This is a genomic window from Acidovorax sp. Root402 (genome assembly GCF_001425125.1).
Taxonomy (GTDB): domain Bacteria; phylum Pseudomonadota; class Gammaproteobacteria; order Burkholderiales; family Burkholderiaceae_C; genus Acidovorax; species Acidovorax delafieldii.
Window position 1 is genome coordinate 285172 of record NZ_LMDQ01000014.1, and the last position, 114273, is coordinate 399444.

General features: G+C 65.5%; 97 protein-coding genes and 2 tRNA genes (2 of these 99 cut by a window edge). 44 read left to right on the forward strand and 55 right to left on the reverse strand.

The window, feature by feature from the left end:
- The 10 genes from ASC83_RS12515 to ASC83_RS12560 all read right to left on the reverse strand — a co-directional run.
- Nucleotides 1-1087, reverse strand: the 5' portion of a protein-coding gene (locus ASC83_RS12515) for a hydantoinase B/oxoprolinase family protein (RefSeq protein ID WP_056062862.1). The gene continues 620 nt to the left of window position 1, outside the view; the window shows 1087 of its 1707 coding nt (coding positions 1-1087); its start codon is at nucleotides 1085-1087; its stop codon lies off the left edge, out of view.
- On the reverse strand, nucleotides 1080-1598 hold the full coding sequence (locus ASC83_RS12520) for a 3-isopropylmalate dehydratase (protein WP_056062865.1): 519 nt from the start codon (nucleotides 1596-1598) through the stop codon (nucleotides 1080-1082). The genes ASC83_RS12515 and ASC83_RS12520 overlap by 8 nt, the downstream gene beginning before the upstream one ends.
- Nucleotides 1599-1737: 139 nt before the next feature.
- Nucleotides 1738-3027 carry a 3-isopropylmalate dehydratase large subunit gene (locus ASC83_RS12525; protein WP_056062867.1) on the reverse strand — a complete coding sequence of 430 codons (1290 nt, stop codon included), beginning with the start codon at nucleotides 3025-3027 and terminating at the stop codon, nucleotides 1738-1740.
- On the reverse strand, nucleotides 3024-3986 hold the full coding sequence (locus ASC83_RS12530) for a Bug family tripartite tricarboxylate transporter substrate binding protein (protein ID WP_369816973.1): 963 nt from the start codon (nucleotides 3984-3986) through the stop codon (nucleotides 3024-3026). The genes ASC83_RS12525 and ASC83_RS12530 overlap by 4 nt, the downstream gene beginning before the upstream one ends.
- An 84-nt stretch (nucleotides 3987-4070) precedes the next feature.
- Nucleotides 4071-4808 (reverse strand): ABC transporter ATP-binding protein, encoded by a 738-nt coding sequence (locus tag ASC83_RS12535; RefSeq protein WP_056062870.1) that lies wholly within the window; start codon nucleotides 4806-4808, stop codon nucleotides 4071-4073.
- Complete coding sequence (locus ASC83_RS12540) at nucleotides 4805-5566, reverse strand: ABC transporter ATP-binding protein (protein WP_056062872.1); 762 nt, start codon at nucleotides 5564-5566, stop codon at nucleotides 4805-4807. The genes ASC83_RS12535 and ASC83_RS12540 overlap by 4 nt, the downstream gene beginning before the upstream one ends.
- A complete protein-coding gene (locus ASC83_RS12545) occupies nucleotides 5556-6527 on the reverse strand; it encodes a branched-chain amino acid ABC transporter permease (RefSeq protein WP_056062874.1) in 972 nt (323 codons plus the stop codon). The genes ASC83_RS12540 and ASC83_RS12545 overlap by 11 nt, the downstream gene beginning before the upstream one ends.
- The gene (locus ASC83_RS12550; protein WP_056062878.1) at nucleotides 6524-7396 is read right to left on the reverse strand and encodes a branched-chain amino acid ABC transporter permease; all 873 of its coding nucleotides are present in this window, start codon (nucleotides 7394-7396) and stop codon (nucleotides 6524-6526) included. The genes ASC83_RS12545 and ASC83_RS12550 overlap by 4 nt, the downstream gene beginning before the upstream one ends.
- A 96-nt stretch (nucleotides 7397-7492) precedes the next feature.
- Nucleotides 7493-8695 (reverse strand): ABC transporter substrate-binding protein, encoded by a 1203-nt coding sequence (locus tag ASC83_RS12555; RefSeq protein ID WP_056062881.1) that lies wholly within the window; start codon nucleotides 8693-8695, stop codon nucleotides 7493-7495.
- 47 nt (nucleotides 8696-8742) lie between these two features.
- Nucleotides 8743-9555, reverse strand: coding sequence for a GntR family transcriptional regulator (locus ASC83_RS12560; RefSeq protein ID WP_199737480.1), 813 nt, complete (start codon nucleotides 9553-9555; stop codon nucleotides 8743-8745).
- Between the two features lie 241 nt (nucleotides 9556-9796).
- Here ASC83_RS12560 and ASC83_RS12565 point away from each other — a divergent pair, with 241 nt between their 5' ends.
- The 6 genes from ASC83_RS12565 to ASC83_RS12590 all read left to right on the forward strand — a co-directional run bounded on the left by ASC83_RS12565 (nucleotide 9797) and on the right by ASC83_RS12590 (nucleotide 17506).
- The gene (locus ASC83_RS12565) at nucleotides 9797-10543 is read left to right on the forward strand and encodes a TetR/AcrR family transcriptional regulator (RefSeq protein WP_056062883.1); all 747 of its coding nucleotides are present in this window, start codon (nucleotides 9797-9799) and stop codon (nucleotides 10541-10543) included.
- A 2-nt stretch (nucleotides 10544-10545) separates the two neighbouring features.
- Nucleotides 10546-11715 (forward strand): efflux RND transporter periplasmic adaptor subunit, encoded by a 1170-nt coding sequence (locus tag ASC83_RS12570; RefSeq protein WP_056062885.1) that lies wholly within the window; start codon nucleotides 10546-10548, stop codon nucleotides 11713-11715.
- A 14-nt stretch (nucleotides 11716-11729) separates the two neighbouring features.
- Nucleotides 11730-14912 carry an efflux RND transporter permease subunit gene (locus tag ASC83_RS12575; protein ID WP_056062888.1) on the forward strand — a complete coding sequence of 1061 codons (3183 nt, stop codon included), beginning with the start codon at nucleotides 11730-11732 and terminating at the stop codon, nucleotides 14910-14912.
- Between the two features lie 41 nt (nucleotides 14913-14953).
- Nucleotides 14954-15667, forward strand: coding sequence for a protein-L-isoaspartate O-methyltransferase (locus ASC83_RS12580; protein ID WP_056062889.1), 714 nt, complete (start codon nucleotides 14954-14956; stop codon nucleotides 15665-15667).
- A 33-nt stretch (nucleotides 15668-15700) separates the two neighbouring features.
- Nucleotides 15701-16054 carry a rhodanese-like domain-containing protein gene (locus ASC83_RS12585; RefSeq protein WP_055401749.1) on the forward strand — a complete coding sequence of 118 codons (354 nt, stop codon included), beginning with the start codon at nucleotides 15701-15703 and terminating at the stop codon, nucleotides 16052-16054.
- A 117-nt stretch (nucleotides 16055-16171) separates the two neighbouring features.
- Nucleotides 16172-17506 carry a TolC family outer membrane protein gene (locus ASC83_RS12590; protein ID WP_056062892.1) on the forward strand — a complete coding sequence of 445 codons (1335 nt, stop codon included), beginning with the start codon at nucleotides 16172-16174 and terminating at the stop codon, nucleotides 17504-17506.
- 52 nt (nucleotides 17507-17558) lie between these two features.
- On the opposite strand, the gene ASC83_RS12595 is transcribed toward ASC83_RS12590, so the two are convergent.
- From ASC83_RS12595 to ASC83_RS12605, 3 genes are read right to left on the reverse strand one after another with little or no spacing between them, the layout of a single operon-like run.
- Nucleotides 17559-18932, reverse strand: coding sequence for a 3-deoxy-D-manno-octulosonic acid transferase (locus tag ASC83_RS12595; RefSeq protein ID WP_056062895.1), 1374 nt, complete (start codon nucleotides 18930-18932; stop codon nucleotides 17559-17561).
- Nucleotides 18929-19708 (reverse strand): carbon-nitrogen hydrolase family protein, encoded by a 780-nt coding sequence (locus tag ASC83_RS12600; RefSeq protein WP_056062898.1) that lies wholly within the window; start codon nucleotides 19706-19708, stop codon nucleotides 18929-18931. Before ASC83_RS12600 ends, ASC83_RS12595 begins: the two co-directional genes overlap by 4 nt.
- A 20-nt stretch (nucleotides 19709-19728) precedes the next feature.
- On the reverse strand, nucleotides 19729-21117 hold the full coding sequence (locus ASC83_RS12605) for a phosphomannomutase/phosphoglucomutase (RefSeq protein WP_056062901.1): 1389 nt from the start codon (nucleotides 21115-21117) through the stop codon (nucleotides 19729-19731).
- 162 nt (nucleotides 21118-21279) lie between these two features.
- Here ASC83_RS12605 and ASC83_RS12610 point away from each other — a divergent pair, with 162 nt between their 5' ends.
- The 5 genes from ASC83_RS12610 to ASC83_RS12630 all read left to right on the forward strand — a co-directional run bounded on the left by ASC83_RS12610 (nucleotide 21280) and on the right by ASC83_RS12630 (nucleotide 28955).
- Nucleotides 21280-22881 (forward strand): DNA-3-methyladenine glycosylase 2 family protein, encoded by a 1602-nt coding sequence (locus ASC83_RS12610; RefSeq protein WP_056062904.1) that lies wholly within the window; start codon nucleotides 21280-21282, stop codon nucleotides 22879-22881.
- Between the two features lie 80 nt (nucleotides 22882-22961).
- Nucleotides 22962-23513: a methylated-DNA--[protein]-cysteine S-methyltransferase gene (locus tag ASC83_RS12615; RefSeq protein ID WP_056062906.1), complete on the forward strand. Its 552-nt coding sequence runs from the start codon at nucleotides 22962-22964 to the stop codon at nucleotides 23511-23513.
- Entirely contained in the window at nucleotides 23510-24436 is a 927-nt protein-coding gene (locus ASC83_RS12620) for a DMT family transporter (RefSeq protein ID WP_056062909.1), read from the forward strand. Before ASC83_RS12615 ends, ASC83_RS12620 begins: the two co-directional genes overlap by 4 nt.
- Nucleotides 24437-24593: 157 nt before the next feature.
- Nucleotides 24594-28415: an EAL domain-containing protein gene (locus ASC83_RS12625; RefSeq protein ID WP_056062911.1), complete on the forward strand. Its 3822-nt coding sequence runs from the start codon at nucleotides 24594-24596 to the stop codon at nucleotides 28413-28415.
- 93 nt (nucleotides 28416-28508) lie between these two features.
- Nucleotides 28509-28955, forward strand: a complete 447-nt coding sequence (locus ASC83_RS12630; protein WP_056062914.1) for a GNAT family N-acetyltransferase — start codon at nucleotides 28509-28511, stop codon at nucleotides 28953-28955.
- A gap of 25 nt (nucleotides 28956-28980) precedes the next feature.
- Here the strand turns inward: ASC83_RS12630 and ASC83_RS12635 are convergent, their stop codons facing one another.
- On the reverse strand, nucleotides 28981-30882 hold the full coding sequence (locus ASC83_RS12635; protein WP_056062917.1) for a propionate--CoA ligase: 1902 nt from the start codon (nucleotides 30880-30882) through the stop codon (nucleotides 28981-28983).
- 186 nt (nucleotides 30883-31068) lie between these two features.
- Here ASC83_RS12635 and chrA point away from each other — a divergent pair, with 186 nt between their 5' ends.
- Entirely contained in the window at nucleotides 31069-32421 is a 1353-nt protein-coding gene (gene chrA, locus ASC83_RS12640; protein ID WP_056062920.1) for a chromate efflux transporter, read from the forward strand.
- Between the two features lie 85 nt (nucleotides 32422-32506).
- On the opposite strand, the gene ASC83_RS12645 is transcribed toward chrA, so the two are convergent.
- The 4 genes from ASC83_RS12645 to ASC83_RS12660 form a co-directional block, all read right to left on the reverse strand.
- Nucleotides 32507-33109, reverse strand: a complete 603-nt coding sequence (locus tag ASC83_RS12645) for an isochorismatase family protein (protein WP_056062923.1) — start codon at nucleotides 33107-33109, stop codon at nucleotides 32507-32509.
- An 88-nt stretch (nucleotides 33110-33197) separates the two neighbouring features.
- A complete protein-coding gene (locus ASC83_RS12650; RefSeq protein WP_056062925.1) occupies nucleotides 33198-34112 on the reverse strand; it encodes a ribose-phosphate diphosphokinase in 915 nt (304 codons plus the stop codon).
- A 2-nt stretch (nucleotides 34113-34114) separates the two neighbouring features.
- Complete coding sequence (locus ASC83_RS12655; protein ID WP_082522494.1) at nucleotides 34115-35644, reverse strand: thymidine phosphorylase family protein; 1530 nt, start codon at nucleotides 35642-35644, stop codon at nucleotides 34115-34117.
- A 222-nt stretch (nucleotides 35645-35866) separates the two neighbouring features.
- Entirely contained in the window at nucleotides 35867-37039 is a 1173-nt protein-coding gene (locus ASC83_RS12660) for a PQQ-dependent sugar dehydrogenase (protein WP_082522495.1), read from the reverse strand.
- 195 nt (nucleotides 37040-37234) lie between these two features.
- Here ASC83_RS12660 and ASC83_RS12665 point away from each other — a divergent pair, with 195 nt between their 5' ends.
- Nucleotides 37235-37822: a C40 family peptidase gene (locus ASC83_RS12665; protein WP_056062930.1), complete on the forward strand. Its 588-nt coding sequence runs from the start codon at nucleotides 37235-37237 to the stop codon at nucleotides 37820-37822.
- A 44-nt stretch (nucleotides 37823-37866) separates the two neighbouring features.
- Here the strand turns inward: ASC83_RS12665 and ASC83_RS12670 are convergent, their stop codons facing one another.
- Nucleotides 37867-38316: a hypothetical protein gene (locus ASC83_RS12670; protein ID WP_235509366.1), complete on the reverse strand. Its 450-nt coding sequence runs from the start codon at nucleotides 38314-38316 to the stop codon at nucleotides 37867-37869.
- A gap of 160 nt (nucleotides 38317-38476) precedes the next feature.
- Here ASC83_RS12670 and ASC83_RS12675 point away from each other — a divergent pair, with 160 nt between their 5' ends.
- The 3 genes from ASC83_RS12675 to ASC83_RS12685 all read left to right on the forward strand — a co-directional run bounded on the left by ASC83_RS12675 (nucleotide 38477) and on the right by ASC83_RS12685 (nucleotide 40130).
- Nucleotides 38477-39184, forward strand: coding sequence for an adenylate/guanylate cyclase domain-containing protein (locus ASC83_RS12675; protein WP_056062933.1), 708 nt, complete (start codon nucleotides 38477-38479; stop codon nucleotides 39182-39184).
- A gap of 83 nt (nucleotides 39185-39267) precedes the next feature.
- Nucleotides 39268-39519: a GlsB/YeaQ/YmgE family stress response membrane protein gene (locus ASC83_RS12680; RefSeq protein ID WP_056062936.1), complete on the forward strand. Its 252-nt coding sequence runs from the start codon at nucleotides 39268-39270 to the stop codon at nucleotides 39517-39519.
- A 95-nt stretch (nucleotides 39520-39614) separates the two neighbouring features.
- Nucleotides 39615-40130, forward strand: a complete 516-nt coding sequence (locus ASC83_RS12685; RefSeq protein WP_056065019.1) for a hypothetical protein — start codon at nucleotides 39615-39617, stop codon at nucleotides 40128-40130.
- 81 nt (nucleotides 40131-40211) lie between these two features.
- Here ASC83_RS12685 and ASC83_RS12690 read toward each other — a convergent pair whose 3' ends face one another.
- The 3 genes from ASC83_RS12690 to ASC83_RS12700 all read right to left on the reverse strand — a co-directional run bounded on the left by ASC83_RS12690 (nucleotide 40212) and on the right by ASC83_RS12700 (nucleotide 43666).
- Nucleotides 40212-41891, reverse strand: coding sequence for a DUF6351 family protein (locus ASC83_RS12690; RefSeq protein ID WP_156379493.1), 1680 nt, complete (start codon nucleotides 41889-41891; stop codon nucleotides 40212-40214).
- A 189-nt stretch (nucleotides 41892-42080) separates the two neighbouring features.
- The gene (locus ASC83_RS12695) at nucleotides 42081-43118 is read right to left on the reverse strand and encodes a tripartite tricarboxylate transporter substrate binding protein (protein WP_200938932.1); all 1038 of its coding nucleotides are present in this window, start codon (nucleotides 43116-43118) and stop codon (nucleotides 42081-42083) included.
- Between the two features lie 71 nt (nucleotides 43119-43189).
- Nucleotides 43190-43666, reverse strand: coding sequence for a DUF3237 domain-containing protein (locus ASC83_RS12700; RefSeq protein ID WP_056062938.1), 477 nt, complete (start codon nucleotides 43664-43666; stop codon nucleotides 43190-43192).
- Between the two features lie 162 nt (nucleotides 43667-43828).
- Here ASC83_RS12700 and ASC83_RS12705 point away from each other — a divergent pair, with 162 nt between their 5' ends.
- The 6 genes from ASC83_RS12705 (at nucleotide 43829) to ASC83_RS23950 (ending at nucleotide 51430) form a co-directional block, all read left to right on the forward strand.
- Nucleotides 43829-44701: a helix-turn-helix transcriptional regulator gene (locus ASC83_RS12705; RefSeq protein WP_369816988.1), complete on the forward strand. Its 873-nt coding sequence runs from the start codon at nucleotides 43829-43831 to the stop codon at nucleotides 44699-44701.
- A gap of 38 nt (nucleotides 44702-44739) precedes the next feature.
- Nucleotides 44740-47550: a DEAD/DEAH box helicase gene (locus tag ASC83_RS12710; protein ID WP_056062941.1), complete on the forward strand. Its 2811-nt coding sequence runs from the start codon at nucleotides 44740-44742 to the stop codon at nucleotides 47548-47550.
- 227 nt (nucleotides 47551-47777) lie between these two features.
- Entirely contained in the window at nucleotides 47778-48911 is a 1134-nt protein-coding gene (gene ada, locus ASC83_RS12715) for a bifunctional DNA-binding transcriptional regulator/O6-methylguanine-DNA methyltransferase Ada (protein ID WP_056062944.1), read from the forward strand.
- Nucleotides 48908-49663 (forward strand): 2OG-Fe(II) oxygenase, encoded by a 756-nt coding sequence (locus ASC83_RS12720; RefSeq protein ID WP_082522443.1) that lies wholly within the window; start codon nucleotides 48908-48910, stop codon nucleotides 49661-49663. Before ada ends, ASC83_RS12720 begins: the two co-directional genes overlap by 4 nt.
- A gap of 55 nt (nucleotides 49664-49718) precedes the next feature.
- The gene (gene alkB / locus ASC83_RS12725) at nucleotides 49719-50372 is read left to right on the forward strand and encodes a DNA oxidative demethylase AlkB (RefSeq protein ID WP_056065031.1); all 654 of its coding nucleotides are present in this window, start codon (nucleotides 49719-49721) and stop codon (nucleotides 50370-50372) included.
- Nucleotides 50373-50695: 323 nt separating this feature from the next.
- On the forward strand, nucleotides 50696-51430 hold the full coding sequence (locus ASC83_RS23950; RefSeq protein ID WP_156379494.1) for a hypothetical protein: 735 nt from the start codon (nucleotides 50696-50698) through the stop codon (nucleotides 51428-51430).
- 53 nt (nucleotides 51431-51483) lie between these two features.
- Here the strand turns inward: ASC83_RS23950 and ASC83_RS12730 are convergent, their stop codons facing one another.
- Nucleotides 51484-52596, reverse strand: coding sequence for a DUF3592 domain-containing protein (locus ASC83_RS12730; RefSeq protein WP_056062947.1), 1113 nt, complete (start codon nucleotides 52594-52596; stop codon nucleotides 51484-51486).
- Between the two features lie 308 nt (nucleotides 52597-52904).
- Between ASC83_RS12730 and ASC83_RS12735 the strand changes: the two genes are divergently transcribed.
- Entirely contained in the window at nucleotides 52905-53426 is a 522-nt protein-coding gene (locus ASC83_RS12735) for an EVE domain-containing protein (RefSeq protein WP_056062950.1), read from the forward strand.
- A gap of 38 nt (nucleotides 53427-53464) precedes the next feature.
- On the opposite strand, the gene ASC83_RS12740 is transcribed toward ASC83_RS12735, so the two are convergent.
- A complete protein-coding gene (locus ASC83_RS12740; RefSeq protein WP_056062952.1) occupies nucleotides 53465-56269 on the reverse strand; it encodes a PAS domain S-box protein in 2805 nt (934 codons plus the stop codon).
- Nucleotides 56270-56421: 152 nt separating this feature from the next.
- Here ASC83_RS12740 and ASC83_RS12745 point away from each other — a divergent pair, with 152 nt between their 5' ends.
- Entirely contained in the window at nucleotides 56422-56925 is a 504-nt protein-coding gene (locus ASC83_RS12745; protein ID WP_056062955.1) for a flavodoxin family protein, read from the forward strand.
- 9 nt (nucleotides 56926-56934) lie between these two features.
- Here the strand turns inward: ASC83_RS12745 and ASC83_RS12750 are convergent, their stop codons facing one another.
- Both ASC83_RS12750 and ASC83_RS12755 read right to left on the reverse strand, forming a co-directional pair.
- A complete protein-coding gene (locus ASC83_RS12750; RefSeq protein ID WP_056062958.1) occupies nucleotides 56935-57900 on the reverse strand; it encodes a class I SAM-dependent methyltransferase in 966 nt (321 codons plus the stop codon).
- A 158-nt stretch (nucleotides 57901-58058) separates the two neighbouring features.
- On the reverse strand, nucleotides 58059-59156 hold the full coding sequence (locus ASC83_RS12755; protein WP_235509367.1) for a GlxA family transcriptional regulator: 1098 nt from the start codon (nucleotides 59154-59156) through the stop codon (nucleotides 58059-58061).
- A 138-nt stretch (nucleotides 59157-59294) separates the two neighbouring features.
- On the opposite strand from ASC83_RS12755, the gene ASC83_RS12760 reads away from it, so the two are divergent.
- Nucleotides 59295-61667, forward strand: coding sequence for a penicillin acylase family protein (locus ASC83_RS12760; RefSeq protein ID WP_056062964.1), 2373 nt, complete (start codon nucleotides 59295-59297; stop codon nucleotides 61665-61667).
- A 22-nt stretch (nucleotides 61668-61689) separates the two neighbouring features.
- Here the strand turns inward: ASC83_RS12760 and ASC83_RS12765 are convergent, their stop codons facing one another.
- Nucleotides 61690-62322: an NUDIX domain-containing protein gene (locus ASC83_RS12765; RefSeq protein WP_056062967.1), complete on the reverse strand. Its 633-nt coding sequence runs from the start codon at nucleotides 62320-62322 to the stop codon at nucleotides 61690-61692.
- A gap of 158 nt (nucleotides 62323-62480) precedes the next feature.
- On the opposite strand from ASC83_RS12765, the gene ASC83_RS12770 reads away from it, so the two are divergent.
- Complete coding sequence (locus tag ASC83_RS12770; RefSeq protein ID WP_056062969.1) at nucleotides 62481-63242, forward strand: DeoR/GlpR family DNA-binding transcription regulator; 762 nt, start codon at nucleotides 62481-62483, stop codon at nucleotides 63240-63242.
- Between the two features lie 8 nt (nucleotides 63243-63250).
- On the opposite strand, the gene ASC83_RS12775 is transcribed toward ASC83_RS12770, so the two are convergent.
- The gene (locus tag ASC83_RS12775) at nucleotides 63251-64156 is read right to left on the reverse strand and encodes a LysR family transcriptional regulator (RefSeq protein WP_056062972.1); all 906 of its coding nucleotides are present in this window, start codon (nucleotides 64154-64156) and stop codon (nucleotides 63251-63253) included.
- 186 nt (nucleotides 64157-64342) lie between these two features.
- Between ASC83_RS12775 and ASC83_RS12780 the strand changes: the two genes are divergently transcribed.
- Nucleotides 64343-65308 (forward strand): DMT family transporter, encoded by a 966-nt coding sequence (locus tag ASC83_RS12780; protein WP_056062975.1) that lies wholly within the window; start codon nucleotides 64343-64345, stop codon nucleotides 65306-65308.
- Between the two features lie 114 nt (nucleotides 65309-65422).
- Here ASC83_RS12780 and ASC83_RS12785 read toward each other — a convergent pair whose 3' ends face one another.
- The 5 genes from ASC83_RS12785 to aceE all read right to left on the reverse strand — a co-directional run bounded on the left by ASC83_RS12785 (nucleotide 65423) and on the right by aceE (nucleotide 75602).
- Nucleotides 65423-66844 carry an aspartate kinase gene (locus ASC83_RS12785; protein ID WP_056062977.1) on the reverse strand — a complete coding sequence of 474 codons (1422 nt, stop codon included), beginning with the start codon at nucleotides 66842-66844 and terminating at the stop codon, nucleotides 65423-65425.
- Nucleotides 66845-67084: 240 nt separating this feature from the next.
- Nucleotides 67085-69136: a methyl-accepting chemotaxis protein gene (locus ASC83_RS12790; protein WP_156379495.1), complete on the reverse strand. Its 2052-nt coding sequence runs from the start codon at nucleotides 69134-69136 to the stop codon at nucleotides 67085-67087.
- Nucleotides 69137-69330: 194 nt separating this feature from the next.
- Complete coding sequence (lpdA, locus tag ASC83_RS12795) at nucleotides 69331-71181, reverse strand: dihydrolipoyl dehydrogenase (protein WP_056062984.1); 1851 nt, start codon at nucleotides 71179-71181, stop codon at nucleotides 69331-69333.
- A 19-nt stretch (nucleotides 71182-71200) separates the two neighbouring features.
- On the reverse strand, nucleotides 71201-72874 hold the full coding sequence (aceF, locus tag ASC83_RS12800) for a dihydrolipoyllysine-residue acetyltransferase (protein WP_056062987.1): 1674 nt from the start codon (nucleotides 72872-72874) through the stop codon (nucleotides 71201-71203).
- A 19-nt stretch (nucleotides 72875-72893) separates the two neighbouring features.
- Nucleotides 72894-75602, reverse strand: coding sequence for a pyruvate dehydrogenase (acetyl-transferring), homodimeric type (gene aceE / locus ASC83_RS12805; RefSeq protein ID WP_056062991.1), 2709 nt, complete (start codon nucleotides 75600-75602; stop codon nucleotides 72894-72896).
- 167 nt (nucleotides 75603-75769) lie between these two features.
- On the opposite strand from aceE, the gene ASC83_RS12810 reads away from it, so the two are divergent.
- The 5 genes from ASC83_RS12810 to ASC83_RS12830 all read left to right on the forward strand — a co-directional run bounded on the left by ASC83_RS12810 (nucleotide 75770) and on the right by ASC83_RS12830 (nucleotide 82713).
- Entirely contained in the window at nucleotides 75770-78331 is a 2562-nt protein-coding gene (locus ASC83_RS12810) for a PAS domain S-box protein (RefSeq protein WP_056062995.1), read from the forward strand.
- Complete coding sequence (locus ASC83_RS12815; RefSeq protein ID WP_007848524.1) at nucleotides 78328-78954, forward strand: response regulator transcription factor; 627 nt, start codon at nucleotides 78328-78330, stop codon at nucleotides 78952-78954. Before ASC83_RS12810 ends, ASC83_RS12815 begins: the two co-directional genes overlap by 4 nt.
- Nucleotides 78955-79027: 73 nt before the next feature.
- The gene (folD, locus tag ASC83_RS12820) at nucleotides 79028-79882 is read left to right on the forward strand and encodes a bifunctional methylenetetrahydrofolate dehydrogenase/methenyltetrahydrofolate cyclohydrolase FolD (RefSeq protein ID WP_056062998.1); all 855 of its coding nucleotides are present in this window, start codon (nucleotides 79028-79030) and stop codon (nucleotides 79880-79882) included.
- Between the two features lie 69 nt (nucleotides 79883-79951).
- Nucleotides 79952-81997 (forward strand): M3 family metallopeptidase, encoded by a 2046-nt coding sequence (locus tag ASC83_RS12825; protein WP_056063002.1) that lies wholly within the window; start codon nucleotides 79952-79954, stop codon nucleotides 81995-81997.
- Between the two features lie 59 nt (nucleotides 81998-82056).
- The gene (locus ASC83_RS12830; RefSeq protein ID WP_056063005.1) at nucleotides 82057-82713 is read left to right on the forward strand and encodes a glutaredoxin family protein; all 657 of its coding nucleotides are present in this window, start codon (nucleotides 82057-82059) and stop codon (nucleotides 82711-82713) included.
- A gap of 132 nt (nucleotides 82714-82845) precedes the next feature.
- Here the strand turns inward: ASC83_RS12830 and rpiA are convergent, their stop codons facing one another.
- Nucleotides 82846-83535, reverse strand: a complete 690-nt coding sequence (rpiA, locus tag ASC83_RS12835; protein WP_056063009.1) for a ribose-5-phosphate isomerase RpiA — start codon at nucleotides 83533-83535, stop codon at nucleotides 82846-82848.
- Nucleotides 83536-83571: 36 nt separating this feature from the next.
- On the opposite strand from rpiA, the gene ASC83_RS12840 reads away from it, so the two are divergent.
- Nucleotides 83572-84624 (forward strand): quinone-dependent dihydroorotate dehydrogenase, encoded by a 1053-nt coding sequence (locus ASC83_RS12840; RefSeq protein WP_056063012.1) that lies wholly within the window; start codon nucleotides 83572-83574, stop codon nucleotides 84622-84624.
- 131 nt (nucleotides 84625-84755) lie between these two features.
- On the opposite strand, the gene ASC83_RS12845 is transcribed toward ASC83_RS12840, so the two are convergent.
- From ASC83_RS12845 to uvrB, 16 genes are all read right to left on the reverse strand, one after another.
- Nucleotides 84756-85097: a hypothetical protein gene (locus ASC83_RS12845; RefSeq protein ID WP_369816974.1), complete on the reverse strand. Its 342-nt coding sequence runs from the start codon at nucleotides 85095-85097 to the stop codon at nucleotides 84756-84758.
- The gene (locus ASC83_RS12850; RefSeq protein ID WP_056063014.1) at nucleotides 85094-85489 is read right to left on the reverse strand and encodes a phage holin family protein; all 396 of its coding nucleotides are present in this window, start codon (nucleotides 85487-85489) and stop codon (nucleotides 85094-85096) included. The genes ASC83_RS12845 and ASC83_RS12850 overlap by 4 nt, the downstream gene beginning before the upstream one ends.
- Nucleotides 85490-85534: 45 nt before the next feature.
- Nucleotides 85535-85837, reverse strand: coding sequence for a DUF883 family protein (locus ASC83_RS12855; RefSeq protein WP_056063019.1), 303 nt, complete (start codon nucleotides 85835-85837; stop codon nucleotides 85535-85537).
- 144 nt (nucleotides 85838-85981) lie between these two features.
- Complete coding sequence (locus ASC83_RS12860) at nucleotides 85982-87079, reverse strand: NAD(P)/FAD-dependent oxidoreductase (protein WP_056063024.1); 1098 nt, start codon at nucleotides 87077-87079, stop codon at nucleotides 85982-85984.
- 35 nt (nucleotides 87080-87114) lie between these two features.
- Complete coding sequence (locus tag ASC83_RS12865) at nucleotides 87115-88152, reverse strand: histone deacetylase family protein (protein ID WP_056063027.1); 1038 nt, start codon at nucleotides 88150-88152, stop codon at nucleotides 87115-87117.
- Nucleotides 88153-88307: 155 nt separating this feature from the next.
- Nucleotides 88308-88382 (reverse strand) — tRNA-Val (locus tag ASC83_RS12870).
- A gap of 51 nt (nucleotides 88383-88433) precedes the next feature.
- A tRNA-Val gene (locus ASC83_RS12875) sits at nucleotides 88434-88508 on the reverse strand.
- Between the two features lie 37 nt (nucleotides 88509-88545).
- Nucleotides 88546-89259 (reverse strand): DNA polymerase III subunit epsilon, encoded by a 714-nt coding sequence (gene dnaQ, locus ASC83_RS12880; protein ID WP_056063030.1) that lies wholly within the window; start codon nucleotides 89257-89259, stop codon nucleotides 88546-88548.
- Complete coding sequence (fdx, locus tag ASC83_RS12885; protein WP_056063033.1) at nucleotides 89259-89597, reverse strand: ISC system 2Fe-2S type ferredoxin; 339 nt, start codon at nucleotides 89595-89597, stop codon at nucleotides 89259-89261. The genes dnaQ and fdx overlap by 1 nt, the downstream gene beginning before the upstream one ends.
- 42 nt (nucleotides 89598-89639) lie before the next feature.
- Nucleotides 89640-91511, reverse strand: coding sequence for a Fe-S protein assembly chaperone HscA (hscA, locus tag ASC83_RS12890; protein ID WP_056063038.1), 1872 nt, complete (start codon nucleotides 91509-91511; stop codon nucleotides 89640-89642).
- Nucleotides 91512-91591: 80 nt separating this feature from the next.
- Nucleotides 91592-92110, reverse strand: coding sequence for a Fe-S protein assembly co-chaperone HscB (hscB, locus tag ASC83_RS12895; protein ID WP_056063041.1), 519 nt, complete (start codon nucleotides 92108-92110; stop codon nucleotides 91592-91594).
- Nucleotides 92111-92195: 85 nt separating this feature from the next.
- Nucleotides 92196-92519 carry an iron-sulfur cluster assembly protein IscA gene (iscA, locus tag ASC83_RS12900; protein WP_056063043.1) on the reverse strand — a complete coding sequence of 108 codons (324 nt, stop codon included), beginning with the start codon at nucleotides 92517-92519 and terminating at the stop codon, nucleotides 92196-92198.
- Nucleotides 92520-92544: 25 nt separating this feature from the next.
- Nucleotides 92545-92946: a Fe-S cluster assembly scaffold IscU gene (gene iscU / locus ASC83_RS12905; protein ID WP_056063045.1), complete on the reverse strand. Its 402-nt coding sequence runs from the start codon at nucleotides 92944-92946 to the stop codon at nucleotides 92545-92547.
- A 39-nt stretch (nucleotides 92947-92985) separates the two neighbouring features.
- Nucleotides 92986-94206, reverse strand: a complete 1221-nt coding sequence (locus tag ASC83_RS12910; protein ID WP_056063047.1) for an IscS subfamily cysteine desulfurase — start codon at nucleotides 94204-94206, stop codon at nucleotides 92986-92988.
- 115 nt (nucleotides 94207-94321) lie between these two features.
- Nucleotides 94322-94858, reverse strand: a complete 537-nt coding sequence (gene iscR / locus ASC83_RS12915) for a Fe-S cluster assembly transcriptional regulator IscR (protein WP_015013980.1) — start codon at nucleotides 94856-94858, stop codon at nucleotides 94322-94324.
- A gap of 251 nt (nucleotides 94859-95109) precedes the next feature.
- Nucleotides 95110-97200 (reverse strand): excinuclease ABC subunit UvrB, encoded by a 2091-nt coding sequence (uvrB, locus tag ASC83_RS12920; protein WP_056063050.1) that lies wholly within the window; start codon nucleotides 97198-97200, stop codon nucleotides 95110-95112.
- A 105-nt stretch (nucleotides 97201-97305) separates the two neighbouring features.
- On the opposite strand from uvrB, the gene ASC83_RS12925 reads away from it, so the two are divergent.
- Nucleotides 97306-98502: an amino acid aminotransferase gene (locus tag ASC83_RS12925; RefSeq protein WP_056063053.1), complete on the forward strand. Its 1197-nt coding sequence runs from the start codon at nucleotides 97306-97308 to the stop codon at nucleotides 98500-98502.
- A gap of 34 nt (nucleotides 98503-98536) precedes the next feature.
- Complete coding sequence (locus ASC83_RS12930) at nucleotides 98537-99109, forward strand: nucleotidyltransferase family protein (RefSeq protein ID WP_235509368.1); 573 nt, start codon at nucleotides 98537-98539, stop codon at nucleotides 99107-99109.
- 116 nt (nucleotides 99110-99225) lie between these two features.
- Here the strand turns inward: ASC83_RS12930 and ygiD are convergent, their stop codons facing one another.
- Nucleotides 99226-100131 (reverse strand): 4,5-DOPA dioxygenase extradiol, encoded by a 906-nt coding sequence (gene ygiD, locus ASC83_RS12935; RefSeq protein WP_056063061.1) that lies wholly within the window; start codon nucleotides 100129-100131, stop codon nucleotides 99226-99228.
- A 133-nt stretch (nucleotides 100132-100264) separates the two neighbouring features.
- On the opposite strand from ygiD, the gene ASC83_RS12940 reads away from it, so the two are divergent.
- The 4 genes from ASC83_RS12940 (at nucleotide 100265) to ASC83_RS12955 (ending at nucleotide 105292) form a co-directional block, all read left to right on the forward strand.
- Entirely contained in the window at nucleotides 100265-101155 is an 891-nt protein-coding gene (locus tag ASC83_RS12940) for a CoA transferase (RefSeq protein ID WP_056063063.1), read from the forward strand.
- Nucleotides 101156-101171: 16 nt separating this feature from the next.
- Nucleotides 101172-101876, forward strand: a complete 705-nt coding sequence (locus tag ASC83_RS12945) for a cold shock and DUF1294 domain-containing protein (protein WP_056063066.1) — start codon at nucleotides 101172-101174, stop codon at nucleotides 101874-101876.
- A gap of 200 nt (nucleotides 101877-102076) precedes the next feature.
- Nucleotides 102077-102538: a hypothetical protein gene (locus ASC83_RS12950; protein ID WP_056065035.1), complete on the forward strand. Its 462-nt coding sequence runs from the start codon at nucleotides 102077-102079 to the stop codon at nucleotides 102536-102538.
- Nucleotides 102539-102859: 321 nt separating this feature from the next.
- A complete protein-coding gene (locus tag ASC83_RS12955) occupies nucleotides 102860-105292 on the forward strand; it encodes an EAL domain-containing protein (RefSeq protein ID WP_235509369.1) in 2433 nt (810 codons plus the stop codon).
- Between the two features lie 166 nt (nucleotides 105293-105458).
- Here the strand turns inward: ASC83_RS12955 and ASC83_RS12960 are convergent, their stop codons facing one another.
- Nucleotides 105459-107873, reverse strand: coding sequence for a YgiQ family radical SAM protein (locus ASC83_RS12960; RefSeq protein ID WP_056063072.1), 2415 nt, complete (start codon nucleotides 107871-107873; stop codon nucleotides 105459-105461).
- 191 nt (nucleotides 107874-108064) lie between these two features.
- Between ASC83_RS12960 and ASC83_RS12965 the strand changes: the two genes are divergently transcribed.
- Both ASC83_RS12965 and ASC83_RS12970 read left to right on the forward strand, forming a co-directional pair.
- Complete coding sequence (locus ASC83_RS12965) at nucleotides 108065-109027, forward strand: bifunctional helix-turn-helix transcriptional regulator/GNAT family N-acetyltransferase (protein WP_056063075.1); 963 nt, start codon at nucleotides 108065-108067, stop codon at nucleotides 109025-109027.
- Nucleotides 109028-109090: 63 nt separating this feature from the next.
- Complete coding sequence (locus ASC83_RS12970) at nucleotides 109091-109636, forward strand: GNAT family N-acetyltransferase (RefSeq protein ID WP_056063079.1); 546 nt, start codon at nucleotides 109091-109093, stop codon at nucleotides 109634-109636.
- A 41-nt stretch (nucleotides 109637-109677) separates the two neighbouring features.
- Here the strand turns inward: ASC83_RS12970 and ASC83_RS12975 are convergent, their stop codons facing one another.
- A complete protein-coding gene (locus ASC83_RS12975; protein ID WP_056063081.1) occupies nucleotides 109678-109878 on the reverse strand; it encodes a hypothetical protein in 201 nt (66 codons plus the stop codon).
- A 226-nt stretch (nucleotides 109879-110104) separates the two neighbouring features.
- Here ASC83_RS12975 and ASC83_RS12980 point away from each other — a divergent pair, with 226 nt between their 5' ends.
- From ASC83_RS12980 to ASC83_RS12990, 3 genes are all read left to right on the forward strand, one after another.
- On the forward strand, nucleotides 110105-110698 hold the full coding sequence (locus tag ASC83_RS12980) for a YigZ family protein (protein WP_056063084.1): 594 nt from the start codon (nucleotides 110105-110107) through the stop codon (nucleotides 110696-110698).
- Between the two features lie 154 nt (nucleotides 110699-110852).
- A complete protein-coding gene (locus ASC83_RS12985; protein WP_056063087.1) occupies nucleotides 110853-112268 on the forward strand; it encodes a dihydrolipoyl dehydrogenase in 1416 nt (471 codons plus the stop codon).
- Between the two features lie 100 nt (nucleotides 112269-112368).
- A complete protein-coding gene (locus ASC83_RS12990) occupies nucleotides 112369-112590 on the forward strand; it encodes a putative motility protein (protein ID WP_056063088.1) in 222 nt (73 codons plus the stop codon).
- A 28-nt stretch (nucleotides 112591-112618) separates the two neighbouring features.
- Here ASC83_RS12990 and ASC83_RS12995 read toward each other — a convergent pair whose 3' ends face one another.
- Together ASC83_RS12995 and ASC83_RS13000 are read right to left on the reverse strand one after the other, a co-directional pair.
- Nucleotides 112619-113764, reverse strand: coding sequence for an FAD-binding oxidoreductase (locus ASC83_RS12995; protein WP_056063091.1), 1146 nt, complete (start codon nucleotides 113762-113764; stop codon nucleotides 112619-112621).
- Between the two features lie 13 nt (nucleotides 113765-113777).
- A protein-coding gene (locus ASC83_RS13000; protein WP_056063094.1) for an amidase crosses the window boundary here: on the reverse strand, nucleotides 113778-114273 show its final stretch. 1067 nt of this gene lie beyond the right edge of the window; 496 of the gene's 1563 nt are visible here — the last part of the coding sequence; its start codon lies off the right edge, out of view — the gene reads right to left on this strand; the stop codon is at nucleotides 113778-113780.

Consider the following 114273-nt stretch of genomic DNA (forward strand, 5'->3'; position numbering starts at 1 on the left):
GCGCTGTGGCGCTGAAGATCACATCGATCATGCGCAAGATGGTCTCGGTGTACCCACCCACAGGGCGCGGCCGTGCGGCGCTGATGACCAGCCCCTCGGGCAATACAAAGTCCACCGCGTCCAGCACACCGGCATTGGCAGGCACATCGGGAAACAAATGCTTGAGCGCCACGTAGCACGCCGCAATCGCCGTGGCGCGCGAAATATTGACCGGCCCGGCGCATTGCGGCGAGGTGCGCGAAAAGTCGAGCGTGAGGCGCTCGCCCTGCACCGTCATGTCGAGGGCGATGGTCAGCGCCTCATCCTTCACGCCGTCGTTGTCCAGGATGTCGCTGAAGCTGTAGCGCCCGTCGGGCAGCGCCGCGATGTGCGATTGCATGAGCTTGACGGCGCGCGTGCGCAGCTCGCCCATGGCCTGTTGCACCAGGGCGTCACCGTATTGGTCCAGCAGGTCGTGCAGGCGCCGCTCGCCCAGGTCCAGCGCGGCCAGCTGACCGTTCAGGTCGCCCCACAGGCTGTCGGGCAGGCGGGTGTTGGCCTTGAGGATGGCGAGCACATCGTCATCGAACACGCCGCTACGCACGATGCGCACGGGCGGAATTTGCACGGCCTCTTGCCAACATTCGGTAGCGGCCGGGTTGTAGTTGCCGGGCACATTGCCGCCTACGTCGTGCCAATGCGCGGCCGATGCCAGAAAGCAGTACAGCGTGCCACCGCGAAAGAAGGGACGCACCAGCTTGAAGTCATTGGCGTGTGTGCCGCCTTCGTAGGGGTCGTTGAACAGCCAGGTGTCGCCCGCTGTGATGCCACCTCGCTCGCCCGCTGCCCGCATGGCAGCACGCACGGCGAAAGCCATCGCCCCCACAAACACGGGCAGGCCCGATTTGCCCTGCACCAGCGTGTCGCCACTGATGGCGTCGTACAGGCCGTGGCAGGCATCGTGCGCCTCGGCAATGATGGGGTTGAACGCGCTGCGGTACAGCGTGGCGTCCATCTCGTCCGCGATCTGCTCCAGGCGGCCGCGCAAGACGGCCAGGGTGACAGGGTCCATCGAGGGCGGTGCGGTGGTGGTGTTGTGTTCAGCCATTGAGGGCCTCCTTGCCAAAGCGGGTGCGCAGCTGGTTCAGCAGACCGCCAGCGCGCACCATGTCCATGAGAAACGGGGGAATCGGATCGCAGGCCAGCGCGCGGCCCTGGGGGGAGATGACAGCGGGCGCTTGCCAGTCGAGCGTGACGGCATCGCCGTCACCCAGCGCACCCAGTGCATCGGCCTCGGCGCAGGTCAGCAGCAGCAGGCCCAGGTTGAAGGCGTTGCGAAAGTACAGGCCGCTGAACGACGGCGCGATGACCGCCACAATGCCCAGCCGCACCAGCACCGCAGCCGCCTGCTCGCGCGAGGAGCCAATGCCGAAGTTGGGCCCGGCCACGATCACGTCGCCCTTGCGCACGCCGCCCACGAAATCTGGCCGCACCGATTCGAGGCAGTGGCGCGCCAGCACGTCCAGGCCGTGCTTCATGGCATGGCCGGGGGCGAGTACATCCGTGTCGATGTCAGCGCCAAGGCGCCATACCCTGTGAATATTCGTCATTTCGTTCATCCAACGCGCTGTGTATGAAACCGGCAAGGCCCAGACCAGTGCCACCGTGGAACTGGCTTTGCCAGGCCTCCGGTGGCGTCCCCCTCCCGCGCAGCGAGAGAGGGGGAAGGCGCGAAGCGACTCAGGGGGGGAATCATGCTCATGCGAGCACCTCGCGGGGGTCGGTGATGAAGCCCCGCAGGGCCGAGGCCGCCACGGTGTAGGGCGATGCCAGGTACACCTGCGCGGTGGCCGAGCCCATGCGGCCCTTGAAGTTGCGCGCGGTGCTGGAGATGACCGTGGTGTTATCGCCCACCGTGTCGCCATAGCCGGCGCAGGCACCGCAAGTGGTAGGGAACAGTTCGGCCCCCGCGTCCTGCAGCACCTGCAGAACGCCCTCGTCGCGCGCAGCGGCCTGGTCCTGCTGGCTGGCAGGGGCCACCATCAGGCGCACTCCACTGGCCACGCGTTTGCCACGCAGCACCGAGGCGGCAGCGCGCAGGTCGTCCAGCTTGGCGCCCGTGCAGGCGCCGATGTAGGCCACGTCGATGCCCTGCCCTGCGTGCTGTGCCACGGGGGCGGCGTTGGCCGGGCTGTGGGGCGCGGCGACCTGCGGCGTGAGCGTGCTGGCGTCGAAGGTGTGGCGCGTGAGGGCTGCGCCTTCATCCGTGCGCCAGGCATCCAGCCCCTGAAGGTCTGCGTCGGGCACTCCCGCCGCCCGCAACCACTCGCGTGTGGTGGCGTCGGGGGCAATCAGCCCGGCCTGGGCGCCCAGCTCGGCGCTCATGTTCGAGAGCGTCATGCGTTCCTGCATGCCCAGCGCCTGCACGGCGGGGCCGGCAAACTCCACGGCCTGGTACTGCCCGCCGTTCATACCAAAACGGCCAATCATGTGCAGCATCATGTCTTTGGCCGTCACGCCCTGGGCCAGCTGTCCGCTCCAATGCATCTGCAGGGTGTGGGGCACGCGCAGCCAGATTTCGCCGGTCACCACCACGCCCAACATCTCGGTGCTGCCGATGCCAAACATGTAGGCACCAAAAGCACCGCCCGTGGGCGAATGCGAGTCGCCGCCCACGCAGAACATGCCGGGGCGGATATGTCCGTGCTGGGGCACCACCACATGGCAGATGCCCTGGCCGTCATACACATGGGGCAAAGCCTGCTCGCGCGCCCAGTCGCGGGCGATGCGCACGATGCGGCGGGATTCTTCGTCGCGCTCGGGCAGGTAGTGGTCCATGACAAGGACCACGCGCGATTTGTCCCAGATCTGCGCGCCCAGTTCGTCGAGCATGGGCTTGAGGCGCCGGGGGCCGGACGAGTCGTGGAACATGGCGAGATCCACCCGGCAGTTCACGATTTCACCGGGTGTGACGCTGGCGCGGCCGCTGGCGCGGGCCACCAGCTTCTGGGCCAGGGTGCTGGCCACAACATCAGGGGTGGCGGTCATTCGGGTTTGGCTCCGGCAAACTTCACCACCTTGGCCCAGCGCGGGATTTCAGCCTGCACAAAGCGCGCAAACTCGTCCGGGCTGTTGCCCACGGGCACGGCACCCTCCAGCTCCAGGCGCTTTTTCACGTCGGGGGTGGCAATGGCCTGGCGTGCGGCATCGCTCAGGCGCTTGGCCAGCTCGGGGTTCATCTGCCCCGGGCCAAACAGGCCAAACCAGGCGCTGGATTCGTAGCCCGGCAGCACCTCAGCAATCGCAGGCACATCCGGAAAGGCGGGCAGGCGCTTGGCACTGGTCACGCCCAACGCCTTGAGCTTGCCCGCGCGGATCTGCGCCTGTGCATTGCCCACGGCGGCGAACATCAGGTCGACCTGCCCGGCCAGCACATCCTGCAACGCTGGCGCAGTGCCCCGGTACGGAATGTTGACGATGTAGGCGCCCGACTGCATCTTGAAGGCATCGCCCGCCAGATGCAGCGATGAACCCACCGCGCCAATCGCAAAGTTGAGCTTGCCAGGCTTGGCCTTGGCCAGTGCGATCAGCTCACGCACATCTTTGGCAGGCAGCGTGGGGTGGGCCACCAGCACCGAGGGCGAGGTGGCCACACAGGTCAGCGGGGTGAAGTCCTTGACAGGGTCGAACGGCAGCGAGGGGTAAAGGCTGGCGTTGATGGCATGGCTGGTGAAGCTCATGAGCAGCGTGTTGCCATCGGGTGCGGCTTTGGCCACCGCGTCGGCGGCAATGTTGCCGCCCGCACCGGGCCGGTTCTCGACGATCACGGTGCGGCCCAGCAGGCGGCCCATTTCGATGGACAGGGTGCGCGCCAGGGTGTCGGTGGAGCCGCCGGCCGGGGCGCCAACCAGGATGCGGATGGGCGCGGACTGGGCAAAGGCCCGCCCGCCCATCAGCACGGCCGGCACAGGGGCAAGAGCTTGGAGGATTCTGCGGCGTTGGATCATGGTGTGGTGTCTCCTTCTTCAGTCACAGCGCAGGCATCACCGTGCCTTGGTCAAACGGGATGGCACGGGCGAGGAGCATGGGATTCAAAGGCCCAGATAGGCGCGGCGCAGGTCGTCGCTGCGCAGCAGTTCGTCGGGCGCGCCAGAAAAGCGGATGCTGCCGTTTTCCATCACGTAGGCACGGTCCGCAATCTCCAGCGACTGGCCCACGTTCTGCTCGACCAGCAACACTGCCAGCCCGGTGGCACGCAGCTGGCGAATCAGGCCGAACATCTCCTCGACCAGCAAGGGCGACAGGCCCAGCGAGGGCTCGTCCAGGATCAGCAGGCGGGGTTCGGCCATCAGGCCCCGGCCAATGGCCAGCATCTGCTGCTCGCCGCCGCTCATGGTGCCCGCGAGCTGGGTGGTGCGCTCCTTCAGGCGCGGAAAGGTGGCAAACACCTTGTCGATGTTGTCGGCTCGGCGCTCCCGCGCGCGGGTGAAGCTGCCCAGCGAGAGGTTTTCGAGCACGCTGAGGTTCGGGAAAATCTTGCGCCCTTCGGGCACCTGGATCAGCCCGGCCTTGACGACCTCGGTGTAGTGCGCGCCGCTCAGGTCCGCGCCGCCAAAAGCGACAGTACCGTCCCAGGCCTTGTAAATGCCACACACGACGTTGTTGAAGGTGGATTTGCCCGCACCGTTGCTGCCCAGCAGGGCCACGGTCTCGCCGGGCTGGACCTGCAGGTCCACACCCCGCAGGACCTCGACGCGGCCGTAGCCGCCACGCAAGCCCGCCACGCTGAGCAAGGGGCTGGATGCGGACGATGGGACGGCGCTGCTCATGTGGCCTCCTTCGCTGCAGCGGCACGCAGGCGCGCCGCCGTGCCGTGGCCCAGGTAGGCCTCGATCACGCGCTCGTCGGACGTCACCACGCCCGGGCTGCCCTCGGCAATCAACTGGCCCTGCGCCAGCACCCACACATGCTCGGCCAGGTTCATCACGGCCTGCATCACGTGCTCGATCATCAACACGGTCACGCCACCATCGGCGATGCCGCGCACCACGGGAATCATCTCGGCAATCTCCTGGGGGTTGAGGCCCGCCAGCACTTCATCGAGCAGCAGCAGGCGCGGTTGCGTCGCCAGCGCGCGCGCCAGCTCCAGCCGCTTGCGGCCCGCCACCGTGAGGTCGGCTGCAGGCTTGTCCAGCTGGGGCGAAAGGCCCACGCGAGCGGCCACGTCGCTGGCCAATGCCAGCGCCGCGCGGCGGTTGGGCTCCTTGAGGTGCACGCCCACAGCAATGTTTTCACGCACGGTTTGTGCCGCAAACGGCTGCACGATCTGGAAGGTGCGCGTCATGCCCAGCCGGGCATTGAGGTGGGGCGCCTGGGCGGTGATGTCCTGGCCTGCGAAGCGCACCGTGCCTGCGTCGGGCCGTACAAAGCCCGACATCAGGGCAAACAGCGTGGTCTTGCCTGCGCCATTCGGGCCAATCAGCGCCGTTAACGAACCTTCTGGCACCGCCAGGCTCACGTTTTGCACGGCTTTCAGGCCGCCGAAGGATTTGCTCAGGCCACTGAGCTGCAACAGGTCATTGGCCATGGCGGCCTCCCGAACGTTTCCACATCGCCACCACCGACTGCCCAATGCCTGCGATACCACGCGGCAGGAACATCACGATGAGCACCAGCACCACGCCGTAGATCACCATGTTGATGCCCGGCAGCTGCCCGAACAGGTTGCGCGTGATGTCGGCCAGGATGTGCAGCACCAGGGCGCCCAGCACGGGCCCCCAAACGGTGCCGATGCCGCCCACGATGGCGGCCACCAGGGCTTCCACCGACGTGACGGAGCCGTAGGCAATGCCCGGGTCGATGTACTGGAACACCTGCACATAAAACGCACCGGCTGCGCCCATGAAACCGCCCGACAGTGCGATGGCGCCCATCTTCACGTTGAAAGGATTCACGCCAATGGCGCGCGCCGCGTCTTCGTTGTCGCGCACGGCCTGCAGCCAGGCGCCAAAGCGCGAGTTCTTGAGCCACCAGCTCACGAGCAGCGCCAGCGTGACCAGCGCCAGGATCAGAAACACATAGCCCTTGCGCGATCCGAACTGCATGTTGCCCAGAGATTCCTTGAGCGGCAGCATCAGGCCCACACCCGCCCCGGTGAACGGCACCGACAGCGCCAGGATGCGGAACACCTCGGCAAAGGCCAGTGTGACCAGCGCAAAGTACGAACCCTTGAGCCCGTAGCGGAACGACAGCCCGCCCACGAACAACCCCACCAGCGCACTGCCCGCCACGGCCATGGGCAAAGCCACCCAGGGGTTGATGCCGCCTTGCATCTGCGCAATGGCCTGGATGTACGCCCCCGTGCCAAAGAACAGTGCATGGCCGAACGAGAACTGCCCGCCAAAGCCGCCCAGAATGTTCCATGCCTGGGCCAGCAAGGCAGCGTAGAGCGCCATCATCACAAAGTTGAGCAGCACACCGGAGTCCGACACGCCCGTCACGGCCGCGACGATGGCCGCGAACACTCCAATGGTCCAGAGTTGCTTCATGCCTTGGCTCCAAACAAGCCCTGCGGGCGGAACAGCAACACCGCGATGAAGATGGCAAAGATGCCGATCTGCCCCAGCGATTCGCCCAGATACAGGCCGCCCAGCGACTCCACCACCCCAATCAGCAGCCCTCCCACCAGCGCGCCACTAAAGCTGCCCATGCCGCCCAGCACCACGATGGTGAAAGCCACCAGCACAAAGCCGCTGCCCACCTGTGGATTCACGTAGTAAGCCGGCAGCAGGAAGCACGCGGCCGCCCCCAGGCAAGCCAGGCCGATGCCAAAGCTCATCGCGTACACGTGGTCCACGTTGATGCCCATGAGCTTGGCGCCATGCTTTTCCTTGGCCACAGCACGGATGGCGCGGCCAAGGTCGGTCTTGCCGACGATCCAGAGCAACACACCCGACACCACCAGCGCCCCGGCGAAGGCCACCAGCTTCGGGAGCGCAATCATGGCGGGGCCTACAGCGACGGTGGTCAGCGTGTAGGCCGTTTCGATGGTGCGCGTGTCGGACTTGAAGAACAGCAGGGCGAGGTTCTCCATCACGATGGAGATGCCCAGCGTGACCAGCAGGATGTTCTCGTCCTTGCCGTGGCTTGCGCGGTTGATCACCAGGCGCTGCAGGCCATAGCCCAGGGCGAACATGCCAGGCACCAGGATGGGCAGCGCCAGGTAGGGGTCGAGCCCGAAGTGCTGCTTGAGCAGGTACACGGCGTACAGCGCCAACATCAGCGACGCGCCATGCGCGAAGTTGATGATGTGCAGCACGCCGTAGATCAGCGTGAGCCCGAGCGCGATCAGGGCATAGACCGCGCCCGTCGTCAGGCCGTTCAGGAGGGAGGGAAAGAGGATGCTGAGCTCGAACATGGGTGTGGAGTCCGGCGTTCAGGCAAAGGCGCGGCCTGGCGCTCCGCGTGGGAGCGCCCCGCAGCCCCTGCATTCAGGGCCGAAAAGTGGTGGGTGTCAGGCCTTCAGCGGGAAGAGCGGGTCCGCTTCGCGATAGTCGCGCGGGATGATGACCTTGATGTCCTTGTTCAGCACCTGGGTCATGAGCGGCTGGGCACCCTGGTTCTGTCCATTGACGAATTTGGTCGGGCCATACGGCATGATGTGATCGGCAAAGGTGCTCTTTTCCAGTGCGTCGATGAGGGCGGCACGGTCCATTGACTTGGCGCGCTCCAGCGCATCGGCCAGCAGCCACATCGAGGTGTAGGTCATGAACAGCTCGTAGCTGAAGAACAGGCCCTTGGCCTCGACCCGCTTCTTCAGGTCCTGCGCGCGCTTGTCCTTGGGGTTGAACCAGTGGTTGCAGTCGATGATGCCGTTGGCAGCGTCCGGAAACTCCTTGACGAACTTGTAGCTCGACGCGGCGCCGCCCAGCACCGAGTAGATGGCCTTGGGCGTGACCTTTTGCTGCTGCATGGTGCGCACCAGCAATGCGTATTCGTTGTAATAGTTGGCGGGGATGACGATGTCGGGGTTGATCGCCTTCATGCGCAGCACGATGTTGTTGAAGTCGCGCGTGGGGTTGGCGTGCTTGACGACTTCCTTGACCTCGTAGCCGTAGCCGGGCAGCTCTCGCGCCAGCAGTTGCGCAGTGCCGGTGCCAAACAGCGATTCTTCATGGATGATCATCACTGTTTTGGCGGGCTTGCCTGCCGCCGTGTTCAGCACATGCAGGTTGGCCACGGCGGTCTCGGCGCATTTCTTGTAGCCGGGGCCAAAGCGGAAGGTGTTCTTGAGGCCGCGCTCCACAATCTGGTCGGCCACGCCCACATCCACGATATGCGGCAGGTTGTACTTGGCGGCGGCCTGCGTAGTGGCCAGGCAGATGGCCGAGGCAAACGCCCCCACCACGGCGGACACGCCCGCTTCATTCATCTTCTCGACCTCGGCGGCACCGGCCTGAGGCTGCGACTGCGCATCGCCCAGCAGGGCTTCGAGCTTGGCGCCGCCCAGAGCCTTGATGCCACCAGCCTTGTTGATGTCTCCAATGGCCATCATCGCGCCTTCGCGGCATTGCTGGCCCGAATAGGCCAGTGCGCCGGTCACCGGGTGCAGCACCCCCACCTTGACGGACTTGGCCTGCGCCCCGCCCACCAGTGGGAAGGCCAGCGCCGACGCGGCGGCAGCCGACTGGGACATGAAATGGCGGCGAGTACTCATGGGCATTCTCCTGGCAGGTGGGTCGGGTTGAGGTTGGGGGAACGGATTCAGTGGAACTGGGCCGACAGCTCTTTGCTGACCCAGACCTTGGCGTCGATGCTGCCCACACGGGACAGCTGCATTTCGTATTCGTAGCGGTCCGGCCGGTAGAGGCCGTGCAGCCACTGCACAGGGCGCTCCTGGTCGTCGTAGATGAGACGGCGCACAGCCAGCAGTGCCGAGCCCACCGAGACATCCAGGTGCCGGGCCACGACAGCGTCAGCCAGCTTGGCCGAGATGGTTTGGTGCGCGCGGCCCACTTTGACGCCCGACTCTTCGAGCAGCACCAGGATGGGCTTGCGCGCCAGCTCGCGCCGTCCGAACTGGCGGGCAATGTCGGCGGGCACATAGGTGGTGATATGGGACAGCGGCCCCTCTTTGGTGCTGCGCACCCGGACCGCCTTTTGCACGGCGTCGCCCACTGCAATATTCAGTGCACCGGCCACGGCACGCGATGCTGTGACCGTATCGACATCCAGCACCTTGACCGAGGTGCGCAGGCCCATGCTGACCAGGTTCTCCAGCAGGCCGGTGAGATGCGCGCGGCTGCTTTCGCCCTCACCGCCCGCGCCATTGGCGGTGGCTGGGGCGGGAGCCAAAGGGCGGGTGCCCCGGCCGGGCTCGCGGGAGATCATGCCCTCGCCTTCCAGCAGCTCCAGCGCGCGGCGCACCGTGACACGCGCCACCGCGAACTGCCGCATCAGCGCCAGTTCGCCCGGCAGACCATCGGCAAACCGCCCCTCTTGCAACTGCTCCCGCAGCACCAGATAGATCTGGTGGTACTTGGGGAGCGGCAGATTGTTGGACGGCATGGAGGTCATATTAGGAATAGTTCTAATGTCCTGTCAATAAGACATTTAGGAGCGAAATTTGTCTTGCTGCAGACATTTGCGGCACCGGTGCACTGCACCGAGTGCACGCAACCACCGTGCCAGCAAGGAGAGATGTGCACCGCAGCAATGCGAAACGGCGCGCTTTTTGGCGGCATATGACAAGGCCGCATTGACGCGCCCACAGGCACTGGCTACATTACTAACCAGTCAGTCATTAAAAATAGCCGGTTTGACCACTCCCCCCCCACCCTCCTCTGCCACGACCAGCACCAAACGCGAGCGCCGCAAGGAAGCCCGCCCGGGAGAGCTGCTGGAGGCTGCCCTCGACCTGTTCGTCGAGAAGGGGTTTGCCGCCACACGGGTGGATGAGGTGGCGGCGCGCGCAGGGGTATCCAAGGGCACACTGTTTCTGTACTTCCCCAGCAAGGAAGAGCTCTTCAAGGCGGTGGTGCGCGAAAACATCGCCGGCCGCTTTGCCGAGTGGAACAGCGAGCTGGAGACCTTTGTGGGAACCACCAGCGAGGTCCTGCGCTATTGCTACCAGATCTGGTGGGAACGCATCGGGTGCACCAAGGCCTCAGGCATTACCAAGCTCATGCTCAGCGAGGCGCAGAACTTCCCCGAGATTGCGCAGTTCTACCAGCACGAAGTCATCCTGCCCGGCCAGGCGCTGATTCGCCGCATCCTGGAGCGTGGCATTGCGCGGGGCGAATTCCGCCCCGTGAACCTCGACTACGCCGTGTACCTGGTGCTGGCCCCCATGATCTTCCTCATGATGTGGAAGCACTCTGTGGGCGCCTGCGTGCCTGATGCCCAGGAGCTGACACCTGAGCAATACATCGAGACGCAGATCGACAACATCCTGCACGGCCTGTGTGTGCGCTCGGAGGCGCCTGCAGCTTCCGGCGCGGCAGGCACATTGCCGTCTGACAAGCCGTCCCCTCCCCCTTCTTTCACGCGCTCGCGCACACCCTGACCATGAAACGCTGGATTCCCTGGATGGCTGCGGCCGTCGTTGTCGTGCTGCTCGGTGGCGGTGTCTGGCGTGCCATGGCGGCGCGGCAGGCGCAGCAAAAGGCTTTGGCCGAGGCGTCCACACAACGGGCCGAGGCACCGCTGCAACTGGCGGCCGACGAAGTGATCACCGTGCAATCGTCCCAACTCTCTCTGGGGGTACCGGTATCAGGCTCGTTGCGTGCCGTGGACTCGGCCATGGTCAAGGCACGCGTGGCCGGCGAGCTGCAGGGCCTGACTTTACGTGAGGGCGACAGCGTCAAGGCGGGACAGGAAGTGGCACGCATCGACCCGACCGAAGCCCGTGCACGCCTGCGCCAGGCCCAGCAGCAGGCCGATGCAGCAAAATCGCAGGTGGACATCAACCAGCGGCAGTACAACAACAACCGTGCACTGGTAGACCAGGGCTTTATCTCTGCCACGGCGCTGGTCACCTCGCAAGCCAGCCTGGAAGCGGCCCAATCCAGCTACCAGGCCGCCGTATCGGCCGCCGACGTCGCCCGCAAGGCGCTGGAAGACACCGTCCTCAAAAGCCCCATCAGCGGCCTGGTGGCGCAGCGGCTGGCCCAGCCGGGAGAGCGGGTGCCCATCGACGCCCGCATCATCGAAGTGGTGGACCTCTCCCGCCTGGAACTCGAAGCGCTGCTCACCCCGGCTGACTCCGTCGGCGTGCGTGTGGGTCAGAAGGCCCAGCTCACGGTCGAAGGCGCCTCGGCGCCGGTACAAGCCACCGTCGTGCGCATCAACCCCAGCGCCCAGGCGGGCAGCCGCACCGTGCCAGTCTATTTGCGGGTGGACCAGGCACCCCACAACGCAAGCCTGCGCCAGGGCCTGTTTGTGCAAGGCCTTCTGGCCACCGGCAGTGCGCAGGTACTGACCGTTCCATTGGATGCCGTGCGCACCGACAAACCGGCACCCTATCTCCAGACGATCAAGGAGGGCCGCGTGGCCTATGCGCCGGTACAGACGGGAGCGCGCGCCGTGGTCAATGGGCAGACCCTGGTCGCGGTGGACGGCGTACCCGTGGGCACGACGGTCATTGCAGGCCGCATGGGTTCGCTGCGCGAGGGCACGCCCGTGGCGGCGGCAGCTGCTGCGCCGCAAGCCGTTCCCGCCTCGCGCACTGCGCCCTGACCAGCTGACGCGCCATGTGGTTCACCAAAGTCAGTCTTAAAAACCCCGTGTTCGCCACGATGGTGATGCTCGCCATCGTCGTGCTGGGCCTGTTCTCGTACCAGCGCCTCAAAGTCGATCAGTTTCCGAACATCGACTTCCCGGTGGTGGTGGTCACCGTGGACTACCCCGGTGCGTCGCCTGAAATCGTCGAGAGCGAGGTCACCAAGAAGATCGAGGAAGGTGTCAACTCGATTGCGGGCATCAACGCCCTCACCTCGCGCAGCTATGAGGGCACGGCGGTTGTCATCATCGAGTTCCAGCTCCACATCGACGGCCGCAAGGCCGCCGAGGATGTGCGCGAAAAGGTCGCCACCGTGCGCCCCTTGCTGCGCACCGAGGTCAAGGAGCCACGCGTGCTGCGTTTTGACCCCGCCAGCCGCGCCGTATGGTCGCTGGCCGTGTTGCCCGACGAAAAATCGGGTCGCAGCGCGGTGGAACTGACCACCTGGGCCGAGCAGATCCTGAAGAAGCGCCTGGAAAACGTGCGCGGCGTGGGCGCGGTGAACCTGGTGGGTGCTACCAAGCGCGAAATCAACATCTACCTCAACCCGCAGGCCCTGGAAGCCTTTGGCGTGACCCCCGACCAGGTGGCCAATGCCGTGCGCAACGAGAACCAGGACCTTCCCGTGGGTGCGATCCGCTCGCTGGCGCAGGAGCGCGTGGTGCAGATCGACGCGCGCATGGAGCGGCCCGAGGATTTCGGCAAGATCATCGTGGCCCGCAAGAACGGGGCGCCGGTGCGCCTGGACCAGGTGGCCCGCGTGAACGACGGCGCGCAGGAAGTGGAAAGCCTGGCGCTCTACAACGGCCAGCGCACGCTGCTGCTGTCGGTGCAAAAATCGCAGGGCGAGAACACCATTGAGGTGGTCGATGGCCTGAACGCCGCCGTGGTGGAACTGAAGAACCAGCTGCCACCCGGGGTGCGGCTCGAAACCATTGGCGATAGCGCCCGCCCGATCCGCGTGGCGGTCAACAATGTGCGACAGACGCTGATCGAGGGGGCCATCCTCACGGTGCTCATCGTCTTTCTGTTCCTGAACTCCTGGCGCTCCACTGTGATCACCGGGTTGACGCTGCCCATCGCGCTGATCGGCACGTTCCTGTTCATGAACATGTTTGGCTTCACCATCAACATGATCACGCTCATGGCACTGAGCCTGTGCGTGGGGCTGCTGATCGACGACGCCATCGTGGTGCGCGAGAACATCGTGCGCCACGTGCAGATGGGCAAAGGCGCCTACGCGGCTGCCATGGACGGCACGCAGGAGATCGGCCTGGCGGTGCTGGCCACCACGCTGTCCATCGTGGCAGTGTTCATGCCCATCGGCTTCATGGGCGGGATCATCGGCAAGTTTTTCCACGAGTTCGGCATCACCATCGTCGCGGCGGTGATGATTTCGATGTTTGTGAGCTTCACGCTCGACCCGATGCTGTCGAGCATCTGGCACGACCCGAGCATTCATGCGCACGGCCAAAAGACGGCGCCCGTCACCTTCTACGACAAGACCATTGGCCGCGTCACCGGCTGGTTTGACCGCGCCACCGATGCGCTGGCAGAGGGCTATCAGCACATCCTGCGGTGGTCGCTGGTGCACAAGCTGGCCACCATGGTCATCGCCCTGGCGGTGTTCGTGCTGAGCGTGGTCATGGTGCCGCTGCTGGGCACCGAGTTTGTGCCCAAGGCCGATTTTTCAGAGACCTCCCTCAATTTCTACACCCCCGTGGGTTCGTCGCTCGAGGCCACCGAGGCCAAGGCCAGGCAGGTGGAAGGCATCCTGCGCGAGATGCCCGAAGTGCGCTACACACTGGCCACCATCAACACCGGCAACGCCCAGGGCAAGATGTACGCCAGCATCTACGTGCGGCTGGTAGACCGCAAGGACCGCAGCCGCAGCGTGGACCAGATGTCCGACGTGCTGCGCGAGCGCCTCAAGACCGTGCCCGGCATCACCGTGACCCATGTGGGCCTGCTGGACGCGGTGGGCGGCCAGAAGCAGGTGGAGTTCTCGCTGCAGGGGCCCGACCTGCGCGAACTGGAGCGCCTGACCAAAATCGTCACCGAGAAGATCCGCGGCATCCCCGGCCTCGTGGACCTTGACACCAGCGCCAAGCCTGACAAGCCCGTGATTGCGCTGGATGTGAAGCGTGAAGTGGCGTCGGACCTGGGCCTGTCGGTGGCGCCCATGGCGGCCTCGCTGCGCACGCTGGTGGCAGGCACCACGGTGGGCAACTGGCGTGCGCCCGACGACCAGACCTATGACGTGAATGTGCGCCTGGCCCCCGAGGCGCGCACCACCCCGGCCGACCTGGAGCGCCTGCCCTTTGCCCTGGCCGCCACCGACGGTACGACCCGCATCGTGCGCCTGAACCAGGTCGCCAGCGTCACAGAATCCACCGGCGCCAACCAGATCAACCGCCGCGACCTGACCCGCGAAGTGGCGGTGAACGCCAACGTGTCCCAACGCTCGGCCGGTGAAGTGTCGAACGACATCAAGAAGGCGCTGGAGACCGTGACCTTCCCGCCGGGTTACCGCTACCAGTTTGGCGGCTCCACCAAGAACATGGCCGAATCGTTTGGCTATGCCATCTCGGCACTGGCCATGGCCATCATCTTCATCTACATGATCCTGGCGAGCCAGTTCAAGAGCTTTTTGCAGCCGCTGGCGCTCATGACCTCGCTGCCACTCACGCTGATCGGTGTGGTGCTGGCGCTGCTGATGTTCCGCTCCACGCTGTCGATGTTCTCCATCATCGGCGTGGTCATGCTGATGGGGCTGGTGACCAAGAACGCCATCCTGCTGGTGGACTTTGCGATCCGTGCCCGCGAGGAACACGTGAATGACCAGGGCCAGACCGTGCCCGGCCTGCCCCGCGCTGACGCGCTGCTGCTGGCCGCCCGGGTGCGGCTGCGCCCCATCCTCATGACCACGCTGGCCATGATTTTTGGCATGGTGCCATTGGCGTTCGCGTTGTCCGAAGGGTCAGAGCAGCGCGCGCCCATGGGCCAGGCCGTGATCGGCGGGGTCATTACCTCTTCTCTCTTGACCCTGGTGGTGGTGCCAGTGGTGTATTGCTACATGGACGACTTGGCGCAGTGGGCGCTTCGCAAGATGGGACGCGCCCCGGCAGCGCCTAAAATCGAAGGTTTGTCCTGATCGCCCCGATCGGCCTTGCATCTGCCCCACGGAGAAATCCCATGAACCTGCCCCTGAACACGTCCGCCAACATCAGCGATCCCATCGCCCAGGCCCGCTACAACATGATCGAGCAGCAGATCCGCCCCTGGAACGTGCTCGATGCTGACGTGCTGGACCTGCTGGCCGTGGTGCGCCGCGAAGACTTTGTGCCCCCGGCCTACCGCAGCATGGCCTTCATGGACATTGAAGTCCCCCTGCTGGGCACGGACGCTGAAGAAGCCGTGCGCAAAGGCCACAGCATGCTGCAACCCCGCGTGGAAGCGCGCGTCCTGCAAGACCTGCGGATTTTGCCCACCGACCGCGTGCTCGAAATCGGCGCCGGCTCGGGCTACATGGCCGCCCTGCTGGCCGCCCGTGCCGAACGTGTGGTGTCCCTCGAAATCCACCCCGAGCTGGCCGAAATGGCCCGCGAGAACCTGCGCGATGCTGGCGTGCAGAACGCCGACGTGCGCCAGGGCGACGGTGCCCGCGATGCCATCCCTGACGGCCCGTTTGACGTGATTGTGCTCAGCGGCTCCGTGGCCGAGGTGCCCAGCCACCTGCTGTCCCTGCTGCGCGATGGGGGCCGCCTGGGCGCCATCGTGGGTGGCGAGCCCGTGATGCGTTTCACCCTGACCCGCCGCACCGGCGACCGCTTTGAGAACACATCGCCCTGGGACACCATCGCGCCGCGCCTGGTGAACTTCCCCGAGCCCTCTGGCTTCACGTTCTGACCCCCTGCCCTTCGGTTGCCTTCGGAGTTTTGCATGATCGATCACGTCCGCCCCGCCCAGCTGTCTGCCTGGTTTGCCGCTGCACCTGAAGGCAGCCAGCCCCTGGTGCTGGACGTGCGTGAGCCCTGGGAGCTGCAGACCGCCAGCGTGCGCGCCGACGGGTTTGAGCTGGTGGCCATCCCCATGGGCGAGTTGCCCGCGCGGCTGGCCGAGCTGGAGCCCGCCCGCCAGGCGCAACGTCCTATTGCCTGCCTGTGCCACCACGGCGCCCGCAGCCTGCGCGTGGCCTCGTTCTTGCAGCACCACGGGTTCGAGCATCTGGCCAACATCACCGGCGGTATTGACGCCTGGTCGCACGAAAGCGATCCGGCGGTGCCGCGCTACTGACGCCCTTTGTGGTTGATGGACCGTTGTTGATGGACCGCACTTGCCGCACCCATGCCCCAGTGCTGCCCGCCGCTGCCCACCCCGATTCGATTCGCAGACTCTTCCGAAGGACCCCCAATGACACCGTTTAGGCCCCTGTCCCTGTCCATCCTGTCCCTGGCGCTGGGCGCAGCGCTGTGTGCGCCAGCCCAGGCCCAAAGCCTGCTGCAGCTGGTGGAATCGGCCCGCACCTATGACACGGCCTGGCAGTCGGCGCGTGCGCAACTGGACGCCGCAGCCCGCAAGGCCGACCAGGCCCGCGCCGGCCTGCTGCCTTCCGCCGCACTCACCGGGGGCCTCACCCGCTCCAACGTGGAGCTGAGCAAACCCAAGATCGAGAACGCCGGCACGGCACAGACCGTGGGGGTCAATGCCTCCCAGCCGCTGTACCGGCCTGCCAATCGCATCACGCTGGAACAAGGCCAGCGCGGCGTGGACGTGGCCCAGGCCCAGCTGGATGCCGCCACCCAAGACCTGCTGGTGCGGGTGAGCCAGGCTTACTTCGACGTGCTGGCTGCGCAAGACACCCTGACCTTTGTGCAGGCCCAAAAGGCCGCCGTGTCCGAGCAACTGGCCGCCGCCAAGCGCAATTTCGAGGTCGGCACCACCACGGTGACCGATTCGCGTGAAGCCCAGGCCCGCTACGACCTGGTGATTGCCCAGGAGATCGCCGCCGAGAACGATCTGCGCGTCAAGCGCCTGGCGCTGGACCAGCTGGTCGGCATCGCCGGCACCAAGCCGCAGCCCCTGGCACTGCCGGTGCAACTGCCTGGCGTAGTGCCGGACAACCTTGCCACCTGGGTGGACACCGCCCGCGACCAGCAGCCCGGCGTGCGCCAGGCCGCCATTGCGCTGGACATTGCGCGGCTGGAGACCAAAAAAGCCGAAACCGGCCACCTGCCCACGGTGGACCTGCAGGCGGGCTACAACGTCACGCGCAACCTGCACGGCACCATCACCTCGCCCGGAGTCACGGCCCGCAGCAATGCCGCCAGCGTGGGCGTGGCGCTGAACTTGCCCCTGTTTGCAGGCTTTGCCGTGCAAAACCGCGTGAAGGAAACCCTGGCCCTCGAAACCAAGGCCGAGGCCGACCTCGAAACCGCCCGCCGCAACGTGGCCCAGGCCACGCGCGCAGCGTTCTACGGCGTGCAGTCCGGCCAGGGCCAGGTGCAGGCCCTGGAAGCGGCCGAAGCCTCCAGCCAGAGCGCGCTGGACGCCAACAAGCTGGGCTACCAGGTGGGTGTGCGCATCAACATCGACGTGCTCAACGCCCAAAGCCAGCTCTACCAGACCAAACGTGACCTGGCCCAGGCCCGCTACAACGTGCTGCTGGGCGGGCTCAAGCTGCGCCAGGCGGCAGGCACGCTGTCGCAGCAGGACATCGAAGCGGTCAACGCACTGCTGGCCAAGTAATTGGTCCTTGCACCCCGCGCCGGGGTGCATCCCGTGCATGAATTGCTGAGGCCTAGTGCAGGCCGCCCTCAGGCTGCACCATCGCCACAATCGCACGCGCCGTGGCCTGCGCGGCCCCTCGGTGCGTGGCGGCAAACCGGGTGGCCCGCTCGCTGGCCTCTTCGTGCGCGTGGGCGTCCCCCGCCAGCGCTGCAGCCTGTGCCATTCCTTGTGCGAGGTCGGGCACCCGCTGTGCTGCCCCCGCCGCGCACGCCAGTTCGGCCGCCTCGGCAAAGTTGAAGGTGTGCGGGCCCAGCACCACGGGGCAACCGCAGGCAGCGGCCTCGATCAGGTTCTGGCCGCCCAGTGGGGCGAAGCTCCCGCCCAGCAAGGCCACATCGGCCAGGCCGTAATACAACGCCATTTCGCCGATCGAGTCCCCCAGCCAGACGTCAGCGGCCGCAGGTGCCGCAGCCCAGGTGCTGCGGCGCGACACCGACAGGCCGGCCCGCTGCAGCAGCTGGTGGACCTCGTCAAACCGCTGCGGGTGGCGCGGCACGATGAGCCATTGCACGGGGGAAAGATCACCGCCAGATGCTTCACTATTGATAGCTGCCAAGGCATGATCCACTGGCGCTTGGGGCGATTTTTGCCGTATTTTCTGGATCTGCTCCAGCCACATGGCTTCCTCGCCCTCGCGGCTGCTGGCCAGCAAGACCACCGGGCGGCCGGTGCGCGTGCGCCACTCGCGGCCCCGCTCCAGCAGCTGTGCGTCGGGCACCACGTCAAACTTGAGGTTGCCCAGCACACCACGCACCGGCGCGCCCATGGCCGCGAGCCGCGTGGCGTCTTCCTGCGTCTGGGCCCAGACTGCCGTCAGGCCGCCATACGCAGGACGTGCCAGGGCTGACAGGCGCTGCGCCTTGCGCAGCGATATCTCGTTGAAGCGCGCATTGGCCAGCACCAGCGGAATGCGCCGCTGCCGGCAGCCCGCCACCAGGTTGGGCCACACCTCGGTTTCCATCAGGATGCCGATGGCCGGGCGGAACTTGCGCAAAAACCGACCCACGGCGCCCGGCGTGTCCCAGGGCTGCCACACCTGCACGTCGCCGGGCAGCAGCAGCTTTTCTCCCTCGGCCCGCCCTGTGGCGGTGCCGTGGGTGAGCAACAGGCGCATGCCTGGCAGCTGTTCACGCAACTGGGCCAGCAAGATGGCGGCGGCCCGGGTTTCGCCCAGCGACACGGCATGCACCCACACAAACCGCCCCAGCGGGTCGGTGCTGCTGTGGGGCATCAGGCTGTCGATGGGTGCCGGGTAGCGGCCAAAGCGCTCTCCTACCGCGTAGGCGTAGCCCGGCTCGGCCACTGCACGGCGGCGCAGCTTGCGGCGCAGCAGCGGCTGCGCGCTCCAGGTCAGCAGCGAATACAGGGCCCGCGCGGCGTTCATGCGGGCACAGACAGGCTCAGCACACCACCCGCCCAGCCGCTATCGCTGCGCTGTGCCCAGACGATGCAGTGCGCGTCACCCGGCGCAGCCACCACACAGCGGCCACCGGGCGCCCAGAAGGCGCTGCGCCCCGCACTCACGTAGCCACCGGACGTGCCGCTGTAGTTGGCGGCAAGCACCGCCATGTCGTGGTCACAAGCGTAGCCTTCCAGCATGGCCGATTCGGCCGCATAGGCCTTTTCAGAGATCAGCACGCCCGCCGCATACAGGGCCGCGCCCGCTCCACGGGCCGCCTGGGCATGCTCGGGATGGGTGATGTCGGCGCACACGGCCAGTGCCGTGGGCTCGCCGGCCACCAGTTGCACCTGCGCGTCGTCCGTGCCCGCGCTGGCAAATTGCTCTTCGCTGTCGTGCAGATGGCGCTTGCGGTACAGCGCCACGCTGCCGTCCTGCCCCAACAGCCAGGCACCAATGGCGGGCAATGCGCCCTGCTGCGCAGGCTCAGCCGGAGCACCCACCACCAGGGCCATGCCATGGCTTTGGGCGGCCTGGCGCAAGGCCCGCAGCACGGGGTGGTCGGCCGTCAGTACATGGTCTGCCATGAGCGCGGGCTCGTAGCCCATGAGCGACAGCTCCGGGAACTGCAGCAGTTGCACGCCCTGGTGGGCGGCAGCCCGCACGCAGGCCAGGTGCGTTTGCAGGTTGCGCTCCAAGTCGCCCGGCGCCGACGGCGTCTGGGCGGCAGCGACACACAGGGGGGTGGAGAGCGACAGCATCGGGCGTGCGGCAGGCAATATCAGTGGCTGGCTGCGCCCACATGGGCGTCGGGCTTGACCCGGTGCAGCAGCGCCAGCATGGCAGCCTCGATGCGGGCCAGGGCTTCGGGCGTGTGGCCCTCAAAGCGCAGCACCAGCACGGGGGTGGTGTTGCTGGCGCGGATCAGGCCAAAGCCATCGGGCCAGTCCACGCGCAAGCCATCGATGTTGCTGATGGCGGCGGGCGCGGCAAAGGTTTCTGCGGCCAGGGCCTGCAGCTCGGCCGTCAGGCGGTGCGGCTCGCCCTCGGCACAGGCCACGTTCAGCTCGGGGGTCGAGAAGCTGGTGGGCAGCGCGTTCAGCACGGCGCTCGGGTCGCTGCTGCGGCTCAGGATCTCCAGCAGGCGGCAGCCGGCATAGGTACCGTCGTCAAAGCCGTACCAGCGCTCCTTGAAGAAGATGTGGCCGCTCATCTCGCCACCCAGGGGAGAGTTCGTCTCCTTCATGCGCGCCTTGATCAGCGAGTGGCCGGTCTTGAACATCACCGGCACGCCACCGGCCGCTGCAATGGCGGGCGCCAGGCGCTGGGTGCACTTCACGTCAAAGATGATCTCGCCGCCGGGCACGCGCGAAAGCACGTCTTGCGCAAACAACATCATCTGGCGGTCGGGGAAGATGTTGGTGCCGTCCTTGGTCACAATGCCCAGGCGGTCGCCGTCGCCGTCAAAGGCCAGGCCCAGTTCGGCATCGCTGGCCTTCAGGGCGTCGATCAGGTCACGCAGGTTTTCAGGTTTGCTCGGGTCGGGGTGGTGATTGGGGAAGTTGCCGTCCACCTCCGAGAACAGCTCGATCACCTCGCAGCCCAGCCCACGGAAGATGGCGGGGGCCGACGCGCCGGCAATGCCGTTGCCGCAGTCCACCACGATCTTGAGCGGCCGGGCCAGCTTCACGTCACCCACAATGCGTTCGCGGTACGCGGGCAGCACATCCACATGGCGGACCGAGCCACCGGCCAGCAGTTGCCAGCTTTCCTGCTCCATGGTGCGGCGCAGGCCCTGGATCTCATCACCATAGATGGCGCGGCCGTTCAGCACCATCTTGAAGCCGTTGTAGTCCTTGGGGTTGTGGCTGCCGGTGACCTGGATACCACTGGTGCACAGCGTGCTGGCCGCAAAGTAGAGCAGCGGCGTGGTGACCAGGCCCACGTCGATCACCTCGATGCCCGCCTCCACCAGCCCCCGGATCAGCGCCGCCGACATGGCCGGGCCCGACAGGCGCCCATCGCGCCCCACCGCCACGGTGGTCTGCCCTTCCGCGCGTGCTGCGGTGCCAAAGGCCCGGCCCAGGCCCAGGGCCACGTCTTCGTTCAGGGTGGACGGCACGATGCCGCGGATGTCATAGGCTTTGAAGATGGCGGGGGTCGGTTGCACGCAGGGGGGCCTTTCGTGATGGGGTTGAAAAGTCCGCTGCATTGTAGGCGGCGGCCCTGGGGGTGTTTGTCAGTCGATGCCTCAGGCGTGCGCCCTGCCCTTGCCAAAGGCACAGGTCCGAAAACGGCCAGTGGTGCGAAGCCAGGCTCCTATGATCTGCCCATGACCCCGACCGCTCCCCCCTCGTACACCGCCACGGATGTGGCATCCGACGAAGGCCGCTACCTGGCGCTGCAGGCGCGCGACGCGCGGTTTGACGGGCATTTTTTCACCGGAGTGACCTCCACCGGCATCTACTGCCGCCCCGTCTGCGCCGTGCGCACACCCCGGCGCGAGAACTGCCGGTTTTTTGCGCTGGCGGCGCAGGCCGAAAGCGCCGGGTTTCGCCCCTGCCTGCGCTGCCGGCCGGAGCTGGCCCCCCAGGCGATGGTGTGGTCGGTGCAGGACGCCAGCGGCATCTTGGTCCAGCAAGCCGTGCGCCTGCTGGACGCGCCCGACCTCTGGCCCACACCGGCCGCACCCGGCGAGGGCAGCGCCACCGTGGCCCGCCTGGCCGAGCGGCTGGGCGTGAGCGACCGGCACCTGCGCCGCATTTTTGAAGCGGCCGTGGGCGTATCGCCGCTGCAATATCTGCAGACACGGCGGTTGCTCACGGCCAAGCAGCTGCTCACCGACACCGCCATGCCCGTGACGCAGGTCGCACTGGCCAGCGGGTTCGCCAGCGTGCGCCGCTTCAATGCCGCCTTTGTGGGGCATTACGGGCTCAACCCCACCCAGCTGCGGCGCAACGGGGGTGGCAGCGCCGCATCGGGCGCGGGGCGCACCAGCGCTGTGCGCCTGGCGTGGCGCCCGCCACTGGACGTGGCGGCGTTGCTGGCCTTTTTTGAAAAGCGGCAGTTCCATGGCGTGGAGTGCGTGGTGCATGGTGCGGACGGCCCCGGCCTGCGCCGCACCGTGCGGCTGGCCAGGACCTGCACCGGCCTGCCGCAGGAGACCACCGGCTGGCTGAGTGCCCGTTTTGACCTGGCGCGCCATCAGGTGCTGCTGCAGACCAGCGACAGCCTGTACCCCGTGCTGCCGCTCGTCATCCGCCGTGTGCGTGCCATGCTCGACCTGGACGCCGACCCCGCAGCCATCAACGCCGTGCTGCACCCGCACTTTCCGGAGGGTGATGGCCTGCGTGTGCCCGGAGCGTTTGACGGCTTTGAGCTGGCCGTGCGCGCCGTGCTGGGCCAGCAGATCACCGTGGCGGCCGCGCGCACGCTGGGCCAGCGGCTGGTGGAGCGGCTGGGTGAACCCATCGCCACGCCCTGGCCCGGGCTGCACCGGCTGTTTCCCACCGCAGCCACCCTGGCCTGCTCCGATGGCGACACGCTGGGCCAGCTGGGCATCGTGCGCCAGCGTCAGGCGGCCATCGTGGCACTGGCCCGCGCGGTGGACAGCGGCACCCTGCCCCTGCACGCGGGGGCCGACGTGCCCAGCACTACCGCCGCCCTGTGCGCCCTGCCTGGCATTGGTGACTGGACGGCGCAGTACATCGCGATGCGGGTGCTGCGCTGGCCCGACGCCTTTCCGGCGGGGGACGTGGCGCTGCACAAGGCGCTGAGGGTGCAACAGCACAAGAACCCGGCACGCGCCGCGCAAGAGGCCTCGCAGGCCTGGCGCCCCTGGCGCAGCTATGCGGTGCTGCGGGCCTGGGCTGCTGGCAACAGCGGTGCCGGCACGCCTGCACCTGCCGACGCCCAGAAACTATCAAAACCATAGCACTTCAGGCAATAGGCAGTGGCGCATGGTGCCGATCTCGGATCAAAACCTCCCTCAATACCCTCTAACGACCTCTTCTCATGCAGTTTCACCCCCTCACCGCGCAGGCACGGGCCGACACCCCGCTGGGGCCCGTGCGGCTGGCCGCTTCCCCCAACGGCTTGTCGGGCGTCTGGTTTGAAGGCCAGCGCCACGAGCCCACCGCCTACTTGCACGGTTCCGAGGCCTGGGCGTTGGCCCCTGGCGACCACCCTGTGCTGCAAGAAGCCGTCCACCAGCTGCAGCAATACCTGGGCGGGCAGCGCCAGCATTTCGACCTGCCGCTGGACCTGTCGGGGGGCACGGCATTTCAGCAATCGGTGTGGCGCGCGCTGCTGCAGATTGACCGGGGCCAGACCATCAGCTACGGCACGCTGGGCCGCCAGCTGGGCAACCCCAGCGCCGTGCGGGCCGTGGGTGCCGCCGTGGGCCGCAACCCGCTGAGCGTGGTGGTGCCCTGCCACCGTGTGCTGGGTGCCGATGGCAGCCTGACGGGCTATGCAGGCGGCCTCGATCGCAAGAGGGCTTTGTTGACGCTGGAGAATGCACCCCTTTTGGCCGCCGCAGCCCACCCCATGAAAGCCACCGCATGAACAGCCCCGCCACCCGGCCCGTCTCCACCTGGATCGGCGAATTCATCCTGCTGGCCGCACTCTGGGGCGCGTCGTTCCTGTTCATGCGCCTGGGCGCGTCCGACTTTGGTCCCCTGCCCACCGCCGGCCTGCGGGTGGCGTTGGCCACGGTGTTCCTGTGGCCCATCATGCTGCGCCAGGGCCACTGGCCTGCGCTGCGCCAGCACTGGCGGCCCATCCTGTTTGCGGGGGTCATCAATTCGGCGATTCCGTTCTCGCTGTTTTCCTGGGCGGTGCTGCACATCGCCACGGGCCTGACCTCTATCCTCAACGCCACGGTGCCGCTGTTTGGTGCGCTGATCGCCTGGGTGTGGCTGGGCGACCGCATCAACCGTCTGCGCTGGGTGGGCCTGGCCCTGGGTTTTGTGGGCGTGGCCCTGTTGGCATGGCGCGCACCCGCCGGCACCGGGTTCAAGACCGACCACGCCCACCGGGCGATTGCAGCCTGCCTGCTGGCGTCGGCGTTCTATGGCGTGTCGGCCAGTTTTGCGCGGCGCCACCTCACGGGGCTGCCGCCATTGGCCACGGCCGCAGGCAGCCAGCTGGGTGCAGCGCTGGGCCTGGCCTTGCCCACGCTGTGGCTGTGGCCGGCGCAGATGCCCGGTGTACGCGCCTGGGCGGCCATCCTGGCCATTGCCGTGCTGTGCACCGGCATTGCCTACATCCTGTACTTTCGCCTGATCGAGCACGCGGGCCCCAGCCGCGCGCTGGCCGTGACCTTCATCACCCCGGTGTTCGCTGTGCTGTATGGCACGCTGTTCCTGGGCGAGACCATCACGCCGTGGATGGTGGGCTGCGCGCTGGTGATCGTGTGCGGCACTTTGTTGTCAACCGGACTTATCAGGACGCTGCGGCCCGCCCGGCCCACCTCAGAACAGGCCTAAACTTGGCGGATGGTTTTTTTATCGGGTGCATGCCTTCTGAGCAAGGCCACATGCGGCACAGGTCGCGACATGCACCCGCTCCTTCTTTTGGCTTGTTCGCCACTTTTCAGACCCGCAGCCGACCGCTTCAGCGACCAGACCACCCAGGGAAAACACCATGGGTAACAACACGCTGCTGGCGGGCACTGCCCTCATGCTGCTGCTGCTGGTGCCGGTCTGGCTGTCGCCGCAGGAGTCTCTGCACCCGTCCCGGCGCACCCTGATCCTGCTGGGCGTGGCGGGCGGGCTGGTTTCCATCGCAGCTTTCGAGGCGCTGCGCTGGAATGCGCCGGAACTCCACATCGTGGCCTACCCCACCGCCACGGCGTTCGTGGCGCTGTTTTTTGGCGTGCCGGCGGCGGCCATCACCGCCGTGCTGGCCTTGCAGGCCGCGCTCTGGACAGACACCTCGGCCGTCTGGCCCGCCACCACCGTTCTGGGCGGCGCGCTGGCTACCGGCTGGGCGTGGCGCAGCCTGGGCCAGCGCTGGGCCTGGCCCGACTGGGCGCCACTGGCCGGACTGACCCTCACACTGCCGCTCGTGGTTTCGCTGGTCACAACGGCCACCAGCACGGCCCCTGAAGGCACCAGCAACATGCACTGGCACCATGGCGCTGGCGTGCTGATGCTCGGGATTGGCTGGCTGGTGATTGCCAGCCGGGCCCGCGCCGAGCTGGCGCGCAACGAGATCCAGCAGACGCTGGGCCAGCAGGAGCACCAGCTGCGCCTGGCGCTGGATGCCCTGGGCGGCGGCCGCTGGGAATGGGATGTGGTCGAACGCCGGTTTTTCTGTGATGGCCGGTTTTACGAGGCCTATGGCATTACCAGTGCCGACTTTCAGTCGCCCGACCTCTGGCAGCGCTGGTACGCCCGGCGCCACCCGCTGGACGCTGAACGCAATGCCGCCAAGCTGGCCCGTGCCATGGACGGGCTAGAGGAAAGCTACGAGGCCGAGTTCCGCGTGATGGACACCCAGGGGCGGTGGCGCTGGCTGATGTCCCGTGGCACCGTCGCCCGGCGCGATACGCAGGGGCGCCCGGCCAGCCTGATCGGCATGGACGTGGACATCACCGCCCACCGCGAGACCGAGGAGGCCCTTCAGTCTGCCGAGGCCAAATACACCACCTTCTACCAGACGCTGCCCGACCCGGCAGGCATCACCCGCATAGCCGACGGGCGCTACATCGATGTGAACCCGGCGTTCTGCGAGCTGCTGGGCTTCACACGCGAGGAGGTCCTGGGCCGCACCTCCTCGGAGCTGCACATCTGGGCCAACGAGCACGAGCGCAAGCGGCTGCTGGACACCTATCAGCGAGAAGGCAAGGTGGACCGGTTGCCCCTGGTTGCGCAAAGCAAGGGGGTGCAGGTTCCGGGCCTGATGTCGGCACGCTCTGTGCTTGTGAATGGCGAAAACTGCTTTGTTTTCGTTTTCCACGACATGACCGAAGCCCAACGCACCAGCGACGAACTTCGGGCGCTCTACAACCAGCTGCAGCAAGCCGGCCGACTGGCCCGGCTGGGCGCATGGGAGGACGAGCGTGGCCGTGGCCTGGTGTACTGGTCGGACGTGTGTTTTGACATCCACGGCCTGTCGCCCAACCAGCCGCCCCCCAGCGACTACATCGACCGCCATGTGGCCCCGCAGTACCGCGAGCCGCTGCGCGAAAAGTTCCGCCAGAGCATCCGTTCACGCGCTGAGTGGAGCATGGAGATGGAGGTTTATCACGCCGACGGCCATCTTTTTTGGGTGCGCGCCCGGGGCGAGCCGGTGATCGAGAACGGCCGCGTGGTCAGGGTGCGCGGCGTGATGCAGGACATCGACGAGGCCAAGCGTGCCGAGCAGCGCCTGCGCCAGTCCGAGGAGCGCTTCTCGCGCATCTTCCATCTCATGCCCTACCCCATGGGCCTGTCGCACCGCAGCGATGGCCGCTATGTGGACCTCAACCCTGCCTGGGTCGAGATGCTGGGCATTCCCCGCGAGGAAGCCATTGGCCGCACCGCCGTCGAGCTGGGCATCTTCACCGCCGAAGACCGCCAGCGCCTGATGGAGCAGGTCAGCCAGAACGGCCACCTCAGCGATTACGAAGTGACCTTGAACGTGCGCAATGGCCCCCGGCGCACCGTGCTGCAGTCCATGCGCGCTACCGAGTTCGATGGCGAGCCCTGCTGGTTGTTTTCGGTGCACGACATCACCGACCGCAAGCGCAACGAGGTGCAGGTGCGTGAACGCGAGGCCCTGCTGTCGCTCACCATCTCCGCCGCATCGCTGGGCCTGTGGGACTGGGACCTGCAGACCGGCCTGGTCACGGGCGACCGCCGCTGGCGTGCCATGCGCGGGCTGCCGGTGACCGGCGACACCTCGGCGGCCGTGCAATGGACCACGGCCATTGCGCCGGACGACATCGACCGCATCACCACCGAGCTGTCGCGCCACACCGCCCACCTAGGCACCCCGTTTGACGCCACCTGGCGGCTGAACCAGCCCAACGAGCCGGTGCGCTGGGTGCGCAACCTGGGCAAGATCGTGGGCTTTGACGAGCAAGGCCGCCCGGCCCGCATGCTCGGTGTGGCCATCGACGTGACCCCCCAGCGCGAGCAGGAGGTCATGCTGCAGCGCCTGGCGCTGTACGACGCCCTCACCGGCCTGCCCAACCGGGTGTTGCTGGCGCGCAAGCTGCAGGAATGCATGGCCCAGGCCCGCGACACCGGCAAGCAGCTGGGTGTGGCCTACCTCGACCTGGACGGCTTCAAGCCCGTCAACGACCGCCTGGGCCACGGGGCGGGCGACCGCCTGCTGGTGGTGGTGGCCGGGCGGCTCACGCGCGCACTGCAGCCGCTGGACACGGTGGCCCGGCTGGGAGGCGACGAGTTCGTGATCCTCATGCCTGGCCTCGGCTCGGTGAGCGACTGCGAACGCATGCTGGAACGCGTGATGGAAAGCGTTTCGGCCCCCTACACGCTGGACACCGAGCGCGTGGTCGTCACGGCCAGCATCGGCTACACCATCTTCCCGCAGGACGACGCCGACGCCGACACCCTGCTGCGCCATGCCGACCAGGCCATGTATGCGGCCAAGCAGGCGGGGCGCAACCGCTTCCACCAGTTTGACGCCGCCCAGGAGCGCGCCCTGCAGCTGCTGCGCGCGCAGGGGCACTACCTGCGCGAGGCACTGGCGCAAGCCCAGTTCATCCTGTACCTGCAGCCCAAGGTGGACATGCGCAGTGGCACGGTGGTGGGCGCCGAAGTGCTCTCACGCTGGCAGCACCCCGAGCGCGGCCTGGTGCCTCCCGGCGAGTTCTTGCCGCTGCTGGAGGGCACCGATCTGGAGATCGGCTTTGGCGAATGGGTGGCAGAGGCCGCGCTCACGGTGCTGGAGCAGCTGCAGGACCGGGGCATGCCCATGCCGCTGAGCATCAACATTGCTGCCCAGCACCTGCAACAACCAGACTTTGCCGACTGGGTGGCCGGCTGTCTGGCGCGCCACCCCCGGGTGCCCGCGCACCTGGTCGAGATCGAGATCACCGAAAGCGCCGCCCTGTACGACCTGAGCGCCGTCGCCGACACCCTGAACGCCCTGCGCGCCATGGGCGTGACGGTGGCGCTGGACGACTTTGGCACCGGCTATTCGTCGCTGACCTACCTGCGCCGCCTGCCCATGGACACGCTCAAGATCGATCAGAGCTTTGTGCACGGCATGATGGGCGACCCGGGGGATCTGGCCATCGTGCAGGGTGTGATCGGCCTGGCACGCTCGTTCGGCTACCGGGTGATCGCCGAAGGGGTGGAAACCGTCGAACAGGGGCAGATGCTGCTGCAGCTGGGCTGCCTGCAGGCGCAGGGCTACTGCATTGCCCGGCCCATGCCGCTGGAGGATTTCATCGGCTGGACGCCCACCTGGCAGCCGCCTGCGGGGTGGCAGCGAAACCGGCCGGTTTTGTAGCATTAAAACTTTCCCATGCGCTAGTATCGTATGCGTCAGCAGCTATTATTTTGATAGCAACCAAGCATATTCTTCGCCCCCTGGAGGCTGGCCTTGAACATCCGTGAACTCAGCGCCGAAGACCTGGCCCCCCTGCTCAGTCTGTACACCCACCTGCACGCGCAAGACGACCCGCTGCCCCCACTACCCGAGGTGCAGACCGTGTGGGCCGAGGCGCTCGCCAACCCACGCATTCGGTACTTTGGTGGGTGGGATGAGGGTGTGCTGGTCTCGTCCTGCACGCTGACCGTCATCCCCAACCTCACGCGCGCATGCCGTCCCTACGGCGTCATCGAGAACGTCGTGACGCACTCGGCCCATCGCGGCCAGGGCTGGGGGCATGCGCTGCTGCAGCACGCCCTGGCCCATGCCTGGCGGGAGCACTGCTACAAGGTCATGCTGATGACGGGCCGCAAGGACGAAAACACCCTGCGCTTTTACGAGCAGGCGGGGTTTGACCGGCAGGGTAAACAGGCATTTGTTGCCAGGCCACTGCAGTGACCCGCCGGCCCGGGCGGGCCTGAACTCAGCCCACCAGGTCCTTCACCTGCTGCAGCGCGGCCGGGTCTTCCATCGTCGTCAGGTCGCCCGGGTCGCGCCGCTCGGCCACGGCCTGCAGCGCGCGGCGCAGCAGCTTGCCGCTGCGGGTCTTGGGCAGCACGGTCACAAAGTACACGCGCGACGGCCGCGCCACGGCGCCCAGCTGGTGGTCCACCTGCTTCATCACCTCGCCTTCGAGCTTCAGGCGTGCAGCGTCATCGGTAAGCCCTGACGCATCGCGCGCCACGGCAAACGCCATCGCCACCTGGCCTTTCAGGCTGTCGGCCACGCCCACCACGGCCACTTCGGCAATGTTGGGGTGGGAGGCAATGCTCTCCTCGATCTCGCGCGTGCCCAGGCGGTGGCCGGCCACGTTGATCACATCGTCCGTGCGGCCCAGGATGAAGTGGTAGCCGTCGGCATCGCGGATGCCCCAGTCAAACGTGCTGTAGATGAGGCGGCCGGGGATGCTCTTCCAATAGGTGTTCACAAAGCGGGCGTCATCGCGCCACACCGTCTGCATGCAGCCGGGGGGCAGCGGGCCTTCGATGGCGACCACACCCTTCTGGTTGGCACCGGTCAGTTCTTCGCCCGTGGCCTCGTCGATCAGCTTCACGCCATAGCCATACATGGCTTTGCCGGGGCTGCCGAAGCGTGTGGTCTGCTGCTGAACGCCGTTGGCAAGGGTCAGGATGGGCCAGCCGGTTTCGGTCTGCCAGTAGTTGTCGATGATGGGCACGGCCAGCGCGTCGCTGATCCACTGGGCCGTGGGCTCGTCCAGCGGCTCGCCCGCCAACCACAGGGCTTTGAGGCTTTTCACGTTGTACTTGGCCAGATAGGCCGGGTCCTGCTTCTTCAGCACCCGCACCGCCGTGGGGGCCGAGAACATGTGCGTGACCTGGTACTTCTCGACGATGCTCCACCACACGCCCGCATCGGGCCGCGTGGGCAGGCCTTCGTACATGATGGTGGTCATGCCCGCGATCAGCGGGCCGTAGACGATGTAGCTGTGGCCCACCACCCAGCCGATGTCGCTGGTCGCAAAGTACACATCGCCCGCCTTGGCGTCAAAGATGTGCTTCATGCTTGCCGCCAGCGCTACCGTGTAGCCGCCGGTATCGCGCTGCACCCCCTTGGGCTTGCCGGTGGTGCCGCTGGTGTACAGCGTGTAGCTGGGGTGGGTGGATTCGACCCATTCGCAGGGCACCACGGTGTTCAGGTGCTGCTCTCGCAGCGGCGCCCATTCGTGGTCGCGGCCTGCCTGCAAGTGCATGGGGGCCAGGCCCCGGTTCACCATCAGCACGGCGCTGGGCTTGTGTTTGGACAACGCAATGGCTTCGTCCAGCAGCGGCTTGTACGGCACCACCTTGCCACCGCGCGACCCGGCATCGGCGCTGACCACGGCCACTGGCTCGGCATCTTCGATGCGCGAGGCCAGCGAGCCCGAGGCAAAGCCGCCAAACACCACCGAATGCAGAGCGCCAATGCGCACGCAGGCCAGCATGGCAAACGCGGCCTCGGCAATCATGGGCATGTAGATGAGCACGCGGTCGCCCTTCTTCACGCCCAGGCCTTGCAGCACCGCCGCCATGCGCTGCACCTCGGCATGCAATTCGGCAAAGCTGTAGCTGCGTTCGGTGTCGGTTTCTGTCGATATCGCCACCAGTGCCGCCTGGCTGGCGCGCGTGGCCAAGTGGCGGTCTACCGCGTTGTGGCACAGGTTGGTGGTGCCGCCCACAAACCATTTCGCAAACGGCGGGTTGCTGTAGTCGCACACCTGCTGCGGGGGCGTCTTCCAGTCGATCAACTTCGCCTGCTCGCTCCAGAAGGTGTCTCGGTGGTCGATGGACTGGCGGTAGAAGTCGGCGTAGGTGCTGTGTGCGGTCATTGTGGGTGTCTCCTCGGCATCTCTCTCGCCCTGCCAGGACAGCAGGTTTTGAATTCATAATTATTCATGACGGGCTTGCGGCAAACTGACGCAGCCAACCCTCTGCCTCGTCATCCATGGCTCCAGATGCAGCAGGCATATTGATATGTCGGCAAACGTCATACCGGCCTGTCACACTCCCGGACCATGCACCCAGCACCGTCCCCTGCCCCCACGTCCGTCCCGTTCCGCGACGCTTTTCTGTTCTGGCTGAAGCTCGGGTTCATCAGCTTCGGCGGGCCTGCAGGCCAGATCGCCATCATGCACGCCGAGCTGGTGGAACGCCGCCGCTGGATCAGCGAAAACCGCTTCTTGCACGCCCTCAACTACTGCATGCTGCTGCCTGGCCCCGAGGCGCAGCAGCTGGCCACCTACATCGGCTGGCTCATGCACCGCACCTGGGGCGGCATCGTGGCGGGGGCGCTGTTTGTGCTGCCCTCGCTGTTCATCCTGATCGGGCTGTCGTGGGTGTATCTGCGTTTTGGCGATGTGCCCGTGGTGGCGGGCATCTTCTACGGCATCAAGCCCGCCGTAACGGCACTGGTGCTGCATGCCGCGCACCGCATCGGCACCCGCGCGCTCAAGAACGGCTGGATGTGGGGCATCGCTGCCGCATCGTTTGTGGCGATCTTCGCGTTCCACACGCCCTTCCCCGCCATCGTGCTGGCGGCCGCGCTGATCGGCTACTTTGGCGCGCAACGCTGGCCCGCCTTGTTTGCACTGGGGGGCGGCCATGCCAATGCCCACAAGGGCTATGGCCCCGCGCTGATCGATGACGACACGCCAACGCCTGCCCATGCGCGCTTTTCTCGCGTCCACCTGGTCAAGGTGCTGGCGGCGGGGCTGGCGCTGTGGCTCGCCGCCATGGGCCTGCTGGTGGCTACCCAGGGCTGGCAAGGCACGCTCACGCAGATGGGATGGTTCTTCACCAAGGCAGCCATGCTCACCTTTGGGGGCGCCTATGCCGTGCTGCCTTATGTGTACCAGGGCGCGGTGGAGCACTACCAGTGGCTCAGCGGCCCGCAGATGATTGACGGCCTAGCACTGGGCGAGACCACCCCTGGCCCGTTGATCATGGTGGTGGCGTTTGTGGGTTTTGTGGGCGGCTGGCTGCAGCAGGTGTGGGGGCCGGACGCCCTCTTTGCAGGCGCCGTGGCTGCGGCCACGGTCGTGACCTTTGTGACCTTTTTGCCCTCATTCATCTTCATCCTGGCAGGCGGCCCGCTGGTGGAGGCCACGCACGGCAAGCTGGGATTTACCGCTCCGCTGTCAGCCATCACGGCTGCTGTGGTGGGCGTGATCCTGAACCTGGCGCTGTTTTTTGCCTACCACCTGCTGTGGCCACAAGGATTTGGCGGCCACTTCGATGCCGTGTCGGCGGTGATCGCCGTGGGTGCGCTGGTGGCACTGTTCCGCTTCAAGCTGGGCGTCATGCCGCTGCTGGGCGGCTGTGCCCTGGTGGGCCTGGCAGTCAAGCTGGCAACGCCCTACTTCGCCTGACCGGAACCTGCATCAATCACTATTATTTTGATAGCTGCCAGAGCATGAAAATCGTGAACTAGCAGCCAATTTGGCTTGAAAAGCGCTATTTGATCAGCCCGAGCACGTCCTTGAACGCCGGGTGCTCACAGCTGCCCAGCCATTCAAACGCCACCATCTCGGTGGTCACCAGCTCGGCGCCTGCGCCGGCCAGGCGGTCAAAGGCGGCGTCGCGGTTGCGTTCGGTGCGCGAGCCGCAGGCGTCGGTCACCACCCACACTTCAAACTCGTCGTCGATCAGGTCCAGCGCGGTCTGCAGCAGGCAGACATGGGCTTCGCACCCGGCAATCACGATGGTGCCGCGCTCTGCCGCCAGCGGGGCAGGCTTTTGCAGGTGCTTGGGCAGGCTGCGTGCGTTGCCCCCCTGGGGCTTGGCCGGCGGGCGCAGCCATTCGCCCAGGCCTTCTTCGGCGGCGCTGAAGTGCATCTTGGCCAGGGTTTTCTGGCACAGGGCGCGCAGCGCGGCGTCGTTGGCGCCCAGTCGCGAGGGGTTTTGTTCGGTGCCCCACACGGGCACATCCAGCATGCGGGCGATCTCGGCCAGGCGGCGGGCGTTGGCCAGCACGGCGGGGCCTTCGTGGATGGCGGGCATCAGGCGCTCCTGGTAGTCGACCAGGACGAGTTGGGATTCGGTGGCGTCAAGCAGCATGGTGGGACCGTTTCTGTGTTCGTTGAATCGCTGTGCGGGCGCAGCGAGGAAGGCAATGGCACATTGTCGCAGCCCGAGCCCGGGGTTTTCAGGTGCGAAGGACGGACTGCAGCGCCGTGGCCAGCGGCCCGGCCATGGCCACGGCGTTGCTCGGGTGCGGGATGCAGTCCGTGCTCCACACCTCCCCCACCCCGGCTTCATGCAGCACCTGCAGCGCATCGCCCGCAAACAGCGCATGCGTCACCGCCACATCCACCGAGGCGGCACCCGCCTGCAGCAGCAGCCGCGCGGCCAGCGCCAGCGTGCGGCCGGTGCTGGCCATGTCGTCCAGCAGCACCACCGCCCTCCCCTGGGCGTTGAGCGCGGGCAGTTCGATGGCCACGTGGCGGTCGCCATGGCGCACCTTGGTGCACACGGCATGGTCAAAGCCGTGGCGCGCGGCGGCCTGGGCGATCCACTGGGCGGATTCGCCATCGGGTCCCACCAGCAAAGCATTGGGGCGGCGCTGGGCAATCAGATCGGCCAGCGGCTCGGCGCCGCTGAGCACCACGGCCTGCGGCACGGGGATGGCCTGCTCCAGCCGTTCGATGCGGTGCAGGTGCGGGTCCACGGTGATGACGGCATCGAACAGCCCGGCCAAAAACCCACCCACCACCTGCTGGCTCACGGCCTCACCGGGATGGAAGGCGATGTCTTGCCGCATATAGGCCAGGTACGGCGCCACCAGCGTGAGGTGCTGCACACCCAGGCTGCGGGCCGTGCGTGCGGCCAGCAGCAGCTCCACCAGCTTTTCATTGGGCTGGTGCAGGCTGCGCAGCAGCAGGGCGTGGCGTGGGAGGCGGCCAGTGGTCTCGTTCACCGGCAGGCGCAGCTTGAGTTCGCCATCGGGAAAACGGTGGCGTTCGATGGCCTGGGCAGGCAAACCGGCGGCCTGCGCCAGGCGCAGCGCAGGTGCGGCTTCGTCGTCGAAATACAGCACGCACGCGGCTTCAGGTGCGGCCATGGTCAGAACTCCACAAACACGCGTGGCACCTCGTCGGCCGTGCCCAAGCGGTAGCCGCTGTCCCGCTCGCACGCGTGGCGCGCAAACTCGAGGTCAGCCGGGTAGCTGGCATGCACGCGGTACAGCAGGTCGCCCGCCGCCACGGTGTCGCCCAGCTTGTGCATCAGGTCCACCCCGGCGCCCGGCACCTTGGGCGCCCCGGCCAGCCGGGCCACGCGGGCGATCTGGTAGTTGTCGATGCCCCCCACCACGCCGCTGGCGGGAGCCACCACGTCCAGCGTCAGCACACCCAGTGCCGGGTGGTTGTGGTCAAACCCCGTGCTGCCCTGGGCGGCAATGATGGCGTTCATGCGCGCCAGCGCCCGGCCGGAGTCAAGAATGTCGCGCGCAATCGCGTAGCCGTCGCCGCCGCGCACATCAGGGTCGCACTCGATCAGGCGCCCGGCCAGGCGCAGCGCCTTCTGCCGCAGGTCGTCAGGCGCGCGCGGGTCGTTCTGCAGCACACGCATCACATCGCGCGCCTCCAGCACCGGGCCCACGCCGTTGCCCACGGGCTGGCGGCCATCGGTGATGACCACGTCCAGCGACAGGCCCATGCGCCGCGCCACATATTCAAACAGGCGGCGCAGGCGCTGCGCGTCGGGCATGGAGCGCACCTTGGCCGTGGGGCCGATGGGAATGTCGAGCACCAGGTGCGTGGCACCGGCCGCCACCTTTTTGGACAGGATGGACGCCACCATCTGCCCGGCGGAATCGATGGACAGCGGCCGCTCCACCGAGATCAGCACATCGTCGGCGGGCGACAGGTTGGCCGTGCCGCCCCAGGCCAGGCAGCCTCGGTAGTCGCGCACGATGTCGGCCAGTTGCTCCAGCGGCAGCTCCACCTTGGCCAGCACCTCCATGGTGTCGGCCGTGCCGGCAGGGGATGTGATGGCGCGCGAAGACGTCTTGGGGCACAACATGCCGTGCGCCGCCACGATGGGCACGACCAGCATGGTCGTGCGGTTGCCGGGGATGCCGCCAATGCAGTGCTTGTCCACCACCAGCGGTTCGTGCCAGTCCAGGCGCCGGCCACTGGCCACCATGGCATCGGTCAGGAAGAAGACCTCCTCCCGGTCCAGCTCGTTGCGGTGGCAAGCCACCACAAAGGCTGTGAGTTCGATCTTGGAATACCGGTGGTCGGCAATGTCACGCACGATGGCGCCAAAGTCCTCCCGCGTGAGGCGCTCGCTGGCGATCTTGCGGAACAGCGCGCCCATGGACTCGGGTGGCTCTGCCTGGGCCACCGACACGGTATGGCCGTTGTCCACGCCGAGCTGGGCAAACGCGTCTTCCGACAGGCCCAGCTCGTGGCAGCCCACGATGGCAGGGTCGTCCACCACGTTCACCGTGGCCAGGATGCGGCGGCCGTTGGCGCGCACCTCGATCTTGGACAGCGCCTGGAAGCCCTCGGCCCGGTACACGGCGCAGTCGCGGTGCAGGTAGGCGACGTTTTCTCGCCAGGTGTCGATCGCCACACGGCGCAGGGCCAGCTGAGACCGGGCCGGCGTGCTCGCCAGATCGTCGGGCGCGGTGCCCGGATTGACCGAGGCCGCAGGAGGAGCGGAGGGCGTGGCAGGGGAAGAGGTGGTGGGCTCAGCATGCATCGCGCCAGCCTATACCGAAAATACGCGCCCAGCCTGCGGGATCACCCCGGGTCCGCCGGATCGGTCACCCATCTCCGGGCTTGCTTGACCTGCATCAAGCAAAACCGGTCATGGGGCCGCAGCGGGCTGCAAGCGCAGCAACCGTCCCTGCGGGCTGTCGGTCAGCAGGTACAACAAGCCGTCTGGCCCCTGGCGTACGTCGCGGATGCGCTCGCCATTGCCTTGCAACAGCCGCTCCTCCTTTTGCACCTTGCCGCCAGACACTTCCAGCCGGTGCAGGGTGCCGAACTTGAGCGACCCTACGAACAAACTGCCCTGCCACGCTGCGCCGTAGCGCGTGCTGGTCAGAAACGCCATGCCCGAGGGGGCGATGGACGGTGTCCAGTGGTGCAGCGGCTGTTCCATGCCGGAGCGGGCCGTGCCCTCGCCCATCTTTCCGCCGCCGTAGTTCTCGCCGTAGGTGATGACAGGCCAGCCGTAGTTGCGCCCGGGCTGGGGCAGATTGATTTCGTCACCGCCCTGCGGGCCATGTTCGTGCATCCACAGCTTGCCGTCGGGGGCCATCGTGGCGCCCTGGGGGTTGCGGTGGCCGTAGCTCCAGATCTCGGGCAAGGCGGCGGGCTGCTTCACGTACGGGTTGTCGGGCGGCGCTGCTCCGTCCGGCGTGATGCGGATGACCTTGCCGTGGTGGTTGTCGAGCTTTTGGGCATCGTCCTTGCGGTGGTAGCGCTCGCCCAGCGCCACAAACAGGTTGCCGTCGCTGGCCTGGGCAATGCGGCAGCCAAAGTGCAGCGCGCTCTCCACCTTGGGCCGCTGGCTGAAGATGACGCGCACCTCCTGAAGGCTGCTGGCGTCGGCCGACAAGGTGGCGCGCGCCACCGCCGTGCTGTTGCCTGCCGCGCCACCCGCTGCGGGCTCGGCAAAACAGAAGTAGATGCGGCGGTTGCGGGCAAAGTCGTTGTCGGTCACCACGTCCAGCAGGCCGCCCTGCCCGCCTGCCGCCACTTGCGGCACTCCCGCCAGCGCAGGCCCCACCTGTCCGGCCGCGCTGACAACGCGGAGGCGCCCCGGCCGCTCGGTCACCAAGAACTGACCGCCCGGCAAAAAGGCCACCGCCCAGGGGTGGACCAGGCCGGTGGCCACCGGCACCAGCGACACCGCCGACGGCGGCACGGGGACGCCTTGGGCCTGGCTGCCTGCGTGCGCACTGGCTGCTATCAACAATATAGCTACCCGTGCTTTTTTCACTAGCACTACCTGCCGATTTAGAGTCCAACCCATGCTCTCAAGCTCCTTTTGGCCCATGGCCTTGCCACCGACCGCACCTGGGGCGGAGGCAAGCCGGTCTGGCGCGCATCTTGCAAGCGGCTTTTGCCTGTGAAAACACTGCGCCCATCGATTTATCTGAATCAAATCAACAGCTTGCAAAAATGCTTATTTTTGATAAATAACCATACCGTGTTACCCTTCGCCCCCATGTCCAGATGGTTTTGCATCCTCATCCTTGCCTGCGCCACCGCTGCGCATGCGGCGCCCCAGGGCACCAATTCTGACGATATGGACCGCTTGCTCGCGGACAAAGGGCTGTTTACCCGACTCGAAGACGTGAGCCACAAGGTGGCTGACAAGGCCCAGACCGTGGCAGGCCGCGCGGGTGACCTGGTGGTCAACGCCATGGGTTTTTTGGGTGTGCCCTACAAGCGTGGCGGCAACAGTGCCGAGACCGGCTTTGACTGCAGCGGCTTTGTGCGCGCTATCTACGAGCAGACGGTAGGGCTTTTGCTGCCCCGCCGTGCTGATCAGCAGGCAGCCGCCACCCAGGTCATCGACAAGAAAGAGCTGCAACCCGGCGACCTGGTGTTCTTCAACACCATGCGCCGCAACTTCAGCCATGTGGGCATTTATGTGGGTGACGGCAAGTTCATCCACTCGCCCCGAAGCGGCTCAGAGATCCGGGTGGAAGACATGGGCGTCGCCTACTGGGCACGCCGTTTCAACGGCGCGCGCCGTGTGACGCCGGGCGAAGGTGTCGAGAGCGCCCAGGCACCCCAGGCGCAGAAATAAATCGTAAAACGCTCCCGGCTTCCTTCATTGGCGGGCCGTGGTGATCAGGGCTTGACCACGTACACCGTCTCGGTGCTGCGGATCGGGCCGCCGGTCACATTGACCGGCCCGGCAGACGGATCGCCCCGCAGCAGCGCCTTGGCTGCTGCCATGTCAGCCTGATAACGCGCCCGGGCCTCGGACTCACACCGCTTGCGCTCAGCCGTCGGCATGGCCCGGCACTCTTCCAGGCTTACCTTGAGCCCGCCCCCCGCTTCACGAATGGCCGACTGGTAGCGCTGCTGCGGCGTGGTGTCAGGCAAAGCACCGCGCGCCAGGGATGCCTCGTCGCTTTGCGCCTGGGCGGCAGTGGGAAACGACAGCACACCGCCCAAGGCCATGGCGGCCAACAATACGGCGGCCGGGCGAGCCACCAACCGGCTCCATGACGAGCGCAGGGCCCCAGCCGGTGCAACGGAGTACGAAATGAATGGGGTGGATGACATAGTGAACATGGTGGGTACACCTTTCTGTCTTGAGAGAAGTCTGCGGCAGTTGTGGGTACGACAAGCACCCCACCACCCTTTGCGAGCCTCACTGTAGCCCCGGGCGCAACCTGCGCGGCGCCAGCACCGGCCGCGCTACCATGTCGGACACCACCCACAGGGCGTTGCCATGCACCACACCCCCGCGCTGCCCCTAGATGCTGCGACTGCACACGACAAGGGCTATCTCCGGCGCCTGCTGTCAGAGCGCAACCAGACCCCCACCAGCGGCACCGGTGCGATTGACGCCGCCATTGAACAGGCGTTTGTGCGCAGTGTCGCCATCCTGGTGCTGGACATGTGCGGCTTCTCCCGCATCACCCAGCGCCACGGCATCATTCACTTCCTGGCGATGATCCACCAGATGGAGCAGGCAGCGCGCCCTGCGATCGAAGGCAACGGCGGTGAGGTCATCAAGCAGGAGGCCGATAACCTGTTTGCGGTGTTCGCCACGCCCGAGCAAGCCCTGGAGGCCGCGCTGGACACCCTGCGCGCCCTGGGCGCCATGAACACCGTGTTGCCGCCCGAGCGGACGCTGAACGTGAGCGCAGGCATTGGCTTTGGGCCCACCCTGGTGATTGCACGCGAGGACCTGTTTGGCCCCGAGATGAACTGCGCCTGCAAACTGGGCGAAGACATTGCCACGGCCAACGAGATCCTGCTCACCGAGGCGGCTTGGGCCAGCCTGCCGAACGGGCGCTACGTGTGCTCGCGCACCGACCACCAGATATCGGGCATGGACCTGCATGCGCACCGCTTTGAGCGCTGCCTTTTTGAACGCCCCCTGCATCCGTGGGAGTCCACGTCCCACCGCGTCGCTTTGCCTGGGGGACGCTGACAGGGGGCATTGTCCGACAGCGCTTTGACTGCCCCATCTGTAAAGTGACTCTATCGTCTGAACCAACTATCAAGGGGAAAAACATGCTGTCACTTCTGGGGATGTTGCTGATTGGTTTGGTGGTGGGCTTGATTGCCCGTGCCGTCAAACCCGGGGACGACAAGCTAGGCTGGATCATGACGGCGCTGCTCGGTGTAGCGGGCTCGTTTCTGGCCAGCTACGTGGGCATGGCCATGGGCTGGTATGCGCAGGGCGACAGCGCTGGCTGGATTGCATCCGTGCTGGGCGCTGTCGCTCTGCTGGTGGTGTACGGCCTGGTCAAGGGCAAGTCCTGAGAGGTCCTGGATCTTGCCCCGCTCGCTGAGCTGCCCGCCATCTGCGCTTTGAATCACGCACTTTCGTCCTATCACCCTCCATCACGTTGTCACCCATGCCCACCTCATTGCAAATGGCCGCTGGAGACCCTGAACTGGCCGCGGTTGTACGCCGCGCCCGCAAGCTGCTGCACCGCCGCGCAATGGTGGCGGCAGCGGCCAGCGTTGTCCCGGTGCCGGGGCTGGACTGGGCGGTCGATGCTGCCCTGCTTTCCCGCCTGATCCCACAGATCAATACCGAGTTCGGCCTGTCGGCCGAGCAGATCGACCAACTGGATCCAAAAAAGCGAGAGCAGGTGCAAAAGGCGGTGGGCCTGGTGGGTTCGGTGCTGATCGGCAAGCTCATCACCCGCGAACTGGTCATCCGTGCCACCCAGACGGTGGGCTTGCGCCTGAGCACCAAGCAGGCGGCCAAGTACGTGCCCCTGGCGGGACAGGCCATCGCGGCCACCCTTGGCTACGCCACCCTGCGCTACCTGGGCGAGCAACATCTGCGTGACTGCATCCGCGTGGTGCAACAAGCCCAACTGCGGTTGCCGCCGCCCGTGGAGTCCTCAACGGTCAAGCGTTGACCCCAGGACCCGGGTGTACAGACCCAAAAAAAGGGCCCGAGGGCCCTTTCCGCTTTATTGCGGCATCGCTCAGGCCGCGCGTCAGCTGGCCGAGCAGACAAAGCTGCTGGCGTCTTCCACACTGCCCGAGCCCTTGTACTTGGCAAACTGCGGGTAGGGGCACAGCGGACGCGTGCGGTTGGGGAAGTCGGCGTTGGTGGGCAGCGCCTTGGCCGCGATGCTTTGTGGGGCAATGCCCTTCTCTACCCAATCCACCATGGTCTGGATTGAGTCGAAGTTGTCGGTGGCCGGACCGCCCGAGCAGTGGTTCATGCCCGGCACCAGGAAGGTTCGCGCAAAGTTCTGCGTAGCCGCCATGCCGCCGTTGTTAGCGGCCAGACGTTCGTAGTAGTCCACCGTGTCAAACGCCGAGAAGATCGGGTCAGACATGCCGTGAATGAACAGCAGCTTGCCGCCGCGCTGCTTGTAGGCCGCCAGTTTGTCGTCGGCATAGGTGTCGTAGACGGCAGAGTACGCGGCCATGCGTGCGGGGTCGGTATCAAAGTTGAAGGCCAGCGGGTTGAACGAGAGATCCGGCGGTGTGAAGAACTCGTTGACCAGGGCATCCACCATCAGCGTGATGTAGCGTGCGTCGGGGGTGGCCGTGGTCGAGTTACCCAGCGTCCAGGACCGCCAGCCGGGAGCCGCCAGTCCGGCATCCCAAGGCTGGCCCGCATACAGCGCCTTGCCCGCCGAGTTGCGGGGCCCGGCGAACACGCTCTTGAGCGCACCCACTTGGGCGGACGACAGGCAACTGTCGGTCTTGCCGCCCGCGCATTGCAGCACGCTGGGGTCAAACGCCTTGCAGGCGTTGACGTTCTGGGCCAGGCCGTCCACCACGCCATCGGCCGCGTCGCAGCGGGCATTGACCGCAGTGGCCACCAGTTTCAGGTCGGTGTTGCTGAAGGCGCGCGACAGGATGCGGTTGCCACTGGCGTCTTGGGGCGCAATGGCGTTGAACTGGATGGTGTTCCACATCGCGGCCACCGTGGCACCGCTGGACACGCGCATGGCGGGCGCTCCGGCGGTGATGCCGTCAAAGTAGTCCGGGAACCGCTGCGAGAACATCATGCCCTGGCGCCCGCCGCCGGAGCAGCCAGAGAAGTAGGAGTAGTCGGGCTTGCGGCCGTAGCGCGTGCTGATGAGCGACTTGGAGGCCACAGCCGTCTTGTCGTAAGAGTTGTAGGCATGGTCGGTGCGCGCCTGCGGGTCGGCGCCAAAGCTGGCGCTGGTGCCGGTATGGCCCGCATCGGTGGACACCACCGCAAAGCCCTGCCCCAGTGGCGATGGCGTGCCGCCCGAAATGCTGGAGCTGAGCGAGGTGTCGCGCAGGATGCCGTCGTTGCCGCCCCCGCCGATGAACAGAAAGCGTCCGTTCCAGCGGTCGGGCAGGCTCAACTGAAAACCGATTGCATAGTTCTTGCCATCCACACCCACACGCGGATTGATGGCACCCGTGACCACACAGTGCCCGGGCAAAAAGTCGCCCGTGGCAGCGCCGCCGGGGCGGCGCGTGCCCGGCGGCACATAGCTGGTGGACAAGTTGGTGTTGCTGAGCTGCGCGTTGGTGCTCAATGCGGCGCAAGCGGCGGCCGGGTTGGCGCTCTCGGTCACCAGCACAGCGTTGCCGCCGCCGCAGGCACTGAGCAATAACGGCAGCAGCACGGCGGCGGGCAGCGCAACGCGTTGCGCGATGGGGGTATCCAGCGAAAGGGACGGCATGGTGGTCTCCTCGGTTGATCGGTCTTGTGGGGTTGAACCTTTGGCGCAGCAACGCCCGGCGACGGCCGTCAGGGCGTCGCTGAGGAAGGTGCGCGGATTTTTTGGTAATCGGACGGCGTTGCCCCTATCGCCTGGCGCCGCCCTGCGAGCGGAATGCGTAGCGCCCGGCAATCACTGGGCAGTGCCGACTCAGTCGGCCTTGAAGCCCGTGGCGGCCACGGCCTTGCCCCAGGTCACCGTGTCGGCCGCGATGATGCGGGCGAACTCCTCGCGGTTGGTGCCCGTCACGCGGAAACCAGCCTCTTCCATCTTGGCCTTGCCCTCAGGCGACTGTACGGCCTTGATGATGTCGGCGCTCAGCTTGGCGACGATCTCGGGGGGCGTCTTGGCCGGGGCCACGATGCCAAACCAGGAGTTGAACTCCAGGCTGGGGTAGCCCTGCTCCTTGATGGTGGGCACATCGGGCAGTGCGTTGGACCGGGTGCCGCCTGTGGTGCCCAGCGCTACCAGCTTGCCAGCCTTCACGTTGGGCGCAGCCAGGCCCACGCTGGCAAACACGCCCTGCACATCACCGCTGAACAGGCCGCCCAGCGCGTCGGTGGTGTTCTTGTAGTGCACCGGTTCGGGCTTGAGCTTCACGGCCTCGCCAAACATGAAGGCGCCAAAGTGCCCCGGGGTACCCGCGCCAAAGGTGGCCAGGAACAGGCCCTTTTGCTGCTGGGTCCAGGCCACAAAGTCCTTCACATTGCGCGACGGCACCTTTTGTGGGTTGACGAGCAACGCGAAGTCGGCGGTGACCACCTGGCTCACGGGCGCAAAGTCCTTTTGCGGGTCGTAGGGCAGCTTGTTGTAGCTGCTGGGCGCAATGCTGAGCTGTCCGGTTTCGCCCAGCATCAGCGTGTAGCCATCAGGGGTGGCGCGTGCGGCCTCGGTCGCAGCGATCAGCCCCCCGGCGCCGGGCTTGTTGTCCACGATCACGCCCAGGTTGCCCCAGCCTTCCGACAGCTTCTGCGCCAGCAACCGCGCCACGATGTCCGGCCCCGTGCCTGCCGGAAAGCCCACGATGATGCGCACCGGCTTGTTGGGGTAACTTGCCGTCTGCGCCAGGGCGCCAGTGGCGGGGGCCAGGCCCGCCACCACCGTGGCTGCCAGGCAGACGCTGCGCAGGGCATGCCGACGGGAGAAGTTGCGGGACAGGGTACGGGTGAGCGTCGAAAAAGAGGTCATGACAAGGTCTCCAGGGTGTTGTTGTGTGCTGTCGGTCATCAAAAAAAGCGAAATGCGGGACTGCTGTGCGGCTACATCAGCTCCCAGAACCGCATGGCTACTGCATCGGGAAACCGCGCACCGGTGCCCGTGAACATGCGCTCCCCGATCCATCGCAACGCGGGAGACGCTGTCTCGAACTGGGGGCTGCAGCGAAAGTAGATCTGCGCAGGGTCCACCACCTCGCCACGCACCAGGCGCGCCATCAGCTCGGGCGGGCCGGACCGCACGGCGCGGTTTTGCACATAGATCAAGTCGCCGCCATCCGCCTCCAGCGTGTAGCGCGCGTCCAGCTCGGCCAGGGTGTCGCTCACGATCAGCTGAAAATCCGCACCGCCGGGCATCACCCGGGCCTGCCAGCCATCGCCCTGGGCCTTACCGCCCAGGATGGGGATGAGCCGGCGCAGGCCGTGTACGGTGCGGCCCACCTCCTGGGGTACGCCCACCTCCACGCGCAGGTCGGCAAAAAATCGCAAACGGGGTTCCACAAAGGGCACGGGTTCGGTCATGGGCTCCATCTTTCGGGTGTCTGGTAGGCAAGCGGCCAGGGGCGGCGTGCACCCAGCCTGCTTGCGGGGTTGCACCTAGCGTAAATCCCGTGGCGCTTGACCCCTGTCATCCCTGAAGATGACAGCAATGACAAAGCCCACCCGGCATACCCCGCGCAACCCATTAGGCACTGGCTCCCTGCAAGCACATCCGGCGGCGGCATCACGCCCCCGCCCAACCTCACGGGCTCGGCCCTGGGCGCCATGGTTCACCAGCTGGGCGATGACGGGTTTGCCTGCGGCATGCTGCAGGAGCTGGCACCCGTTCTGCCCGCAGCGTCGTGGTCGGTGTACCGCACCGGGCGCCATTGCAAACCCACCTTGTTCATGTCGGCCAGTTACGGCATTCCCGACACCACGCAGGACTGCTGGTGGGCCTACCTGTCAGGCCCCTACCGCACCGACCGCACCTGGGGCCGCTCGCTGGACGAAGCCGCCCCGGCCGAAGCGCCCACCCAGTTGTGCCACCTGACGGCGCCCGAGGTGGACGCAGAACACCGCGCCCGCGTATACGAGGCCCATGGCGTGGCCGAGCGGGTGTCGGTGGTCGAACACGAGAGCGATGGCTCGGTCTTTGCCGTCAACTTCTACCGCCACCAGCACCAAAAGCCCTTCCAGGACCGGCAGATCAGCGACTTTGAGGGCATGGCCCCGGTGCTGCTGGCGCTGACCCGCAAGCACATCGCCCTGGCCCAGCGCCCCGGGGTGTTGCAACCCCCACTGCAGCCCCCGCCACAGGCCACCGCGCCCGCGCTGTCCCACAGCCTGCCCGCACTGCGCGAACGCCTGCTGCGCGCCCACGCAGGGCTGACCGAGCGCGAGCTGGACGTGTGCGCCCGCCTGTTGCAAGGCATGACGCAGGAAGGCATTGCCTGCGACCTGGGCCTGAGCCTGCCCACCGTCAAAACCTACCGCAACCGCGCATTCAGCCGCCTGGGCATCCACTTTCGCAACGAGCTGTTTGCACTGGCGCTGGGCACCCAACGCAGCGTTTAGACGAAAGGGCACGCCACGCATGGGCACAATGCCAGCCCATGCCCAGCCTGCCGCAGTCACCCGTTCCACCCACGCCCCCTGCAGGTCGGGCCCATGTGGTCGCGCAATGGGCCCAGGCCCTGCGCAACCGGGCTGACAGTGCCGCCCTGCAGCAGCTGCCCCCGCTGACCGACGCCGAGGCCGCGCAGGTCATGGCCCAGCTGCGGGGCGACGGCAGCCACCCGCCGGGCCACAGCCCGGCGCCCAACACACCCGATGGCGTCGTCCCCGGCCACTTTCGCCCGCGCATCACCCTCATGACGCTGGGTCGGGGCGATGGGCTGCTGGGCATGGCGCCCCAGGGCAAGCTGGGCCCGCGTGGTGACAGCGTGACGCTGGTGCAGATTGACTGGACCTACCGCACCGACGATGGCGCCACCTGGCAGACGCCGGCCCCCACCTCCATCCTCAACGCGCGCCCGGCCCCGGTGCAAGACCTGTTCGACACAGGTGGCCCAGTGGTGCGCATGCAGCGCAACCTGGCCGCCGAGGCCGACGCCATGGACCGCGTGTGGGACCTGGGCCTGACCCCTGTAGACCCCAAAAGCCTGCAGTGGCGCCACCGCGCAGCCGCTACCACGCTGGGCCCTGTGTGGACGCTGGCGCAGGAGGCGCACTTTGGCGACTTCTGGGCCGACGTGGTTCCCCAGTTGCGCACCGAGGGCTGGAGCGTGGTGGTACACCCCGGCTTTGCGCACGAAAGCGTGCCTGTGTCGCGCTGGAAGCTGGTCATCGCCCCCGACACTGGCGAGCTGCTGGCCAAGGAAGTCGATGGCCCGCTGGGCACACGCCAGCGCCCCCTGCAAAAGCTCATGCTGCCCGAACGCGAGGGCGCCTGGCTGCTCAGCCTGGGCATCGAGATCGACGGTGAAACGCTGGACCTGGCCCCCATGCTGGCCGACCTGCTGCGCCGCGACGCCCGCTGGCTCAACGCGCGGCAGATGGCCGCCATCGATGACATCGCCATCATTTCGCTGCGTGCGCCCGGCGGCAAGCGCATCGAGGCGCCTGCCGGGCCACTCAAGGCCATCGTGGGCGCCATGGTGGACTTGCTGACCGACCCCACCCGCAAACAGCTGAAGGACGGCGACCAGCTGCGCCTGGGCGCGTGGGAGGCGCGCCGCATCGAGGCTCTGCGTGCCGGGCTCGTGCAGGTGCACCGCGTGGGCACGGTGAACGGCTGGAACAACGACTGGCAGTTGCAAGGCGACGTGGGCTTGGCGCAGCTCGCCAAGCGCCTGCGCTCTATCGGTGCGCCCCAGCCGGTGGCCGCACCGCAGGGCCTGCAGGTGCAGCTGCGCCCCTACCAGCTTGAAGGCCTGGCCTGGCTGCAGTACCTGCGCGCCCAGGGCCTGGGCGGCATCCTGGCCGACGACATGGGCCTGGGCAAAACCGCACAGGCGCTGGCCCATGTGCTGACCGAAAAGGAGGCCGGGCGGCTGAAGCGCCCGGCGCTGGTGGTGCTACCCACCTCGCTACTCTTCAACTGGCAGGCCGAGGCCGCGCGCATGGCACCAAGCCTTCGCGTGCTCGCCCTGCATGGCGCGGACCGTGGCAAACGTTACCTGCGCATCGCTGACCACAACCTGGTGCTGACCACCTATCCGCTGCTCTGGCGCGATGTGGAGGCGCTGGCCGCCGAGCCCTTTCACTTGCTGATCCTGGACGAGGCCCAGATGGTGAAAAACGCCGGCAGCCGCAGTGCCCGCGCCCTGCGCAAGCTGCAGGCGCCGCACCTGCTGTGCCTGACCGGCACGCCGCTGGAAAACCACCTGGGCGAGCTGTGGGCGCAGTTCGACTTTTTGATGCCTGGCTTTCTGGGCGATGTGCGCAGCTTCAACGCCCGCTGGCGCAAGCCCATCGAGGAAAACGGCGAAACCCTGCGCGCCCAGCTGCTGTCGCAGCGTGTGCGCCCCTTCATCCTGCGCCGCCGCAAGCAGGACGTGGCCACCGAACTGCCGCCGCGCACCGAAACCATCCTGCGCGTGCAATTGCAAGGCAAACAGCGTGAGCTGTACGAGGCCGTGCGCACCACGGCCGACAAGCAGGTGCGCCGCGCACTGGAGCGGCAGGGTTTTGAAGGCTCGCAAATCGCCATCCTGGACGCGTTGCTCAAGCTGCGCCAAGTCTGCTGCGACCCACGATTGGTCAAAGGCACCACGAAAACGGCCCACTCGATGGAGCGCGCCAAGCTCGAACTGCTGGCCGACCTGTTGCCCGCCCTGGTCGATGAAGGCCGCCGCGTGCTGGTGTTCTCGCAGTTCACCGAAATGCTGGGCCTGGCAGCCGAGATGCTCGACAACCTGGCCCTGCCCTACCTCACACTCACCGGCCAGACGCCCCCCCGCCAGCGTGGCGCGGTGGTGCGGCAGTTCCAGTCGCAGGACGCAACCAGCGCCCCCATCCTGCTGGTCAGCCTCAAGGCCGGGGGCCTGGGCCTGAACCTCACGGCCGCCGACACCGTGATCCACCTGGACCCCTGGTGGAACCCTGCCGTGGAAGAACAGGCCACCGCGCGCGCCCACCGCATCGGGCAGGACCAGCCCGTGTTTGTCTACAAGCTGGTGGTCGAAGGCAGCATCGAAGAGCGCATGCTGGAGCTGCAGGCCCGCAAGGGCGCGCTGGCCCAGGGCGTGCTGGGGCACGATGCCGAAGGCGCAGTCAAGTTCAGCGAGGCCGACCTGCACGCGCTGCTGGCCCCCTTGACCGAACCGGCCAACAACCCGCTGGGCATACCCGGCGAAGACGCGCTGCGCTGGGGTGGCACGGGCAAACGGCGGCCCCGGCCGCTGCAGCCACCTGAAACCTGAGTTTGGGGCGTTTTTACCTTGTAGCGCTAGTAAATCAAACGCTGGCAGCTATCAATAAATGAGCGCACTCATCCGTGCGGGGAGCCTTGCGCAAAAGCGCAGAATTCAAAAGCAAGCTTCGGAGTGCGCCCCTCGGCCTCCGTCCCTAGAGTGCATGGCATTGCAACCCACCTTGTGAGCCCTGCACCATGATGAATGTGACCGCCCTTCTTCCCCGCAGCACCCCCATGCCCACCCGCCACCGTCCCAACACCAAAGCCGAGCAGGCAGCCGCCACCCAGGCCGACCCGCGCTGGGCGGCAGTGGTGGCGCGCAGCACTGAGGCCGATGGAACGTTCTGGTACTCGGTGCAGACCACGGGCGTGTACTGCCGCCCCAGCTGCGCGTCGCGCACACCCCGGCCAGAGAACGTGCTGTTCCATGCCAGTTGCGACGATGCGGAGCGCGCCGGGTTCCGCCCCTGCCAGCGCTGCAAGCCGCGCCAGGCCACCGCGCTGTCGCACCACGCGGCGCTGGTGACGGAAGCCTGCCGCATCATCGAAAGCGCCGCGCCCGGTGAGGCCCCCACCCTCGATGCACTGGCAACCCGCGTGGGGCTGAGTGCCTCGCACCTGCACCGCATCTTCAAGCAGGCCACGGGCCTCACCCCCAAGGCCTATGCGGTGGCCCAGCGCGCGCAGCGGCTTCGCAGTGCGCTCGACAGCCCGACCACGGACTCGGTGACGGACGCCATCTATGGCGCGGGCTACCAGTCCAGCAGCCGGTTTTACGAACAGTCGGCCCAGGTGCTGGGCATGCGGCCCAGCCACTACCGTGCGCGGGGTGCGTCGCAGGACATCCGCTTTGCCATCGGCCAGTGCTCGCTGGGCGCGATTCTGGTGGCGCAGAGCGACCGGGGCATCTGCGCGATCTTGCTGGGCGACGACCCCGACGCGCTGCTGCGCGAGCTGCAGGACCGGTTTGTGCAGGCCCGACTGATTGGCGGCGACACCGCGTTTGAAGCCCTGGTGGCACACGTGGTGGCGTTTGTCGAGGCCCCGGGCCTGGGGCTGAACCTGCCGCTGGATGTGCGCGGCACCGCGTTCCAGCAGCGGGTGTGGCGGGTGCTGCAGGCCATCCCGGCCGGTCAGACGGCCAGTTATGCCGAGGTGGCCCAGCGCATCGGCAGCCCCAAGGCCGTGCGGGCCGTGGCCCAGGCCTGCGCAGCCAATGGGCTGGCAGTGGCCATCCCGTGCCACCGGGTGGTGAAGAGCGATGGAGCGCTGTCGGGCTACCGCTGGGGCGTCGAGCGCAAACGCGCCCTGCTGGCGCGCGAGTCCGACGCAGAAGCGGCCCCGCTGCCGGCAGAGAAGGTGGCATGAGCGTGGCGGCTTTTTCCAGCCCGGGCACTCTGGCGGATAGCGTGTGGCACCAACGCGCGGCCACCATCGACTGGCAAACCGCCAGCGAGGCCCTGCGCCAGCAAGGCAATGCCGTGCTGCCCCGGTTGCTGAATACTGCCGAGTGCGCCGCCCTGGCGCAGTTGTACGGCCACGCGCAAGAGGGCACCTTTCGCAGCCGCGTGGTGATGCAGCGCCACGGCTTTGGCCAGGGTGAATACCGGTATTTCAGCTACCCGCTGCCCGACCTGGTGGCGGGCCTGCGCGGGGCGCTGTATCCACATCTGGCCCCCATCGCCAACCAATGGAACACCGCGATGGGCATCGACGTGCGCTACCCCGCGCAGCATGCCGACTTCATCGCCCGTTGCCACGCCGCAGGCCAGGTGCGTCCCACCCCGCTGCTGCTGCAGTACGCCGCTGGCGACTACAACTGCCTGCACCAGGACCTGTACGGCGAACATGTGTTTCCGCTGCAGGTGGCCATCCTGCTGTCGGAGCCGGGGCGAGACTTCACCGGCGGCGAGTTCGTGCTGACCGAGCAGCGCCCGCGCATGCAGTCGCGGGCCGAGGTGGTGCCGCTCTCGCGCGGCGACGCCGTGGTGTTTGCCGTGCACCACCGCCCCGAGCAGGGCACGCGCGGGCCCTACCGCGTGCAGATGCGCCATGGCGTGAGCCGCTTGCGCAGCGGGCAGCGGCACACGCTGGGCATCATCTTTCATGATGCTGAATGAGGTTGTCACCGCCAAAGCCGTTGCAGGCAGCCCCTCGCCAAAGATGACAGATGCCATGACCGCCAGCCTGTTCGACGACCCACCCCAGCCCGCCCGGCCACCCGAGGTGCTGGAGCCCGGCGCCCTGGTGCTGCGTGGCTTTGCGCTGGCGCAGGCGGCGGACTTGCTGGCTGCAGTGCAGCAGATCACCGCCCAGGCGCCCTTCAGGCACCTCGTCACCCCCGGCGGCCTGACCATGTCGGTGGCCATGACCAACTGCGGCGCGCTGGGCTGGGTGAGTGACCGCAGCGGTTACCGCTATGACCGCTCTGACCCCCAGACCGGCCAGCCCTGGCCCGCCATGCCGCCGCTGTTTCGCCAGCTGGCGCTCGATGCAGCGCAGGCCGCAGGCTTTGCCCACTTTGCGCCCGACGCCTGCCTCATCAACCGCTATGCCCCCGGCACACGCCTGTCACTGCACCAGGACCGCGACGAAGGCAACTACGCCCACCCCATCGTGTCGGTGTCGCTGGGTGTTTCGGCGATGTTTCTGTGGGGTGGTGCGCAGCGGGCGGACAAGACCCGCCGTATTGCGCTGCTGCACGGCGATGTGGTGGTCTGGGGCGGGCCTGCGCGCTTGCGGTTTCATGGGGTGCTGCCCTTGCCCGAAGCACACCACCCGCGGACCGGTGCACACCGCATCAATCTCACTTTTCGCGCAGCAGGCTGAAGTACTGGCGCATGCTTCACGCCAGCCAAGGTGCGGCTGCTAACGGCATGGAAAAAGTCGATTCATTTTTTCCCAGTGAGGCAGTACGCAATCAGCCCAACTGATCTGGAAAAATCGCACGTGCGATCGATAAATACACAAGCACACCGAAGCAATGTTTTGAAACAAATTAAAAACTTGGCACCGATCACCAGCAACGAGACGCCTATAAGATTCGTTCGCCCTATAGAGTCAAGAGAGCTCCATTTCGGGTGACGCAATATGTGCGGGCACATGTTTTACAACATGGCTCGCGCCAAATACAAATCAACGTCTTAGTAGCCATGAAATTTTTCAAACATACCATTATTACCAGCTTAGTCATCACTGCATCGTCCGTTTTCGCACAATCACTCCCAGACATTGGAGGGGTGAAAATTGGGGCATTGCTTGCCACACAAAAACCGCTGATGGAAAAGGTGAATGCGGACTACAAATTCAGCGAAATCAAGACCCGCGAAGGTAAAGTGGTTGGAATTCAGGGAATTGCAGAAAGCAAGGAAAACAGAGTCAATGACCACATGATTGCGCTGCAGGATGACTCTGGGAAAATTTGGTTTTTGGGACGTGCTCAAAAATACCCAGAAGGTGGCTATATTCCCACAGCAACTTTTATTTCAGCACTGAAGCAGAAATATGGTGCCCCTTCTGACGTTACACCCGATCAGCTGTCCATGCTGTGGGCTTATGACAGAAATTATGCCTTGACGAATATTAAGGGATCTACCATGTGCCCCTTTGGAGCGGGCGGCAACGTCACCACGCCACGCACAGATTTATCCAGATTAAAAGGCGACAGCATTAACTTGGCCGTACCAGCGGCCTTTGAGCCAAACTGTGGGATTCAAATGAATGCAAAATTGAATCGCCACTATGGCTCCGACATGATCACCGGATCAGCGATCCAAATCGTTGACCACAAGGTTCGCTACGACGTGCTGGAAAAGAAAAACAATGAAGAAGAAGCCGCGCGGAAAAAGGCGCTGGATGCCATGAAAGATAACAAGCCCAAGCTGTGACACACCGGCGGCGCAGGTAACAAGGCCAGGGGTCCCGCGGTCTGTACATGCGGTTAGCGGACGTTGTAGCCTGTGGCGCTACCGATGGATGCGAGCATCCGGTCCGCTTCCTTGCGCCCCCGCAGATCCTGAGCCACCGTGATCCTCCTGCCGCTGTGCAGCAGAGCTTCAATGCGGAAATACACCTCGCGGCGGTTGTTGATCTCCATGGAGTAGCTTTCGGTCACACACAGCCGGACGATATCGTGGGGAGGCACCTGGTGCCAGCGCAGCATCAGGCCCAGCAGGCGACGCTCGGTGCGCAGGCCGGTGTGGTCCAGCTGCACGCGCAGGCTGTTGGCGATGGCGTAGAAGCTGGCCAGCAGCACCACACCGCCCACACCGCCAAACAGCAGGCGGAACAGCCACGGCGCCACATCGCCCGATGATTCCTGCTCCCAGGGCACCAGCGCCCCGACGGTCAAAAACACAGCCCCCACCAAGGCCAGCGCCAGCTTGAGTCCCCACCAACGGCCCGCCGGAAAGTACATGGCCACCCCGCCGGGCGTGCGCTCCACCCGCCCGGGCATGCCTGGCGCCAGCGACTGGGCGCCACTGCCCGCACGGCCCTGCGGGGCGCGGGTGGGGCGCAGCACATACACCAGCAGACCGACGCCCACGCCGCCAAACACCACCACAAACACCATCTTCAGGGCCAGCAGGCCGGGCCGCAGGCTGCGGTCAATGACGGCGTCCGCAGGATCGGACGGACTGACCCAGACCTGAACGGGCGCGCCGTCGCGCAGTGCCTGCTCCAGCCGCACACCCAGCGCTTCCTGAAAATCGCCCACGTTGTCGCCACCACCGCTGATCGCCACGCGCTCGCCCTGGTACTCACGCCCCGCCACTTGGTAACGGTAGGTGGCCTTGACGGTGTAGGAGCTGGATTTGCTGCTGCGGCTGGTCTCCAGCCGCGCAGCCACCAACGTGGCCGGAATGGGTTGCCACCACTGCATGCGTGCCCAGTCGTACAGCGTGGGCAGCACACTGAGCAGCAGCATGCCCACACCCACGGCTGCAAATGGCAGGGCAAACAGGCCCAGCAGCCAGCCCCCAGCGCGCTTGCCGCCACGGGCAGCCGGGTCGCGTGCACCCTGCGCATGGGTTGAGGAAGAGCGTTTGGTCATGGACAAAGTTCAGGGCAAATAAGACAACAAACCGACGCGGTGATGGCCCTGGTGAGTGCCGCCACATTCGGCCTGGACCGGGGCGACCAGCCTTGCACGGTCAGATTCTGCGGCGCGTCCCCGGGCTGCGCAATCTGCCATGCGGACAGCAGGCCATTTCAACGCGTTGGCCGCCGATTTATGGTGTTTTTGGCCACAAGCGCTAGTGGAACATTCCTGGATAGCTATCATATTGATAGCAGTTCACTTCCTGCGACTTGGGTTGCGGCGCCCGACACCACCTGCGGCATCTTTGACAGAATGCGTCCATGGTCACCGCTCCCACCCCTTCACACCCCCCGCACGCCGCCGCGGGCCGCCCGGCCCAGTTCTGGCTCATGAAGTCCGAGCCGGACGAGTGCTCCATCGACGACGCTCTGGCCGCGCCCAAAGCCACCGTCCCCTGGACCGGCGTGCGCAACTACCAGGCCCGCAACTTCATGCGCGATGCGATGCAGGTGGGTGACGGCGTGCTGTTCTACCACTCCAGCTGCCCCGAGCCCGGCATCGCCGGCCTGGCCCGCGTGGCCAGCGGCACCCGCCCCGACCCCACGCAGTTCGACCCCACATCGCCCTACCACGACCCCAAATCCCCGGCAGACAACCCCCGCTGGCTGCTGCTGGATGTGCAGGCGCTGCGCAAGACGCGGCTGATCAGCCTGGCCGAGCTGCGCGCCCACCCGGAGCTGGCGGACATGCGGGTGTTGCAAAAGGGCAGTCGCCTGTCCATCACGCCGGTAGAGGCGTCTGAGTGGGGTTACATCACCGAAGTGCTGATGCAGGGCGGCTGACGCGCGTCGCTGGCCTGCCTAGCGCCTGACAATGGCAGTCACAAGCTGCGCTCGGCCGACACATGCCCCTTGTCGGCGTACATGGCCTGGTCCGCCGCACGCAGCAGCTCGAACGTGGTGGTGCCATCGCGGGGGTAAAGGGCGGTGCCGACGGCGGCCGACACGCTCACCACGCGGCCCTCACCCAGATCGATGGGCTGCTCGATGGCCGCCATCACCCGGCGCAGCGCCTGGTCGACCTCGGCCGGGTCCTTCACGGCGGTGAGCACCAGCACAAATTCGTCACCACCGATGCGGGCCGCCGTGTCGTTGCCCCGCACCTGCTTCAGCAGGCGGCGGGCGGTGACCTTGAGCACCTCGTCGCCCATGTCGTGCCCGTAGCGGTCGTTGATGGGCTTGAAGCCGTTGAGATCGAGATAACACACTGCCGCCTGGGTCTGGGTGCGGTCGCTCAGGGCAAAAGCCTGGGCCATGCGGTCGGCCAGCAGCAGCCGGTTGGGCAGGTGGGTGAGCCCATCGTGGAAGGCGATGTGCTCCACCTGCTCCTGGTACTGCTTCATGGCGGTGATGTCCTGCATGAGCCAGAGCGACTCGCCCTGCCCCTCCAGCAATACCCCATTGACGTCGATCCACACGATCTCTCCCGTCACCTTGCGCATGCGGCGCTGCTGCCGGTAGTGCTGGCCCGAGGCCAGCACCGCGTAGGCATCGCGGCCAAAAGCCAGAAAGTCCTCCTGGTCCACGTACATCTCTTCCGTCGTGCGCCCCTGCAGCGTGCCGGGCGCATAGCCAAAGATGCGTTCCAGCGCCGGGTTGCGCCAGACGATGACACGGTCCTTGACCTTGGCGATGCCGATCAGGTCGTTGTCCAGCATCGCCTGCTGCTCCAGGTTCAGCGTGTGCAGTTGCTGGCGCGCGGCGTGCAGCTCGCTCACGTCGTACATGATGGAGCGGCTCATCACATAGTCGCCCTGCGCATTGAGGATGGCGGTGGACGACACGCTCACCCGCCGCTGGACGCCGCCACGGCCACACAGGTTGAACTCCAGCGGTCCGATCTTGCCCGTCTGCAAGAACACCGGAAAACACGCGGTGAACAGCGCCTTGCCCTCGTAATCAAAAAAGTCTGCGGGGCCCAGCTTGCCGATGACCTCCTCGCGCGGCAGGCCCAGCCACTGCAGGGTGAGCAGGTTCAGGTGCACATATTTGCCCTGGCGGTCCAGCGCGTAGTACCCGCAGGGCGCGTGGTCATACAGGTCCTGGAATTGTTCTGAGGCCTGTCCCAGCTCGGCCTCCAGCTGGCGGCGCTCGGTGATGTCGCGCCCCACAGACTGCCATTCCACCAGCTGTCCCGCATCGTCAAACAGCGCACGGTTGCTGAACTGGCACCAGCGGATGGAACCATCGCCCGACACCACGCGGTTTTCGATCACCACCAGCGGATTGCGAGGGTGGATGGCGGCGAGCTTCTGTGTGACCAAGGGCAAATCATCCGGGTACACGATGGGCGACCATACCCGCCCCAGCACATCCTCGCGGCGCAGATGAAAGAGCCTGCAGAACGCATCGTTCACAAACGTCATGCGGTTGTCGGCATCAAAGCGGCAAATGATCTCGGTCTGGTCTTCGAGAATCGACAGGTAGCGCTGCTCGCTTTGCTGCAGGGCCTGGGTGCGCTCGATCACGCGATGCTCCAGCTCGGCGTTGGCCTGCTCCAGCGCGGCCTTGCCATCTATCAGGCCCTGGGTCATGTTCTGCAGGGCGGAGCGCAGATGCTGGAACTCCACCGTGTCCATTTCAAAATCAAGCGCCGCGACCTGGCCCGAGGCCTGCACCTGGCGTGCCGCCTCGGCCAGCCGCTCCACCGGCTGGCTAAAGCGCCGCGCCGCCCAGTAGGCCAGAGCCACCAGCAGGGCCGCCATCAGTCCCAGCAGCAGCGCGAGCAGCGTGTGCAAGCGGTTGATGGGCGCAAGCGCCATCTCCAGCGGCTGCCGCGTGACCAGCATCCAGCCCAGGTCCGTGACCGTCTGCGCACGCACCGGCACCACGGCAGTCAGGTAGGTCTCCTTGGGGTCATCGCCCCAGGACATGACCTGGAACGTACCCTGCGACGGAAGGATGGGAAGCGCCGCACGGGGCTGTTCGACCGCGCCTGCGGTGTTGATGACGCCGTCCTTGTTCACCAGCAGAACCTCCAGCCCGCCTGTCATCGGAGACTGCGGTGTGGCGCGGCGAATGATGTCCTGCACCCAGGCCCAGTTCACATGGGCCGACACCACGCCTTTGAGTACCGAGTCCTGCCCCCGAACGGGCGACGCATAGTCCATGAAGCGCAGGGGCACCGGGCTGCCGGGTGCGCGCAGCAGTTTGTCCAGCAACACCGCATCGTGGGCATCGCCCACATAGGGCCCTTGCTGGCCCGCGCTGAACCAGGGGCGCTGCGACACGTTTTGGCCCCGCAGCAGGTTCCCGGTGGACACCTGCACCACGCCCTGCGCGTCGGTCACGCCAATCCAGGAGTAAAACGGGTAGGACTGGCGGATTTGCTCCAGGTGCGCTTGTAGTTGGGGTGCGTAGCCGTCGTCACGGGTCAGCATGGGCAGGTAGCTGAGCAACGCGATCTCGCGCTCACGCTCTTGCATGCCCTGGGCCAGCGCCAGCGCGATGGGCTGGCTGGCACTGACCAGTGATTGGCCACTCAGCTCGGTCAGGTGCCGGGTCAGCACCTGGTCGGCCACCAAGCCAATCGCCAACCCCGCCAGGACTGCCGTGCCGCCAAACAGCAAGGTCAGCCGCGAGCGTGTGGTCTGCAGCCATGAAGACACAGCAGGCATCAGGGTCATGAGGCAGCGGGCATTTCAGTGTTTGACAGCCGTCGATTCTGGCATCGAAAGCGCTGTGCAAGTCGCCGGACGGCAACGCTGCAGGGTGGTAGAAACCCGTTCGGTGACGCGCCCTGCTTCGGTGCCAGTACCACTGCCTCTATGCTGCCCCCATGACCGCTGCCAAAACCCTGCTGATCGTCTACCACTCGCACACCGGCGGCACCCGGCAGATGGTGGACGCGGCCTGCGCAGGCGCAGCATCGGCCGATAGCGGTGTGGCGGTGCGCTTGCTGCACGCGCCACAGGCCCAGGCCGCCGATGTGCTGGCGGCGGACGGCTATCTGTTTGCCACCCCAGAAAACCTTGCAGCTGTCAGCGGCCTGCTCAAGGATTTTTTTGACCGCACCTACTACGCGGCGCTCGACCAGATCAATGGCCGCCCCTACGCCACCCTGGTCTGCGCCGGCAGCGACGGAACCAATGCCGCCCGCCAGATCGCACGCATTGCCACGGGCTGGCGCCTCAGGCAGGTGGCGGACCCGCTGATCGTCTGCACCCACGCGCAAACGCCCGAAGCCATCCTGGCCCCCAAACAGATTGCATCGGCCGACCTGGAGCGCTGCCGCGCGCTGGGCGAAGCCATGGCGGCAGGGCTGGGGATGGGGGTGTTCTAGAACAGACTCTTAGGCCGGGGCCGCCAGCTCGGGCGCCTGGTACACCAGCACCTTCAGCGCCCGCTCCGGCTCCACATCGGCAAACACGGGGGGATTGGCCACGCGCTCCACAAACCGCAGATCGGGCGCCAGCTCCTGCATCTGGTCCTGCAAGAAGGCCAAGCCCAGCTCTGGCGCATTGAGGCACAACAGCGCGTGGCCGCCGGGGGCCAGCAGGTCGGGCAGCCGGCGCATCAGGCGGGCGTAGTCCTTGGTGGCGACAAAGCTGCCCTTTTGGTAGCTGGGCGGGTCCACGATGACCAGGCCGTAAGGGCCGCTGCGGTTGATCTTGCCCCAGCTGCTGAAGATATCGTGCGGCAAGAAGGCGGCGCCCGTGGTGATGCCGTTGAGCTGGTGGTTCTGCTGCCCGATGCCGATGGCGCCGTGGCTCATGTCCACGTTGACCACCTGTTTGGCGCCCGCCTGCAGCGCCACCACCGAAAACGCACAGGTGTAGGCAAACAGGTTCAGCACCTTGAGCCCGTAGCGGTCTGCACTGCGCGCTGCGGCATAGTTGCGCACCCATTGGCGGCCTGCGGCCATGTCCAGAAACAGGCCGTGGTTCTGGCCGCGCAGCACATGCACGCGGTAGCGCACGCCCGCTTCGGTGACCACATGGGGGTCGAGCACCGCACCTGCCATCAGGCGGGTTTCACTGCGCCCCTCGATGCGCAAGGCCTCGCCCCGGTGCTGGAAGACCCAGTTCAGCGGCTGGCCTTCCGGCGCAATCTGGGACCAGCGTGCCTGCAGCGCCTCGCCGATGGTCGCCAGTTCGGAATCGCTGGCCGGCGCGAAGCTCGTCAGCACGAACACTGGCGGATACGCATCCAGCACCCACTGCTCGCAGCCCGGAAACAGCCCACCCCGGCCGTGGAAGACGCGCTGGGCGTCGGTGGGCAGGGGCATGGAGGCAATGGCGTCGAGCAGGGCTTGCATGGAGAAAAGGGCTGGCAAAAAACAATTTCAGAATCAAAACGGCATGATGCGCTAGTCCAGCATGCCTGGGCAGCTATTGATTCAATAGCAATTGAGCATTATCGCCGCCAGCACTGGCGCAGACACCCACCAGAGACAGCGAATTGCCGTGGGCCCGGCTACGCCGGCCCGTCGGTGCCAGGCAGCCCCTGCCGCCCCAACCACTGCTTGCGCGATGTGCGCAGCTTGAAGCGCTGGCGGTACGCCCCTGGCGTCACCCCGGCCACGCGGGTGAACACCTTGCGAAAACTGCCCGTGTCGTTGTAGCCGCATTGCTGCGCCACATCGTCCACCGTGAGGTAGGTGGTCTGCAGCAGCGCCTGGGCCTGGGCAATGCGCAGCCGGTGCAGGTAGTCCTGAGGTGTTTCGCCATGCACCTGGGCAAACCAGCGCAGCAATGTGCGCGGGCTGGTGGCGGCGGCGCGGGCCGTGGCCTGCAGGCTGTAGGGCTCGTTGCGGTGGTCCTGCAGCCAGCGCCGCGCCTGCTCCAGTGCGCCCGCAGCCAGCGGGTTGCCCGTGGGGGTCTCCATGGCGGTGGTGGCGGTCAGCTGGCGCTGCGGGTCAAAAAGCAGCGCGTGCGATGCGGCCTGCGCCAGCTCGGCCGCCGGTGTCTGGGCCAGCAGGTCCAGCATGGCGGCCAGGGTGTCCTGCAGGGATGCGGTGGTCCACAGGGCACCGTCACGCTGCCAGGTTCGCTCCCGCTGCCAGGCCACCTCGGCCACATCGGCCGTCCTTGCCCCACTCTCGCTGGACTGCAGCACGATGGACGGCGCAAACACCCACGGCAGCGCCGCCTTGCGCCCAGCCAGCAAGCCACAGTGCGCCAGCAGGCTGGACCCGTTGAATAGCGCAGCCACCAGCCCGCCCCGCTGCAGGTGGCCCTGCAGCATGGCGCCAAAGTGCTCGCTGTAGCGCCGACTGATCTCACGCAACTGCGGCCCCGTGGGGACCAGCCAGCCGGGGATGACGACCACATCCAGCGGCTCCGAGCCCAGTTCCGCGCCAGGCACTGGCGGTGGGGTGGCGTCGCGCTCCTGCGGCATCTGCAGCCACAACCAGCGCACCACGGGCTGCGCGCCCCCGGGGCGCATCGCCGCCAGCATGTTCATGGCGCGCAGAGCGTCCACCGCAGCGGCGGCGGTGCTGGCAATGCTGCCGTGCCCCCAGAGGATGCCCACGTTCAGGCAGGACGGCAGTGCAGTTTTGGCAGTGGGCATGGTGGCGATCTTGCCACCCTTTGTGGCCAAACCGCCACCGCTTCTCGGTGTTACCGGGCAGTAGCATGACCGTGCGACGACAGCGCCCCGCAGCCATTGCCCTGCGTTGCGGGCCCACACAAACGGAGACACCCACCCATGCACGAACCCTCAACCCATCGCAGCCTTTCAATGGCCCTGACCACTCTGGCCGCGGCCTGCACCGCCCTCTTTCTGGCGGGCTGCGCCAGCCAGCCAGGCGCTGCAGGCACAGACCGCAGCGTGACCATTGAGCGCACCACCTACGGCATTCCGCACATCACCGCAAACGACCCCGAATCACTGGCCTACGGCGTGGCCTATGCCTACGCGCAAGACAACGTCTGCATGACAGCCGACCAACTCGTGACCGCGCGCGGCCAGCGCAGCAGCACCTTCGGCGCCCAGACCATCGGGCTGCTGGGCCGCCGCTACATCCCCAATGCGCAGATCGACCTGTTCATGGCAGCCCACATGGACGACGCCATGCTGGAGCGCGCCTGGGCCAAGACCAGTGCCGAAACGCAGGCCCTGGCGCGTGGTTATGTGGCGGGCTACAACCGCTTCCTGGCCGACAACGCCGCCACCCTGCCCGATGCCTGCCGGGGCAAGCCCTGGGTGCAGCCCATGACCCTGGCCCAATACCGCCGCATGGCCGAGGTGGTGGCCGTGCAGGCCGGTATTGCCGCGCTGGCCGATGGCATGCTGGGCGCCCAGCCGCCCGCGGCCAAGGCCGCGCAGGCGCCCGCCTCTGCAGTGAACCTGGCCGATGCCGCGCAGGCGCTGCGCGACGTGGGCCTGCTCGACTCACCCCTGGGCTCCAACGCCTGGGCCTTTGGCAAGGATGTGACGGCCAGCGGCAGCGGCATGCTGCTGGGCAACCCGCACTTCCCGTGGAGCGGCCCCAACCGTTTCTATGAAATGCACCTGACCATGCCCGGCCAGATGGACGTGATGGGCGTGGGCATTGGCACCTACCCCATGGTCTCCATCGGCTTCAACAAGGACGTGGCCTGGTCGCACACGGTGTCCACCGGCAAGCGTTTCACCTTCTACGAAGTGACGCTGGCCGAGGGCGACCCCACCACCTACCTGGTGGACGGCAAGCCCGAGAAGATGACCGCCCGCAAGGTCAGCGCCCAGATCCCCGGCCCGGACGGCAAGCTGCAGACGCAAGAGTACACGGTGTGGTCCACCCGCTGGGGCCCGCTGGTGGTGTTGCCCCGCGCGGGCCTGACCTGGAACGCCAAGACCGCCTACGCCCTGCGCGACGCCAACACTGGCAACACCCGCATGATGGACGCAGCCCTGGCTTTTGCCCGCGCCCGCTCGGTGCAAGACGTGCACAAGGCGCACGCCAACCTGGGCCTGCCCTGGGTGAACACGCTGGCCGCCGACCGCAGCGGCCAGGCCATGTATGCCGACGTGAGCGTGGTGCCCGATGTGGATGCCGCCCAGCTCGCCCGCTGCGCACCCAGCCAGCCCGCCGCCGCGCTGCGCGCCGCTGCCGGCCTGGTGGTGCTGAACGGATCACGCGCTGACTGCGACTGGCGCCGCGACAGCGCATCGCCCGTGCCGGGGCTCATCCCCATCGGCCGCATGCCCGTGGCCTTCCGCACGGACTGGGTCCACAACAGCAATGACAGCTTTGTCTACACCCACCCCGGCCAGAAGTTTGAGGGCATCTCGCCCCTGGTGGGCGACGCCAGCCTGACCCGGCCACGCACCCGCGCCGGTCTGGCCGAGATTCCTGAAATGCTCGGCCGGGGCAAGGTCACGCTGCAGGCCATCCAGGGCCAGTTGTTCGAGAACCGCAACTTCATGGCCCAGGTGGTGGTACCCGACCTTCTGGCCGCGTGTGACAAGGCCCCCGCGGCCGAATCCCGTGACGGCTGCGCGGCCCTCAAAGGCTGGGACCGCCGCAATAACGTTGAGGCACGCGGCGCCCATGTGTTCCGCGAGTTCTGGCGCACCGCGCGCAACATCCCCGGCGTGCACCGCGTGCCCTTCGATGCGCAACAGCCCGTGGCCACCCCTGCAGGCCTGAAGATGGAGGACGCCGCCACCGCCGCCAAGGTGTGGGAGGCGCTGGACGGCGCCGTCAAGGCCATCCGCACCAGCGGCTACACGCTCGACGCCACGCTGGGCAGCGTGCAGCGCCCCGCCATCACCGAAGAAGCGATTGCACTGCACGGCGGCGAGGAGTTTGAAGGCGTGCTCAACAACCTGGGCCGCCAGGAGCCCGCGCCCATCAACAAGGCAGGCTTGCGCATCGACTACGGCACCAGCTATGTGCAGACCGTGACGTTCGACGCCAAGGGCCCAGTGGCCCAGGCCATCCTGACCTATGGTCAGTCCACCAACCCCGCATCGCCCCACGCCAACGACCAGATGCGTGAGTTCTCGGCCAAGCGCTGGCATACCCTGCCCTTCCACCGCGACGATGTGGTGAAGGCGCGCGTGGGCGAGCCGCTGCGGCTGGTGCGGCCTTGAGCACCTGCGAGCACCGCCTTTGTTACAGGGCGGTGCCTCGCAGGTCCAAGGCCACATGCTGCAGCAGCATGATGGTCTTGCCGTCCTGGATCGTGCCGTTGGCAATGCCCGCCAGGGCGTCGGCCAGCGGCATCTCGATCACCTCGATGTCCTCGCCCTCTCCCTCCAGGCCGCCGCCGCTGCGAATGCGGTCGCCGGGTTCGTACTCGGCCACGAAAAAGTGCAGCTTTTCCGTCACCGAGCCAGGGCTCATGTAGGCCTCAAACACCTTGCGCGGCTGGCGCACGCGGTAGCCGGTTTCTTCCTCGGCCTCGCGGCGGATGCAGGTTTCGGGGTCGTCACCGTCGAGCAGGCCCGCGCAGGTCTCGATCAGCAGGCCGTCAGCGCAACCGTTGAGAAAGGCGGGCAGCCGGAACTGGCGCGTCAGCACCACGGTGCAGCGACCCGGGTCAAACAACAGCAGTGCGGCGCCATTGCCCCGGTCGTAGGCCTCGCGGTTCATCGTCTGCCATTGGCCGTCGCGCCGGCGCAGCGAGCAGGTGACCCTGCGCAGCACGTACCAGTTGTCGGAGAGCACCTGCACATCCAGCAGCTTCACATGCTCGGTGCGGGCGTTCAGCTCAGCGATGGGCACATCGGGCACAGGGCGGCTCATGCAATGTTCCCCGCCGGCGGGCTTGGGTAGCGACGCACGGCAAGCGCCAGCGCGAAGGCAGTGTGGTCGGGTAATGAGTGCATGGTTTTGACAAGATTGATTTACGCAATATCATGCACAAACATGCAAATTCGTGCAATCAATTCGTGTAACCCTTCATGCTGACCACCCAACGCAAACAGCTTCTGCTCGACCGCCTGCGTCGGGACGGCCAGATCGTGGCCAAGGCCTTCAGCGAGGAGTTGGGCATCTCGGAAGACACCGTGCGGCGCGACCTGCGCGAACTGGCTGCGGAGGGCCGCTTGCAGCGCGTGCACGGCGGTGCCCTGCCCGCCTCGGCCGCAGTGGGCAGCTTGCAGGTGCGTGAGCAACTGGCCCCCGAAGACAAACGCGCCCTGGGGCGCGCCGGGGCCGCGCTGGTGTTGCCCGGCCAGGTGGTGATCCTGGATGGGGGTACCACATCGTTGCAGGTGGTGCAGAACCTGCCGCTGGACTTGCGCGCCACTGTGGTCACGCACAGCCCCACCGTCGCGGTGGCGCTGGCTGGGCACACGCAGGTGGAGGTGCTGATGCTGGGAGGCAGGTTGTTCCGCCACTCCATGGTGAATGTGGGTGCCAGAGTGGTCGAGGCCGCAGCCCAGTTGCGGGCCGACCTGTACCTGATGGGCGTGACCGGCGTGCATGCCGAGGCCGGTCTGACCACGGGAGATTTTGAAGAAGCCGCCGTCAAACGCGCCCTGCACCAGCGGGCGGCAGAAACGGTGGTGCTGGCCTCGATCGACAAGCTGGGCACGGCATCGCCGTTCAGCGTGGCCCCCTTGCACGAACTGGCCGCGCTGGTGGTGCCTGCCGCCACACCGCGGTCACTGCGCAAAAAGCTGCAGGCCGGTGGCGCCAAGGTGGAGATCGCAGCGGCCTGATCAGGCAACTAGGCAGTCGCGGCGCCAGCGCCTTGGCGCAGGTGCGCGACCAGCGCCGCAGCAAAGCCCGTCAGCACCGCCCCTTTGCGCACGCAGATCTGCAGGTCGCGCTGCGCCCAGGGCTCGCCCAGCTCGACCAGCACCGGCGGCTCGCTCAGGCCCGCCACCTGCAGGGCCGCTCCCCGGGGCACCAGGCCAATGCCCACGCCCGCCCCCACCATGCGGCACACGGCTTCAAAGCTGCGCACCTGAATACGCACGTCCAGATGCCGCCCAAGCGCGGCAGCGGCGTTGGTCGTGAAGGTGTGGATGGCCGAGCCCGCATGCAGCATCACAAAGGCCTGGTCCAGCACCTCGGCAAAACCCACGCGGCCACGCCCTGCCAACGCATGGCCTGCGGGCACGATGAGCACCAGGCGGTCTTGTCGGTAGGGTGACAACTCCACACCCGCGCCCGTGCCACTGTCGGCCAGCACACCCACCTCGATCTCGCCGCTGGCCACTGCGACCACGATCTCTGCGCTGGTGCGCTCCTCCAGGCTCACGCTGGCCTGCGGGTGCTGCCTCAGGAAACCCGCCAGGTCGTCGGGCAGAAAGGTGTGCGTGGCATGGGTATTGGCCCACAGGCTCACATGGCCCCGGATGCCGCTGGCAAAGGGCGAGAGGTTGGCATGCATCTGCTCGACGCTGGCCAGCACCTGGCGCGCATTGCGCAGCAGGGCCTCGCCCGCCCGGGTCAGCGCCACGCCCCGGGTCTGGCGCTCAAACAGGGAGGTGTTCAGCGCCTCCTCCAGCCGGCGCAGCCGGTGGCTGGCCGACGACGGCGCAAGGTAGGCACGCGCGGCGCCGCGCGTGAGGTTGCGCTCTTCGGCTATAGCAACAAAAAGGCGCAGATCGATCAAGTCATAGGTCAATGGAGGCCCCTCTCACGTTCGTTTTTGACGGACGCATGGTTGCGGCAATGCCAATTGTGCCTGCCGCGCGTACAAGGCACTATCGCCGCATCCTTTCAAATTACCACTGCCCCATGTGCACTGCGTTCGTTGTCTTCGCATGGTCTGGCAGTTTCTACCCCACCCCACCCCACCCACCATACCCCCATGCCCTGGAAACACTGGTCCGCCGAACGCCTTGGCCTCCTCCTTGCCATCCTGGCAGCGCTGGGCTTCTCGTTCAAAGCCATCTTCGTGAAACTGGCCTATGCGGTGCCCCAGGCCACGCCCGTGGACTCCGTCACCCTGCTGTGCCTGCGCATGGCGTTTTCCGTGCCGGTGTTTGCCTGGGTCGGCTGGCGCGCCAGCCGCGACCTGGCCCCGCTCACCCGGCGCGACTGGCTGCTCGTGATTGCGCTGGGCCTGCTGGGCTACTACGGCGCGAGCATCCTCGACTTCATCGGCCTGCAATACATCACCGCCAGCCTGGAGCGGCTGATCCTGTTCACCTACCCCACACTCACGATCCTGATCGGCGTGCTCTTCATGGGCAAACGTGCCTCCCGCCGGGAGCTGGGCGCGCTGTTGCTGTCCTACGCGGGCATCGGCCTGGCCTTCGCGCACGACCTGCACATTGCGGGCGACACGCGCGCCGTGCTCATCGGCGCGGGCTTTGTGTTTGGCTCGGCGGTGTCCTATGCGTTCTACCAGGCAGGCAGCGAGCCCGCCATACGCCGCATGGGCGCGGCACGCTTTACGGCACTCGCGATGCTGGTCTCCACCGGCGCCACGCTGCTGCATTTTGTGGTGTCGCAACCTGCGGGTGCGCTGGTGCAGCCCGCGCCGGTCTACCTGCATGCGCTCGGCATGGCCGTGTTCTCCACTGTGTTGCCCGTGTTCATGACCTCGGCCGCGATCCGCCGCATTGGCGCATCCAAGACCGCGCTGATTGGCACGCTGGGGCCCATCCTCACGATCTTTTTTGGCGTCTGGCTGCTGGATGAACCGTTGACCTGGTGGCAGATGGGTGGTGCGGCGCTGGTGCTCGCGGGTGTAATGCTAGTCAGCAAATTCAGCATACAGCCGGGCTTCATGCGCTGGATGGACAGGACTTTTCTGCTCTACAAAAAGTAGCACAGCACTCGTCTCCCACGATCTGCCGATCCACTGCGCTCCAGCGCCCGATGCCAGACGTGGACGCAAAAAAGCCCGCACGGAGCGGGCTTTGAGCGGAAGGCGAAAACCTGTTCAAGCACGCGGAATGGGCGCACCCGAGTTCACGCACAGCGCCATGTTCAGCGCCTTGATCGCAGTCTTGTAGTCCTCGCGTTCGATCACGAACTGCATGTTCACCTGGCGCAGTGTCTGGGACACACAGTTCACGTTGACGCGCGCATCGGCCAGCGCCTGCGCGGCCTTGGCCAGCACGCCAGGGATGCCGATGTTGGAGCCAATGGTGCACACGATCGCGCTGGGCTTGATCGTGACGACCTGGTAGTCCTTCTGCAGCTCGGCCACCAGCTCGGGCGTGACCTGGTTGTCCCACACCAGATGGGCGATGGAGTTGGCGTTGGTGGCCTTGAGGATGTAGCTCACATCGTGCTTGCAGAACACGTTCATCAGGCCCGCATCAAAGCCCACCGTGCCCACCATGCTGGGGTCGTGGATCTCGATCAGCGTGACCTTGTCGGTGCCCGTGACGATCTCCACACGCGCGCGCTCACCCACGAAGTCCTTGGTGATCAGCGTGCCGGGGTGGTCGGGCTCAAAGGTGTTCTTCAGGCGGATGGGAATGCCGGCCAGCTCCATGGGCTTGGCGGCCTTGGGGTGGATGGCTTCCATGCCCACGTCGGCCAGTTGGTCGGCCACGTCGTAGTTGGTGGCGCCCACCACGATGGCGTTTTCCAGGCCCACGAGGTTGGGGTCGGCAGAAGACAGGTGGAATTCCTTGTGGATCACGGCCTCTGCGGGGCGCACTTCCACGGCGATCTTGCTGAACGTGACTTCGGAGTAGCCCCGGTCAAACTCGCGCATGATGCCTTCGGTGCCCTTGGTGTAGCCGGTGGCCACCACCACCTTGTCGCTCAGGTCGATGCCTTTAAAGCTGTTGGCAATGCGCTCGTCAATCGTCCAGGCTTCGTTGTCGTCAAAACCGGCCAGGTCCATCAGCATGGCATTCACGCCATTGGCCTTGAGGATTTCGACCGAGTTGAACGCGCTGTGCGACTCGCCAATCGAAGCCAGCACTTCGCGCGCCGCGAGCAACACATCCTTGCGGCTGAGATAGCCGCTGGCCAGCACGTGCTGCATGGCGTTCAGATATTCACGCGCCTGGCCAATGCGCTGGTCGATGAAGGCATCGGCCACATCCAGCGGCAATCCCAGGTCAGCGTAGCCGGCGTTCAGCTTTTTGAGACTGACCGCCAGTTGGGTCAACGCATCTTGGTAACCCTTGCCTTCGGCAAACAGGGCATAGATGCCGCGCTCGCCCGTCTTCTTGTGCTCCAGCAGCTGGTTCGTCACGCCCGAATAGGCAGACACCACGTAGATCCGGCCGTTAATGCGCTTGGGGTCGTGCAGCACGATGTGGCGCAGCACATCGCCAAAGGCGGTCATGGAAGTGCCGCCGATCTTCTCGACAGAGATCTTGGAGGAAGTTACGTCTTGCATGGACAAGCAAAAAGGAGCAGTGAAAAAACAGGCCGGGCCGAACCGATGACCGGCGGGGACTGACGACGAAAACCCCCTATTTTCGCCCATATTGGAAGCACGCCCGATCGTCGGCCGCCGGCCCAGGGTCACACCACGCCCTCGTCCCCCTCGCAAAGCCGTGCCACCGGGCTCCCATGCGGCCAGCGCCGCTGCTGCACCGCCAGTTCGATCGAAGGCGTCAAGTGAAGCCGGGGCGACTCACTGCGCTTGCACCGCTCCGTCGCGCACCACCCATTGGGCGCCCCAATGTCTTGACCACTGTTCTGCCAGACGGAGGAAGCTGCCATCACGCTTCATGGCGTCCAGCGCGTCTTGCCAGCTGCGCACCACAGCCTGGTCTGTGCGTTTGGACATGCCTATGTACAGGCGATTCACAAAGAGTTCGTAGACCGGCTCGAAGTCGGCCGGGTCCAGACCTGCATCGCGAGCGGTGGTGGGCAGATCCATGTCGGTCATGACCAATGCGGTGACCTTGCCTTCGAGCAGCTTGCGGAATGCGGTAGCCCAGTCTGGCGAGTAGTCCAGGTTGCGAAAATCCTTGCCCCTGAGGAACTCCTCTTTGGAATCGCCCTTGATGACCGCGATGCTGGGCAGCTTGCGCGCCTCGTACAAGCTCTTGACGGTGACGCCGCTCCCTTTTTTGATAAACAGCACAGCGTTGCTGTGAACCAGCGGGCCGACCCAGTGGAACTGGTTCTCGCGACTGGGTGTGCGCGCCATGGTGAACAGCACGGCATTGGGCTCGGTCTGCAGCGCGGCGTAACTGCGCTCCCAGGAGGTGATGCGCACCTGTGCCTGATGCCCGGTGCGAGCCAGAATCTCGCGCACTACATCAGGGGAAAAACCTTTGACATCCGCACCGCTCGCGTCCTGCTTGTTGGCGGCATCGGTGTAGTTCAGCGGGGGTTCGTGCGCCGTGCCGACGATGAGCTGCACGCCGCGCGAGAGCTGCCCAGCCAATTCCTTGGACTCTTGCCGAATGCGCAGTGCCGCTGCGGGACGGGCTACTTGCCGCTCGCTGGCCCGTGCGATGGGCAGCTCTGGCAGCGCATTGGCCGGAGGAAGGCCGGCCACGCGGAATGCAGCTGCCGCGTAGCGCAGCCCGGCAGCCCGGGTCTGCAGGGTTTCCGCATGCACGCTGGCATCGTGCAGGAGCTCGGCATAACGTTCGGTCACGACATCCAGGTGGTCCAGCGAGCCGCTCAGTTGGGAAATATCGCGCTCCTGCTGCTGGGTGACCGCAGCTATCTCTTCCATGATCTGGGTGACTTGCTGCGAGCTGGCGTTGATCTCGTCCATGGAGTTCGCCACCTGGTCGGCCAGCTTGGCAGACTGCGCAATCTTCTCCACAGAGCCCGCAATCAGGGTCTTGATCTCCTTCGCCGCACTCGCGGAGCGCTGGGCCAGCGTGCGCACCTCTGAAGCCACCACCGCGAAACCCTTGCCCTGTTCGCCCGCGCGTGCAGCCTCCACCGCTGCATTGAGCGCCAGGATGTTGGTCTGGAATGCAATGCCATCAATGACACCAATGATCTCCTCGATCTTTCCCGAGGATTCACTCAGGGCATCCATGGTGTTGGTCATCTTGCTGACCACCTCATTACCTCGGGTCGCAATATCGGAGGCGAAACGCACCGACTTTTGAGAGTCTGCGGTCCTGCTGCCCGCTTGTTTGACTGTGTCGATCAGGCTACCAATGTGGGATCTGCTTTGCTGCAGCAACTCGGTCTGCTGCGACATATTGGTGGCCAGATCCAGGTTATTGGACGAAAAAGTGACCGATTCCACAGCCACCGTTTCGGCCTCTTGCCGTAATAGCCCGATTTTTTCAGCCAGCGAGTCGCGCAGTGCATGAATTGCCGCCAGGGCACTGCTGGATTCGGTTCTCTGCGTTGCGGTGGAGGCCATTAATTGGCCTGCGCTCAAGTGGGCGATGTGTTCGCTCAACGCGTCGGGACTGCCACCCAACTGGCGGGCTACGGACCGATGTAGACGAACCAAGGCAACGCCGACAAGCACCGCAGCAGCCAACAGAAGCCACATCAAGCGTTGCCAGGCGGCATCAAAGGCGCTGGGAGCAACTTGCAGATCACTGTGCAAGCTCCAGGCGCTGGCAGCCAGCACCACAAAGCTGGACGCGCAGACAAGGCCCCAGACGAAGAAATGTGAACCTAACGAGGCATTTTGTTTCATGCAGGGTCTCACCAAAAGAGTGATTCGTAGTGACCCCTTAGCAAACTTGATGCCCACAGTAACAAAAAGTCACAGGCTCTGAGATGCCCATGCGGACCCCGTGCAGACTTAGCGCAACCACTCCAGCGCACGCAGCCACTGTTGGCTCGTGCTTGCCGGCATGCACGCCAGAAAATGAAAAGGCCGCGCAACCCCTTCTGGGCTTGCGCGGCCAGCGACCGAACCGGCAGCGTTCTCAGCGAATCATCGGATCACTTCTTCTGTGGTGGCACGTCCGTGCAAGACCCGTGGGCAATCTCCGCCGCCATGCCGATGCTTTCGCCCAGCGTGGGGTGCGGGTGGATGGTCTTGCCGATGTCCACCGCGTCGGCTCCCATCTCGATAGCCAGGGCGATCTCGCCGATCATGTCGCCCGCATGGGTGCCGACCATACCGCCGCCCAGGATCTTGCCGTGGCCATGGGCTTCGGGCGAGTCGTCGAACAGCAGCTTGGTCACGCCCTCGTCGCGGCCGTTGGCGATGGCGCGGCCGGAGGCCGTCCAGGGGAACAGGCCCTTCTTGACCTTGATGCCCTGGGCCTTGGCCTGGTCTTCCGTCAGGCCCACCCAGGCCACTTCGGGGTCGGTATAGGCCACCGATGGGATCACGCGGGCGTTGAAGGCGGCGGCGGCCAGCTCCTTGTTGCCTTGCAGTTCACCTGCTATCACTTCAGCCGCCACGTGCGCCTCATGCACCGCCTTGTGCGCCAGCATGGGCTGGCCCACGATGTCGCCGATGGCGAAGATGTGCGGCACGTTGGTGCGCATCTGGATGTCGACGTTGATGAAGCCACGGTCCGTCACAGCGACGCCAGCCTTCTCGGCAGCGATCTTCTTGCCGTTGGGCGTGCGGCCCACGGCCTGCAGCACGAGGTCGTACACCTGGGGCGCGGGGGCGGCGCCCCCATCTTCCGCTGCGGCAAACGTCACCTCAATGCCTTCGGGTGTGGCCTTGGCGCCCACCGTCTTGGTCTTGAGCATGATGTTGTCAAAACGCTTGGCGTTCATCTTCTGCCAGATCTTGACGAGGTCGCGGTCGGCGCCCTGCATCAGGCCGTCCATCATTTCGACCACATCGAGGCGCGCGCCCAGCGTGCTGTACACGGTGCCCATTTCGAGGCCGATGATGCCGCCGCCCAGAATGAGCATGCGCTTGGGCACTTCCTTCAGCGCCAGGGCGCCGGTGGAGTCGACCACGCGCGGATCGTCAGGCATGAAGGGCAGGCGCACTGCCTGGCTGCCGGCGGCGATGATGGCCTTCTTGAAGGCGATGACCTTCTTGCTACCCGTCTTCTCCTGCGCGGTGCCGGTGGTTTCTTCCACTTCCAGGTGGTTGGCACCCACAAAGGCACCGTAGCCACGCACGGTGGTCACCTTGCGCATCTTGGCCATGGCGGCCAGGCCGCCGGTGAGCTTGCCGATGACTTTCTCTTTGTGGCCGCGCAGCTTGTCGATGTTGACGGCGGGCGCGCCAAAGTCCACGCCCAGGTCGGCCATGTGGCTGACTTCGTCCATGACGGCCGCAACGTGCAACAGCGCCTTGGAGGGGATGCAGCCCACATTCAGGCACACGCCGCCCAGGGTGGCGTAGCGCTCGACGATGACGACCTTGAGGCCCAGGTCGGCCGCACGGAAGGCTGCGCTGTAGCCGCCGGGGCCGCCGCCGAGCACGAGCATGTCGCAGTCGAGATCAGCGGAGCCAGCATAGCTGGATGCTACTGGATTGATAGCTGCCGGCACATTATTTACCTGTGCTACAGCCGGTTTCTGCTCTGAAACTGCAGGCGCTGGGGATGCGGCAGGCGCTGGAGCGGCTGCGCCTGCACCCTGCACTTCCAGCGTCAGCACCACCGAGCCTTCGGCGATCTTGTCGCCGAGCTTGACCTTGAGTTCCTTGACCACACCAGCGTGGCTAGACGGGATCTCCATGGAGGCCTTGTCGGACTCCACGGTGATCAAGCTTTGCTCGGCCTTGATGGTGTCGCCGGGTTTGACCAGCACTTCGATGATGGCCACTTCGGCGAAGTCGCCGATATCAGGCACCTTGATGTCGATGATTGCCATGGTGTGTCTTGCCCTTTCGTTACATCACGATGCGGCGGAAATCCGCCAGCAGCGAGGCAAAGTACACGTTGAAGCGTGCAGCAGCGGCACCGTCGATCACGCGGTGGTCCCAGCTCAGGCTCAGGGGCAGCATGAGGCGCGGCGCAAATTGCTTGCCGTCCCACTTGGGCTCCAGGCTGCTCTTGCACACGCCCATGATGGCGACTTCGGGAGCGTTGATGATGGGCGTGAAGTAACGCCCGCCAATGCCGCCCAGGGAGCTGATGGAGAAGCAGCCGCCGGTCATGTCGGCCGGGCCGAGCTTGCCGTCGCGCGCCTTCTTGGCCAGGTCGCCCATCTCTTGGCTGATCTGGACGATGCCCTTCTTGTCTGCGTCGCGGATGACCGGCACAACGAGGCCGTTGGGCGTGTCGGCCGCAAAGCCGATGTGGTAGTAGTTCTTCAGCACCAGCTGATCACCGTCGAGCGAGCTGTTGAACTCAGGGAACTTCTTGAGCGCGGCCACGGCGGCCTTGATCATGAAGGCGAGCATGGTGACCTTCACGCCGCTCTTCTCGTTCTCTTTGTTGAACTGCACGCGGAAGGCTTCGAGGTCGGTGATGTCCGCGTCGTCGTGGTTCGTGACGTGCGGGATGACGACCCAATTGCGGTGCAGGTTGGCGCCGCTGATCTTCTTGATGCGCGAGAGATCCTTGCGCTCCACCGGGCCGAACTTGGTGAAGTCCACCTTGGGCCAGGGCAGCAGGTCCAGGCCCACGCCAGAGCCACCACCGCCTGCGGGTGCCTTGGCAGCTTGTGCCTTGGTCTCCACGGCGCCTGCCATCACTTGCTTGGTGAAGGCAGCCACGTCGTCTTGCGTGATGCGGCCCTTGGGGCCGGTGCCCTTGACTTCGTCGATGGGCACACCCAGTTCGCGGGCGAACTTGCGCACCGAAGGCGATGCATGGGGCAGGCCTGCCGTGGGAGTGCCGGGCTGGTGGGCAGGGACAGCCACCGAGGCGGTGGCAGCGGCGGGTGCTGCGGCTGCCACCGCAGGAGCGGCCGCAGCCACTGGGGCTGGTGCCGGCGCAGCGGCCGCAACCGGTGCTGCTACAGGCGCTGCAGCAGCTGCCGTACCTTCAAGCAGAGCCACCAGATCACCAATGTTGACGGTGTCGCCAATCTTGACCTTGAGTTCCTTGAGCACGCCAGCGGCGGGCGACGGGATCTCCATGGAGGCCTTGTCGGATTCGACGGTGAACAGGGACTGCTCGACCTTGATGGTGTCGCCGACCTTGACCAGCATCTCGATGACGGCCACGTCCTTGAAGTCCCCGATGTCGGGCACGCGCACTTCGACCGGGCCTGTGGCCGCAGGGGCTGCAGCAGCAGGAGCTGGCGCAGGTGCCGCCACCGGGGCGGGAGCCGCCGCTGCAGGAGCCGGCGCAGCGGCCGGAGCTGCGGCAGCGCCCGCGTCAGCGGACTCCACCACGGCAATCACCGAGCCTTGTTTGACCTTGTCGCCCAATGCAATCTTGAGTTCCTTGACCACGCCTGCGTGGCTGGATGGGATCTCCATCGATGCCTTGTCCGATTCGACCGTGATGAGCGACTGCTCGGCCTTCACGGTGTCACCCACCTTGACCAGCAACTCGATCACGCCCACTTCGTCGAAGTCCCCGATGTCCGGGACTTGAATGTTGACCAATGCCATTGTTCTGTCTCCGTTCGTTTTATGCGTAGAGCGGGTTGATCTTGTCAGCATTGATGCAGTACTTGGCGATCGCCTCGGCCACCTTGGTGGCGGGCAGCACGCCGTCTTCGCTCAGCGCCTTGAGGGCGGCCACGACGATGTAGTGGCGGTTCACCTCGAAGTGCTCGCGCAGCTTGCTGCGGAAGTCGCTGCGACCAAAACCGTCGGTGCCCAGCACCTTGTAGTTGCGGCCCTTGGGTACGAAGGGACGGATCTGCTCGGCATAGGCCTTCATGTAGTCCGTGGATGCGACCACGGGGCCCGTGCTGGTGCCCAGCTGCTGCGCCACAAACGGCACGCGCGGGGTTTCCAGCGGGTGCAGCAGGTTCCAGCGGTCCACGTCCTGGCCTTCGCGGGTGAGTTCGTTGAAGCTCGGGCAGCTCCACACATCGGCCTGCACGCCCCAGTCGGCGGCCAGCAGGGTTTGCGCGGCCAGCGACTCGCGCAGGATGGTGCCCGAACCCAGCAGTTGCACGCGCTTGTCACCCTCGGCGCCGGGCTTGCACAGGTACATGCCCTTGATGATCTGCTCTTCCGTGCCTTCCACGAGGCCCGGCATCGGGTAGTTCTCGTTGAGCAGCGTGATGTAGTAGAAAACGTTTTCCTGCTGCTCGACCATGCGCTTGAGACCACGGTGCATGATCACCGCCACTTCGTGGGCAAAGGTGGGGTCGTAGCTCACGCAGTTGGGAATGGTGTTGGCAAGGATGTGGCTGTGACCATCTTCGTGCTGCAGGCCTTCACCGTTGAGCGTGGTACGGCCCGAGGTGCCGCCCAGCAAGAAGCCACGGGCCTGCATGTCACCCGCAGCCCAGGCCAGGTCGCCAATGCGCTGGAAGCCGAACATCGAGTAGTACACGTAGAACGGCACCATGATGCGGTTGTTGGTGCTGTAGCTGGTGGCGGCAGCGATCCAGCTGGCCATGCCGCCGGCTTCGTTGATGCCTTCCTGCAGGATCTGGCCAGCCTTGTCTTCCTTGTAGTACATCACCTGATCGCGATCGACCGGGGTGTACAGCTGGCCCTTGGGGTTGTAGATGCCGATCTGGCGGAACAGGCCTTCCATGCCGAAGGTGCGGGCCTCATCCACCAGGATGGGCACTACACGCGGCCCCAGGGCCTGGTCGCGCAGCAGTTGCGTGATGAAGCGCACGTAGGCCTGGGTGGTGGAGATTTCACGGCCTTCGGCCGTGGGCTCCAGGATGGCCTTGAAGGTCTCGATGGCGGGCACGGTGAAGTGCTCGTCCGCCTTGGGACGACGCTTGGGGAGGTAGCCACCCAGGGCCTTGCGGCGCTCGTGCAGATACTGCATCTCCGGGGTGTCATCGGCCGGTTTGTAATACGGAATGTCAGCCAGCTGGCTGTCCGGGATCGGGATGTTGAAGCGGTCGCGGATGTACTTGATGTCCTCGTCCGACAGCTTCTTGGTCTGGTGCACAGTGTTCTTGCCCTCACCGGCCTTGCCCATGCCATAACCCTTGACGGTCTTGACCAGCAGCACGGTGGGCTGGTTCTTGTGCTCATTGGCAGCGTGGAAGGCGGCATACACCTTGGCGGGCTCGTGGCCGCCACGGCGCAGCTCGAACACCTCTTCGTCGGTCATGTGCTCGACGAGCTTGAGCGTCTCGGGGTACTTGCCGAAGAAGTTCTTGCGCACGAAGGCGCCGTCGTTGGCCTTCATGGCCTGGTAGTCGCCGTCCAGCGTTTCCATCATCAGCTGCTTGAGCTTGCCGGTCTTGTCGCGGGCCAGCAAGGCATCCCAGCCATTGCCCCACAGCAGCTTGATCACGTTCCAGCCCGCGCCGCGGAACTCGCCTTCGAGTTCTTGCACGATCTTGCCGTTGCCCCGCACCGGGCCGTCCAGGCGCTGCAGGTTGCAGTTGATCACGAAGACCAGGTTGTCGAGGTTTTCGCGCGCGGCCAGGCCGATGGCGCCCAGGGATTCGGGTTCGTCCATTTCACCGTCGCCGCAGAACACCCACACTTTGCGGTTTTCGGTGTTGGCAATGCCACGGGCGTGCAGGTACTTGAGGAAGCGGGCCTGATAGATGGCCATCAATGGCCCCAGGCCCATGGACACCGTAGGGAACTGCCAGAACTCGGGCATCAGCTTGGGGTGCGGGTAGCTGGACAGGCCCTTGCCGTCCACTTCCTGGCGGAAGCTGTCGAGCTGCTCTTCGCTCAGGCGGCCCTCAAGGTAAGCGCGCGCATAGATGCCGGGGGCGCTGTGGCCCTGGATGTACAGCAGGTCACCGCCGTGGTCTTCGCTGGCGGCATGCCAGAAGTGGTTGAAGCCCGCACCGAACATGCTGGCCACCGAGGCAAATGAACCAATGTGACCGCCCAGGTCGCCGCCGTCGGCAGGGTTCAGGCGGTTGGCACGCACCACCATGGCCATGGCGTTCCAGCGCATGTAGGCGCGCAGGCGCTTTTCGATGGCGATGTTGCCAGGGCAGTGCGCCTCTTTTTCCGGCTCGATGGTGTTGACGTAACCCGTGTTGGCAGAAAACGGCAGGTCGATGCTGCTCTGACGGGCGTGTTCAAGAAGTTGTTCCAACAGGAAGTGGGCGCGCTCTGGGCCCTCCTTGTCGATCACGGCGGACAGCGCGTCCATCCATTCACGGGTTTCTTGCTGGTCGGTATCGGAACCGATGCCGAAACCGGCCTGAGGGTCGGGCTGAGCTGACATGCTTTGTCTCCTGTAGGTGTGGCAGCAATTTAGTACGTTGGCTCTAGTTTCGCATATTTTTTCGTAATTTCAAATGGTGCCTATTCATTTCATATTGCAATAATTTGCTGCAGACGCACATGATGCGGAAGGCCTGAGCGCTCCCGGGGCTCCTCTACACTCCCTACATGGATTCGATGCCCACCACCCCCTCCCCCACGGCCACGACCGTGGCAGCGCCGATACGCTGGTGGCGCAAGTGGTGGCGCGGCTTGTCGCCCACCCGGCAAGACCGTTTTGCCGCACTTGCCCCCCTCGCGGCAGTGCTGATGTTTCTGGCCGCCATCGTTGCGGCGTTCTGGTACCTGCGCGCCGAAGAAGCCGAGCGTGAACAAGAAGCCCTACGGCGCGACGTGGAATACGCCCAGCAGCGCGTACGCCTGCGCCTGCTGGAGCGGCAAGAGCAACTCATGCGCATCGCACGCGATGTGTCCAACCAGGACCTGGGCAAGGCAGAGTTCATCAGCCGCGCGGAGGCACTGATCAGCCAGTACCCGGAGCTGCAGGCCATCACCTGGATTGACGACCGCCGACGCATCCGCGCAAGCCAGGCCGCCCCGACACTAGCGAGTGGTGAACTGCGCATCGCAGGCGAAGTCCTCAAGCCCGGGGACACCGCCGACACCTTTGGCCTGGCTCGGGACCTGCAGCAACCGGTGTACGCGCAGCCGGCCGCCACGTCGGGCGATGCGACCCCATTGCTGCAGTTGCAGGTACCGCTCAACAATCAGGGCAAGTTCAGCGGCGTGGTGCTGGGTGAATATTCCATCGACAGCCTGCTGCGCTACGGCACTCCCACCGAAGTGCTGGCGCGCTACGCGGTGACGCTGCTCGACAGCAAGAACCAGGTGCTGGCGGGCACGCCGCTGGGCCCGCGCAACAAGGCCACGCAGTTGCTCCCCTGGACGCCCAAGGCCAACGAGTACGAGGTACCGGTCTCCCCCGTCGGCAACGGTCTGGTGCTGCGCGCACAGGCATACCGCACGTCGCTTGGCGTGGTGGGCAGCGGGCTGTTCTGGCTGGTGGGCACGCTGAGCGCGATGACGGCCTGGATGCTGATCGCCACCTGGCGCCACACCCGTCGCCGCATGCAGGCGCAAGAGGCCCTCGTGGCCGAGACCAACTTTCGCCGGGCGATGGAAAACTCCATCCTCACCGGCATGCGCGCCCTGGACATGGAAGGCCGCATCAGCTATGTGAATGCCGCCTTTTGCCAGATGACGGGCTGGAGTGCCGAAGAGCTGGTGGGCCTGAAAGCCCCCTTCCCCTACTGGCCCGAGGCCGATCACGAAACCCTGCAGGCCAAGCTGCGCGACGAACTGCGCGGCAACACCATGGCAGGCGGCTTTCAGGTGCGCGTCAAGCGCAAGAGCGGGACGCTGTTCGACGCCCGGCTCTATGTGTCTCCGCTGATCGACGCCCATGGCCAGCAGACAGGCTGGATGACGTCGATGACTGACATCACCGAGCCCAACCGCATTCGTGAACAGCTGTCGGCGTCGCATGAACGCTTCACCATCGTGCTGGAGTCGCTGGACGCCTCGGTGTCGGTGGCCCCCCTGGGCAGCGAAGAGCTGCTGTTTGCCAACAAGCTCTACCGCCAGTGGTTCGGGTCGCAAACCGGCGGGCACCTGCAACTGGTGGCGCAGGCAGGCGTGGTGCCGATTGCGGGCAAGGAGCAAAGTGGCATGGACGATGAGGACGGCCTGATGGGCCTGCCCACCGACACGCTGACCAGCGCCCGCAGTGAAAACGCCGAAATCTACCTGCCCGACCTGGGCAAGTGGCTGGAAGTGCGCTCGCGCTATCTGAACTGGGTGGACGGCCGCCTGGCCCAGATGGTGATTGCCACGGACATCACCCCCCGCCGCCTGGCCGAAGAGCAGGCCCAGCGGCAGGCCGAGCGCGCGCAGTCGGTCAGCCGCCTCATCACCATGGGCGAGATGGCGTCCAGCGTGGCGCACGAGCTCAACCAGCCGCTCACCGCCATCAACAACTACTGCAGCGGCATGGTTTCGCGCATCCAGAGCGGCCAGCTCACCGAAGAAGCCCTGCTCACCGCCCTGCAAAAGACAGCCCACCAAGCACAGCGCGCAGGCCAGATCATCCAGCGGATCCGATCGTTCGTGAAAAAGAGCGAGCCCAACCGCACGCTGGCCGATGTGCATTCGATGGTCAACGAAGCCGTCGAGCTGGCCGACATCGAACTGCGCCGGCACAACGTGCGCCTGACGCACTACGTCGCCGCGCGCCTGCCGCAAGTGATGGCCGACACCATCCTGATCGAGCAGGTGCTCGTCAACCTGATGAAGAACGGCGCCGAGGCCATCCAGCACGCCGACCGCCCCGCCCCCAACCGCAGCGTGGAGCTGCGCGTGGTGCCCAAGCAGATCGATGACCGCCAGGTGGTCGAGTTCTCGGTGCAGGACACCGGCAAGGGGCTGGCCCCCGAAGTGCTGGAGCGCCTGTTCGAGGCATTCTTCTCTACCAAGCAGGAAGGCATGGGCATGGGCCTCAATCTGTGCCGCAGCATCGTCGAGTCCCACCAGGGCCGGATGCAGGCGGAGAACCTCTACAATGGCTCGGAGGTTACAGGCTGCAGGTTCTCCTTCTGGCTGCCGCTTGCCAAGCCTGCTGATGCCACTACAAATTCTGTAGCAAACGAACAAAACCCAAGGACTGTTGCATGAGCTTGATTCCGAAAAAAGGCACTGTTTACGTTGTGGACGACGACGAAGCAGTTCGCGATTCCCTGCAGTGGCTGCTGGAAGGCAAGGACTACCGGGTGCGTTGCTTTGATTCGGCCGAGACGTTTCTCTCACGCTACGATCCGCGCGAGGTGGCCTGCCTGATCGTGGACATCCGGATGGGCGGCATGACCGGCCTGGAACTGCAGGACCGCCTCATTGAGCGCAAATCGCCGCTGCCCATCGTGTTCATCACCGGCCACGGCGACGTGCCCATGGCAGTGAACACCATGAAGAAAGGCGCGCTGGACTTCATCCAGAAGCCTTTTGACGAAGAAGAGCTGGTGGGCCTGGTAGAGCGCATGCTAGACCACGCCCGCGAAGCCTTCGCGGGCTACCAGCAGGCCGCCAGCCGCGACGCCCTGCTGTCCAAGCTCACCAGCCGCGAGGCGCAGGTGCTCGAACGCATCGTGGCCGGTCGCCTGAACAAGCAGATCGCTGACGACCTGGGCATCAGCATCAAGACGGTGGAGGCACACCGCGCCAACATCATGGAAAAGCTCAACGCCAACACGGTGGCCGATCTGCTCAAGATCGCTCTGGGGCAGAACGCGCCCAAGGGCTGATTGCTCCCATTTTGATAGCTACCAGCGCATATTGAACTAGCGCTACCAGCCATTTTGACTTGTATTTTCTGACATGACAGCCCAACTCATCGACGGCAACGCCCTTTCCCGCCAACTTCGCAGCGAGGTGGCGCAACGCGCTGCCGCCCTCACCGCCCGTGGCCACCAGCCTGGCCTGGCGGTGATTCTGGTGGGCGAAGACCCAGCCTCGGCCGTGTATGTGCGCAACAAGGTCAAGGCCTGCGAGGACAGCGGCGTGCGCTCCATCTTTGAAAAGTACGACGCCGATCTGAGCGAGGCTGCGCTGCTGGCACGCATCGAAGCCCTCAATGCCGACCCCACAGTGCACGGCATCCTGGTGCAGATGCCCCTGCCCAAGCACATTGACCCGCACAAGGTCATCGAGGCCATTGCCACCTCCAAGGATGTGGATGGCTACTCGGTGCTGTCGGCTGGCGAACTCATGGCCGGGCTGGACGGTTTCCGCCCCTGCACGCCCTACGGCAGCATGAAGCTCATCGAGTCCACCGGCCAGTCGATCAAGGGCAAACATGCCGTGGTCATCGGGCGCAGCAATACCGTGGGCAAGCCCATGGCCCTGCTGCTGCTGCAGGCCAATGCCACGGTCACCGTCACCCACAGCGGCACCCCCGACCTGGGCTACCACACCCGCCAGGCAGACATCGTGGTGGCTGCGGTCGGCCGCGCCAACACGCTCACTGCCGACATGGTCAAGCCCGGTGCCATCGTGATCGACGTGGGCATCAACCGCAAGGCCGACGGCAAACTGTGTGGCGATGTGGACTTTGAGGGCGTCAAAGAGGTGGCGGGCTGGATCACCCCCGTCCCTGGCGGGGTTGGACCCATGACCATTACCATGCTGCTGGTGAACACCATCGAAGCCGCCGAGCGGGCTGCCGCGCGCTGACCGCGCCCGGGGAAGACGCCAGCCGCTTTGCAACTTGAACCTGCGCCGCCTGGCGCCATCTAATTCCGCATGAGCAACGCCCTTCTCGACTTCTCCGACCTCCCCGCCTTTGACCGCATCACCCCACAGGACGTAGCCCCTGCGGTTGATGTGCTGCTGGAGCGTGCCAATCAGGCTCTGGAGACCGTCACGGCGCCCGACTTCCCTGCCCGCTGGGATGCCATCGCCAAGGTGCTGGATGTAGCCACCGAACAGCTCGGCCGCGCCTGGGGGGCTGTCAGCCACCTCAACAGCGTTGCCGACACACCGGAACTGCGCGCGGCCTACAACGCCGCCCTGCCTCGCGTCACGGAGTTCTGGACCCGCCTGGGCGCTGACGAACGCCTCTATGCCAAGTACAAGGCCATCGACCCCGCCACCCTGACCCCCGAGCAGCGCCAAGCCCACCGCAATGCGGTGCGTAACTTTGTACTCAGCGGCGCTGAGCTGACCGGGGCGGCCAAGGAGCGCTTCGCCCAGATCCAGGAACGCCAGGCCGAGCTGAGCCAGAAGTTCAGCGAAAACGCGCTGGACGCCACCGATGCCTTTGCCTACTACGCCACCGCTGAGGAACTGGACGGTGTACCGGCCGATGTGCAGCAAGCCGCTTTGGCGGCCGCACAGGCGGACGGGAAACCCGGCTACAAGCTCACCCTGAAGATGCCTTGCTACCTGCCGGTGATGCAGTTTGCCACCCGCAGCGACCTGCGCGCCAAGCTGTACCGCGCCTATGTCACCCGTGCCTCGGACCAGGCCGAAGGCGAAGGCCAGAAATTCGACAACACCGCGCTGATTGGCGAAATCCTGGCCTTGCGCCGAGAAGAAGCCCAGCTGCTGGGCTACGCCAACTTTGGTGAAGTCTCCGTGGTGCCCAAGATGGCCCAGTCGCCCGCCGAGGTTGTCCAGTTCTTGCGTGATCTCGCCCGCCGCGCCCGGCCCTATGCCGAAAAGGACGTGGCCGACCTGCGCGCCTTTGCGGCCGAACACCTGGGGCTGACCGATCCGCAGCCCTGGGACTGGCCCTACATCTCTGAAAAGCTCAAGGAAGCCCGCTACGCCTTCAGCGAGCAGGAGCTCAAGGCGTACTTCACGGCACCCAAGGTATTGGCAGGCCTGTTCAAGATCATTGAGACGCTGTTTGAAGTGTCCATCCGCCGCGACACGGCACCGGTGTGGCACCCTGCGGTGGAGTTCTATCGCATCGAACGCAACGGCCAACTGGTGGGCCAGTTCTACCTCGATCAGCCCGCGCGCACCGGCAAGCGGGGCGGCGCCTGGATGGATGACGTGCGCACGCGCTGGCAGCGCCCCGACACCGGAGTGCTGCAAACACCGATTGCCCACCTCGTCTGCAACTTCGCGGACGGTGTGGACGGTAAGCCGCCACTGTTGACCCATGACGACGTGATCACGCTGTTCCATGAATTTGGCCATGGACTGCATCACATGCTGACCCAGGTGAACGAACGCGATGTTTCCGGCATTGGCGGCGTCGAATGGGACGCCGTGGAGCTGCCCAGCCAGTTCATGGAAAACTTCTGCTGGGAATGGGATGTGCTCAGACACATGACGGCCCACGTGGACACCGGCGCGCCGCTGCCGCGCACGCTGTTTGACAAGATGATCGCCGCCAAGAACTTCCAGAGCGGCATGCAGACCCTGCGCCAGATCGAGTTTGCCTTGTTCGACATGCTGCTGCACACCGAACACGACCCGGCCCAGGACTTCATGCCCCTGCTGACCCAGGTGCGCCAGGAAGTGGCCGTGCTGCAGCCGCCCGCGTTCAGCCGCACGGCCCACACCTTCAGCCACATCTTTGCCGGGGGCTATGCAGCGGGGTACTACAGCTACAAATGGGCCGAGGTACTCAGCGCCGACGCCTACGCCGCCTTTGAAGAAACCGCCGGTACCGACGGCTTGCCCAGCACCGAAACCGGGAGACGCTACCGTGAGGCCATTCTGGAAGCGGGTGGCAGCCGCCCCGCCATGGAGTCCTTCAAGGCCTTCCGTGGCCGCGAGCCCAGTCTGGATGCCCTGCTGCGCCACCAGGGCATGGCGGAAGAACTGACCGCCTGAGTGCGGTCTGTCGCCTGGCCTCTAAAAACCACAGCCCCACAAGAATGAGGAGAACCCGCATGCCCCGTACAACGTTCGCTCCTGCCGCTGCCTCCTTGTTGATGGCCCTGGCCTCTGTGGGGGCCCAGGCGCAGAATGTCTATCGCATTGTCGGGCCCGACGGCAAGGTGACTTTCTCAGACCGCCCTCCGGCCGAAACCACTGCGCCGCCCGCGCGCAGCCCTGCAGCCCCGGCTGCCGCGACCGCAAGCCCTGCAGCGGCCAATGGAGCGTTGCCTTACGAACTGCGCCAGGTGGCCAACCGGTACCCGGTGACCATCTACACCGGCAATGACTGCGCACCTTGCGGAAGCTTGCGCAACATGCTGACATCACGCGGTGTGCCGTACACCGAGCGCACAGTGGCCAGCAATGAGGACATTGCCGCACTTCAACGCCTGAGTGGCAGCACCAGCCTGCCTTTTGGCACCATTGGCGGCCAGCAACTGGTGGGCTTTTCAGATGCGGAGTGGATCCAATACCTCGACGCAGCGGGCTACCCCAAACAATCCCAGTTGCCCAGCAACTACCGCCAGCCAGCGCCCACCCCACTGGTGGCGGCCAAGCCGGTGGAGTCCGCACCCGCCGCTGAACCGAAAGCGCCGGCACGGCCCGCGCTCCCTCCACCGGTCAATGACGGCCCAACTCCAAGCAATCCCGCCGGTATCCGGTTCTGACACTGTGATGTAGCCGCGTCCGGGCGGCTGGTCCTTCCATTCACATCCATCCAACAAAAAAGGGGCCTCCAAAGGCCCCTTTGCATTGGCGAACTACGGGGGCGGGCTTGTCACCCACTCCTCCACCATTCCTCAATAGGTGATGGTCTTCACGCCCTGCGCCGTACCCAGCAGGCACACGGATGCCTTCTGGTGGGCAAACACACCCACGGTCACCACGCCAGGCCATTGGTTGATCTCTGACTCGAACACCAGCGGGTCGGTGATGGACAAGCCCTTCACGTCCAGAATGTGCTGGCCGTTGTCAGTCACCAGTGGCTGTCCGTCCTTGAGTCGCAAGCTGGCTAGTCCACCCATGGCGGCAAAACGGCGCGCAATGTGATTGGCAGCCATCGGGATCACCTCCACCGGCAACGGAAACTGGCCCAGGGCCTTCACCAACTTGGATTCGTCGGCAATACACACGAAGCGCTCGGCCAATGCTGCCACGATCTTCTCGCGTGTCAGTGCCGCGCCGCCGCCCTTGACCATGTAACCCTGGCCGTCGATCTCGTCCGCGCCGTCGATGTAGACGGAGAGCGATGGCACCTCATTGGCATCGAACACGGCGATACCCAGTGCCTTCAGGCGCTCGGTGCTGGCTACGGAGCTGGAGACAGCGCCCTTGATCTGGTCCTTGATGCCCGCCAAGGCGTCAATGAACTTGTTGACGGTGGAGCCGGTGCCCACCCCCACAATCTCGCCAGGCACCACGTATTGCAGCGCGGCTTGGCCTACCAGGGTCTTGAGTTCGTCTTGGGTCAGGGGAGTGGTGGTCGTCATGGGAGAAAATCGGGGGTAATCCTGAATTATCTCCCCATGTCCCTGATCCCCTACGCCCTCACCCGCCCCTTTCTCTTCGGCATGGATGCCGAGGCCGCTCACGAACTCACCATGGACATGCTGGCGCGCGGGCAGCGCACGCCGCTGCAATGGGCCTGGTGCAACGAAACTGTGAACGACCCCATCACCGTGGCGGGGCTGAAGTTTCCCAACCGCGTGGGCATGGCGGCGGGCCTGGACAAGAATGCGCGCTGCATTGACGCGCTGGGCGCCATGGGTTTCGGTTTTGTGGAGGTGGGCACCGTGACCCCCAAAGCGCAGCCGGGCAACCCCAAGCCGCGCATGTTTCGCCTGCCCGAGGCCCGCGCACTCATCAACCGTCTGGGCTTCAACAACGAAGGCCTAGACGCCTTCCTGCGCAATGTGCAGCAGGCGCAGTTTCGCAAGCAGAACCGTCAGCATCCCATGCTGCTCGGTCTCAACATCGGCAAGAACGCCACCACCCCCATTGAGAACGCCACCAGCGACTACCTGATCTGCCTGGAGGGCGTATACCCCCATGCCGACTATGTGACGGTCAACATCAGCTCACCCAACACCCAGAACCTGCGCGCATTGCAAAGCGATGCCGCACTGGATGCACTGCTGGGAGCGATTGCCGAGCGCCGTGAGACGCTGGCAGCCCAGCACCAGCGGCGCGTGCCGGTTTTTGTGAAAATTGCTCCAGACCTGGATGAAGCCCAGGTGGCAGTGATCGCCGCGACACTGCAGCGCCACGGCATGGACGGTGTGATTGCCACCAACACGACCATCAGCCGCGCTGCGGTGCAGGGCATGCGCCACGCGGAAGAGACGGGGGGGTTGAGTGGCACTCCGGTGCTGGAAGCCAGCAACCAGGTCATTCGGCAGCTGCGCGCAACCTTGGGCAGCGGATTCCCCATCATTGGTGTCGGCGGCATCATGAGCGCCGACGACGCAGTGAGCAAGATTCGCGCAGGGGCAGACGTGGTGCAGATCTACACCGGCCTGATTTATGAAGGCCCTGCGCTGGTCGTGAAGGCCGCCAAGGCCATCAAGGCCTTGCGCTGACCCCTCGGGCCACAAACGCTCGACCACACACGACCCCATAAGAAAACGGAGCCTCTGGCAACAGGGCTCCGTTTCAGTTTTCGGCGTGGGTTTGAGCAGCGGGACGCCGCCCTCCGCAACCCCGCCAGTCGTCAGCGCCGCAAGCGCATCAGCATTGGCAAGACAATGCCCGCCCACCGGATCAACCTGCGCGGGCCGGCCACCAGAGCGACACCGGCCATGGCCGCCACCGCCAGCGGGTGTTCGCGCGCGAACCCGGCGGCGCGCAGCGCCAGCGAGGCATCTCCACCGCCCGTGGCGCCTCCGGCTTGCTCCGCGAGCGCGCGGGCCTGGGCCCGGGCCACGCGGCGGGCACGCAGCCGCTCGCGCTGCAGTTCAATTCGGTCAAGCACACGCTGCTGCTCCGGGGTAGCTACCAGCTTCACCGTGGGCGCAGTCTGCGGTGTACCAATTGTTGGGTGGGGGGTGCTCACAAGCGCTCCTTGATGTCACGCCAGTCCTGGGCCAACTCTCGCCGCGTCAGCGCAAAGCCGCTGCCCGCGCGCTGCGCCACCGACACCAACGACACCGTGGCGGCGGCCCAGCCTGCAGCCCACACGGCAGCCACCAGCCACGCCACCAGCGTGCGTTGCGGTGAGTCCCAAAAGTGCACCAGCACCGCCAGCGACACCATGATCAGGGCCACCACCGTGAGCCCAACGACCAGAATGGTCAGCACCAGCAGTTGTTGCAGCCGCTGCTTCAGGTCCGCCCATTCCAGGCGGGCCAGGTCCATCCGGTCTTCGGCGGCGATGGCGCTCTCGATCAGGTTGGCACGCCAGCGGGCGGCCAACCCTTCCAGACCCAGCAGCGAGAGCCAATTCATGTCTTGTTGCCTCTGTGGCGTGCCGTCATGGGAGGACAGCGACGATCAGCGGCGTGCAAGCAGAAAGCCAACCAGCGCGCCCACGGCCAATGCGGCACCCGCCACACGCCAAGGTTCGTCATGGGCGTAGCGGTCGGCTGCCAAAGCGGCTTCCTTCGCTTGGCGGGCGGCGTCCTGAGCAGCGCGCACAGCGGATTCACGCACGTTGTGTATGCCATCGTCCAGGCGCTGGCGCAGCAGCTTGATTTCAGGCACTGCGTCCAGGTCCTTGTTGGCCAACAGCCCCCGCAGATCGGAAACCAGCTTTTCCAGTTCGCCCTGGGTGGTCGTGGTGTCAGAAGCAGTCATACAAGCCTTTCTGTGTAGTGCCAAAAGTGATGGGAAACCCCGCACGCGAACGTTGGGGCTGAAGTTCATCTTAGCCATCCGCGCAGAAACCCCTCGTAGGACGGGGACGCAAGAGGTTACTGATTGCAAATGGCTTGCTGCAGATCAAACCAGCGCAGCCACATGCTCCGCAATGGCCAGGGCACTTGTCAAGCCAGGCGACTCGATGCCAAAGAGGTTGACCAGCCCCGCCACCCCATGGGCAGCAGGCCCTTGAATGACGAAGTCGGCAGCGGATGCACTGGGCCCGTGAATCTTGGGGCGCATGCCAGCGTAGCCCGGCGCCAGAGCGCCATCTGGCAAGCCCGGCCAATATTTGCGCACCTCGGCATAAAAGGCATCGCCGCGCGCGGGGTCCACCTGCAGATCGTCGGGCGAGTCCACCCATTGCACGTCCGGGCCAAACTTGGCCTGGCCGCCAAGGTCCAGCGTGAGGTGTACACCCAGCCCAGCCGCCTCGGGCACCGGGTAAATCAGTCGGCTGAACGGCGCCTTGCCCGTCAACGTGAAATAGTTGCCCTTGGCGTAGTAAGCGGTAGGCACATGCTGCGGGGCCAGCCCGGCGAATCGCGCAGCCAGCGCGGGGGCGTGCAACCCGGCGGCGTTGACCACGGTGCGCGCGCGGAGACGCGTGCCATCCGACGCTTCCAAATCAATAGCATCAGAGCCAATAGATGCCAGCGCTAGTGGCGAATTCAGCGCCACAATTCCACCCGCATGCTCCAGATCGCCCTGCAGCGCCAGCATGAGCGCATGGCTATCGACGATGCCGGTGCTGGGCGAGTGCAAGGCACCAACGCAGGCCAGCGCGGGCTCCATCGCCAGGGCTTCTTCGCGGCTGAAGCGTTGCAGGTCCAGCACTCCATTGGCATGGGCCCGCACCTGGATACCTTCCAGGCTGTCCAGCTGGGCGGCAGAGGTGGCCACCAGCAGCTTGCCGCAGCGGCGGTGGGGCACACCGCGCTCCGTGCAGTAGGCGTAAAGCAATTCCTTGCCCCGCACGCACAGCCTGGCCTTGAGCGAACCTGCGGGGTAATACAGCCCGGCATGAATCACCTCGCTGTTGCGCGAACTAGTGCCAGTGCCGATGGCGTCCGCTGCCTCCAGCACCATCACCTCCCGCCCCTGGAGCGCCAGTGCACGGGCCACCGCCAGACCCACCACGCCCGCGCCTACCACCACACAATCCACCGTATCGATCATCAGTGCGTCTCCTGCATCACCTGCCGGGTGCCGCGTCAGGCCTGCTCAAAACCATCGAGCACGTTGACGGCATTGGTGCCCAGCTCGGCCGCCGCATAGCCGCCTTCCAGCACGAACACCGTGGGCAACCCCAGCCGTGCCAGCCGCTCGCCCAGGCGGGTGAAATCTGACGATGCCAGTGCAAACCGCGAGATGGGATCGCCCTCAAAGGCATCCAGCCCCAGAGAGATCACCAGCCCGTCGGCGCGGTAATCCGTGATGCGCAGGCAGGCTTGCTCAAGTGCATCGAACCATGTTGCTGCGCTGGTGCCCGCAGGCAAGGGCAGGTTCAGGTTAAACCCAACACCAGCCCCCTCGCCCGTTTCGTCGGCGTGGCCCAGGTAGAAGGGGTACTCCGTGCGCGGGTCACCGTGCATGCTGATGAACAGCACATCGCTGCGGTCGTAAAAGATGCTCTGCGTGCCGTTGCCGTGGTGGTAGTCCACATCCAGCACCGCCACACGCTGGGCGCCCTGGTTGCGCAGGGTTTGCGCTGCCACGGCGGCGTTGTTCAAGAAGCAATAGCCCCCCATGAAGTCCGGGCCCGCATGATGCCCTGGCGGCCGTGTGCAGCAAAACGCGGCGCGCGTCCCCAGCGCAACGCGTGCCGCTGCGCTGGCAGCCGCATCGGCCCCCGCCTTGGCTGCGGCCCAGGTTCCTGCCGCCATGGGTGTACCGTTGTCCATGGAATACAGCCCCAGCCGTGCGACAAAGTTATCGGGTTCCACATCACTGCGCAGCGTGCGCACCGGCCAGACAGACGGAAAAGGCTGCACTGACGCATTGGTTGGGTCCAGCGCCAGCCATTGTTGCCAGGCGGTCTGCAGAAAGGCCAGATAGCGCGGCGCATGCACCTGCGCCAGCACGGCATTGCAGTCCACATCGGGCAACACCAGGGCGTGGCCGCGTGTGCGCAGGGCGTCTTCCACATAGTCCACACGTTCGGGTTTTTCAAAACAGGGCACGCGCTCGCCCCGAAAGAATTCGTGGGCCGGTGCATGCCCCTGGTGCAAGGGATTGTGGAACGTGATCATGGATGCAGCGTTGCAGGTACGGGCGACAAATGTAGCGCGCAAGCCTGCGTTGTACGCCGCTTTGGCGAATGGTCGCTGCACTTTGCAGCTTGCAGACAGGCGGACGAGCCAAGAAAAAACCCCTGCAGGTCAGGAACCTGCAGGGGTTTTTGAATTGGTGGGTGATACATGGATCGAACATGTGACCCCTGCCGTGTGAAGGCAGTGCTCTACCGCTGAGCTAATCACCCGTCGCAAGCACCTTGGAGAAAGATACCGCTGCGAAAAGTCTGGCAGCAACATGGTGGGTGATACATGGATCGAACATGTGACCCCTGCCGTGTGAAGGCAGTGCTCTACCGCTGAGCTAATCACCCTTGTCGCTGCGACAGCCTTCTATTATGGCACAGCTTTTCAAGCCGACTGGAGAGTTCGCCAAATTGTTTTGCCACCGCTGGCCTTGTCGATCTGCGTGAGCACCTCGGCATGGGCCGCCTGCTCTTGTTCGCTCGCCCGCAGCACCGGCAGCGCAAGGCCACGCAAATCGATGGCTGCCACCTTCACGCCGTCAGCGCTGTCATGGCCATCGTCGGCGATCAGCAAGGCATCCTGCCCGCGTGTGAGATTGATGTAGACGTCGGCCAGCAGCTCGGCGTCGAGCAAGGCGCCGTGCAGCGTACGGCCCGAGTTGTCCACGCCCAGGCGGTCGCACAGTGCGTCCAGCGAGTTGCGCTTGCCCGGGTACATCTCCTTGGCCATGGCCAGCGTGTCGGTCACGCTTTGCACATAGGTGCCAAATGCCGGGCGCCCCACCAGCTCCAGCTCCTTGTTGAGAAAGCCTACGTCGAACGCTGCGTTGTGGATGATGATCTCGGCGCCCTGCAGGTACTGCAGGATGTCGTCCACCACGTCGGCAAATTTGGGCTTGTCCTTCAGGAACTCGTTGCTGATGCCGTGCACTTTCAGCGCATCTTCATGGCTGTCACGGCCAGGGTTGAAGTACAGGTGCAGGTTGTTGCCGGTCAGCTTGCGGTTGAGCAGCTCCACACAACCCAGTTCAATGATGCGGTCACCACCTTCGGCCGAAAGGCCAGTGGTCTCAGTGTCCAGAACAATTTGCCGGGACATCAGTGGTTTTCCTTGGCGTGGTTGATCGTGTACTTCGGAATTTCGACGGTCAGATCGGTCTGCGCCAGGATGGCCTGGCAAGACAGGCGCGACTGCGGTTCCAGGCCCCAGGCGCGGTCCAGCAGGTCTTCTTCCTCTTCTTCTGCCGCATTCAGCGAATTCAACCCCTGGCGCACGATGACGTGGCAGGTGGTGCAAGCGCAGCTCATGTCGCAGGCATGCTCAATGTTGATGTGGTTGTCCAGCAGCGCTTCGCAGATCGAGGTGCCTGCGGGCGCCGTGATCTCAGTGCCAGCGGGGCAGTATTCGGGATGGGGAAGGATCTTGATGACAGGCATGGGGTGGTCTTTTTCTTGTTCAGAGGGATGCGCTGGCTCGTATCACAGGCTCGCGACGTTCTTGCCGGCCAAGGCCTGCTGGATACCGCGGTTCATGCGCTGGGCTGCAAACGCCTCGGTGCCCTTGGCCAGGGCTTCCGTGGCGGCCTCGATGGCCGCGGCATCGTCGGCGTCGCGCTGGTGGCGCAAGGCCACCATCAGGGCGTCGATGGCAGCCCGCTCCTTGGGGCTGAGCACGTCGCCATCCGCGTCAAGCGCGCTTTGCGTGGCAATCAGCATGCGGTCGGCGTCCACGCGGGCCTCGACCACGGCACGGGCCTTCATGTCCTGCGCGGCCGTGGCAAAGCCATCCTGCAGCATGCGCGCGATCTGGTCGTCCGTGAGGCCATACGACGGCTTCACGTCAATGCGGGCCTCCACCCCACTACCCTGCTCTTTCGCGGCCACGCTCAGCAGGCCATCGGCATCGACGGTGAAGGTCACACGGATACGCGCAGCGCCTGCCGCCATCGGGGGAATACCGCGCAACTCAAAGCGCGCCAGGCTGCGGCAGTCCTGCACCAGGTCACGCTCGCCTTGCACCACATGGATGGCCAGCGCGGTCTGTCCGTCCTTGTAGGTCGTGAAGTCCTGCGCCTTGGCGGTCGGAATGGTCTCGTTGCGCGCAACAATGCGCTCCACCAACCCGCCCATGGTTTCGATGCCCAGGGACAGCGGAATCACGTCCAACAGCAGCAGGTCGCCTGCCGTGTTGTTACCGGCCAGCTGGTTGGCCTGGATGGCAGCACCCAGCGCGACCACTTCGTCGGGATTCAGGTTGGTCAGTGGCTCCTTGCCAAAGAACTCCGCCACGGCCCGCTGCACCTGCGGCATGCGGGTGGAGCCGCCCACCATGACCACACCCTGCACTTCATCGCGCGCCAGATGCGCATCGCGAAGGGCCCGGCGCACAGCCGCCATGGAGCGGGCGGTCAAATCGGCCGTCACCGCGTCAAAATCCAACCGTTTGACGTCAAATTGCACAGAAGCGCTAGATAGCTCTGCCTTGAATGCTACCAAATCAGTAGCGGTCAAGGCCTCTTTGCTGGCGCGTGCCGCCATGCGCACGGCCGACTTGTCGGCTGGTGTGACCGCCTGTTGCCCCACCTGCTGCAGAACCCAGTCTGCCAGCGCAGCGTCGTAGTCGTCGCCTCCGAGGGCAGAGTCGCCGCCCGTGGCGATCACTTCGAACACGCCCTGCGTCAGGCGCAGGATGGAAATATCAAACGTACCCCCACCCAGGTCATAGACGGCGTAGACGCCCTCGCTGGCGTTGTCCAGGCCATAGGCAATCGCCGCCGCAGTGGGCTCGTTGATCAGGCGCAGCAGGTTGATGCCAGCGAGCTTGGCCGCATCCTTGGTGGCCTGGCGCTGGGCGTCGTCGAAGTACGCAGGCACGGTGATCACTGCGCCATACAGATCATCATTGAAGGTGTCTTCAGCGCGGTAGCGCAGCGTGGCCAGAATCTCGGCACTGATCTCGACGGGCGACTTGTTGCCATCCACCGTGGCCAGGCTGACCATACCGCCCTCGCCGCCATCAGCAGCAGCCACGAAGTCGTATGGCAGCTTGCCCGCTTCCGCCACGTCCTTGAGGCCACGCCCCATGAAGCGTTTGGCCGAGGCGATGGTGTTGCGTGCATCCTGGGCCTGCGCCGCCACGGCGTCATATCCGATCTGGCGACCGCCGTTGGCCAGGTAGCGCACCACCGAGGGCAGCAGCACCCTGCCCTGTGCATCGGGCAGGCATTCGGACACACCATTGCGCACAGCGGCAACCAGAGAATGGGTGGTGCCCAGGTCAATGCCCACCGCGATGCGCCGCTGATGCGGGTCGGGGGACTGGCCAGGTTCGGAGATCTGCAAAAGCGCCATGAAATTTCGGGTCTCAACGTGGTGGGGGACGCCATCACCTCAGCAAGCGACAGGGGCCCCAGGGGGAAAGCAAAACCGCTCTATTGTCCCAGTTGCTCTCGGCGACGTTCTATGTCGTCCGCAAATCGCGCAATGAACATGAGGGCTCTGACCTGGCGGGCCGCGCCGGCATAGTCCTGCTGCTGGTCGATGAGTTGCTCGCACTGCGACAGAGCGGCACGCCGGGCTTGTTCCACCTCTTCGTCCAGTGCGTCCAGCTCGCTGTCTGCGCGGGCATCTTCCAGTGCCTCGCGCCATTCCATCTGCTGCATCAAAAACGCAGCGGGCATGGCGGTGTTGTCTTCGGCACGGATAGGCGCTCCGTGCAGTTCGCACAGATAGGCCGCCCGGCGCATGGGGTCCTTCAGGCGTTGGTAAGCCTCGTTGATGCGCACGGACCACTGCATCGCTACGCGCTGCGCCGCAGCGCCTTGCGCAGCAAACTTGTCGGGGTGGGCTTCGCGCTGCAGTTCCTTCCAGCGCGCGTCGATGGCGCTGCGTTCTTGTGCAAAGCGGCAAGCCAGGCCAAACAGTTCGAAGTCGTCAGATTGCAGATTCATGCGCAAGGGGGCGTGAAGAAAATCCAAGAAAAAACCGCCAGCACAGAGCGCGTTGGCGGTTTGGCGTTACATCAGCTGAAGACGTTCAGACGCGGAAGCTCTCCCCGCAACCGCAGCGATCACGCTCGTTGGGGTTATTGAACTTGAAGCCTTCGTTCAGCCCCTCACGGACAAAATCCAGCTCGGTGCCATCGATGTAGGCCAGGCTCTTGGGGTCGATCAGCACCTTGACGCCGTGGTTTTCAAACACGATGTCCTCGGGCTCGCTCGCGTCCACATACTCCAGCTTGTAGGCAAGCCCCGAGCAGCCGGTCGTCTTGACCCCCAGACGCACGCCCAGCCCCTTGCCACGGCGGGCAAGGTAACGGTTGACGTGCCGGGCTGCAGCTTCTGTCAGCGTAATGGCCATGTCTCTCGATCTATCTGTCAAACAATCAGGCGGCAGTGGCCGTGGTGGCGTGCTTGGTCTTGTAGTCCAGCACAGCTGCCTTGATGGCATCTTCCGCCAGGATGGAGCAGTGGATCTTGACGGGCGGCAAGGCCAGCTCTTCGGCGATCTCGCTGTTCTTGAGCGCTGCGGCTTCGTCCAGCGTCTTGCCCTTGACCCACTCGGTCACCAGCGACGACGAGGCAATGGCTGAGCCACAGCCGTAGGTCTTGAAGCGGGCGTCTTCGATCACGCCGGTTTCAGGGTTCACCTTGATCTGCAGCTTCATCACGTCGCCGCAGGCAGGCGCGCCCACCATACCGGTGCCCACCGAATCGTCACCCTTGTCGAACGAACCCACGTTGCGGGGGTTCTCGTAATGGTCAACCACTTTGTCTGAATAAGCCATGATGTGTACCTCTTCAATACGTCCAGAATGTGTGCGGAATCAGTGAGCAGCCCACTGGATGGTGCTGATGTCGATGCCGTCCTTGTACATCTCCCACAGCGGGCTCAGCTCGCGCAGGCGGGCCACGTTCTCGCGAATGGTGGAGATGGCGTAGTCAATCTCTTCCTCGGTCGTGAAACGGCCGATGGTCATGCGCAGGCTGCTGTGGGCCAGCTCGTCGCTGCGGCCCAAAGCGCGCAGCACATAGCTGGGCTCCAGGCTGGCAGAGGTGCAGGCCGAGCCCGAAGACACCGCCAGGCCCTTGATACCCATGATGAGCGATTCGCCTTCGACGAAGTTGAAGCTCATGTTCAGGTTCTGCGGCACACGGCGCTCCAGGCTGCCGTTGATGTAGACCTGCTCGATGTCCTTGAGGCCGTCGAGCAAACGCTGCTGCAGGGCCTTCGCCTTGGCATTGCTCTCGGCCATTTCTTCTTTGGCGATGCGGAAAGCCTCGCCCATGCCCACGATCTGGTGCGTGGGCAAGGTGCCCGAACGCATGCCGCGTTCATGGCCGCCACCGTGCATCTGGGCTTCCAGCCGCACGCGGGGCTTGCGGCGCACGTACAGCGCACCGATGCCTTTGGGGCCGTAGGTCTTGTGGGCGGTCATGCTCATCAGATCGATGGGCAGCACGTTCATGTCGATCTCGACACGGCCCGTCGCCTGGGCGGCATCCACATGCAGCAGGATGCCCTTCTCACGGCACAGGGCGCCAATGGCGGGGATGTCCTGGATCACACCGATTTCGTTGTTCACGAAGAGGATGCTGATCAGCACGGTGTCTGGACGGATGGCAGCCTTCAGGGCATCCATGTTGACCAAGCCGTCTTCCTGCACGTCCAGATAGGTGGCTTCAAAGCCTTGGCGCTCCAGCTCGCGCATGGTGTCCAGCACGGCCTTGTGCTCGGTCTTGAGCGTGATGAGGTGTTTGCCCTTGCCTTTGTAGAAATGCGCAGCGCCCTTCAAGGCCAGGTTGATGGACTCGGTCGCACCACTGGTCCAGACGATTTCGCGGGGGTCGGCACCAATCAGGTCGGCCACTTGCACACGCGCTTTTTCCACCGCCTCTTCGGCCTCCCAGCCCCATGCGTGGCTGCGCGACGCCGGGTTGCCAAAGTGCTCACGCAACCAGGGAATCATGGCGTCCACCACGCGGGGGTCTACCGGGGTCGTGGCGCCATAGTCGAGATAGATGGGAAAGTGCGGGGTCATGTCCATGGCTGGCTCAGTAAAAGGTTCTGGCTGGCAAACAGAAGAGGCAGAACAAACAAGAAAACGATTACAACGCGGTCAGGGCAGTGCCGACCCCAGGGCCAGCACGGCGCACCGAGCATCAGGATTTGGCGAAGACGTTACCCAACGCAAACACCGAATTGGGGGCGTTCACGCGGATGGGCTTGACCACCGGCGTCGTGGAGATGGCGCGGCGAACCACGGGCTTGTCTTCGATCTGCACGCCCTTGGCGAGCTGCTCGTCCACCAGCTTTTGCAGGGTGACCGAGTCCAGAAACTCCACCATGCGCTGGTTCAGCGAGGCCCACAGTTCATGCGTCATGCAACGGCCGGCTTCACCCAGGCAGTTTTCCTTGCCACCACACTGCGTGGCGTCGATGGGTTCATCGACGGAAACGATGATGTCGGCCACCGTGATGTCGCCCGCCTTGCGGGCCAGCGTATAACCGCCGCCGGGGCCACGGGTGGATTCCACCAGTTCATGGCGGCGCAGCTTGCCAAAGAGTTGCTCCAGGTACGACAGCGAAATCTGCTGGCGCTGGCTGATGGCAGCCAGCGTGACGGGGCCGTTGTTCTGGCGCAGGGCCAGGTCAATCATGGCGGTGACCGCAAAACGGCCTTTGGTAGTGAGACGCATCGCAAGCTCCTTGTGCTAAGGCTTGTTCGTTGAAGAAACCGCCTGCGCTGACTGTTTGCCAGCGAGGCACCGTCTCCGCCCCTTACTCCGCCCAGTCACCTGCTGCGGAGCCCTTCATCGTTGGGCTGTTTTGTTGAGTGTTTTATGCGAGTATAGCACAAATCCCTATTGATTCTGTCGGGTTAAAAAACCAAATAGTTATTAATCGACTCAATAGTATTTTCTCATCGCATTCCCAATCGCAATCCCTTTTACAAGGCCACGAAATCGCTGCCGTGCGCACCAAAGGCCTGGTCCTTGAGCCGAGTGAGCTGGTCGCGCACCCGGGCCGCCTGCTCGAACTCCAGATTGCGAGCATGTTCCAGCATGAGCTTTTCCAGGCGCTTGATCTCGCGTGCCACGTCTTTCTCGGACATGTCCTCCACCTGCGCCCGCTGCAACGCTTCCTGCTCCAAACGTTCGGCGTCCTTGCCGGCTTTTTCGCTGTACACGCCGTCAATCAGGTCTCTTACCCGCTTGACAATGCTGCGCGGCGTGATCCCGTTGGCCTCGTTGTATGCGATCTGCTTGATGCGCCGGCGTTCCGTCTCACCCATGGCTTTTTTCATGGAGTCGGTGATGCGGTCGGCGTACAGGATGGCATGGCCGTTCAAGTTGCGCGCTGCACGGCCAATGGTCTGTATCAGGCTGCGCTCGGCGCGCAAGAAGCCCTCCTTGTCCGCATCGAGGATCGCCACGAGTGACACCTCAGGAATGTCCAGCCCCTCGCGCAGCAGGTTGATGCCCACCAGCACGTCAAACGCCCCCAGGCGCAGGTCGCGGATGATCTCCACCCGCTCCACGGTGTCCACATCGCTGTGCAGGTAGCGCACCTTGACACCGTTGTCGGTGAGATAGTCGGTCAACTGCTCGGCCATGCGCTTGGTCAACGTGGTAATGAGTACGCGCTCATGCTTTTCTACACGAATGCGTATTTCTTGCAGCACATCATCCACCTGATGGGTGGCGGGGCGTACCTCCACCACCGGATCCACCAAGCCCGTGGGGCGCACTACCTGATCCACCACCTGGCCTGCATGGGTCTTTTCGTAGTCGGCGGGCGTGGCCGATACAAAGATTACCTGCCGCATGCGTTGCTCAAACTCCTCGAACTTGAGCGGTCGGTTGTCCAGGGCCGAAGGCAGGCGAAAACCATATTCGACCAGCGTGGTCTTACGCGAGCGGTCGCCGCTGTACATCGCGTTGAGCTGGCCGATCATCTGGTGGCTTTCGTCCAGAAACATGATCGCGTCCTTGGGCATGTAGTCGGTCAGCGTGCTGGGCGGATCGCCCGGCGCCGCGCCCGACAGGTGGCGCGTGTAGTTCTCAATGCCTTTGCAGTGGCCCACTTCGCTCAGCATTTCCAGATCAAATCGCGTGCGCTGCTCCAGCCGCTGCGCTTCGACCAGCTTGCCGTCAGCCACCAGCTGCTGCAGGCGTTCGGCCAGTTCCAGCTTGATGGTCTCGACCGCCGCCAGCACCTTGTCGCGCGGCGTCACGTAGTGGCTGCTGGGGTACACGGTAAAACGCGGGATCTTCTGCTTGACGCGGCCCGTGAGCGGGTCGAAAAGCTGCAGGCTCTCAATCTCGTCGTCAAACAGCTCAATGCGAATCGCCAGCTCGGAGTGTTCGGCCGGGAACACATCGATGGTGTCGCCCCGCACACGGAACTTGCCTCGGCTGAAATCCGCCTCGTTGCGCTGGTACTGCATGCGGATCAACTGAGCGATCACGTCCCGTTGCCCCAGCTTGTCCCCCACCCGCAGCGTCATCACCATGCGGTGATAGCTCTCGGGCTCGCCAATGCCGTAGATGGCCGACACGGTGGCCACGATCACCACATCGCGCCGCTCCATCAGGCTCTTGGTGCAAGACAGCCGCATCTGCTCGATGTGCTCGTTGATCGCGCTGTCCTTCTCGATGAACAGGTCGCGCTGCGGCACGTAGGCCTCTGGCTGGTAGTAGTCGTAGTAGCTGACGAAATATTCCACGGCGTTCTTGGGAAAGAACTCGCGGAACTCGCTGTACAGCTGCGCGGCCAGTGTCTTGTTGGGCGCAAAGATGATGGCGGGGCGGCCCATGCGCGCGATCACGTTGGCCATGGTGAAGGTCTTGCCCGATCCCGTCACACCCAGCAACGTCTGGAAGGTCTCCCCATCATTCAGTCCCTCCACCAGCTTGTTGATGGCCTCGGGCTGGTCGCCTGCCGGCGGATACGGCTGGAACAGTTCAAACGGGGAATCGGGGAAGCGGACGAACTCGCCGTCTTGCTTTTCAGTTATGACTTCTGTGATATCCGGCATGGGGGCGGTCAACGGGTGGTGAAGGCGGGCCGTTAAAATCGGCCGAACCCGGCACAGTACACCACGCCCGGATTCTTCGCTACTGACAACCTTTCAAGGATTTTCATGTCTCTGTTCACCGCCGTCGAAATGGCCCCCCGCGACCCCATCCTGGGCCTCAACGAGCAATTCAACGCCGACACCAACCCCAACAAGGTCAACCTGGGCGTCGGCGTTTATTTCGACGACAACGGCAAGCTGCCCCTGCTGCAATGTGTGCAGGCCGCAGAAAAGACCATGATGTCCACCCCCACGGCCCGTGGCTACCTGCCCATCGACGGCATCGTGGCGTACGACAACGCCGTCAAGAGCCTGGTGTTCGGCGCTGAGAGCGAACCCGTGAAGTCTGGCCGCGTAGCCACCGTGCAGGCCATCGGCGGCACCGGCGGCCTCAAGATCGGTGCCGACTTCCTGAAGAAGGTCAGCCCCAACGCCAAGGTGCTGATCTCCGACCCCAGCTGGGAAAACCACCGCGCGCTGTTCACCAACGCCGGTTTTGAAGTCGATACCTACGCGTACTACGACGCTGAAAAGCGCGGCGTGAACTTCGAGGGCTTCCTGGCCAGCCTGAACGCTGCGGCCCCCGGCACCATCGTCGTGCTGCACGCCTGCTGCCACAACCCCACCGGCTACGACATCACCGCCGCGCAGTGGGACCAAGTCATCGCCGTCGTCAAGGCCAAGGGCCTGACGCCCTTCCTGGACATGGCCTACCAGGGCTTTGGCCACGGCATCGCCGAAGACGGCGCCGTGATCGGCAAGTTTGTGGCTGCCGGTCTGAACTTCTTTGTGTCCACCTCTTTCAGCAAGAGCTTCAGCCTGTACGGCGAACGCGTGGGCGGCCTGTCGGTGCTGTGCGCCGACAAGGAAGAAGCCAGCCGCGTGCTGAGCCAACTGAAGATCGTGATTCGCACCAACTACTCCAACCCACCCATCCACGGTGGCGCGGTGGTGGCCGCCGTGCTGAACAACCCCGAGCTGCGCGCCATGTGGGAACAAGAACTGGCCGAAATGCGCGTGCGCATCAAGGCCATGCGCCAGAAGCTGGTGGACGGCCTCAAAGCCGCTGGCGTGAAGCAGGACATGAGCTTCATCACTACGCAGATCGGCATGTTCAGCTACTCCGGCCTGTCCAAGGACCAGATGGTGCGCCTGCGCAACGAGTTCGGCGTGTACGGTACTGACACCGGCCGCATGTGCGTGGCCGCCCTGAACAGCAAGAACATCGACTACGTCTGCCAGGCCATTGCAAAGGTCGTCTGAGCACGATAAGGAAGCGGCGCTCGCGCGCCGCTTTGTGAGCGAAACGCTCCAGAACCCGCACAACGCGGCCCTTCTGGAGCGTTTGCCGTTTCTGGGCCTGCCCGACGCGTGGCTGGTGGCGGGCTGCCTGTTCCAGACGGTGTGGAACCTGCACTCTGGCCTGGAGCCCACCGCGAACATCAAGGACTACGACCTGTTCTACTTCGACGGCAACGACCTGTCCGAATCGGCGGAGAAGCAGGTGCAAGCCCGCGCCACCGCCCTCTTCGCCGACCTGCCCATCACCGTCGAAGCCAAGAACCAGGCCCGCGTGCACCTCTGGTACGAGCGCTGGTTTGGTTACCCGTATGCGCCGCTGCAGTCCGCCCGCAACGGGATCGAGCGTTTTCTGGTGCCCTGCACCTGCGTGGGCCTGCAACCTGCTATCGCCCCCGGCGTTGCTCAGCCCACGCTGTACGCGCCGTACGGACTGGAAGAGCTGTACGCAGGACTTCTCAAACCCAACCCCGCCTGCCCGCACCTGCCGTTGTTTGAGGCCAAAGCGCAAAGCTACCGCGAACGCTGGCCATGGCTGACGATCCAGACCGCAGGTCACGCGACGGCCTGAAGACGCCCCACCGCTGCGACGCGGCGATTTCAGGCGTTTTTGGCCTCAAGCGCTAGATGTACATGCGCCAATAGCTATCAAAAAAGAAGCACTCAATCGGCTTCAGAAAGCATCCATCAGCCCCACAGCACCGACCGCATCGAGATCGATGCCGACTGATAGCCCGTGTTGAAAAAGCGGGGCATCTCGCTGGGCAGCACGGCTCCCGCTGCGTAAAGCAGCGGCAGGTAGTGCTCGTAAGTGGGGTGCGCCTGCCGGGCCACGGCGCCCAGCTTCTGGAAGTCCTGCAAGGCGCCCAGCTGGCCCTTCTTGATCTGCTCCTGCACCACGGTGTCGAACTCCGTGGCCCAGTCGTAGGCTTCGTTGGCAGCCGAGCCACGGCGGGATGCGCGCAGGTTGTGCACGATGTTGCCGCTGCCCACGATCAGCACGCCCCGCTCGCGCAGGGCCTTGAGTTGCTGGCCCAGTGCATAGTGCTCGGCTGGTGCTCGGCCGTAGTCCATGCTGAGCTGCATCACCGGGATACGCGCCTGGGGGAACATGGGCTTGAGCACCGACCAGGTGCCGTGGTCCAGCCCCCACTCGCCCTCGTCCACGCCGAGGGCGGCGCCCGTGGCAGGAGATTTCAGCTCCTTGGCCAGGCTGCGCGCCACGGCCGGTGCGCCCGGCACGGGGTACTGCTGGTCGAACAGCGCCTGGGGGAAGCCGCCAAAGTCGTGGATGGTTTTGGGGTTGGCCATGCCGGTGAGCTGCCAGCCACCACGCGTGAGCCAGTGGGCCGACACACACAGAATGAGCTGCGGCTGCACCGCCCGCGCCATCAGTTCCGTACCCATGGCCTGCCAGCTGCGGCTCCAGGCGTTGTCCTCGATGGCGTTCATGGGGCTGCCGTGGCCCACAAACAGCACGGGCATGCGGGGCGAGGGCTTGAGCGCCTGCAATGCAGATGCCGTGGCGGCGCTGCTCAGGGACGTGGTCATGAAAGCTCCCGGAAAGGCGGCCAGGCCCGTGAGGGCGGCCAAAGAGGTTCTGCGTTGCATGGGTCAGGGAGCGTAACAAATTATGTATAACGCAGGGAGTGAGCCCGCGCGCCCTGCGAAGTTCCAGCGCCGCACCTTCCATTAAAAACCACAACACCGAGACAACCCTGAGCCCATGACCACCGCCCTGCCCCAGCCCCTGCGCAACACCCGTGTCCTGAGCCTCGCCCTCAACCTGCCCGGCCCCGCCGCCCTGATGCGCTGTGCACGCATGGGCGCCGAGTGCACCAAGCTCGAACCGCCCCCGCCCCCCGGCTACCCCAGTGCCGACCCCATGGGCATCTACAGCCCTGCGGCCTATGCCACGCTGCACCAGGGCGTGCGCGTGGTGCATGCCCACCTCAAAACGCCCGAAGGCCAGGCCACGCTGCATGCAGAGCTGGCAAGCACCGATGTGCTGATCACCTCGTTCCGCCCGTCGGCCCTGGCCAAGCTGGGCCTCTCCTGGGAGGCGCTTCAATCAAAATATCCACGCCTCTCGCTGGTACGGATCGTGGGCGCGGCGGCTGAGCGGGCCGAGGAGCCCGGCCATGACCTCACCTACCTGGCTGATGCGGGCCTGGTGACCGGCAACGAGATGCCACCCACCCTGTACGCCGACATGGGCGGCGCCCTGATGGCCAGCGAGGCGGTGCTGCAGGCCCTGCTGGAGCGCGCCCACACCGGCAACGGCGTGTGCATCGAAGTCGCCCTGGCCGACGCCGCTGCCTGGCTGGCCCAGCCGCGCGACTGGGGCCTGACCACCCCCGAGGGCGACGTGGGGGGCAACCACGCAGGCTACCGCATCTACCCCTGCGCCGACGGCCGCGTGGCCGTGGCCGCGTTGGAACCCCACTTCGCCGCCAGCCTGTGTGCTGCCGCAGGCTTGCCCGCCACGGGCGACCCGCAGGTGCTGCGCGCCCCCGCCACCCACGCGGCCGTGGCGGCGTTCTTGCGCACACAGACCCGCGCGCAGCTTGATGCTTTGGCGGTGGCGCACGACATTCCTTTGCACACCCTGGCCTGAAAGCATTTCCTGACCGATGCAGAAACAAGGCACCGTCGTCCGCTGGGACGCCAGCCGCGCCTTCGGCTTTATCCGCAGCCCTGACACGTCCGCCGATGTGTTCTTTCATGTGCGGGACTACCGGGGTACCGCCCCGCCCCGCGAAGGGCTCGCCGTGGTGTACGAGGAGATTCATGTCGGCGGAAAAGGGCCCCGGGCTATGGCGGTGTTGCCCGCTGCAAACGCGGGTGGCGCGTTCCAGCCCCGCAGCGCGGCACCAACGCAGCCGCCCCCTGCGCACCCAACGCGGCGCGCGCCGGTGCAACGGGCGGGGCAACCTCCGGCCGCCAGGCGCAGGCGCCCTGTGGCGGCCATCGAACCGACCACTCCCACCGGCTCGGCGCTGATACGGCTACTCATGCTCGGCTGGGCGGGGCTGCTGGCCTGGGGCCTCTGGGCAGGCCGACTACCGTGGTGGGTGCTGGGCGCGGCGGTCGCCGTCAACCTCCTGACCTTTCTGGTCTACGCCATCGACAAAAGCGCCGCGCAAAACGGCCGGTGGCGCACCAAGGAAAGCCACCTGCACCTGCTGAGCCTTGCAGGCGGCTGGCCCGGCGCATGGTGGGCCCAGCAGTGGCTGCGGCACAAATCCCGCAAGGCGGAGTTTCGCGCGGTGTATTGGGCAACGGTGGTGCTGCATTGCGCTGCGCTGGGGGCCTGGCTGGGGGGATGGATGGGCTAGCAGAGGCGGCCAAAAACTAACAAATTGATAGCAACCAACCCAAGAACCACTAGCGCACCAAGCGCTTTTTTCACATATTCTTGTGACCCAGCCCCCTGCAACGCAAAGCGGGCTGACGCACAGATGGCCCGCTGGCCTACACAGCGCGCCGGGATGCCCGGTTTCAATCCCAAAGGTCTGAAACACTTCGGGAGATGCCCATGAAACCCCTCGTCCTTGATTCCACCATGACCACCATGGGCGGCGTTTTCTACCCCACCGGCCAGGTGTTTGCGCTGTTCCCCGACGAGGACTGCGCGCGCCAGGCCGCACTCGCATTGCAGGCAGCAGGCCATCAGGGCGATGTCGCCTACGCCAGCCCCGAAGTCATCCTGCAAGAAATTGTGCACACCCTGGGCACTGCAGATGCGCCGCTGCCATCTGTGGGCGCCGAAGGCGACATGGTGCGGCGCATTGCCGACCTGGCGGGCTCCGGCCACCACGGCATTCTGATCGCAGTGAACGACAAAGACGACACCGACACGCTGGTGGCAGCCATTGCCCCCGAAGGCGCGGTCACCGCGTTCTATTACCGCACCTTCATCATCGAAGACCTGATCTCGCAGCCCGCAGACGATGGCCCGCAGTCCGTGCTGGTGGGCACCCACGCTGCGGCGCCGTAAAACGCCGGCTTCTGTCAGGCCGGGCAACACCTGGGCGGAGCCAGCGATGGCCCGCCGCGCGCAGGTTCAGGTGCGGGTGCGCATCGGCATGGCGGCCATTCCCCGCAGGCACAAGGGGTTGCCAAACTTTGCATGCGCTGGCAAGTTGATCTCTATATAGTGGGCTGGAAGCACCGCACCGCCGAATCAGCCACGCGTTCCAGGACAACCCTGGACCGCAGGCATTGACGGAGCATGCGGACACACTGATGAGGGCGCGCCGGATGGGGCCACCAGGCATCACTGGCGCAAGCAGCTTGGCACGAGGCGAGGGAGCCATCCATGGATGTATTGCAGCCGGTCGAGCGAAGGCCTGTGCCGTTGACGTTGCGGGTGACATGGCCTTTCATCACCATGGTGTTGCTGCTGGCGGTGTGCGCCACGGCCAGCCTGCATGTCTTGTCCTCGGTGCGTGCCTTCGTCGCAGGCGAAAGCCTATGGACCAAAGGCCAAAAGGACGCCATCTATTTTCTCAACCAGTACGCCATCACCGGCTCCCCCCAGGCCTTTGAAGAGTTCACCCGCGCCATGGAGATCCCGCTGGGCGACCGGGCGGCCCGGCTGGCCCTGGAGCCAGGCCAGGTACAGACGGATGTGGCGCGCGACGGCTTTCTGCGCGGTGGCAACCACCCCGATGACATTGACGGCCTGATCTGGCTGCTGCGCTACTTTGACGGCTTTGATCTGGTGAAGAAGCCGGTAGACCAATGGCTGGTGGGCGACGAGTACATCCGTGCGCTGCGCGAGCTGTCGCACGAGATCCACCAGCGCAACACCGCCGGCACGGCGGACGCCCCCACCCGCGAACGGTGGCAGAACACCATCCGCGAGATCAACGCGGGCGTGACCCCGGCGGCCCGGAACTTCAGCGACGCCCTGGGCGAAAGCTCGCGCCACATCGTGCTCCTGCTGATGTGGACCAACATGGGCATCGCCCTGGTGCTGATTCTTCTGACCCTGTGGCACACGCACAAGTTGCTGGCCCAGCGCCAGAACGCGGAGCGCGCCCTGGAGGTCGAGCGGGAACTGGCGCGCACCACGCTGGCCGCCATTGGCGATGCCGTGGTGACGACCAACATCCACGGCGAGGTCACCTACATGAATCCTGCCGCAGAAACCTTGCTGGCCCGCCCAGCCGCCCAGGCCACCGGGCAACCTCTGGCGCAGTTGCTGGTCTTCGAAGGTGATGCAGCACCCCTGTCGGCCGACGCCCTGGTGCAGACGCTGCTGCGCAGCGATGGTGCCGCCAAGGGCAACATCCATCGCACCCTGGTGCGACCGGACCAGAGCATCGTTCCGGTGAGGCTGGTGGGCTCTCCCATCCGGCACCGGGGTGTGCTGACCGGAGCGGTGCTGGCGCTGCACGACGTCACGCGCGAGCAGCACTATGTAGAGCAGCTCTCGTGGCAGGCCAGCCATGATGCGCTGACGGGCCTGGTGAACCGGCGCGAGTTCGAGCACCGGCTTGAAGCCCTGCTCAGCCACCCGCGCCAGCCGGGCCGTGAGGGCTCGCTGCTCTACGTGGACATGGACCAGTTCAAGCTCATCAACGACACCTGCGGCCACCAGGCCGGCGACGAGATGCTGCGGGAGGTCTGTCGCATGCTGCAAAGCCACCTGCGCGAAGGGGACACGCTGGCACGGCTGGGCGGCGACGAATTCGGCATCCTGCTCAAGGACTGCCCCGTTGGCCCCTCGGCGCGCATTGCAGAGCAATTGCGCCAGGCTGGCCAGGACCTGCGCCTGGCCTGGGAAGGCCAGCAGCTCAGCACGGGCCTCTCCATCGGCATGGTGCAGCTCATCCCAGCGCTCACCTCCATCCAGGAGGCCATGCGCGTGGCCGACATGGCCTGCTACCGTGCCAAGGAAGGTGGGCGCAACAGGGTGTTCATCTACCAGCCCGAAGACATCGAGATGACCCGGCGCGAAGGCGACATGGACTGGGTGCGGCGCCTGCGCCTGGCGCTGGAGCACAACCGTTTCCAGCTGTACGCGCAGACCATCCGCGCGCTGCAAGGCACCGGTGATGAAGGCCTGCACATGGAGGTGCTGCTGCGCCTGCGCGAGGAGGAAAACGGCCAGCTGGTGGCGCCCAGCACCTTCATCCCGGCCGCCGAGCACTACGGGATGATGCCGTCCATCGACCGCTGGGTGATCCGCCACACACTGCAGGCGCTGGCGCAGCACCAGCGCACCCCGGGCGCCCAGCCGCTGCACACCTGCGCCATCAACCTCTCGGGCACCAGCCTGGGGGATGACAGCCTGCTCAAGTACATCCGTACCACGCTCACCGAATCCGGGCTGGACCCCGCGCTGCTGTGCTTCGAGATCACCGAGACCAGCGCGATATCGCACCTGCCCAACGCGGTGCGCCTGATGAAGGAGCTGCAGCAACTGGGCTGCAGGTTCGCGCTCGATGACTTCGGCGCGGGGATGTCGTCCTTCACCTACCTCAAGCACCTGCCGGTGAACTACCTCAAGATCGACGGCGCTTTCGTGAAGGACCTTCTGCAAGACCCCACCAACCGTGCCATGGTGGAAATGATCCACCGCATCGGCCATGTGATGGGCAAGCAGACGATTGCCGAGTTCGCCGAGTCCGAAGCCACCGTGGATGCGTTGCGACTCATCGGCGTGAACTACGCCCAAGGCTATGCGGTGGCGAAGCCCGTGCCGCTGTCGGAATGCCTGGCGAGGGACTACACCACCGCCTGACCACCGCGCGGGCCTGACGCGCCTGAGTCCCGCCACCCCACCGATGCCGTTGGCGCGGCATGCCAGCCCCCCGTTTCAGCCTGCAGATGCAATGGGCAGATGGACGCCCTGCCCGCCCCGCCCCGCCCCGCCACGCGAGCAAGCAGGCAAGCAGGCAGGCAGCGGACTATCGCGCTTTCTTGAACGGTTTGCCGCCAGCAGCCGGCTTGGCCGCGCCCCCGGTCACGCGCGGTGGCAGGCCCGTGTGCTGGGTCAGGATGCGGCCCTTGGTGGGCTGCTGCACCGTGCGCGACGCCGGTGCCACCGCGGGCTTGGCCCCTGTCGGGGTCGAGTTCTTGCGCCGCGCACTCTGGTAACCACCGTCGGTGAGCGGCTGGAAGGTCGGGATCAGGTGGTGCTTGCCGTTACCGATCAGGTCCGCCCGGCCCATGGCCTTGAGCGCATCGCGCAGCAGCGGCCAGTTGTTCGGGTCGTGGTAGCGCAGGAAGGCCTTGTGCAGGCGGCGGCGCTTTTCGCCGCGCACGATGTCCACAGACTCTTCATCCACATCGCGCATTTCGCGGCGCACGCGGGTCAGCGTGTTGCGGCCCGAGTGGTACATGGCCGTGGCCGTGGCCATGGGGCTGGGGTAGAAGGTCTGCACCTGGTCGGCGCGGAAGCCGTTCTTCTTCAGCCAGATGGCGAGGTTCATCATGTCCTCGTCACTGGTGCCCGGGTGCGCGGCGATGAAGTACGGGATCAGGAACTGCTTCTTGCCCGCCTCTTCGCTGAACTTCTCGAACATCTGCTTGAACTTGTCATAGCTGCCGATGCCCGGCTTCATCATCTTGGTGAGCGGGCCCTGCTCTGTGTGCTCGGGCGCGATCTTGAGGTAGCCCCCCACGTGGTGCTGTACCAGCTCCTTCACGTACTCCGGCGATTTCACCGCCAGGTCATAGCGCAGGCCCGATCCGATGAGGATCTTCTTGATGCCCTTGAGCGCGCGGCCACGGCGGTAGATCTTGATCAGCGGGCCGTGGTCGGTGGTGAGGTTCTGGCAGATGCCGGGGTACACGCAGCTGGGCTTGCGGCAGGCGGCCTCGATCTCGGGGCTGCGGCAGCCCAGGCGGTACATGTTGGCCGTGGGGCCACCCAGGTCGCTGATGGTGCCTGTGAAGCCCTTGACCTTGTCGCGGATGTCCTCGATCTCCTGGATGATCGAATCTTCCGAGCGGCTCTGGATGATGCGGCCCTCGTGCTCGGTGATGGAGCAAAAGGTGCAGCCGCCAAAGCAGCCGCGCATGATGTTGATGGAGAACCGGATCATCTCCCACGCGGGGATCTTGGTCGCGCCGTCATGGCTGCCGTTTTCGTCGGCGTAGCTGGGGTGCGGGCCACGCGCGTAAGGTAGGTCGAACACGTAGTCCATCTCGGCCGTGGTCAGCGGGATGGGGGGCGGGTTGATCCACACATCACGCGCCGTCACACCCTCGCCATGGGCCTGCACCAGTGCACGCGCGTTGCCAGGGTTGGTCTCCAGGTGCAGCACGCGGTTGGCGTGGGCGTAGAGCACGGGGTCGCTTTTGACCTGCTCGTAGCTGGGCAGGCGGATCACGCTCTTCTCGCGCGGGGGCACCTTGAGCTTGGCCTTGAGCGCCGGATTGGCAACGAACTGGATCGGCTGAATGGCAGGGTTGGGGCTGTTTTGGCCGGTAGCGCCGGTGTTATTTGCGGTGCCCGCTACAGAATCAGTAGCATTCCCATCCTCTTTGCTGCAGGTGCTGCCTTGGGCCGCAGCCTGCTCGCTGGTGGTCATGTACGGGTTGATGTGCGCCTCTACGCGGCCGGGCTCGTCCACCGTGGTGGAGTCGATCTCGAACCAGCCCTTGCCGCTCTCGTCGTCCGGTCGGCGCACAAAGGCCGTGCCGCGCACATCGGTGATCTGCTCCACCGGTTCACGCGCTGCGATGCGGTGGGCCACCTCCACCAACGCACGCTCGGCGTTCCCGTACAGCAGCAGATCGCACTTGCTGTCTACCACGATGGAGCGGCGCACCTTGTCGCTCCAGTAGTCGTAATGCGCAATGCGACGCAGGCTGCCTTCAATGCCGCCCAGGATGATGGGCACGTCCTTGTAGGCCTCGCGGCAGCGCTGGCTGTAGACGATGGCCGCACGATCGGGGCGCTTGCCGCCCACGTCGCCGGGGGTGTAGGCGTCATCGCTGCGGATCTTCCGGTCGGCGGTATACCGGTTGATCATCGAATCCATGTTGCCCGCCGTCACGCCCCAAAACAGGTTGGGCTTGCCCAGTGCTTTGAACGGCTCGGCGCTCTGCCAGTCGGGCTGGGCGATGATGCCCACGCGAAAGCCCTGCGCCTCCAGCGTGCGGCCGATGACGGCCATGCCAAAGCTCGGGTGGTCCACATACGCGTCGCCCGTCACCAGGATGATGTCGCAGCTGTCCCAGCCCAGTTTCTCCATCTCGGCGCGGCTCATCGGCAGGAACGATGCCGTGCCAAAGCGCTTGGCCCAGTACGGACGGTAGCTGGTCAAGGGCTTTGCGGCGCGCGCAAAAAAGGAGACGTCAACGGGGGCGTTCATGCAAAGGGGGTCGCGGCCGCCCCCGGTGCGATGGGGGTCTTCGTGGGGCGCGTCTGTGGTGGATAACCCGTGATTTTACGTTGGCGGACGGTTTTTGTCGCCTTGGCGGCCCTTGCCCCTCACTGTTACAGGCTTGATAGCCGTCAGACATATACTTGCTTTTGTCAATTAATTAACTGACAGAGGCATTTATGAGCGACAACACCTCTACCCTTCCCGAGTCCGTCCCGGTGCCTGCGAGTGCGGTGAAAGCCGTGCGCCGGTTCAACCGCTTCATCACCCGCCGCATTGGCGTGCTGGACCCGTACCTGGGCAGCAAGCTGTCGCTGACCGACGTGCGCGTGCTCTACGAACTGGCCCATCGCGAAGCCCCTGTGGCCAGCGAACTGGCGCGGGAGCTGGGGCTGGACGGCGGGTACATGAGCAGGATATTGCGGCGTTTTGAGCAGGCCGGGTGGATAGAACGGCATGCCAACGCCAAGGACGCGCGGCAAAGCCTGGTCACGCTCACCGCTGCTGGACGCGAGGCGTTCGAGCCGCTGCAGCAGCGTTCGCGCGACGAAGCTGCAGCACTGCTGGCCCCCTTGCCCCCGGCTCGGCGCCAGGAGGTCGTGGAGGCCATGGAACGGATCGAAACCCTGCTGTCCTCCCCCTCCAACGCGGCGGATGGCACCCGAATCGCCGTCCTGCGCGACCCTTTGCCCGGCGACATGGGCTGGGTAGTGCAGCAGCATGGCGAGATCTATTGGCGCGAGTACGGCTGGGACAACCGTTTTGAGGCATTGGTGGCAGACATCGCAGCGCAGTTCTTGCGCAAGTTCCAGCCCGCATGGGAGAAAGCCTGGATCGCCGAGCTGAACGGCGAGCGCGTGGGCTCGGTGTTTGTGGTGCGCAAATCTGCCACCACGGCGCAGCTGCGCATGCTCATCCTCAGCCCCAAAGCCAGGGGCCTCGGCCTGGGCGCCCGCCTCACCGACGAATGCATTGCCTTTGCGCGTGCAAAAGGTTACAAAAAGATGGTTCTATGGACCAACAGCTGCCTCACGGCTGCGCGTGGCATCTACGGTCAGCGCGGTTTTCGGCTGGTCAAGACCGAGCCCTACGAAGGCTTTGGTCAGCAATTGGTGGGAGAGACCTGGGAGCTAAAGCTTTGAAATGAGGCAACACGACCCGCTGCCCGACCAGCGGCCTTCAACGCGAGGCCACGGAGTATCTCGATGACTTTGTCCGATTCGCTTTTGATTCGCCCCTTCACGGCCGACGATGACCTCGCACGCCTGACCTCCCTCATCCACTGCGCCTATGCACCCCACGCGCTGCGGGGTCTGCGCTACTGGGGCACCCACCAGTCTGTGGAAGATACGGCGAAGCGGTTTGCTTCAGGCACGGGGTTGGTGATGCTGGACGGCGAAGACTATGTGGGCACCGCCACGCTGCGACCGCCTCAACCTGAATCCTCAGTGCCGCTGTACCGCGACCCTTCGGTGTGGTCTTTGTGCCAGTTCTGCATCACCCCCGGTGCCAAAGGCCAGGGTTACGGCAAACAGCTGCACGCCTATGCCCTGGACTATGCCCGCCGAGCGGGCGCCCGAGTAATGGCGCTGGACACTGCGCAACCGGCCACGGCCTTGATAGCGATGTATGAATCCTGGGGTTACCGGGTGGTCGGCGAGTGCGACTGGCGCCCTTTGACCAACTACACCAGCGTGCTCATGGCACGCGACCTGGGCGCAGTAGACGATTGCGTGGGCAACACCGGCTGAAGGGACGCTGCGTGGCTTGTTACGTTACGCAGCACGCCGTGTCACCACTCACCGATTTCCCGCACGCGCTGCGCCAGGTCCGGCATCTCTTCGTCGTGCTCTTCCACTGCGTTTGGCATCGCGCCGGTCGATGCCACCGAGCTGGCGCCCGATGCCTGGGAGACCGAGGAAGAGATGAAACGGCCAAACAGATGGCCGGCGAGGGAGGTAGGCAAAGGTGCAGAGAGCGAAGTGGCAAACATGGCGGCTCCTTTTCTGATGGCCCGAGTGCTTTCAAATGCGTAGCAACAGCGTAGTCCACAGCAACATGTCCGCAGTGTAGGAACCCGCGCCTATGGCATGTGTGACAGAACGCACATTCCCAACGCGATTTGTGCCGATCCACACCCTTCAGGGTCCGTGCTGTGACTTCCGTCACACACGGCCCCCTGCTGGCACCCAAAGCGCTCGCCGTACACTCGCTGCCCCATGCCCCAGACTCTGGCTGCCCCGGCGCACAGCGAACTCATCATCAAGAAAAGCCGCTTCATCGGCTGCGTGCAGCCCATGGCCGACCGCGCCAGCGCGCAGGCGGCAGTGGATGCGCTGTGGAAGCAACACCCTGGCGCAGCCCATATCTGCTGGGCGCTACTGGCGGGCGGACAGTCGGCTGCGGTGGACGACGGAGAGCCCGGTGGCACCGCTGGCCGCCCTATGCTGGACGTTTTGCGCCACCAGGACCTGGAAGGCGTGCTGGCCACGGTGGTGCGCTACTTTGGCGGCGTCAAGCTGGGCGCGGGCGGCCTGGTGCGCGCCTACACCGACACAATTGCCCAGGCACTGCTGACGGCCCCCAAGGTCACGCTGCAGCGCATGGCCCTGTTGCAGTGCCAGGTGCCCTATGCCCTGGAAGGCCTGCTGCGCCGCGAAATTGAAGCTGCTGGCGCCGAATTGGTGGGCGTGCAGCATGGCACGCTGGTCACCTTGCAGCTGCGCCTGCCCCAGACGCAAGCCGCCCCTTTTGTGCAACGGATCAACGACCACGGGCAAGGCCGAGTGGGCTGGACGGACCCCGAAGCCTGACCGGACGCCGAGACCCGGCCCCCAAAGGGCAACAAGCTCGGTTTTCACATGCGCGCAAGCGCCCTCAGCGGCCTCACTGAAACGGCCTGTGCGCCTACAACGTTGCGGCGGCTCGCGCGTCACACTCCGGGTTTTCAGACTCCGAGAAAGCCCCATGGCCCAACCGCTCGACACCATCATCATTGGCGCAGGCACGGCGGGCCTGGCCGCGCTGCGTGAAGTGCGCAAGCGCACCGACCACTACCTCATTGTCAATGAAGGCCCCTGGGGCACTACCTGCGCCCGCGTGGGCTGCATGCCGTCCAAAGCGCTGATCGAGGCGGCCAACGCTTTCCACCGGCGCCACACTTTTGAAGCATTTGGCCTTCGGGGCGCCAGTGCATTGACCGCAGACCTGCCTTCCGTGCTCCAGCGCGTGCGCGCACTGCGCGACGACTTCGTGGCGGGCGCCCTCAAAGCCACCAATGAACTGGGCAGCAACCAGGTGCCAGGGCGCGCCACGCTGCTGGGACCGCGTTTGGTGGACATTGATGGCACGGCTTACGCCACGCGCAGCATCATCATCGCCACGGGATCACGCCCACGTGTGCCTGAGGCATGGCTGGCATTTGGCGACCGCATGCTCACCACCGACACCTTGTTCGAACAACCAACCCTAGGCCCCCGCATTGCAGTGATCGGCCTGGGCCCGATTGGAGTGGAGCTATCCCAAGCGCTCGCGCGGCTGGGCCTGCAGGTGGCTGCGTTCACCACTGGCCACACGCTGGCTGGCTTGAGCGACCCAACGCTGAATGCCGAGCTGGCGGCCCTGCTCAAGCAGGACATGGTTCTGCACATGGGCGCCGAGGCGCAGCTGCGCGAAGTGCCTGGAGGCATTGAAATCGCCAGCGGCGCCAACCGCGTGGTAGTGGACCAGGTCATCGCCGCCATGGGCCGGGTGCCCAACATTGAGCACTTGGGCCTGGAGACACTGGGCGTACCGCTGGATGCGCGCGGACTGCCCACCGTAGATCCACAAACCCAGCAAATTGGCAATTTGCCGGTGTTTATGACGGGTGACGCCAACACCCACACCCCGTTGCTGCACGAGGCGGCCGATGAAGGCCATATTGCAGGCCTGAACGCCCTGGCCCCCACTCCCACGCGCTTTCGGCGCCGCAGCTTGCTGTCCATCGTGTTCGCCGACCCCAGCATCGCCATTGTGGGACCTCGCGTGGCCGACATGGACGCGCACAGCACCGTCACCGGCACCGCCAGCTACGCAAACCAGGGCCGTGCCCGCACCGCCCAGCGCAACCATGGACGCCTGTGCGTCTATGCAGACCATACGAGTGGTCGCCTGCTGGGCGCCGAGCTGTGTGCCCCTGACGGCGAGCACCTGGCGCACCTGCTGGCCTTGGCCGTGCAGCAGCAACTGACAGTGCACGACCTCTTGGGCATGCCCTTCTATCACCCCACGCTGGAAGAAGGCGTGCGCACCGCCTTGCGCGACGCAGCCCGCCAGCTGCCACACACCCACGCCTCCGACCTGGCCGCCTGCCCAGCCCTTGGGGTGCCCGCACTGGACTAGGCGGAGCACTACAGAGCAGGTCCACCACCGCTGAACATGTAACAACGCTCAAGCCGCGTTCTGCCGCGCCGATAACCCACCATTGCCCCGAGGAGTCACCATGGACGTCGCCCTGACCAACAGCATCGTCAACACCGCTACCAACCTGGCTAGCGCCAAGACGTCGGACGCCTTGAACATGGTGGTACTGAAAAAGGCGCTGGACATGCAGGCCGTATCGGCCGCCACCATGATCGACGCCATGCAGCAGTCCATGCCCCAGCCCCAGCCCCAGCTGGCCACCAGCGGCACGCTGGGCACCAACGTCAACACCTTCGCCTGAGAAGCGGAGCCCCTCTCGTCTGGGCACCTCAGCGCAAACGCGCAGGCGACAGCCCTTCCACCCCCACGCCCTCGCGCACCAGCTCCTCGGCCAGCGGCTCGCCCCGCAACAGTTGCCGCGCCAGCAACGAGGCGCCCGCCGCGCTCTGAATCCCATACCCGCCCTGCCCGGCCAGCCAGAAGAAGCCGGGCACGTGGTTGTCCCAGCCGATCACCATGTCGCCATCCGACACGAAGGAGCGCAGCCCGGCCCAGGTGTGCGACGGCCGGCGGATCTGGAAGCGGGTCATTTCCTCGATGTGATAAATCCCGGTGGCCACGTCGAGCTCTTCCGGCACCACATCGTGCGGATGTGTAGGGTCGGCATTGGCCGGTGAGCCCAGTAGTTGCCCCGCGTCGGGCTTGAAGTAAAAACTCTCGTCGATGCCAATCACGGCTGGCCAGTGGGTGGCGTCCATGCCCTCGGGCACGGGGAAGGTGAACGCAGTGCGGCGGCGCGGCTCCAGCCCGATGGGCGGCACACCGGCCAGGCCCGCCACCACATCGGCCCAGGCACCCGCAGCATTGACGATGGTGGGGGCGGCAAACAATCGCCCATCGGCCAGCGTCACCTGCCACACAGTGCCTTCGCGGCGCACAGCCGTGACCTCAGCGTTCGTCAGCACCTGGCCGCCATGCTGGCGCAGGCCCCGCAGGTAGCCCTGGTGCAGGGCGTTCACATCAATGTCGGCCGCCTCGGGCTCGCTCATGCCTGCAGCCACGGCCTCGGGCTTGAGGCAAGGCAGCATTGCCAGCAGCTCGGCCTTGTCCACCCATTGCACATTGGGCGAGGTGGCGTGCGCTTCGTCGTAGGTCTGCTTGAGCAGGTCCAGCTGGTCCGGCCCGGCCACATAGACCACGCCCCGGGGTGAGAGGATGGGGTCAGCGCCAAACTCCGCCGGCGGCGCGTCGTAAAACGCGCGGCTCGCCCGCGTCAGCGCCTGGATGTTGGGCGTGCCATAGGTCGCCATGTACAGCGCGGCCGAGCGGCCGGTGGTGTGATAGCCGGGCTGCGATTCGCGCTCCAGCAGCAGCACGCTGGCGCCCTGCCCTGCGGCGCCGGGCTGCACCAGTTGCCAGGCCACGGAGGCCCCGGCAATGCCTGCGCCGATGACGATGGTGTCTACGGTTTGCATCTGCTCCTCCTGCTCAAACGGCCGACACCTGTGCGGCCGATGCCGCACGGTCGTCGCGCGGCAGGCTGCGGGCGTCGCGGGGGTCGGGTGCCACGGTCACGATGGAGGTCAGCGCGGGTTCGGCATTGGTTTGCATCAGCTTGGCGATGTCGGGCCGGGGCCGTGCCAGCCCGGCAATGCCCTTGAACGCCTGCTCCAGCGCATGCCCCACGCCCAGCGTATGGCGGTCGGCACGGAAGCGGCCCACGATCTGCAGGCCAAACGGCATCCCGGCGTCGTCCAGCCCACAGGGCAGGCTCAGCGCAGGGTGGGTGGTGAGCGTGGTCACATAAGTCAACGCCAGCCATCGGTAGTAGTTGGCCTGCGGCTCGCCGTTGATATGGCTGGCAAACAGCTCGGTCCACGCAAACGGCGACACCGGCGTGGTGGGCGCCAGGATCACGTCGTACTCTTCGTACAGCTTCTGGAACCGCGCCAGGATGCGTGTCTGCTCGGCCTGCGCCCAGGCG

What these genes read in the sequence shown, in the direction of transcription:
- ASC83_RS12690 (WP_156379493.1), bottom strand. Translation starts at nt 41,891, where the DNA reads ATGCCGTCCCTTTCGCTGGATACCCCCATCGCGCAACGCGTTGCGCTG.
- ASC83_RS12545 (WP_056062874.1), bottom strand. Translation starts at nt 6,527, where the DNA reads ATGAAGCAACTCTGGACCATTGGAGTGTTCGCGGCCATCGTCGCGGCC.
- ASC83_RS12625 (WP_056062911.1), top strand. Translation starts at nt 24,594, where the DNA reads ATGGGTAACAACACGCTGCTGGCGGGCACTGCCCTCATGCTGCTGCTG.
- ASC83_RS12810 (WP_056062995.1), top strand. Translation starts at nt 75,770, where the DNA reads ATGGATTCGATGCCCACCACCCCCTCCCCCACGGCCACGACCGTGGCA.
- ASC83_RS12555 (WP_056062881.1), bottom strand. Translation starts at nt 8,695, where the DNA reads ATGAGTACTCGCCGCCATTTCATGTCCCAGTCGGCTGCCGCCGCGTCG.
- ASC83_RS12635 (WP_056062917.1), bottom strand. Translation starts at nt 30,882, where the DNA reads ATGACCGCACACAGCACCTACGCCGACTTCTACCGCCAGTCCATCGAC.
- ASC83_RS12960 (WP_056063072.1), bottom strand. Translation starts at nt 107,873, where the DNA reads ATGAACGCCCCCGTTGACGTCTCCTTTTTTGCGCGCGCCGCAAAGCCC.
- ASC83_RS12760 (WP_056062964.1), top strand. Translation starts at nt 59,295, where the DNA reads ATGCACGAACCCTCAACCCATCGCAGCCTTTCAATGGCCCTGACCACT.
- ASC83_RS12970 (WP_056063079.1), top strand. Translation starts at nt 109,091, where the DNA reads ATGACTTTGTCCGATTCGCTTTTGATTCGCCCCTTCACGGCCGACGAT.
- ASC83_RS12755 (WP_235509367.1), bottom strand. Translation starts at nt 59,156, where the DNA reads ATGCCCACTGCCAAAACTGCACTGCCGTCCTGCCTGAACGTGGGCATC.
- ASC83_RS12840 (WP_056063012.1), top strand. Translation starts at nt 83,572, where the DNA reads ATGTCCCTGATCCCCTACGCCCTCACCCGCCCCTTTCTCTTCGGCATG.
- ASC83_RS12660 (WP_082522495.1), bottom strand. Translation starts at nt 37,039, where the DNA reads ATGGGTTGGACTCTAAATCGGCAGGTAGTGCTAGTGAAAAAAGCACGG.
- ASC83_RS12950 (WP_056065035.1), top strand. Translation starts at nt 102,077, where the DNA reads ATGAAACCCCTCGTCCTTGATTCCACCATGACCACCATGGGCGGCGTT.
- ASC83_RS12965 (WP_056063075.1), top strand. Translation starts at nt 108,065, where the DNA reads ATGAGCGACAACACCTCTACCCTTCCCGAGTCCGTCCCGGTGCCTGCG.
- iscU (WP_056063045.1), bottom strand. Translation starts at nt 92,946, where the DNA reads ATGGCTTATTCAGACAAAGTGGTTGACCATTACGAGAACCCCCGCAAC.
- ASC83_RS12980 (WP_056063084.1), top strand. Translation starts at nt 110,105, where the DNA reads ATGCCCCAGACTCTGGCTGCCCCGGCGCACAGCGAACTCATCATCAAG.
- ASC83_RS12575 (WP_056062888.1), top strand. Translation starts at nt 11,730, where the DNA reads ATGTGGTTCACCAAAGTCAGTCTTAAAAACCCCGTGTTCGCCACGATG.
- ASC83_RS12615 (WP_056062906.1), top strand. Translation starts at nt 22,962, where the DNA reads ATGCAGTTTCACCCCCTCACCGCGCAGGCACGGGCCGACACCCCGCTG.
- uvrB (WP_056063050.1), bottom strand. Translation starts at nt 97,200, where the DNA reads ATGCCGGATATCACAGAAGTCATAACTGAAAAGCAAGACGGCGAGTTC.
- ASC83_RS12940 (WP_056063063.1), top strand. Translation starts at nt 100,265, where the DNA reads ATGACCACCGCCCTGCCCCAGCCCCTGCGCAACACCCGTGTCCTGAGC.
- chrA (WP_056062920.1), top strand. Translation starts at nt 31,069, where the DNA reads ATGCACCCAGCACCGTCCCCTGCCCCCACGTCCGTCCCGTTCCGCGAC.
- ASC83_RS12730 (WP_056062947.1), bottom strand. Translation starts at nt 52,596, where the DNA reads ATGACCAAACGCTCTTCCTCAACCCATGCGCAGGGTGCACGCGACCCG.
- ASC83_RS12975 (WP_056063081.1), bottom strand. Translation starts at nt 109,878, where the DNA reads ATGTTTGCCACTTCGCTCTCTGCACCTTTGCCTACCTCCCTCGCCGGC.
- ASC83_RS12675 (WP_056062933.1), top strand. Translation starts at nt 38,477, where the DNA reads ATGCACCACACCCCCGCGCTGCCCCTAGATGCTGCGACTGCACACGAC.
- rpiA (WP_056063009.1), bottom strand. Translation starts at nt 83,535, where the DNA reads ATGACGACCACCACTCCCCTGACCCAAGACGAACTCAAGACCCTGGTA.
- ASC83_RS12860 (WP_056063024.1), bottom strand. Translation starts at nt 87,079, where the DNA reads ATGATCGATACGGTGGATTGTGTGGTGGTAGGCGCGGGCGTGGTGGGT.
- ASC83_RS12610 (WP_056062904.1), top strand. Translation starts at nt 21,280, where the DNA reads ATGACCCCGACCGCTCCCCCCTCGTACACCGCCACGGATGTGGCATCC.
- ASC83_RS12815 (WP_007848524.1), top strand. Translation starts at nt 78,328, where the DNA reads ATGAGCTTGATTCCGAAAAAAGGCACTGTTTACGTTGTGGACGACGAC.
- ASC83_RS12955 (WP_235509369.1), top strand. Translation starts at nt 102,860, where the DNA reads ATGGATGTATTGCAGCCGGTCGAGCGAAGGCCTGTGCCGTTGACGTTG.
- ASC83_RS12765 (WP_056062967.1), bottom strand. Translation starts at nt 62,322, where the DNA reads ATGAGCCGCCCTGTGCCCGATGTGCCCATCGCTGAGCTGAACGCCCGC.
- ASC83_RS12580 (WP_056062889.1), top strand. Translation starts at nt 14,954, where the DNA reads ATGAACCTGCCCCTGAACACGTCCGCCAACATCAGCGATCCCATCGCC.
- ASC83_RS12665 (WP_056062930.1), top strand. Translation starts at nt 37,235, where the DNA reads ATGTCCAGATGGTTTTGCATCCTCATCCTTGCCTGCGCCACCGCTGCG.
- ASC83_RS12945 (WP_056063066.1), top strand. Translation starts at nt 101,172, where the DNA reads ATGCAGAAACAAGGCACCGTCGTCCGCTGGGACGCCAGCCGCGCCTTC.
- ASC83_RS12550 (WP_056062878.1), bottom strand. Translation starts at nt 7,396, where the DNA reads ATGTTCGAGCTCAGCATCCTCTTTCCCTCCCTCCTGAACGGCCTGACG.
- ASC83_RS12925 (WP_056063053.1), top strand. Translation starts at nt 97,306, where the DNA reads ATGTCTCTGTTCACCGCCGTCGAAATGGCCCCCCGCGACCCCATCCTG.
- hscA (WP_056063038.1), bottom strand. Translation starts at nt 91,511, where the DNA reads ATGGCGCTTTTGCAGATCTCCGAACCTGGCCAGTCCCCCGACCCGCAT.
- ASC83_RS12740 (WP_056062952.1), bottom strand. Translation starts at nt 56,269, where the DNA reads ATGACCCTGATGCCTGCTGTGTCTTCATGGCTGCAGACCACACGCTCG.
- ASC83_RS12855 (WP_056063019.1), bottom strand. Translation starts at nt 85,837, where the DNA reads ATGACTGCTTCTGACACCACGACCACCCAGGGCGAACTGGAAAAGCTG.
- ASC83_RS12560 (WP_199737480.1), bottom strand. Translation starts at nt 9,555, where the DNA reads ATGACCTCCATGCCGTCCAACAATCTGCCGCTCCCCAAGTACCACCAG.
- ASC83_RS12720 (WP_082522443.1), top strand. Translation starts at nt 48,908, where the DNA reads ATGAGCGTGGCGGCTTTTTCCAGCCCGGGCACTCTGGCGGATAGCGTG.
- ASC83_RS12865 (WP_056063027.1), bottom strand. Translation starts at nt 88,152, where the DNA reads ATGATCACGTTCCACAATCCCTTGCACCAGGGGCATGCACCGGCCCAC.
- ASC83_RS12710 (WP_056062941.1), top strand. Translation starts at nt 44,740, where the DNA reads ATGCCCAGCCTGCCGCAGTCACCCGTTCCACCCACGCCCCCTGCAGGT.
- ASC83_RS12985 (WP_056063087.1), top strand. Translation starts at nt 110,853, where the DNA reads ATGGCCCAACCGCTCGACACCATCATCATTGGCGCAGGCACGGCGGGC.
- ASC83_RS12745 (WP_056062955.1), top strand. Translation starts at nt 56,422, where the DNA reads ATGACCGCTGCCAAAACCCTGCTGATCGTCTACCACTCGCACACCGGC.
- fdx (WP_056063033.1), bottom strand. Translation starts at nt 89,597, where the DNA reads ATGCCTGTCATCAAGATCCTTCCCCATCCCGAATACTGCCCCGCTGGC.
- ASC83_RS12530 (WP_369816973.1), bottom strand. Translation starts at nt 3,986, where the DNA reads ATGATCCAACGCCGCAGAATCCTCCAAGCTCTTGCCCCTGTGCCGGCC.
- ASC83_RS23950 (WP_156379494.1), top strand. Translation starts at nt 50,696, where the DNA reads ATGAAATTTTTCAAACATACCATTATTACCAGCTTAGTCATCACTGCA.
- folD (WP_056062998.1), top strand. Translation starts at nt 79,028, where the DNA reads ATGACAGCCCAACTCATCGACGGCAACGCCCTTTCCCGCCAACTTCGC.
- ASC83_RS12780 (WP_056062975.1), top strand. Translation starts at nt 64,343, where the DNA reads ATGCCCTGGAAACACTGGTCCGCCGAACGCCTTGGCCTCCTCCTTGCC.
- iscA (WP_056063043.1), bottom strand. Translation starts at nt 92,519, where the DNA reads ATGGCCATTACGCTGACAGAAGCTGCAGCCCGGCACGTCAACCGTTAC.
- ASC83_RS12585 (WP_055401749.1), top strand. Translation starts at nt 15,701, where the DNA reads ATGATCGATCACGTCCGCCCCGCCCAGCTGTCTGCCTGGTTTGCCGCT.
- ASC83_RS12990 (WP_056063088.1), top strand. Translation starts at nt 112,369, where the DNA reads ATGGACGTCGCCCTGACCAACAGCATCGTCAACACCGCTACCAACCTG.
- aceF (WP_056062987.1), bottom strand. Translation starts at nt 72,874, where the DNA reads ATGGCATTGGTCAACATTCAAGTCCCGGACATCGGGGACTTCGACGAA.
- ASC83_RS12620 (WP_056062909.1), top strand. Translation starts at nt 23,510, where the DNA reads ATGAACAGCCCCGCCACCCGGCCCGTCTCCACCTGGATCGGCGAATTC.
- hscB (WP_056063041.1), bottom strand. Translation starts at nt 92,110, where the DNA reads ATGAATCTGCAATCTGACGACTTCGAACTGTTTGGCCTGGCTTGCCGC.
- ASC83_RS12830 (WP_056063005.1), top strand. Translation starts at nt 82,057, where the DNA reads ATGCCCCGTACAACGTTCGCTCCTGCCGCTGCCTCCTTGTTGATGGCC.
- ASC83_RS12995 (WP_056063091.1), bottom strand. Translation starts at nt 113,764, where the DNA reads ATGCAAACCGTAGACACCATCGTCATCGGCGCAGGCATTGCCGGGGCC.
- ada (WP_056062944.1), top strand. Translation starts at nt 47,778, where the DNA reads ATGCCCACCCGCCACCGTCCCAACACCAAAGCCGAGCAGGCAGCCGCC.
- ASC83_RS12670 (WP_235509366.1), bottom strand. Translation starts at nt 38,316, where the DNA reads ATGTTCACTATGTCATCCACCCCATTCATTTCGTACTCCGTTGCACCG.
- ASC83_RS12750 (WP_056062958.1), bottom strand. Translation starts at nt 57,900, where the DNA reads ATGCAAGCCCTGCTCGACGCCATTGCCTCCATGCCCCTGCCCACCGAC.
- ASC83_RS12595 (WP_056062895.1), bottom strand. Translation starts at nt 18,932, where the DNA reads ATGAACGCCGCGCGGGCCCTGTATTCGCTGCTGACCTGGAGCGCGCAG.
- alkB (WP_056065031.1), top strand. Translation starts at nt 49,719, where the DNA reads ATGACCGCCAGCCTGTTCGACGACCCACCCCAGCCCGCCCGGCCACCC.
- ASC83_RS12685 (WP_056065019.1), top strand. Translation starts at nt 39,615, where the DNA reads ATGCCCACCTCATTGCAAATGGCCGCTGGAGACCCTGAACTGGCCGCG.
- ASC83_RS12650 (WP_056062925.1), bottom strand. Translation starts at nt 34,112, where the DNA reads ATGGCCGCACCTGAAGCCGCGTGCGTGCTGTATTTCGACGACGAAGCC.
- dnaQ (WP_056063030.1), bottom strand. Translation starts at nt 89,259, where the DNA reads ATGTCCCGGCAAATTGTTCTGGACACTGAGACCACTGGCCTTTCGGCC.
- lpdA (WP_056062984.1), bottom strand. Translation starts at nt 71,181, where the DNA reads ATGGCAATCATCGACATCAAGGTGCCTGATATCGGCGACTTCGCCGAA.
- ASC83_RS12770 (WP_056062969.1), top strand. Translation starts at nt 62,481, where the DNA reads ATGCTGACCACCCAACGCAAACAGCTTCTGCTCGACCGCCTGCGTCGG.
- ASC83_RS12600 (WP_056062898.1), bottom strand. Translation starts at nt 19,708, where the DNA reads ATGCTGTCGCTCTCCACCCCCCTGTGTGTCGCTGCCGCCCAGACGCCG.
- ASC83_RS12910 (WP_056063047.1), bottom strand. Translation starts at nt 94,206, where the DNA reads ATGGACATGACCCCGCACTTTCCCATCTATCTCGACTATGGCGCCACG.
- ASC83_RS12535 (WP_056062870.1), bottom strand. Translation starts at nt 4,808, where the DNA reads ATGAGCAGCGCCGTCCCATCGTCCGCATCCAGCCCCTTGCTCAGCGTG.
- ASC83_RS12735 (WP_056062950.1), top strand. Translation starts at nt 52,905, where the DNA reads ATGGTCACCGCTCCCACCCCTTCACACCCCCCGCACGCCGCCGCGGGC.
- ASC83_RS12520 (WP_056062865.1), bottom strand. Translation starts at nt 1,598, where the DNA reads ATGAACGAAATGACGAATATTCACAGGGTATGGCGCCTTGGCGCTGAC.
- ASC83_RS12540 (WP_056062872.1), bottom strand. Translation starts at nt 5,566, where the DNA reads ATGGCCAATGACCTGTTGCAGCTCAGTGGCCTGAGCAAATCCTTCGGC.
- ASC83_RS12590 (WP_056062892.1), top strand. Translation starts at nt 16,172, where the DNA reads ATGACACCGTTTAGGCCCCTGTCCCTGTCCATCCTGTCCCTGGCGCTG.
- ASC83_RS12645 (WP_056062923.1), bottom strand. Translation starts at nt 33,109, where the DNA reads ATGCTGCTTGACGCCACCGAATCCCAACTCGTCCTGGTCGACTACCAG.
- ASC83_RS12700 (WP_056062938.1), bottom strand. Translation starts at nt 43,666, where the DNA reads ATGACCGAACCCGTGCCCTTTGTGGAACCCCGTTTGCGATTTTTTGCC.
- ASC83_RS12825 (WP_056063002.1), top strand. Translation starts at nt 79,952, where the DNA reads ATGAGCAACGCCCTTCTCGACTTCTCCGACCTCCCCGCCTTTGACCGC.
- ASC83_RS12680 (WP_056062936.1), top strand. Translation starts at nt 39,268, where the DNA reads ATGCTGTCACTTCTGGGGATGTTGCTGATTGGTTTGGTGGTGGGCTTG.
- ASC83_RS12785 (WP_056062977.1), bottom strand. Translation starts at nt 66,844, where the DNA reads ATGCAAGACGTAACTTCCTCCAAGATCTCTGTCGAGAAGATCGGCGGC.
- ASC83_RS12570 (WP_056062885.1), top strand. Translation starts at nt 10,546, where the DNA reads ATGAAACGCTGGATTCCCTGGATGGCTGCGGCCGTCGTTGTCGTGCTG.
- ASC83_RS12850 (WP_056063014.1), bottom strand. Translation starts at nt 85,489, where the DNA reads ATGAATTGGCTCTCGCTGCTGGGTCTGGAAGGGTTGGCCGCCCGCTGG.
- aceE (WP_056062991.1), bottom strand. Translation starts at nt 75,602, where the DNA reads ATGTCAGCTCAGCCCGACCCTCAGGCCGGTTTCGGCATCGGTTCCGAT.
- ASC83_RS12695 (WP_200938932.1), bottom strand. Translation starts at nt 43,118, where the DNA reads ATGACCTCTTTTTCGACGCTCACCCGTACCCTGTCCCGCAACTTCTCC.
- ASC83_RS12525 (WP_056062867.1), bottom strand. Translation starts at nt 3,027, where the DNA reads ATGACCGCCACCCCTGATGTTGTGGCCAGCACCCTGGCCCAGAAGCTG.
- iscR (WP_015013980.1), bottom strand. Translation starts at nt 94,858, where the DNA reads ATGCGTCTCACTACCAAAGGCCGTTTTGCGGTCACCGCCATGATTGAC.